The organism is Mediterraneibacter torques (assembly GCF_044591705.1).
Classification (GTDB): Bacteria; Bacillota; Clostridia; order Lachnospirales; family Lachnospiraceae; genus Mediterraneibacter; species Mediterraneibacter torques.
Genome location: NZ_CP172594.1, coordinates 2018506 through 2133848 on the forward strand (window position 1 = coordinate 2018506; position 115343 = coordinate 2133848).

The following is a 115343-nucleotide window of genomic DNA, read 5'->3' on the forward strand; positions in this document are numbered from 1 at the left end:
AGATACGCCTTTCCACACACAGGGCATATTTTCTGTCTCATGGAGGTGTCCTCGCCGGTAATGGCTGATTCCAGTGCTGCATCCACCGGCAGCACCGCTTTTTCAAAGTACCTGCAATAAGCGCCGGTCCACCATTTATTCAGCATATAGCAAGAGCTGTCCAAAGGAAGGCAGATCTTATCCTGAGAGTCATAGTTGGCGCACAGCTCTGTAACCAGCTTTCGGATCGCAGCCCGTTCCGAGCGGTTCAATTCTCTCTCTGCCATAACGCCTACCTTTCCGGGGCACTGCTTTGCCGGCCACTGGAAATTCCAGTTGTGTCAGTAACATTCCTGGGCTGTGAAAGGGCATCGGCGATAGAGTTCCGCTTTTTCTGTTTCGGTTCATGGTAAATAAAAAGTTCGTTTTTTCCAGGCACATACAATAAGCCATTTTCTTCGCACCGGAAAACATCACATTCTTTGTCGGTTGAGATGGCATAAAACCCCTTGTAATCATAGGGCACCTTTTGCCGCTCCTGATAGGTACACATCCCTAAGTTGGGGTCACTTGCCAGTCGTTTCGATATGGCGAAAAAGTCACCTTCTTTTTTGTGAAATTTTCGTATGGGCGTGAAGTGATAACCGCCATATTCAAAGGTTTTTCGATCACTCATTTACGCCTGCCTTTCTTTACGGGAAATTCCAGCTTGAAATTCACATATTTACCGCCGGTATCATCCAGGATCACTTCCGCATCATAGGTCTTTCCTGTTTTTTCACTGTAAAGCCCGGACATAGAAATACGGCCCTCTTTCAAAAGAGCCGCTGCCACAGACTTTGTGATGGATTTTTTCTTGCTGGAAAAGAAACGGTTATCTTTCCAAAGAGCAAAAGAACATTCCCTGTTGTCGCAGAAAAAACCTTTCTTTCCTTCATATACCGGGGCGCCGCAGCGAGGACATACCCCTACGGCTTCATGCACAGTTCCTTTGGAAGAAGGAAACAGATCCGCAAAACGTTCCTCCGGGGCAGTATGTTCTTTTACCAGCGTCCGGCTCATATCTGCAATCTGATCCATAAAAGATGTTGCCGACAGTTCGCCATGTTCCACTTGTTTCAGCATGGATTCCCATTCTGCAGTTAAGATGGGAGATTTGATATTGTCCGGCAGGACTGCAATCAGGTTCCTTCCTTTTTCCGTCGGAATGAGCTGCTTTTTCTTTCTCTGTACAAATCCGGCAGAAACCAGCTTTTCCAGTGTTGCCGCACGGGTAGCCGGAGTACCCAATCCTTTACGCTCGGCATCGTCCGGCATATCTTCCGCACCGGCATTTTCCATAGCGGACAGCAGCGTGTCCTCCGTATAGTGTTTTGGCGGTGAAGTTTTCCCTTCACGGAGACTTGCTGACACAGTTTCAAAAGTCTGTCCTTCCTTCAGCACAGGGAGAGCGGCATCTTCGTTTTCTCTATGTTCCGTTTCACTTTGCCTGATACTCATACGGTGAATCCGTTCCACCTCTTTCCAGCCGGACTGTAAGATGGTCTTTCCTTTTGCCGTAAAAGTATGTCTCTGACAGTCCAGCATAGCGGTGACCGTTTCAAACCGGTGTGCCTGCGTTGTGGCACAAAGCAGCCTGACGGCAAGCAGGGTAAGCACATCCCGCTCCCCGGAAGGAAGCTCGGTCAAGTCTGTTCGTGCAATTTCAACAGTTGGGATGATAGCATGGTGGTCGGTCACTTTGCTGTCGTCTGTTACCCGGTCAATGTCCGGCTCTCCGGCGCAGCCTTTTCCAAAGGGCATATTGTCACGCAGCCATAGGATCAGGGAAGCGGCGGTTGCCTGCATGTCCTTCGTCAAATACTGGCTGTCCGTTCTCGGATAGGTTGCCAGCTTCTTTTCATAGAGAGATTGCACATAATCAAGAGTCTGTTGAGCCGTATAGCCATAAATACGGTTACATTCCCTTTGCAGAGTTGTAAGGTCATAAAGGCGGGGAGGCTGTATGGTTTTTACCTGCTTTTCCACAGAACGCACAAAAGCGGAGTTGTGGTCACAATCCATACGGATTTTTTCAGCCTCGGATCGTTCCGTCATTTTTTCGCCGGAAGCAGTAAAACCTCCGCAGGTGATTTCCGGCACATAAAAAGGCTTGCTGATGAAGGATTCAATATCCGACTCACGCTGTACCAAAAGTGCCAGCGTCGGTGACATAACACGGCCGACATTTAGTGTGACACCATACAGGACTGAAAAAAGCCGGGTGGCATTGATCCCGATCAGCCAGTCGGCTCCTGCCCGGCATACTGCCGCATCATAGAGCTTATCGTAATCACTGCCGGGACGGAGACGGTCAAAGCCCTCCCGGATCGCCGCATCCTCCATACTGGAAATCCAAAGGCGTTCCATAGGCTTATTACATCCGGCATATTCATAGACCAGACGGAAGATCAGTTCTCCTTCACGCCCGGCGTCCGTAGCGCATACCACGGAATCAACACGTTTGTCCTTCATCAGCCGGCACAAAAGGGCAAGCTGCGTTTTCTTATCCTTTGGAACTTCATATTTCCAGTTTTCCGGTAGGATTGGAAGATCCTCATACCGCCATTTGGCGTACTGTTCTTTGTAAGCCTCCGGCTGTGCCAGTTCCAAAAGATGTCCCACGCACCAGCTCACCAGATAGCCGGAACCTTCGAGATAACCGTCTTTTCTTTCCGTTGCGCCTAATACTGCTGCCAGTGACATAGCAACAGAGGGCTTTTCTGCAATCACAAGTTTCAATTTTTATTCCTCCTTCATAGTTTCAAATTCTTTATCCGCAAGTTTTCCGGTTTGTATAAGACACATCAGCATAACGCCGGAAGCCATTCCTCCGGCAAAGGTAAGGAAATGTGAAATCAGGTTCCACATAAGCATTCCTCCTAAAAATGGGTAAAGAAAAACGCCCACTTCAAAGTGAGCGCATCAACAGGTATCTATTTTGTTTTTGGTTTCAAGTGATCCGGCAGGACGATCTCTCCAACCGGGATTTCCCGCAGTTCCTTTTTCATCCGGTGGGTGAAGCGGATCGTCTTTGCCGTACCGCCGGTTTCCCGTCCGTCATATATAGCGATCACTCGGTCGGAGTGCTCTACCATATAGCGGTTTCTGTGGGAGTAGACGCTTGGGAGATATTTTTCCTGTATGACAACAACATCCGCACAAGCCTCCAGCAGTTCACGGGTTCTTGTTTTCTTATTCAGGCTGTCCAGACGTTTGCGGTAAGGGATCACTGCGATCAGCTCCAGCGCCGGATTGGTCTGCTTTCTTTCCAACACCAGCTCTGCAAAATACTGGTCTGCGCCATCTGCAAAGCCACTCATAAAACAAGTGAATCCATCCGTAACGGCTGCATCGATCTCATGTTCCAAAGCGGCTTTTACTTTGTTGATCTCATTCTGCGGTAAATCCCTGTGTCCGGTAACACAGCAAGTCTTTCCTTTCATCGGTCATCCCTCCATCTGATAGGTAAAATTCTTCACTTTTCATATAGTAATAGATTTTATTTAGCAAGTCAACGATAATACCCTTTTTCCCTTTGCGGATAATAAAGGGGTGTAAGGTACAATCTATTACAGAATGGGAGGTGAAGGCGATGTATGAAGATTTTGTCCCGGAACGATTAGCGAAGCTGCGGACACAAAAAGGAGTTTCCGCACGCGATATGTCTTTATCGTTAGGTCAGGCAAACAACTACATCAATAATATTGAGAATAAAAAGTCACTTCCCGCTATGCAGTCTTTTTTCTACATCTGCGAATATCTGGGTGTGACACCGCAGGAATTCTTTGACGAAGGAAATACTTATCCGGAAACCTTGAAGGAATTCATTGCAGAGGCAAGACAGCTTGATCCTCAATCCATGCAGTATATCCTCGGTATTATGAAAGAACTCAATAGCAGAAAGTAAGCGGTCATGGTAACGGCCGCTTTTTTCGTGACCTTCTTTATTATAGTTTATAATGTTCTCGAAATGTCCGCTCCCTATACCGATAAGTATTCAAAAACTGTTCCCCAAACAGCCTTTTTCTATTCGCCGGTACTGCCAAAACTGCCGGTTCCCCGTTCTGTTCCCAGATCTGTTACAAAATCCGCAATGACGATCGGCGTGATCACAAGTTGGCCGATACGGGCTCCCTTAAAAAGAGACTGCGCCTGATTGCTTACATTGCTGATGATCGCATGGATCTCTCCACGGTAACCGGAATCCACAGGCGGCAGTTCACAGACCAGACCTTTTACCGCCATGCTGGTACGGGGAAAGATATATCCCGCATATCCATCCGGTATTTCCAGTCCAAAACCAAGAGGAATTTTGGCGACTTCTCCGGGCTGTAAGGTACAGTCATAGGGTAGATAAACATCCGCTCCGGCATCATTGCCATGCGGACGGTAAGGACGCTGGTGCTCCGGTACGCCAAAGTCGATCAGTTTTATTTTCATCGGCAGCCTCCTTCCCAAAGAGCAGGATAGTCTTTTGCTAAAATATCCTCTGGCGTCATATCTGCCTGCAGTTTTCGTCCGCAGGTCATTTTACCCTCCAGACATCGATCCATCTGACAAAAAGGCCCGGTCAGTGACGGGGCAAACAAAGCAGGGCTTAGGTCATAAAGTTCTTTCCAGACCTTTAGCAGCACGATCCTTGTTTCATCTGTATTTCTCCGGCATACCCGCTGGCTGATGATATGTTTCCACTGATAAGGGGTGGCGCTGATGAGCAGTACATTCCGTAATCCCTGGGGCGTGGCATAGCCGGCCGCATCGTGCCCGCTTCCGGCAGTGCACAGGGCTTCATAACATTTCATGCTTTCATTACAGCTTTTTAAGTACAATTCCCGTACCACTGCCGGAGCCGTCATAATAGAATACGGGACAGCGAAATCCGCCTGTCCCGTATAGTTGCTGTACTGCAGCGATGCACTCATAAATTTTACTTCGTTCTGGTGGCGGGTAATCTGCGCCAGAAAACGCCTGCTGGCGCCGACAATGGCTACCGTGATCACCGCAAATTTCTGGATGGTAGGATGGGGAAGCGCCCCCATAGCTGCTACTGTCTGAACGCTGAATGATTTTTCGTAGAGCTCCATCAGGTCATCCATTGAGGCAATCTTATGTCCCTGCTGGGTAAGCCTTGCCGCAAAGACCATGTTTTTTTCTGCTTCCGCCACCGCCTGGCAGTTCAAAATTTTTACTTCGATTCGTTTAATTGGTATGTCCCTCCTTTACAATCGCTTTCAGTAAGAACAGATAGTTAAGACTGTCTGTGATCTTTTCATTCCATGTGTCCATCGGGTAAACCGCTTCCTCGTCAAAGCACATATCGTACAGAGAAACAATATGCTTTGCCAGCATACCGGCAAGGGCACGCTGGGGCGTTGTATGCTGTAAAGCTGCCGCTGCCTTAAATGCACCCAGCCGGTCTGGGTCATCCCCGGTGTATTCTTTGGTTTTCCGTTTCAAGGTATCAGCGCAAAGCCGTACCTGTTCGTCAAAAACGGCATTGACTTCATTTTGCGTAATATAGCATCCCTCCTTTGAAAACAAGAAACCGGCTATTCTAAAGCATCTTAGAATAGCCGGCAAATAAATGGATATGTAATTGTTTATAGTGTATTGATCTCTTTTTCCAGTTCCCGGACCGCTGCTATGACTGTCTCAAATGTCGGAACATCCCCATACAACATATCCTGCATAGAGTTATAGTCCGCTTCCAATGCTGCAAACCGATATTCCGGCGGGAGTAATTTTAATGTGCCCGGCACAGCCTCCGGGTACTTCGCCCATGCCCTGGGATAGAATTTCATTTTGAAATCTACAACTTTCTTCAGGAGATCCAGCCTGGAAAAAGCAGCTTCTTTGACCGGTGTTGCAGCCATGCGGTAGAGATCATAATAATGTCTGGAATACCGCTGCGGCATTTCCAAATGTTCCGGTCTGTTCGCTTCATGGTGCAGGATTGTGGCTTTTTCCCAGAAGGTCCGTTCCGGGGCAACGGTAAGGATTGCAGTTTCTTTTTGCTCAAAAATCTTCGGATAATATTTTGCCGCGTATGGTTCGATCTGCGCTGTTTTTGCAGGAGTCCACGCTGCCAGCGCACCAATCTCTAAACGGATCACCTGTAAGGTCGCCGTATTTGTAAAAAGGTGCGGATAGGCGAAAATGACCGTCTGTTTATCCTTTTCATCTATGTAGACATTTGCTTCACAACCGATTTCCTGAGATAAGCCGGATTTGACTGCCGGGCAGAATGTTTCGGACAGAAATACCTCCGCACGCGCATTGGCTTCTTTGTTAAAAGCATCCTGTTTTGTATTGGAACGTTTCTCCCATGGTTCATCTTTGCCATATCCCAATACACGCCAGTCCAGAATCAAATCAATATCTTCTGAAAACCGGCTGATCAGGTGAAAGGCTTTTGAAAGGCTGGTACCGCCCTTAAAGGTGATGGACTCTTTCCATGGTGAGCGGTGAAATAAATAATCCAGCGTAAAACATACCCAAAAGTCTTTTTCCACGATGGCATCATTCAGTCCCATTTTATCTGCTGTATTTCTGAACAGCTCCCTGCGGTCGTTATCTGAAAGCCTTGCTATATTTCTCATTGTACCTTTTCACCTCCACAAATCTGCCGTATCGTATCGTAAACCCAATCCGTAGACTCTGTTGCTTCCTTCAAACAAGCCTGTTTATCCTTGTCTGTCAGTTTTTCGGAAAGCATCTGTATGACTTCTGGCGTAACATTCGATTTGCCAAGCGTTTTTAATGCCTGTATAACCAAACTTGTCATATAGGACAATCCGGTAATCTCCTTATTGGTCCGGTGCTTAAATTCCAGCTTTGTAGAGTTCCACTCGTAGGTCTTATATGGACCATCGCTGATATAGGACCATACTGCTGTTACCTGTGTTGAAAGACCTAACAGGTTCAATGCTGTATTCCCACATGGGGCAATCGTCCAGTGATAACTTCGCGCCAATGCGTTCGCCACCGCTTCCGGGTCTGCCGCCACATATTCATCCAGAAGTTTGCTATATTTTGGTTTTTCATAAACTCCTTTCAAAATACGGCGCAATGTTCCTGATTGCACTAAACGACTTAAACTTTGACGAATAGTGGATGTATCTGCAATATCCGCAAAATCAGACATCACAAAAACAGTTCCATCTTCAAGAGAAAGAACACGCTCTCGTATTCGTTTTGTATATCCGTTGTCCACAATACCGCCTCCCTTCATGTCACGAATATTATATATTATTCGTGACATGATTGCAATAGGTCCTATTCCTCTTATTTTGAGTGTTCCCATTAAAAATCTGATTTATACATCAAAAATCAAAAATTTTGCAAGGCAGTACAGTTTTCATATATGTCACATATTTTATATATTATTCGTGACATCAGGCAGTTGGCAGGTAGATCCAGTCGTGCATCAGGCACACGCTGGGTTCATCCTCCCTGGGAACCAGACGGTAGGTACATTCCCCATAGACCGTGCGTTTGTCCTCGATCTCCATGCCATAGGCTTTATAAAAGCGGTATTCCAGATTGGAGATAATACAGCGCAGGGTTTGCAGAGCCTCCCTTTGAGCTGATACGATCAGGTCACGGTCAATGCTGCGCTTCAAAAACAGCAGCGATTTGTAAAGCTGTACCTCTGTGCGGTAAGGGCGGCAGTCTTTCGTTTCCAGCCATCCGCAAAAAGCGACCGGTCCGCTCTGGATCACACTGCGGTCCGGGTGATAATACTCATAGCAGTCCAGGTTTGCCGTATTCAGAAGATAGAGCATTTCCCGGACTTCATTTTCCGGCATGTCGTAAAACCGCAAAAGCGAGCGGTAAAGATGGACATAGCCGGGAATGGAAATCATGGTATTTACCATAAAATAAAATCCTCCTTGTAAACAGCAGGTGCGGGAGCTTTTGCCCCCGCACCGTCTAAAATCTATATTTCGTTATCTACTTTCACGAGTTTTCCCATGACAAGAAAGCGTCCTGTGCCGCCCGGCGTACAGGTAGAAAGGGTCAGTACCTTATCGCTGCAGGTCACAGTCACATCACTTTCCACCGCAGAACGTTCCTTCATAGCTGTAAGCCAGGTAGTATAAGCACCGTCATCCTTCCAGGAAAGCTGCCAGGGAGAAGTTTTACTGCCGGATTCTTCCGGTTTTGCTGCAAATGCCGTAAAGATCTCCATGACATAACCCCCCTTCGGAGTAACGAGATACATCTGCCTGTGAGTATCAAAGTAACTTTGTTCATCGTACCGGTTCAGCAAGGCAAACATGGAACCATCCCGCATATTATGACCGTAAATGATCGTATTGCGGTCTGAAAAATCTGCCCGGTTTTCATAGTCGGCAAACAGGCAGCCAACCTTGTTATAGGTCCCGTCATAAAGATGGTTCAGGTAATACTCGTTGTTGTCGGTATGCGTCACCGGATAATTGAGCACCGTATCAGGAAGAGAAAGCCATCCGATGATGTCCGGTCCATTTTCACGGAGCGTTTCAAAGTCTACCGAAGGCAGGACAATATCGGCATCGTCCCGTTTTGGTTCTGTCGGATCGGGTGCCGACTCCGGGGAAGCTGTCTGCTCCGGTACTTCCACATATCCGGCAAGATCTCGATAGGCATCTTTACTCTCAGCATACTGGTTCAAGTCACGGAACACCAAAAAACCGCTGCCAAGAGCCACCAGAACGCAGAGTGAAAGGACAGAAACCCCGACAGCCGTTCTTTTCGGGGAAGTCCTGCTGTATTTTCCCTTTTTGAAATAATACACAGCAAATACGCTGCCACCGATCAGTACGGCTGCCAGCAGTCCGCCATACAGGAAAATATACGGATCATCCCCGGTCTGCGGTACCGGCTTTTGAGGGGTGGAAGGATTGGAGGGAACAGAAGGCTTTTCCGGGTTCTTTGGGTTATCCGGCTTTTCCGGTTTTTCATTAAAGAACTGGACTGTAGATGTCTGATCTGCCTTGATCTCCACCGTAGCGGCATCAGGAATGATGTAATCCTTGCTTGCCCGGTTTGCAACTTCTGTTACGGTATAAATACCGACACGAAGGCCCTTAACTTCAATCACGCCGGATTTTGGAGTGGTGAATGTCTCGCAGTAGGAGCCGTCCGCGCTCTTGACCTCGATGGCAAAACCATCTTTGCGCCCGTCGCTGGAATCCTTTGTGATCTTTAAGTTGCCGCGGTAAGCCTCATTGGTAAACCCGTGCCCGGCTTCTCCATTTTCCACAACTGCGACCTGTCCATCTTCTGTGATGGAAAAATAGTAAGCGTTTGAGTCAGGCTGATAGCCCTCCGGCGCTTTGCTTTCTTTGATAAAGTAGCCGCCAGCCAGAAGGTTTTCCGCCGTATGATAGCCTGCATCGGTTTCTTTCAGCGTACCGATCTTTTGATCGTCAGGATCATATTCCTGGTTGGCGTTGGAATCCGCATACAGGTCGAACACTGCACCGGGCAGGAAGCGCAGGAAAGAATTCTTGTCTTTCTTATCCTCCTTTTCCACAGGGGACGGTTCCTCCACAGCTTCGGTTTTAGTTACCTGCACACTGCCGCGGATCAGGGTGTTTTCCACACGGATCTCGATATGCTGTCCGTCTGCACCGATATATACATGGTGCTGCTGCGGGCTTACCGTATAAAGGTCAGGGGCAGAGATCTCCTTGACGATCCAGTGTCCGTAAGGAATGTTCTCAAAGGAAAAACTGCCGTCTTTTCCGGTAATAGCAGTAAGCAGCGCATTTTCTTCAGTAAATTCTTCGGTATCAGGTCTAAACAGACCCATGAGCGCACCGGCAAGCGTGACATCCTCGCCGCCTTCCGGGTTTTCCCCGACTTTTACACCGTCTACACGCCCACGGAGAAGTTCATTGGAAACAGCCTCGCCTTCATTGACAAGGATCTGTACCAGGGCGGTTTCCTGACCAGCATACTCAAAGACAACCGGATATTCCTGATCCGAAAGGATATAGGCGCCGTTGGTTGTGCGTTCCTTGACATAATAGCTGCCAAAAGGCAGGTCGGAAGCGAAGGAAGCGCTGTAACCGCCGGATTCCTCAGACGAAACAGAGACCACTTCCAGAAGTCCACCTGCCGGGATTACGCTGCCATCTGCCGCCGTCAGGTCTGCGGAAGCATAAAGTCCAAAGGAAATATCCTTATATTCCTCGTTCATGCCAAGACCGAACAGGTCATCGGTCTCCATTGCCTTGAAAAGTGTGACATCCACTTTCTGGCGTTCGTCATAAAGACCGGCCGCTGTCTGTGTAACCTCTATGGTCTCACCTGCATAGGTCAGTTCCACATATTCCGGTTGAGGATTCAACACACAGCCGGAAGGCGCCTGACGTTCCTCCAGACGATAACGGCCAAGATAGAGAGACCCGCTTTTCGCTGTGCCGTCCTCGCCGGTCGTAAGTGTTTCCACAACCGTATCTTTTTCTGCCCGCAAGGTACCGTCACCGGTATAAATATCTTCATCTGCGATCACATCATAGACCGCTCCAGGAAGTCCGGCAACCTCATATACCGGTTGGTACAGTCCGTCGTTTTCCTGGACAGAAGCAAATACTTCTCCGGTCTTTGTGATGGTAAGCTGGCCTTTCTGCGGCATATTGTACTGCGTGACCGTCACAACCGCCTCGCTGCCGTCAATGGTAAACGGTACCGGCTGGTCGGAAAGCACATAGCCGTAAGGAGCAGCTACCTCATAAAGTTCATAATCCCCGGCGGCCAAAGGCTCCGGCAGCATCAGCCAGCCCTCGTCAGAAACATAGAAGGTATTCAGTGTTTCCGGGTTCGGATAGTAGACGGTCTGGGTGATAAATTCCCCGGTGGAAAGATCCTTGATCTGAAAACCGGTTCCGGTCACAGGGATAATCTTTCCGGTCTCTGCGTCACATTTTTCAACTTTCAGACGGGCTGTGATGGTGCGGTTGTTCAGGATATAGCTGTAAGTCTTTCCGTCAGAGGAAATGAATACCGTAAAGTCCGGGACAAAGGCTTTGCCTTCCTCGCCTGCGATTTGATGGACCGTATAATGCCCATACGGAAGCGGTTTACTGGAAGCAAAACCATCCGCATCCGTGGTAAGAAGGTCGCGTTCACTTTCCTTTGCCGCGTCATAGCTTCCGGCTGCCTTTAAGTAAATTTCAAAGACTGCGCCTGCTTCCGGGCGTTCGATGATACCGGCATTGGGATCGTCGGTATTTTCGCCCTCAGGCACATCCGGGTCCAGGTCATCGGTGTGCTTGACAAGCTGGATATTTCCGTAAATAACCGTTTCCGTCACCTGATTTTCTGTGGTATTGAGTTCCACTTCATACAGGGAAGGGGATGCACCCACTTCATAAACGGTTTCATTCAGAAGATACCCGGTGCTCGGTTCGATCTCCCGGATCGTCCAGTTATCCCCGCACACATAATAGCGAGTCATAAAGCTGCCATCCGGCCCGGTAGTATAAGTGTCGATCAGTTCGCCATCACGGAAGATCCCATAGGTCGCCCCTGCAAGCGTGGCGTCCCCCTGGGCATTTCCGGTATCAGCGTCGCTCTTTACCACATGGACGCGGAACTTCTTCAGGATATTGCTGAAATGTACCGAAGAAGTTTGCCCGCTTTCAATGGTCACGTACTGTGCGGAAGGGGTCACATAGCGGTCCACCGGCAGCTCTTTTACCAGATAGGTTCCCGGCAGGAGCTTCTTTTCAATCTGGCCGTTTTCTCCGGTCGTGACTTCCTCATTGACTTCATTTCCCAAAATGTCCGTACCGGAAATATGGAAGGTGATACCGGAAACAATGCCGTCCTCACTGGTCTTGACAAGTTTTGCAGTACCGTAAGTTTCCGTTTTGATCTTTACAAAGAAGGAAACCGGATCGCTGGCGCCGGTCATCATGGTCTGGTAGCCTGGTCTGCCCCAGATCAGCATGTCATTTGCCACCGGGATATTCTTTCGGAATTCAAACAGCACCGGGTCCATCATCATCTGCCTGCTGGTAAAGGTGTATTCATTTCCGTTTCTTGTCACAGAAACGCCGCTGCCTTTCAAAGCCTCCAGGTCGATCTTCAAGTTGTTGGTATCTGTGACCGTCAGGGTATAGACCTTTTTTTCTACATCCCATTTCAGTTCCAGTTCCGGTGCTTCGCTTTTCTTAGAAGAAGTAAAGGAAGGGACTGTGGAATGGGAAGCGACCTGTGCCAGAATCCAGTCATAGGCTTTTTCAGCCGGTCGTCCGGCGATCACGCTGAAATACTGGTCACCATCTGCGTGGCCGTTTCCGTGGCGGTTGTACGGATCGCTTCTAAGCTGCTGCTGGTATTCCCAAAGGATGATCTGGGTTGCCATCTTATAGTCATCCTCGTTGATCCCGGAAACAGGGAGCGTCGCACCGGGTTTCCAGCCATAGATCGCAGTCAGGGTGATCCCCCTCCTTGCCTCGGCAGGAAGCAGGTTCAGGTATTGGCTGTTGGTCCCGCTTTCTGAAACATAGGTGTTTTCCGAAGTATGGTAAGGAATCCCGCTCTCCACACAGTAAACCTGATGGCTGATCCCGTCAGAATCCGTCAGCATATAGTGCCGGTAAGCATTGCCCCCGGAACTGGTGTGTACGTCGATGGTTCCGTCTGCATGGTAGGCAAGATAGGTGTAAGGTGCCGGGGCGCGGTAGTGGTTTCCATCAGAGCCCACATACTGGTCGCCCAGCCAGGAGCTTGCCGTTTGTCCGACAGACATGGCAAAAGCCTGAGCCGGAAGAAGCCCCAAAATGCTTGCCATACAAAGCAAAAACGCCAACAGCTTGCGAAAGCCGCGGCGCCTGGTTATGATATGTTCCATGAAAAAATCCTCACTTTCATAAAATCTAAAAGGACAGCCTTATTTGCTGTCCTTGTCGTCAAAATCATCCTCGGAAAGATATTCCGGTTCCCCGTATGCCTCATCCGGGTCAAAGCCTTCTCCATAACCGTCATCCTCAAATTCCGCATCGTCCTCGGCCTGCTGTTTCGGACGCACGATTTTTACATAGTAACCGATCCCGCCGACCGCAAGTAAGGCAGCAAGGATAAACAGGATCGTGCCGACACTGCCGGTCTCTTTCTTCGGCTTTTCCGGTTCAGCCGGTTTTTCGGTTTCCGTCGGCTTTTCTTTTCCTTTGCAGCCACTCAAGTCATTTTTGCAGACCGGACAGCCGGTATTGACTTTTCCTGCCTCACATTTTTCGGTGCAGTTGCAGCTTTCTTCCTGGGGAATCATGCTCATGCTGCCATTGTTCTTTTCTGCAAGCGCCATCAGGTCGGACTCTGTGACGCCGTTTAAGAAGTAGACATTGTTATCTTCCCGTTTCCCGTCGATCACCAGATAAAAGACATTGCCCGCGTCCGTAGTGATGGTGTAAAACTGTTTTTCCCCATCCGTACCGCTGATGTTGTCCTGTACCGTTCCGGTGCCTTCCGGGGTAAATGCACCTTCCGGGATCGCAGAAGTATTTTCCTGCTGTCCGGTACTGTTATCTGAACCGGAAGAATTTCCGCCACCGGAAGGGGTTGCAGCGTTTGAGCCGGAAGGTTTTTCTTCCTTAGGCGGTTTTGTCTGTGTACCGGACGGACTCTGGGGTGCTGCCGCAGCAGGTTTCTTTTCAGGAGCCGGTTCTTTGTAATACGGATTATCCAGCTTTACCACATCAGAACGGTTGCCGGCATAATCTTTTGCGTATATGCTTACCTGTTTTTCTGTTCCTGCATAATCTTTTAGTGCAACCGACGCTTTCCCATCGGTGAGGGAGTTGATACGGTTTTCATCAACAAAGACCGCCTCCACGCCGGATAGATCGTCACTGCTTTCTATTTTCAGGGCATCGCCCTCCAGGGAAGCAGTCAGCGTTGGCGGTGTGGTGTCTTTGGAACCGCCGGCATGAGCCGTTACAGGTAATGCGCTGACACTTACAAGAAGCGTAAGCGCCAGCAGCAGGGAAAGTTTTTTAAGCCTCATGCACATCCTCCTTCTCCTGCGGTAAAACAGTTTCCGAAGGGGCTGCCTGCTGTGATTTCAAAAAATCCGCAAGCTGCTGGGGCGTCAGTTTGAAACTGCGCGCCACCGCCACATAATCGGTATTTTCCAGTTCTGTTTTCTGTTCCTCCAGCTTATGGAGCTTTGCCTGCATTTCCGCAATCTTTGTTTTGGTCTTTTCAATTTCCTTTTCCAGTTTTTCAATTTTAGGATTCAATTTATTACCTCCAATCTGTTAAGGCAGACGCCCAAATGTATAAAAATGCTGCTGCCAGTAGCTTGTATTGATGTTTGCATAAGAAATCGGGTCTCCACAGTGGATCATCATTCCATTTCCCACATAGATCCCTACATGGCTTGCGCCGCTGGTGTTGTAGGTCCCCTGGAAGAAGATCAGGTCGCCCGGTTTTGCATCCGCACTTGATACCGGCGTACATACACCTAAAAGACCATCCGCGGTCAGCCTTCCGAAATTCCAGCCAACGCCGCAGTTGTTGATCACCCAGGACACATAGCCGGAACAGTCAAAGGAAGTGGAAGGGCTTGCGCCTCCCCATACATACGGATAGCCAAGATATTTTTCCGCCTCGGCCATCATTGCGGCAAACTGTTCATCCGCAAGGGCTTCCGGTGGAATGTCATAATCGAAGTAGTTTCCTGTGCCGCCTGAACCAACTTCCGGCAGGTGCCGTTCGCTGGTATCGCCGGTATCGGCAAAATACAGGGGATTCAAATACTGGCCGTCAACCAGGACTTCTAAGTGCAGGTGGGCCCCGGTAGAATTTCCGGTATTCCCGACCTTTGCAATCACATCCCCGGCTTTGACCTCCTGCCCGGCAGAAACAAGGATCTGGGAACAGTGCCCGTATTTGGTCGTCAGGGTATGTCCTTCGTATGCCTCGCCTTCAATAGCGACACACAAGCCATAACCGCCGACATTTCCCGCAAGGGTGACCGTTCCGTCATGCCCGGCAAGGATCTCTGTGCCCTCCGGCATCCCGATGTCCACACCGGTGTGATAGTTCTTTTCCCCACTGATGGGATGTACCCGGTAGCCGTAATAACTGGTCACATAAGGGAGCCAGTTGGTGCCAAAGACATTTTTGACATACTGGCGGTTTCCTTTTGTCTGCAGCAGGATCTCGCAGATCTCTTTCTGGTCTGCGTTCATCCGGGAAACGACCAGGTTTTCTAGAGGTGTGACTGTGAGCTTGACATTTAAGATGCGCCATTCATAAGGCACTTCCTCCTGGGTTTCTTCCCCGGTTTCCGGATCAACGGAAGTTTCGGTGCGGTAACGGATCTCGGTTTCTTCTGAAAAGGACAGGGTATATTGTTCCTGGAAAAGCTGCCGCAGCACGCTTTCCACTTCATCGTAAGTAAATCCCTGATAAGCAGAAGTCAGATACCCCATCAGCACATACGGGTCATGCTCGATTGCGCCCAGGTTATACTGGTATTCGTCATAGCCGGGGCGGTCTGATTCCACCCGGTCTATTTCCATTTGCAGATCCGTTTCCCATTCGGTATAGGTAAGCTCCGCCTGGTTGATGTCCTGATCATCTGCAAGATAGGTAGAAGCAGCCAGACTTCCCAAACCGCCGGTCCCGATATTGGAGAACGTGGAAAACAGGGATGTGATCAGGAAAATTACCAAAAGGAGAAGCAGGAGGACAAGGCAGATTACAGGGTGCCGTTTGACCGCATGGACAATACCGACGCTGACCCTCTCTGTTGCGACTGCGGCATTTTTTGCCTGTTTCCCGGCTTCACGGGCAGCCTTGGCATACTGCCTTTTCAGTTTTTGTTTCTGCCATATCCGGGCAATCGCATGTTTCTTCAGCTCCGGGTGGTCGCTAAGAGCCTGCCGGTAAGCAAGTCTTGCGTTGGCCTTTGCTGATTTTTGCTGTAATTTCGCTGCCTTTCGGTAGGGGGCAGTTTTATGCCGGTGATATGCCGTGCGAAGCCCTGCCTCGCCCACAAGTTCAGAGCGGTGGGATGCCTTGATCCCCACATTTTCATCCTCTGCCTCATAAATCTTTTTATGGGCGTAACCAATGGCAGTATTGGCGCCCGCCTTGACCGGACGCAGTGGTACAGGCCCTTTTACATGGGCCTTTTGGGATTTGACCTCCTTTTCAAATTTTAAGTGTTTTTTGGCTTTTCCGGTCTCCGGGTCGGAAACCGTCTCCATGCGCAGTTTCTTCCGGGCCGGCAGACGATTTTGTGCCTGCTCTGCTTTTTGTGCAGTACGTTCGGCCTTCCGCCTTGCATGGGTGAGCTTTTTATCCTCTGTCTGCGGCGGCAGTTCATCCGCAGTAAATTCCAGCTTGGATGTTTTTGGCGGTTCGCTATCCACACCCTTTTCCTTCTGCGCTGCCTGTTCCTCCGCCTGTGCCGCTTCCTGAAAACGCTGTTGATATTTGTTCCCATGCTGATGTGTCCGGTAACGGTGTTCCTGACTGGATCTGTCTGTGCTGTCCGGTGTGGCTGAGCCTTCGGAAGAAGGAGCATATTTTCCGGTATCATGGTCTGTCGCATTCTCTGTTACAAGAAAACGTCTGGAAGCCTCCTGCCGGAAATTGCTTCGCACGTTGTCCTGTATCGGGGGCGCTGTCCTGGCAGCATCCGGTGTCTCAAAGTGTTCCGAAAAACCATCCAAAGCGGTTGCATACGCTTCGCCCTGTTCCAACAAGGACTCCGGTGTTTCCGGTGACAGATGGGAAAATTCCGTCTGTACAGGGATGTCCTGCCTGTGTGTCTTGCCGTTGACAGAAGAAGGGGTGTCCCGTGCCCTGCGCAGGTCAAAATCCTGTTCGGTCTGCCTGGCTGCCGGCTGATCCTCCCCGTGGGAATCACGCACCGGCATCCGGGTATCTTTACGCTTCCTTTGAAATTCCCTGTCGTGTGCCATTGTTCTCACCTCCGATCCATTTTAATTTTTGCCTCATGCTTTGGTCCCCGCCACTTCATCCGGTCTTGTGGTAAGCACGCTGTACAAGAGTGTGTCCTTCGGGAAGTGGTCCACAAAGGGGATGATCACATTTCCAAAGAACAAAAGCCCCTCGCCGGGACCGGAATGGGTCACATACGAAAGTTGGTGCGGGGAGATTCCCAGCTGCTTTGCCAAAATCTGACGGTCTCCCTGGGCCTGGTTGAGCATATAGATAAAGTCCGAGTTCTCAAAAATATTTTCGATCTCACGGGAAGCCAGAAGGTCCTTGACATTCTGCGTTAAACCTGATGGGATTCCGCCCCATTTACGGAAGCGTTTCCAGATCTCCACGCTGAAACTTCCTGTCTGCCCTTTCAAAAGAAGATGGAATTCGTCGATATAGAACCAGGTTGTTTTATGTTTGGAGCGATTGGCCGTGACACGGTTCCACACCGCATCCTGCATGATCAAAAGCCCGATTTCCTTTAAGGCTTTTCCCAGTGACTTAAGCTGGAAACACAGTACCCGGTGTTGATCCATCTGGATATTGGAACGGTGGTTGAACACGTTAAGGGAACCATTGACATAGATTTCCAGTGCCGTTGCGATATTCTGTGCTTCCGGTTCAGACTGTTTCAAAAGCAGCTCGTAAAGATCGCCTAAGATCGGCATATTTTCCGGGCATGGGTTCTGCAGGTATTCCCGGTACACCAGTCTGGTACAACGGTCGATGATCGTCCTTTCAATAGGGGAAAGCCCTTCTTTGCCGCCGATGATAAGGTCGCACAGCGACAGGATAAAATCACTTTTCAAAGTAATTGGGTTTTCATCATCGGAATAGTCCAGATTGATGTCCATAGGGTTAATGTAGTTTGTGGAAGTAGGGGAAATATCAATGACCTGCCCCTGGGAACCGAACTGCTGCACCAGCGGCCCATACTCATTTTCCGGGTCAGCGATAATGATGTCGTCCTCCGTCAGAAGGAACACATTGACGATCTCACGCTTGGCAGAGAAAGATTTACCGCTTCCTGGGGTACCGAGAAACAGCCCATTGGGGTTTTTCAGCGTTTTTCTGTTCGCCATGATCAAGTTATTGGAAAGGGCGTTCAGGCCGTAATACAACGCCTCGCCCTCCTGGAACAATTCACAGGTGGTAAACGGTACAAAGATCGCTGTGCTGCTGGTCGTAAGCCCGCGCTCAATTTCAATCTGGTTCGTACCAAGAGCAAGCGAGGACATAAGCCCCTGTTCCTGCTGGTAATCCAGCCGTTTTAAGGCACAGTTGTATTTCTGTGCCACACCCGAAGCGGCAAAAATATCATTGAACAGCTTTTGGCGTTTGGCAGCGATATTTTCCACCAGTACCGTCACAAGGAACATGCGCTCATTGCGGCTCTGTAAATCCTGCAAAAGATTTTTTGCTTCCTCTCCATAGGTGGCAAGGTCGGTGGGAATGATGTCCATATCATACCCGGATCGGACCGCTTTCTTTTGTTCCTCAATGGTCATTTTCTGCAGGTCCGACATTTTACGCTTGATGTTTCGGATTGCCTGTGCCTGGTCGATAGACTGAATATGCAAGTTGACAGTCACGGCGTCGTTTAAGTCAAGAAGATCCGCTAAAAGCCGGTCAGTAAGCTCCGGCGCCAAAATCTGCAAAAAGGAGACGGCACCGGAATGGTCGCCTACCCGGAATGTCTTTCCATCCTTTGAAAAAGACAGCCCGGATGGGGAAATGAAGTCTTTGGTAGAAAGACCGGTCTTAGGCAGATCCGACCACTGGAAATGAAACTTTTCCTGACCGTCCGGGTGAAGCTGGCCGTGAAGAAGTTCCAGACGTTCCAGTCCGTTTAAGGATCTTGACTGGACTCCAAGGGTTTTGAAATTTGCCAGCACATCCGTTTCAATGCGTTCCAGACGCATTTTCGCAGTACGCAGGTCATCTGCCTCGATCCCAAAGGTAATGTATTTGCGTTTGGTGAGACCGTTATTTCCTTTCTGCAACTGGTTCTTTAACATATCCCCGTATTCCTTGCGGATTCCGTCATACTCGTCGCCGCGGGGAGGGATTTCAATGCTTCTGGTAAAATCCTGCATATTGGCCCGCTGGTTGATAAAGGTAAGCTGCACATGGATCGAAGCATCGAAGTAATTTAAGAAATCGCAGTAACCCTCGAAGATCTGTGCTTTATCATCTGCCTGTGCAAGCTGATAGTTAATATCAAAAAACTGTACCGTTTTGGTGTAAAGGGTATCGGTCAACCGGCAGATCCCATCCCGGTACATTTCACGGTAGGGAATGCTCTGCTGGACCGTCTGCGGGGCATCTGCTTTCAGCCCGGCAAAAAAGCCGCCTTTTTTAGACGGCTTGGAACGGGCAGACTTAGTTTTGCCCTGCTTTGCATCGGATCTGGTCTTTTTGGCCTGCCTGATATTTTTTTGCAGACGCTTTTCCTGAGCTTCCTGCTGCTTGTTTTTTGGCAATCTTTGTAACCTCCTTCTTTGACATAGATTTATACAGGTTATCCGTCCTGTATGGACGGTTCTTCGGCCAGAGCTTATAACGGAGCCGGTTCTTCAAGATCTTTTCTGCCGGCTGTCCGTCACGCTCATACATGGCGAAGAAGAAAAAGGGCATCATCAGCCCGATCATCAAAAGTACAGCCGCCGAATTGCCGATCGCCCCGCGGGTAAAGAAATACACCGGAAGGCCGACAAGCCCGGCAAGACTGAAACAAATAAGCTGGCGCTTCGTCAGATTGAAGGCCAGCTTGGTTTTAACTTTGGTTAAATCCTTTGGTACAGGTACATAAGGCATCTATACACCTCCCATCGTAATATAGTTTCCGGCCCATTACCGTGCACCGAATTCGCGTACCGGTTTCTCCGAAGCCGGACATTCCCGCACTTCCTGAGCCGCATTTTGCAGCCGTGCCAGGACAGAAACAGCCGGTCCTCTCTGACACAGGTATTCCTGGCTATCTCGGATTCCGGCAATATTTTCCCGAATATCCATATCCACGTCGAACACATCCGAAACCGGTAAAAGCCAACGGTCTGCAAAGTATTTCAAAGGATTCTCAAGCGCCAGCACATCATCCAACATTTCATCCCCGAACTCAAACTTTGTTGTCAGATAGGAATACGCCTCCTGCATGGCTGTAATTTCAGCAGCTTTTTCAATTAAGGATTCCTTATCTCTTGACATAAGGCTTTCCCGGTAAGCAAAGTAATTCTGTCCCAGCCGTTTCATCAGGAGTGTATATTTGTCCTGTGCGGAAGCTTCGCTTGTGAAATGTTCAAATTTTTGCTCTGCATCAATTTCTTTGAGAAGATCGCAGATCGGGAAACTATGTTCATGGTTATTTTCTTCCCAGCACCATCGGGCTACGTCCAACGGGTCCTGAAAAGAAAGAAGCGCCTCTACTTCCGCCGGGGTAAATACATGTTCAACCTTCAGATAATAGTGGAGTTCCGAAAGTCCCTGTAACTCGTAAATACTACCGATATTCTGTGCATCCAGCATATCCGCATGAACCTTCAAACACTCGTCCAGCCGTTCCATAAGCAGCCGCTTTGCATCTTGTTCTATCAAAATCACCCCTTTCGCTCCGGCATAGTCAGCGTACAGTTCACTTCATTGCCCCACACATCCCAGCCGGGTGTCTTTTGTCTTGCAAACAGTTCCACTCTGGGCTGATCGCCCATGAGTTTTACGATCTTATCCCGCACCTCGTCCGGTTTCTTGCTGTGCTGCTCAATATGGGAGATTACAAACTGATGGATTCCCGCACACTGGCGTTTCGGTCGGCCTCTGGTTGCCAGCAGGCAGACCTCCGCATTAGATTGGGTCCAAAAGCCCATGCCATAAAACCAGCTATCCGCTTTCCGGTTCTGTTTGAGCCATAGAAAAGCCAGCGTTTTATATTTGAATCCCCAGGCATCGATCACCCGGAAGGCTTCATTGAGCTGCGGGAAGGTCGCCCACAGAAAAAGGGTGCTGTCTTTTGCGGCAAGTTCCGATACCGGCAGGGCACAGATTTCTTCAATGCTCATTGTGGGGTAATGGTTCTCCGCAACGCCGCTTCCATGTTTCCTATCATAGCGCCAGGGCGGATCGGCATAGATAATGCCGTACTGTTTCGTTTCCGGCATTAGCGAGCCTGCTCATTCTTAGATGGGGCAGGTTTGGCCGGCTGTTCTTTGACCTTACCGGCATTTTCCTTCAATGCACCGGTCAGGGAAGGTTTTTCCGCAGCTCCCTTTGTTGCTTCAAGAGTTGCTTGCAAATTTTCAATAGCCTGCCCATATCCATCGATCAGAGCGTCATTAAGCTGTTTGCGGAACTCTGCCGTAACCGGCCAGCAGACATCTTTCCAGTTGCCTCCCTTATCCTGGGTTGCGGGCATATTGACATACAGCCCCTTTTCACTGGAACAGATACGGAAGCCGTCAATCTTAAAGCATCCGCCAATCGTAACATTGGCAAACGCCAGCAGGTTTCCCATTGGGGCGATCGGACGCACGCGGACATCCAGCTTCATGCCGTTTGTCATTTCCGGCGTCTGTGTCTCCGGCGCCATTTTTTCTGTATTGGTTTTACTCATATATAAAATCCTCCTTTTTAGAATTGGTTTTGTTCATGCTATCTTGCATTAAATATGGATTTGGATAACGAACCTGTCTTAAACAGGGCAAAGGCCAGCAGTACCGTATAACCCGCCGTTCCCCAGATCGCGCCGTGCACGTCGCCGGACGATGGGATAGACTGGACCAGCACTGCATAAATGGCAACACAGATCAGAATCAAAAAACCCTGAAAACCCAGGGCAAAAAGGGAACGCAGATACCCGGTTCCCATTTGTCCCCATTCCCGGTTTGCCATTGTGGAAAACGGGATCGGTGCAAGGCTCACGGTTAAATAAATCTCGATCATACGGCCATATACAATGACAAAGATCACGATGGACAGTACCCACATACACAGATTGATGATGTTGGTTTCCAGCCACAGTCCAATCAGTTCCCACATTCCCATTGCTTCAAGCTGGGTTTCCAGATCAGACAACGCCGCCTGCACATCCAGGTTCCCGTTTATGACACCGGCACTTTGCGACACCACATTTTGGGCCACATCAAAGACCGCCATCACAATCGTAAAACAGTTGGTGAGCAGGTAAGTGGCAACAAAAGTCTTGAAAATCCACTTGAAGATGTTGAATGTATCGAATTCGTGCATGTTGTTCTTTTCGAGAATCATCTGGATCAGTTCATACACCAGAACAAAGGTCAGGATCATGCCCGCAATGGGAATGACGACAGTTTCCGAAAGATTTTGGATCATGGAAAATACGCCGCCATTCCAGCCCTGCGGGGTCTGTCCTACTTGATTTGCCACATCCGCAACCTGATTGTTGACGGAGTTGAAAATGCTGGTGTACTGTCCGGTGATCGCATCGATCAAGCCCTCTTTAATCCAGTCTGTTATCCGTTCAAACAGACTGCCCATAAATCAGCCCTTAACCGAACAGGCCGGAAAGCAGCGGAATCAGCGTTGCACCAACCAGAGCGATACCTCCGCCTGCCATAAGCTGCTTGATCCCCTGGGATTTTGCACCTGGGTTATCATTTCCGTAACCTTCGAGAAGGTTTACAACACCCCATGCGCCCAGACCTGCGCCCAGGGCGATCACAAGGATCTTCAAAGTATCAATCGCGCTTGCAAAAAATGCCATAATGTTCCTCCTTTAATTTCAGAAATTTTAATTTGTGATATGGCCGTATCAGGCCGGAAACAAAAAAAGTCGCCGCACTGTTTTTAGAAAAAAATCTGTTTCAAACAGCACGGCGGCATGGGGCAGGAAGAATCCTGCGGTTATTTACTTTTCAGGGAGAATCACGAATCCTCAAAAAATCCTCCTTTCATCGTGACAAAAACAAAGCCTGCCGGGGCATCATGCTTTGACAGGCAGGAACAACTCTATAAAGTCTGGGAAGCCAGATCTTCGGCTGTGACTTCATAATTGCGGTATCGTTCACCGGGACGCATCGGCATCCGGGTAGAAAGAAACTTTTCGATATTAAAAGCGTTCTTCTCATTAAAATCGGAAAGCAGTTTGTAATTTGGGTGTTTGGTTATATCGTATTTCCGGGAGAGGAACGGCCGCACACCCCTGATCTGCAGCAGACATTTGCCCCCGTCCATAACTGCCAGTTCATCCACCGACATCAGATCCTTTCCCAGCTTTTGAAAATTTTGTCCGTAGGATTCCTGATTGCCCTTTGTGACACTGGTGTTATACAGGTCGATGGTCTCTTTCCCCAATAGGGAGTTCCAGCTTTTTAAGGTGGTTTCTTCTTTGCCTCCTAAGAAAAGAGAGGCGTCACAGTTACCGATGACGGTGTCCATGTTGTCTTTATACAGGGCTTTGAGCTGGCTTTGCGCCTGCAGCACCAGGCAGGCAGAGATCTCACGGCTTCGGATGGTCGCCATAAGACGCTCCAGGTTCGGGATCTGCCCGATATTTGCCGCCTCGTCGATCAGGCAGCGTACATGGATGGGAAGCCTTCCGCCATATATATCATCTGCCCGTTCGCACAAGCGGTTAAACAAAATGGAATAGATCAGACTGATCAAAAATGCAAAGGTCCCGTCCGTATCACTCATAATAAGGAAAAGAGCAGTCCGTTCATCCCCCAGCATATCCAGATCCAGTTCGTCATACATGGTAATTTCCCTGACTTCTTTAATGTCAAAAGGAGCCAGTCTGGAAGCACAGGAAATAAGGATCGACTTTGCTGTTTTTCCGGCAGCGAGCTTATATTTCTTATATTGACGCAGGGCAAAATGATCCGGGTCTTTTTGTTCCAGCGCGTCAAAGAGAAGGTCAACGGCATTTTTGAACGATTCATCATCCTCACGGACCTCCATTGCGTTCAGCATTTCTACCAGTGTGGCAAAATTCTGTTCGTTTGCCGGGGCTTCATAGTAGATATATCCGATCAGTGCCGTATAGAGCAGGGTTTCTGCTTTGACCCAGAAATCGTCTCCGGCTTTTCCTTCGCCTTTGGTATTGGAGATCAGAGTCGTGACGATTTTCAAAATATCTTTCTCGGAATGAATGTAGGCGAATGGGTTAAAGTGCATACTTTTCTGAAAATTGATCGTATTGAATACCCGTATTTTATAGGGCTCATAGATGATCTTTCCTTTTTCATTCCGCACAGGCTTTCCGTCCTTGTCCAGCTTTGGCGTGCCTCGCTGTAACATCTTTCCGCATTCCACAAGGACTGTACCTTTCGGATCGGTGACGACGTAGGAACTGTGCATTTGCATCAGATTGGGCTTGATGAAAAAGCGCGTTTTTCCCGAACCTGATCCTCCGACTACCAGTACATTTTTATTTCTTGCATTGGCCGGATTTTTGGGCCTTCCGTTTAACATCAGTCCTTCACTTTGGGTAAGAATGATATTGTTTTCCGGCTTTGGGTCCATAAACGGGGCAATATCGGCTTTATTTCCCCAACGAGCTGAACCGTATTCCACATTTTTGCGGTATTTCTTAGCGTCTTTCCCTCTAAGATAGACTGCCAGCCGCATAATGGCTGCACCGCATAAACCGATCAGCCAGTCCATTGCCGCCCCCGGCCACATACTCTGAAACGCAAGGGCAAAGCCTTCGGACAGTCCTAACAGCTTTTGGGAAGCGTCCGCTCCGGGAGCCAGACGCACCGCCTCGCCCAGCTTGGCAAATACCAGAAGGAACAGAACATAAGGCAGATGGAGAATGACCTGTTTTTTCATTGTTTCTGCATCGATCTTCATCGTTCCGGTCCTCCGTGTTCTTTGTTCTTTACACGGTCACGGCCAAGCGACTGCGCCAGTTCTTTGAACTTATGAAGCTGTGTAAGCAGCGACGGTCTGGTGCTGCGTGTAAGGTCTTTCTTTGTATATTCCTTAAATGCTGCCGTCAGTGCATCCGCCTGGTTTGCCTTGAAATATACCGTCCATTTTGGGGGATCGGTCCCAAGTTCCTTTTCTATATGGTAGCGTACCTGATGTTTCCTGGCATACCGTTCAAAAGAGCGGATTCGTCCTGAAACTTCAATGGTATTAGCTCCGGGGTCTTTATAAGTCAGCCGCTTCATACTGTTGCGTCCGACTCTTGGCATTGTACGTTCCTGTTCCATCTTTTGGAGTACCGCAGCAATAGCCGCACGCAGTACCCGCCCTGACAGTTTTGCTGCCTGTATAGAAACAGAAACCGTTCGTTGTTCGAGATCTTCCTGCAAGAGCATCCTCCTTTCTGATAAAATCGGTATTTATAATATGGAAATAACTTTTTACCGGCTTTCCCCAAGAACCTGCTGTCGGGAAGCGTGTTCAAAGGCTTTTGCTGCCTGATCGACCTGAATTTTAGCGTGTTTCAAAAGCGTCTTGATGATCGTAGCCGGGCGTTCCTGTTCCTCCAGATGATCGACCATCCCTTTGCACTCATCCGGGAGGTATTCAGCCATATCTTTCAACACATCGGAAAAGTTACCCATAAAGCCCCAGCAGCTATCCGACAGCTCCCCGTTTTTATAAAGCTCAAACCCATAACATTCGCCGCGCAGATAGGAATCGTAAGCAGCGACTTCGCTGCGCATCAGTGCGTCTGCTTTCTGACGGATAGCACCGGTCATCTTGTCAGCGTCAAATTCCTTTAGGGCATATTCTTTGGAAACATAGATCCAGCCGACCTGTCCGCTGTCACATTCTGCATGAGGAGCCCTGCCTGAGAAACTTTCTGTACTCATGGCAAGACCGGAGTGGTCGTAGAGATAGAGGGGGAGCATCAGATACTTTTCCGAAATTACTTTCTGCATTGCTTCATCGATCGCCCGTTCCTCTGTCTTTGGTCCATGCCGGAAACGGCTGCTTACAATGTTTACCATCCGTTCATAGCGTTTCATGCCAGCTTCATCATGTCCTACGGTATCTAAATACATTTCCCGCAGGAAGTCGTCTTTGTCCATATAGTTGTGATGGTCGCCCAGCGCATAGCGGGGATGGAAGCATACCATCGTCCCAAAATGTTCATCTACCTCACGGGGAGAGATCAGAATATCGTCCGGCTGCACCATAAGGGCATAAGGTTCATTTACTGCCATTAACATAATTGGCTCCTTTCTTTCTACAAATCCGGGCCGGAATGGTGCATCATCGGTTTTTCCCGGTGTTCATTGGTTGCAGGCTGCTTGACTGCAATGATCTCGCCGGCAATCCTTGCAAATTTTTCAGGGTACTTGAACTGCTCCCCGTATTTCTCCATCAAGTCCGGGGAAAGGTCTGTAAAATCTTCCTCACCAAGACCAACGATCAGAAAATTCCCGGACACAATATCATAGATGTGGCCGTCATCGTCAAAGAGAGCTCGGTTCAGAGGCAGCCCCATCAGCTTGCCTTCTTCATTACAGATCAGAGCCACCGGGTCCTCATACGGATAGACCGCTTGAATATCTCCGCCCACTGCCGCCTGCAAGGATTTCAGACCACTTTCGATCTCCGCAGCATAAGGGGACTTGCCCGGCTCTACCATTAACACTTTCATAATTGTATATCCTCCTTCTTTTTCATTGCCGTACCGGGAGCGGTTGGCGTTTTTTCCTGAGTTTTTGCCACAGAGAGCTTCCCCAGGACGGAAGGCTTCTCCCGGTTTTTGGGTGTAAAAATACCGCCCTCCGAAACCTCGGCGGCGGCATGTTCCGTTTTGGCCTGTTCCAGTCCTTCAACCGTATAGCCAGGTAAAAGAGTGCCGTGAACCATAAAATGGTGCTCATATTCTTTCGGGATCGGCGGGGAAATTTCCGTGAATAAATGGGAATAGGCTTTCTTTCGCCCGTCCAGATATTTTATGGCTGCGTTCTTATCTGTATATCGTTTCTGGTTTTGTCCGGCAATCTTTGCTCCATATCCCTGCTTCGGGGAATGAATACGGACTTCCCATGTCACATACCAGGCAATCGGAACACTCTGTTTGGTTTCCCGGTCATATTTCGTATCTTCCCAAATACTGCAGGTCATCTGATAGACCCGGTTGCTGATTTTCTGATCTGCCCTCCAGTTATCGGTGTCTTTCCACTGGTTGCCTGTATGTTCGATCTCCGGTGTACGAAGATATTCCAAAGCCCGGTTGATCGTCTGTGTTGCCGCTGCCTGCTGTTCCCACTGTTTTGCGGCAGCCACCACGATTTCATAGGCTTTCTGCTCCCCGTCGATACTTCCCTGGCGCATGGCTTCCAGGCTATCTGTTCCCATTGTGATCAGTGTAGAAATATCCACATTTTCACAAACTACGCTGTGCTCAATTTTAAGCTCTGATCCCGGCGTCAAGTGGTCGCCATACCGGTAGGCATGGTAATCCCTGTTTTCTTCCAAAATGCTGTTCACCTCCTGCTATATTTCCGGCTCATGGTTTTTTCTGGAAACCGTCTGTGCCGGTGATTTTTTATCTGCCGGTCTGTTTGCCGCAAGCTGATCCATCACGGAAGGACGGCCGACGCCGAACATGGATAGCTGACCGTCCGCTGCCTCACGAAGTTCAGAAACAGAGAGGGGAAACGTTACATCGGCATGGGTCAATAGCTGTTCCCGTTTCAAATCCTGAATGATCTCGTCAAAAACAGCGTTGATCGCACGGCGTTCTTCCCCCACAGGGAAGGCTTTCAATACCTCCATTTCTCCGTCTTTACCGGAAACCAGGGTAAGGGCACAGTCGGCATGGCCTGCCAGATAATCCGATGTGTAGGGCAGTTTGTCCTTGATATAACAGGCAAAGGCTCTGGCTGTCATTTCCACATTGCTGTCCCAATAACCGCCGTCTTTTTCACATTCTTTTCCCATGCGTACCGAATTACGGTAAAAATCAGTTTCCGTCCGTCCAATCTGCGGAGCTTCCTGCGCCTGCATCCCGGAAAGCATACGCTCAAAAATTTCCAGCCGTTCCCGTTCACTTTTGGGAATTACCCGGCCGGTAACATTCTTCTTAAATGCGCTGATCTGTTCCACAGAGCCGGGTTCGCCGGACAAAAATGCTTCCCGCAAGATTGCGTAGGTTTCCATCTGTTCCTTATTGCCATACCGTTTCAGAGAGGCAAGAACCGAGGAATCCAGCCAGCTTGCCGCATTTTTCCGGGTGCGTTCTGTTTGTGCTTCCGTGCGCTTTGCTGCCTGTTCCGGTGTTTCCGGTTTATACTTCATGGTGTCAATGAGTTTTTGGAACGGCGCATAGAGGCGGGGCTGTTCTGACAGCATCCCTTTTGTGCCCATCTTTGTACCAAGATAATCGTCAAGTCCATGCCACCATTCATGTGCCAGGGAACCGGCCCCGTGCATTTTCGTAAGATTGATGACTGTACGCAAAGGTTCATAATGAGCCGCAGCATTGCCGCTGCCTCTTGCACCAAAAGCGATAGCAAGCGTACCCTGATAAGCAATATCTTTATCGCTGATCTTAAGGGCTGACGCCAGATCCTTTAGTGCTTCAAATCCCATGTTAAGGGAGGTCTGACGGTCGTTCTGGTTCATCCAGTTTCCAAACTCGCCGCCGCGGAACCCAAATGTATCAAGATAATGCTGTCCGGTGATCTCCACACCATTCCGGTAATCCGGCCCGGTACGTTTGACATGGGCGAGCTGGGGAGGGACAAACCGGATCTTTCCGTTTTTGTTCCTGCCTTTGGCAAGTTCCTGCACCCATTTCAGGGCAGCTTCTTTGGTCTCAAAATTGGTCCGCAGGATCGAATAGCCTTTTGTCACATAGTAGGTACCGGGGTTCCAGTCCTCATTTTTAGAATAGGTATGTTTCCCGTCGTTGAAGTGGATCGCATAACCTTTCGGTATTTTCTGCTCTTTGTAAACACAAAACTGTTCCTTTTTTGCTTTCTGAGTAAAGTTGCGCTCAAAATATTCAGCCGAGCGAATCAGCATGGTATTGGACAATTTGTTTGTGATCACGGGATTGTCCTGACCCTTTTTCGTTGCCCGGTAGTGGATTCCGCTTCCCCAGCCCCAGCCCTGTACTTTTTCTAAATATCCATTGTCAACGAAAAAGCGGTCATAGGCTTTCGCAGCATCCTCCACAGTACGGACATCTGAAAGCACTGTCTGCAATTCCCGGACTGTTTTTATATATTCCTTTTGTCTCGCGGTCCGTTTTTCCGGGGTGTCATCCGTGCGGTAATACTGAGGGGAAGCGTTTAAGCCGTCCCTCGCTTTTTTGATAAAATAGACCACGCCAAGAGGAATCCCTTCCTCCAGCATGACTGCATAGTCCGGCTTTTTCCAGACATTATCCTTTTTCACAAATTTTTCGGCTTCGCGCTCATTCATGGCTTCCAGATCATCCGCATACAGCCCGCGGTCTTTCCACAGGTCTTTTTTCGCACCGCCGATCTTTTCACCGAAATCTTCATGCACTCCTGCCAATCTTCATCACCTCCAGTCAGTGTAAAATTCTTATCGTTCCGGGGCAGGGCGGCGTTCTTCGTCTTTGTGAAGTTGTGGGAGGTTTCCTGTGAGCCGGTCGGTTTCCCTGCGGATCAGTTTGTCCAAAGCGCCTAAATCCTTCGGTGCAATGGCAAACTCCCGGTAATTTTCATACCACAAGCCCGTAGAGACTGCTGCGATGGGCGCAATTTTCTCCGAACCGGCTGGAAGAAGCCGATACACAGGGGCTTCGTCATAAAGAAGCATCTGTTTTGCCGTTCCCTGTGGTATGCGGTACTTATCCATATCCGGGTTCTGGGCTGCCTCCATATATTGCATATTCAGGCGTTCTTCTAAATTCTGGGGCATATAACGAAATGCCTGATCCATCCACTGTCTGAACATCGTGGAATAGTGGTACTGCCATTCCGTAACTTGATTCGTGGCATAAGAAAATCCCCAGCTTTTCAGAGCATCTTTTTCGTAAAGCTCCATTTCAGTCCATTCTTTCAGGCTGACCGTGGCCGCTGAACCATCTTTGCGTTCGATATTGACGCCGCAAGGATAGAGGATATTTCTTTTTATATCCTGCCGTAGCGTGTCTAAATCCATCATCAGGACATCCCCGTACAAGTGACCGCCCTCGCTGCGATCCGTATGAAACAGGAAAGCCCTCGCTCCGATGAACTCCGTTGTTGAGATCATTTGATGAAGGTCCGCCGTAGAACAATAAGCAAACAAGGTGTCGGAAAGCCACATGTGATTTTTCCCCATGATAGCAATGGAATCAGCCCCGGTATTTGTCACCAGAGAACGCATATTAAATTCGCATTCCCTAAGAAAATCTCCGGCAAAAATATGGAGCTCATACGCAAAGACGGATAAGTCTGTATCACGGATCAAATGAATCTGCGGTAGTGGTTCCTGATTCAATCAAATTCCTCCTTTCATGTGAACCTGACAATTACCGGCTTTCCTTATCATGGGAAGGTGCCGGCTGCTTTTTTGCCGGTTCCGTTTTTGCTACCTGTTCCCGCATTGCTTCCAAAACAGAAGGGCGCCTTTCCGTAGTCTGTTCCAACCGGGCAAGGGTATTAAGTGCCCACTCCGCATTACGGTTAATGGAGGATATAAGGGCGCCCTCCACTTTGAAAGCACCTTTGAACACTCTGGCAATCTTCCCATTTTCTTTTGCGTCTGTCTCCGCAGGTTTTCCTTGAAGGGTACGGCCCATATTTTTGAAATGCCGCCCCATTTCGTGGTATTCCGTACTGAAAGCATCAATTCTGGCAACAGCCCTGTTGCTGGCCTGCATACTTTTTTCTGCTGCACTTTGAATGGACTCCAACACCGGTCTGACATGTAAAAACTGTGTGATCCCATTCAAAGCGACAGTACCGCGTTCCCTGAAATCGGCAAGGATATTCCTGCACCCGTTTATGATCTGGCCTTTGAGTTCGGAAAGACGGTGACGCATAACGGAAATATTCGCCTCCATAGCTGTATAGCTCTTTTGGAGAGCATCTTTCAGAGAATGGTTCTGTAATCCCTGCATTTCCTGACGCACTGCCTTTAATTCCTCGGTTGCCTCCAAAAGACGCTGCTCCATCCCGGTCACATGCTCGATCAGCTTGGAAAATTCTTCATATCCCGGTGTGTTGTTGTCTTTTAGGAGAGCAAGCAGTTCTTTGACCTGCTCATTTTCCGCAATCGGCTGGCTATCTGTCTCCGTCATTCATCAATCCCTCCCATCTGCCGGTAGCGGCCCGCCGGCAATCTTGCCGACAATCTCCGGACCGGTTTCATAAATCTGCATGAGGCGTTTTGCTGTGCCGCAGGGCTGTGCAGCTCCGCTGGTCCAAAGACGCACTGTGGATGGGGCAACATTCATCAAAAGCGCAAAGCCCTTTTCGTTCATGTCCAGCTTTTTCATCAGCGATTTAACCATATCGGGGCTGTAGTCTGGACACCGGGAAGCCTCGGCAATCATCTGCAAAGCGGTATTTTCAATTTTTTTCATTTTCAAATCCTCCTGTTATTTGTTTTCCAGCCTTATGCCGGGGCAAAGCTGATCTGGTTGTGTTTCATCCTTTTGGCAAAGTCCGGCAGCGAATAATTTACCCCGTCAATTTCTGCATGGGTATCATCCAGACGATGGCAAACAGCAAAGTGTCTGTCCCCGTTTCCATAGAACAGACAAAGTAAACCATTGTCAGGAATGGAAAACAGCGCTTTTCCGGCACTGTCTGTAAAGCAGATCTGTTGAGATCCATTCATGTTGAAATCCTCCCTAAATTGAAACAGCCGCCTCTTTTGGGCGGCGTTGGTGCTGGCTGGTTTGCAGTTGTTCCCGAACCTGCAGCAATTTCTCATTGTAATCTTTTCCCATCCGGGGAGGGTTGACACTTACCCGGATATGACGGAAACGTTTATCCTCGTGGAGCATGGTCTTGATTTTCCGAGCATTGACAAATCCGGCAAGGTCGCGGTCCATATAAAGGGTAACACGCCGGATCTCCGGGTGGCGTTCCAGGAAAGAAGTCAGCGCCACATGGGAAGTACCTCCCAAAGACAAGCGATAACCATTCCATTTCCATCCCTCCAACTCTTGAAGTGTTGCATGGGAAAGCGCATCAATAGGAGCTTCAAAAACTGCCACATGCCGGCTGCCCGGACTTTGCGGGGGATAACAAAAGTTATATCCTTTGTCGCTGCCATAGACATCCTTTTTGAGATTGCCGCCGATACTGCGCATACAGGCGAACTTCGCTTTCCCGGAATCATCTTTCCCTACAAACACACAAACCGGTTCTCCATGATACCGGGCTTCGTAAAAAATCCCGGCTTGTAAACACTGGCGAATGACTTCTGAGCTGATCCCCCGTTTCTGCAAATAGGAGACCGCAGCGGTCGCGCAACGTCTGGCCCAGGGGAGAGAGAATGCTTTCTTTTCCGGCTCCTTTGATACCTGTATTTCTGCCGTACTTCGGTAGGCCGGTTCCTGCCGGATTTCTCCACCTACCAGAGCATGAACCGCATCCACAAGACCATATCCCCGAATCTGGATCAGGTAGTCCAGCGCATTGATACTCCGTCCACGGCTGTTCCAGTACCAGTACCTTTTCCCGGTCACATATACCAGACTGTCATGCTCCTTATGCCGGAAATTAGGTCCATCCCGTTTCAGCACGCCGGGTTCATGGAATTGCAGGTAAGTAAACAAGTCAGCTTCCCGCGCTGCCTGAATCTGTTCTTTGGTTACGCCGGGCATAGTACCGGCACAGTGTTTCTTTTCATTGTGCTTTGCCTCCTTCCTGTGATGAAATGAAAAAAGACACCCAAAGGTGTCTAACAGCCGTACAGGTCGTGATTGACCTCGGCACGGTAATAGCTGTCCATTGTAGCCGGGGCATTATACAGCGCCGCCAACAGGTAGGCTTTGATGTTTCCAACCTTCGTCGTGTTCTTGTCGATACAGTCAAAGACATACTCTAAGTGACCGGAATTGATCTTCAGGAACCGGCTCTTGACGATCTCCCTCGGAAAATCATCTCCGGCAATGCGAATGTAAGGGCGTTTAGACAAAATCACTTCAAGCATAAGTTCAAGGGCTTCGTCCAGACGTTCCCTGCCATACCGTAAGACCAGTAAGTCATATTCGATATTTTCTTTGATGATTTCACGATAGGCTTCTATCAGCTCTATCCGATCCATCCCATCCGTGCGGCTTGCCGCTTCCGGCTCTGCTGGATAGATTGATGGATAAGTTATTGATTTATCTTTTTTTGATTTTTTTGTTTTTAATGGATTAGTATTTAATTGTGCCGGATTTTCCTGTTCAGGTTCCGCCTGTTTAGGTTTTGCCTGTTCAGGTTTTACCTGTCTTGGATTTTCCCGTTTAGGTGAAAGCCCTGTGTTTTCGGTACTTACAGGCTGCTCATGGATCGTATATTCAATGTCTCCCAACTGCCCGTTATCATAGCGGAGGCGCTGTCTGGTGAGATAACCATGCCGCTCCAGTTCCTTCAGGGCAGTAGTGATAGAATCCACACCATCCTTGCAGATATGGGCGAGTCCCTTTGTGGTATAATCCCAATCTTCCGGCAGCGACAACATAAGTGATAAAAGCCCCTTTGCCTTTAAGGACAACTCCGTATTGCGCAGATGGTGATTGCTCATTATCGTAAAGTCCTTTGTTTTCTCTACACGGAATACTGCCATTGTATCGCCTCCTTTCTTCGACTATTCCGTTACAAGACATGATCCCTGTGGTCATAATGGAGATGGCCGCCAGAGACCTTCGCATGGTTTTTCAGTTTCACTTCGCCCCGTTCCTGACTCTCTAAAAATTTCTGATAGCCGGTATCTGTAAGGAACAAGCGCATCTTATCGCCTTTGTCGCCAACAGGGGAATCGTAAGACAATACATCAAAAACGATCATGTGCCTTACCTCCGGGTCAAAGCGTTCAAGCGCCATGATGTCATGCCCCTTCAATTTTTCTGCACCTGATTGCTGTCTGGCCTCGGCGATCTTTTCTCCAATCGTCCGGGCTGGATAGGGCAGACGGTAATTCTTCTGAATATCTTTTACCAAGTCCATGCACTCTGCATTTGACAGAACACGAAGTTTTGCCATAAGACCTTCTGCCGCCTCCCGCTGCTCGGAATTATTTGAATACCTCACGGTCATATAAAGTTCATTCAGGATCTTTGTCTGATAATCGCTCTCCACCTGAAAGAGCAGCTTTTTTTCCATTTCGTTTAATTCCATGGGGATCTCCTTTCTCTTGAAAATAGGTATGAAAAAAGGGCGCCCACCTATAAAAGTGAAACGCCCTTTGGCTTATACACTATTAAATTTTATATACAAAGCAAGTTTGCCGCTGTTATGCCACATTTTGCTGGTATCTCAATGTTACCTTTCCATCATTGAAAGGATGGATACACAGAAAGTCCAGAATGAACATGGGAATCAAAACCAGTTTATCAATGCGGTCAGCTTCCCATGCTTCAAGGAAGCGAGCGCAAAGTTCTTCCATTGCTTCATCAGTCTGAAATGCGGGAACTGGAATAAAACGTGCCTTCTGATGACCCTCGGCATCTGTTTCTGCAATTACATTATCGGAATTCTTATAACTTCCACCAGCAGCCCCCTGTGAATAGGAGTACAGATCTCAATGTAACTGCAAAATAATGTTCGGTCTTGGGTTGATATATTCATAACCTTCGTAAATTGTGGAAAGTACTTCACGATAACCAGCAATTTCCTGCTCAGATCGGTTGCGGGGTTCTGCTTTTTGACTTACCAATTCTTCCAAACGCTTATCGCTTGTAAATATACCTTCGATTCGGTTGGATGCTCCCGTACTCTGAATCAATGCAACTTCTAAGAGTGTTTTCAATTCATCTACATTGGCTTCGAGAAATAATTCCTGTTTGCCTTTATGTTCATGGATGCTGCTAACCATCTGAACAATTTCAGGTGTTAACAACTTTGCAGGACTTACAATAAAATCAAAGTCTCTCATAGGAATCTCCTTCATTTCAGATTTATCTCCATCATTCTATCATCAAATGATGGAGATCTCGATAGATTTGATGGAGATAGAATATCCGTATACACAATAAATATCCTCATTTCATCCATATATTATATCGTTTTACGAATTGTTTTTTTCACTAAAATTACACTATTTTTTCACTATTTTTCATTACTTCATCGTTTTCGCCAACGAATTGAGCAACGCCCGCCTCTCTGGATTCAGATTCTTTTTCTCATAAAATGCTTCTTTAAAAAGCTCTGCATTTTTCCTTTGGTCATCATCCGGAATATGAGAGTACGCATCCGTAATCATATTGACCTGTGCATGGCCGGAATCACCCTGTACTGCTTTGATATCAGATAATGGTACACACAAGCACGGAAAACACTTTATGCAAAATCTTCCACAGTAAAATCTATAAATAATCCGCAAAGGCAAAGGAAACCGACAGTTTACCATGTTTGGAATTATGGCAGTTCTTTTAGGAAGTGGAGATGCATTCCATCTGGTTCCTCGTGCAGTAGCGCTTTGTACAACTGGACTTGAGAACTTTACTGTACAGATGGGGTTAGGAAAGTGGATTACCTCTATCACTATGACTATCCTAAAATCATCCCCGCCTCAGAATTTGCAACAAATTGTTGCAAATTTTCTATATCCTTTTATTTTACAGAAGTACTTATTTTTAACTTTTTTCCTTCAGATTTTTATATTGCAAAAATCATATCACCATCTGCAGTATATCCTCTATATGTTCTGCATAATAATCAGCCCCATTCAGTTCCCCTTTCTCACCATATCCATACAGGCATCCTATAAAAGGGCTTTTGCAGGACCTGGCACATTCCAGATCCTGTCTCCTGTCTCCGACTACCAGATAAGGGCCACTATATTCCCGGATGATTTCCTGCACAATTTCTGTCTTTGGACGGAATCTGTATGATTCACAGTCATAAAAACGATCAAACCATCGTTCCATCCCAAATTCCTTCCAGTGTGCCTCACGATATGAAGCTTTACAGTTACTTAAGATCACAAGGTGATATCCCCGGTTCTTCAAAGCTGTTAGCATCTCCTCTGCTCCCGGATACCACACTGCCTTATGTTTCCTGATCTGTCTTACCATCAGATCTCCTACCATCCTGCTTGCCTGCTCTTTATAGCTCTGATCCAGTTCCGGCAAAAATGTATTCCACATCTCCTTACTGTTAAGTCCCAGCCAGCCGGCAATTTCCACCGAGCCTATCTCCCGTTCTTCGGTAACCTTCTGTTCTGTCAGCCACTGATAGGTTTCACGAAATGCCGGTTCATAGATTCCAAGGGTATGATGGATCGTTCCATCATAATCGAATATGATCGTTTTTGTCATCATTTATTTTCCTGTCTTTTAGAGCTGCTTCATCAGATTGACCATCTCAATCGCAGATAATGCACAATCATAGCCTTTATTTCCCGCTTTGCTTCCTGCACGCGCAATAGCCTGCTCGATATTTTCAGTCGTGATCACTCCGAATAAAACCGGGATTCCTGTTGCAAGTTCAACCTGTGCGATTCCCTTGGCAGATTCATTACACACCAGATCATAATGTGAAGTATCTCCACGGATGACAGCTCCAACGCAGATAATTGCATCATATTTTCCTGACTGTGCCATCTTCTGTGCTGTAATCGGAATCTCAAATGCTCCCGGTACCCATGCTGCAGTAATGTTCTCTTCTTCTACTCCATGTCTTACCAGTCCGTCGACTGCCCCTCCCAATAATTTATTCACAATAATTTCATTGAATCTCGCTGCCACGATACCAACCTTCATTCCCTCCGGTGCTACTACTTTTCCTTCTACTAAATTGATCTGTCTCATTTTTTCTTCCTCCTGATATTTGCTGTTTTTTATAAATTTATTTCTTTAAAAATATGACCCATCTTTTCCTGCTTCGTCTTCATATACTTCCGGTCATACTTTTGTGCCGGAATCTCCAGAGGTACTCTCTCATTGATCTTCAGTCCGAATTCGCCAAGTCCATAGACTTTATCCGGATTATTTGTCAGTAATCTTAATGATTTCACACCAAGGTCTGACAGTATCTGTGCCCCGACCCAGTACTCTCTGAGATCCGGTGCAAACCCTAACTTCACATTAGCCTCCACAGTATCGTATCCCTGCTCCTGAAGCGCATATGCTTTGATCTTATTGATCAGTCCGATTCCTCGGCCTTCTTGTCTCATATACAGAATGATTCCTCGGCCTTCTGCTTCTACCTGGCGCATCGCTGTCTGCAGCTGCAGGCCACAGTCACATCTGAGCGATCCGAATGCATCCCCTGTCAGACACTCCGAATGTACCCGGCAAAGCACATCCTCACCATCTCCCAGATCACCTTTTACCAGTGCCAGATGATGCTCTCCTGTAATATCATTGATATAACCATACATTTTAAAATCACCGTACTGCGTTGGGAGGTTTGCAACGGCTTCCTCCTTTACATGCTTTTCATGTATTCTTATATAATCCTGCAGATCACGGATCGTAATAAATGTAAGGTTATGCTCTTTTGCCATTTCCCATAGCTGTGATGTACGCATCATAGTTCCATCTTCTTTCATAACTTCACAGCACACGCCGCATTCTTTCAGTCCGGCAAGTCTCATAAGATCTGTTGTTGCCTCTGTATGGCCATTTCGTACCAAAACCCCGCCTTTTCTGGAAATAAGCGGAAACACATGTCCCGGTCTTCTGAAATCCTCCGGTTTTGACTGATCATCCACACACTTCATGATAGTATAGGAGCGCTCTTCCGCAGAGATACCTGTGGTTGTATCTGCGTGATCTACTGCCACGGTAAATGCTGTACTGTGATTGTCCGTATTCTCCGCAACCATCGGCGGAAAGTTCAATCTCACCGCAATTTCTGCACTCATCGGTGTACAGATAAGACCCTTTGCATAGGTCGCCATGAAATTAATATTTTCTCTGGTCGCAAACTCTGCCGCACATATCAGATCTCCCTCATTTTCTCTGTCCGGATCATCTGTGACCAGAACTATTTTTCCTTCCTTAAGATCCCTAAGTGCTTCTTCAATTGTGTTGTACTGATAATTTTGTGACATAGTGTATATCCTCCTGTTCTAAAACCCGAATTCTTCAAGAAACTCCATCGTAATTCCGGATTCTTTTTTCTCTTCTTCGTTTTTTCTGATGCCAAGCAGTTTTTCTACGTATTTTCCGATCACATCATTTTCCAGATTAACCAGATCCCCCGGCACCTTTTCCAAAAGAGTGGTTTCTTCTCCTGTATGTGGAATGACCGACACCTGAAAACCAGCTTCATCAACCCTTGCAACTGTCAGGCTGATCCCATCAATACAGACGGATCCTTTTTCCACAATCAGATGCAAAATCTGTGGCGATGTCTCAATTGATACCCAGATGGCATTTTCTTCCCGGAGCATGGAACGTATCACGCCAGTCCCATCAATATGGCCGCTTACTATGTGTCCCCCGAACCTGCCGTCTGCAGCCATTGCACGTTCCAGGTTTACCTGGCTTCCGGCCTTGCAGCTGCCAAGACTGCTTCTTCTGATCGTCTCTGCCATCACATCGGCAGTAAATCCGTCCGGCTGAATCGACGTAACTGTCAGACACACACCATTCACAGCGATACTGTCACCGATCCTTGTCCCTTCCAGGACTTTCCGGGCTTTCACTGCCAGGATCCCTGATTCCCCTGTCAGCTGTATATAACGGACTTTTCCTTTCTCTTCTACGATTCCTGTAAACATGATTCCTCCTGTTTTTTATCACACACCTGACATTTTATCCGGATATCCTCACCGATCTGGCAGATATCTGTATATTTCAGTTCCACTGCTTCAGACGGCAGTTCAACTCCAATACCCTCTACCGGTGTCTTCCCAGCCACACCGCCAAACAGCTTTGGTGCCACAAAAGCCTGTACTTCCTTTACAATTCCAACTCGCAGTGCACTGTCATTTAACGTACCTCCTCCCTCCAGGAGGATGCTGTCAATGCCTCTGTTTCCAAGATCTGCCATCAGCTTCTTAAGGTCTATCTGATTCTTTTCGTCGGGACAGTAAATGGTTTCAACTCCCATGGTATGTAATATTTTTATTTTCTCTTTTGCATTTTTCTGTTCTGCATAAGCCACGATCGTCCGGTACTTTTCCGCACTTTTTACAATCTGACTGCCCGGCGGGATCCTGAGCTTACTGTCACACACAATCCTGACAGGACTTTTCCAGCCTTCTACCCGGACGTTTAACATCGGATCATCTGCAAGCACAGTTCCAATACCAGCCATGATTCCCATGTACTGATGCCGCATATGCTGTACTTCTTTTCGTGCAGATTCTCCGGTGATCCATTTTGATGCTCCTGTTTTCGTTGCGATCTTCCCATCCAGTGTCATGGCATACTTCATTACCACATAAGGAGTCTTCGTAGTAATATAATGGAAAAACACCGGGTTCAGCTGATCACATTCTTCTCTCATAAAATCTTCAACTACTGTTACACCGGCTTCCCTTAACATCTGTACACCTTTTCCTGCCACTTTCGGATTCGGATCTCTGGAACCGATCACCACTTTTCTGATCTTCTGTTCAATGATCGCTTCCGTACATGGAGGTGTTTTACCATGATGACAGCAAGGCTCCAACGTGACATAAATCACCGCACCTTCTGCTGATTCTGTAAGAGAAGCAATTGCATTACGTTCCGCGTGAAGTTCTCCATACTTTTTATGATAGCCTTCCCCGATGATCTTTCCGTCTTTTACGATCACTGCCCCTACCATAGGATTGGGATTCGTCCAGCCTTCTCCTTTTTTGGCCAGTTGAATAGCCCGAAGCATATATTCCTGATCCGTCATTTCTATTCCTTCTTTCTTATTCCTGTTCTTTGCCTGGGCTACGCCGAGGCTTTTAAACATGTGCAATCGGATTCACAGACAAGTGAATGGTATAGTTATTTCGAAAACGATGTACCAGATACAAAAAAAGCCTGCAGAAATATCTGCAGGGTGGAATTGATCTGTTACATATGATTGATAAATGAATGTCTGATTTTCCTATATAAAAAGCTCTGAAATGGATCACCATCTCAGAGCTCTGATACTACATTCATTCATACAAAAAATCAACTGTACTATCATCTTCTTCCATCCAGACTGTACTGTCGGCCCCGGAATCTCACCGGATCATGCCTCTCGGCTCGCGGGCTTTACCGCCGGTAGGGAATCTCACCCTGCCCTGAAGATATCTTTTTGTTTATTTTAATACTTTATCTGTTATTTGTAAAGCAGAATTTTTATTTTACTTAGTTTACTGATGGAGATAGAATATCCATATACACAATAAATATCCTCATTTTATCCATATATTATATCGTTTTATGAATTGTTTTTTCACTAAAATCACACTATTTTTTCACTATTTTTCATTACTTCATCGTTTTCGCCAGTGAATTGAGCAATGCCCACATCTCTGGATTAGCCAATACTTTTGCCAGAAGTTCCGGATCAACTTCATCAGCAACAGAACCGTCACAAGCAACCAAACGATAACGGTTTCTGTATAGAGTTGGTTGAAGCTTCTGGTTAAAGATTTGCAAAAGTTCCCATAGTGCATTATCTTTTAATTTTGCACGCTGGTGATAGAAGGCGGCTTTTGATGGTGTTTCATCAGTGCGTCCGAAAAAATGATAAAGTTCTATCTCTCTGATATTGTATATCCACTATAGTTTTAGATGTATCATCTTTACCATCTTGAATTGATCAGAAACTGTCATACTGACCTTTGTGGATAGCTTTAAGCCATTTTTAGGGATGTAACGATAGTATGGTTCCTCCGCAATCACCTTCACATTACCCCCGATCTTTGCTGCCAGTTCTTCCGCTGAATCCACATAAAAAAACATTTGTGCATCGGCATGGCCGACCTGTTTCATATATTTTTTCTTCATCATGGTCATTCCTCTTTTGTTCACCGTATCAAAAACAACTTCCATATTTCCAAATTGCCCAATCATACGCAGAAGGGCAATGACCTTATGTTCCTCAAAATAATGAAATAACCCGCCTGCAGTAACGAGAATAGGAGCATCAAGTACATCATTGCGAACTTTTTTGATCCAATCCTTTGCAAAGGCATCCCCGGAAATATATAATTCCCTCTCTGGTTCGGGAAGAAGTCCCCGCCGGTATTCGATTACATGAGGCAGATCCATGGCATACCAGTGTGTCTTTCCGTTATCACATCGGTGATAGGTTGTCTCCAGACCACAGCCCAACTGGACAATCACACCGTCCGGTCTGCGTTCCAGAAAAGTCCGAATAATCCGATCCATATTAGCAGACCGGGAAGCAGAGGCCAAAAGGGTATACTGGCTCTGCATATTCTGTTTAATCAAGTCTGAAGGTAGCTTCTTTTTCAATTCCAATGCTTTTTTATCATATAAAATTTGCGGGTAATGCTCACTGGCATAGATTCTGCCCAGCATAGGGACAAACAGGGTATCCTCCACAACGCCTAATGTTTGCATAACCAGCCCTCCTTTTTCTTTATGCAAGTTTCCAATTCTGGCTTTCTGTCTGCAGTTTTACCATATGGGCATATACACCATTCTTTTCTTCCAGATCCTTTGGTGATCCTTCTTCTGCCACGGTGCCATCAGAAAGGACAACAATTTTATCTGCTCCTGCTACGGTACGCATCCTGTGGGCGATGACCAGAACCGTTTTATCTGCGATCAGACGGGAAAGGGCTGTCTGTATCAGAGTTTCATTCTCCACATCCAGGGAAGCAGTAGCTTCATCTAAAAGAATGATCGGCGCATTTTTCAGAAATGCACGGGCAATAGAGATACGCTGGCGCTCTCCGCCGGAAAGTTCACAGCCATTTTCCCCGATATTGGTATGCCATCCATCCGGCAGTTTTTCCGCAAATTCATCCACATTGGCAAGTTTCGCAGCAGCAATGACTTGTTCATCTGTGGCGTCTTTGTTTCCGATTCGGATATTTTCCAGAATCGTATTGTCAAACAGTGTAACATCCTGGAATACGATGGAATACAGAGAAAGCAGTGTTTCCGGGTCAATTCGGGATACATCCATGCCTCCCACGGTAATCTTTCCTCTGTTAATATCCCAGAACCTTGCTGCCAGCCGGGATACGGTTGTTTTTCCGCCGCCAGATGGGCCGACCAAAGCCGTAACCTCTCCCTGTTTTGCCGTAAAGGAAACATCTTTCAATACGGTTTCTCCGGTATTGTAGGCAAACCCAACATGGTCAAAGACAATATCATACCCCTGATTGGAAAGCCTGTCGCTGCCCTGCTGGATCGGATGATCGAGAATTTCATTCATACGGGCAATGTTGGTTCGTGTACTGATGACTGCCGCAAGATTCTGGAGTGCGCCCTGCAGAGGGTCATATAAACGGGATACTACCAGAAGGAACATAAAGAATGTAAGCACGGAGAGGCTTCCTTGCATGAGCAAAACAGCTCCCACCAGCGCAACCGTTGCAATACCAAGCTTCAGCACCAGCGATGCGGAAACCACAAAAACAGCAAGGCCGAATTCATTGAGGATGGAACGATGCTCCACGGCACGGATCTTCTTTTCCAGACCTTTTAAATATGCCTGTTCCGCATTGTTCGCTTTCAGGTCACGAACCGTTTCAATGCACTCCTGTATCCCGTCTGCGCAGGCCATCTTTACATCCATGGCTTTCTGATTCAGATTTTCCTGAATCTTTGCGGAAAATCCCACAATCGCAAAGGCAACCGGCAGAACCCATAAGGCAGCCAGTGCCATTCTCCAGTCCGTAAAGAGCAGACCAATGGAAATCAGAACTGTAGAAATGATCGAACCCGCAAGCTCAGGGATAAAATGCGAAAAACTCTGCTCCAGGAAGGTGCAATCCGCCATAATGGTACTGGTAAGATCGGCTAAATCCTTTTTCCCGAAAAAGGAAAGGGGGATTTTGCGCAGATGCTCTGCCAGGGTAATGCGGCGGATACCGCTTTCTTTGTAAGTGGCAAAATAGGTCGCATTGTATTGAAAGAAAGTGGTCAGCAGAATCAAGCCGATACACACCACGCAGCCTGCCACATAAAATGGAATTTTCCCACCGGGAACACCCCCGTTCATCAGATCGCTGACCAGGTAATATAAAAGTCCCACCGGAAACATAAAAGACAGATTCTGAAGGACACAGGCCAGGCAGCCTTTGATCAGGTCTTTTGCTCCCTGTTCAGACAGGGCATATTTTTTCTGCAGTTTTTTGATCATATCACTGCACCTCCTTTGTTACCTTCCATTGCACGGAAGTCTGGTAATTTTTCCACATACGGCTGAATATACCGTCTTTTGCAAGCAATTCGCGACTGTTTCCGCACTCGGCAACCCGTCCGTCGCAAATGACAAAAATCTGATCCACATTTGTTACGGTAGAAAGCCTGTGGGCAATCATAATCACGGTCTTACCCTCGGAAAGTCTTGAGAAAGCAGCCTGTACGCGGCTTTCGTTATCCGGGTCAGCAAAGGCAGTGGCTTCATCCAGAATGATAATCGGAGCATTTTTCAGCATCACACGGGCAATGGCAATTCGTTGCTGCTCGCCGCCGGAAAGATAGACACCCTTTGTACCGATGACCGTATCCACACCCTGTGGGAGTTTTTCCAGAATATCATCGCATTGCGCGTGATGAAGGGCAGTCAGAACTTCCTCACGGGCAGCTTCCGGTTTTCCCATACGCACATTTTCCAGAATGGATGCCTTGATCAGACGGCTGTTCTGAAATACGAAAGACACCGTGTTCATGAGTTCCTCTTTCGGGATGTCTTTCACATTAACACCACCGATTTTTACCATTCCGCTCTGGGGATCAAAGAATCGGGAAATCAGGTTGGCAAGGGTTGTTTTTCCACCGCCGGATGGACCTACAAAAGCTACCGTCTGTCCTGCAGGAATGGTCAGTGAAATATCTTTTAATACTTCTTTTTCTCCATCATAGCTGAAATGAACCGATTTCAGCTCCACGGAAGCGTTTTGAGGATGCTTTGAATGTTTCGTTTCCTCCAGAGGCTTCAAATGCAAAACGCTGTCAATTCTCTGTAAAGCGTCGTCTACGATCATGGCGTTTTCACTTTGGAACATAATGCGTGTCAGTGTGACAGAAATAACCGGTGTAATGATGATATAGAAAATAAGATCCAGTAAGAAACCGGAAGTCACACCGTCTTGCGTAAGCAACAGTCCTCCGGCAATCAGTGTGGCAAAAACGCCGTTGATCGCAGCTGTATAGAACATCATCGGTGTCCGAAGCTGCCTGGTATAAGCAATCACCCATACTTTATACCGGTCAATGGAGTCTTTAAACTTCTTAAAGGAAAAGATCGTCTGGCCAAAGGTTTTTACCACCGGAATCCCACGGACATACTCTACCGCTTCATTGGACATATCATCCAGCGCATTCTGGTATTCTTTCATCTTTTCCTGCATCTGCTTTCCGGTCATTGCCATCATGATCAGAAACCCCAGCACAACCGGAACAAGACTCAATAGTCCCAGTCTCCAGTCAAACACGAACAACAGCACCAAAAGACCGCAGGGGGTTGCAATGGCATTGGCTCTGTCGGGAAGCTGATGGGCGAGATAGGTTTCGGTGGCTGCGCTGGATTCGTTGACAATCTTGCGCAGTTTTCCGCTGCCAAAACTCTCGGCAAACCCAAGAGGCAACTTAACAATATGCTCCATGGTCTGGATACGCAGGTTTGTGGCAATACGAAATGCTCCCAAATGGGAACACATCAGCCCTGCTATGTAGACAAGCACCGCTATAACCGCAAACAATACTGCCATCCAGCCATTACCGGTCAGGTTCTGTGCCTGGTCAAAATTCGGTGCCACCTCCAATACTTCCTTGATCATTTTCCAGATGTAATAGAATGGTACCAGAGCAATCAGGGCACTGATCGCAGAAAGCACCCAGGAAGTATAGGTCAGGTACTTATGGCTGCCTGCAGTTTCCAGCAGGCGTGATAAATTGGATTGCTTTTTCAAAAAAATTCCTCCTTTTCTTTGTATTTATGATAAAGAGAACACGTCTATGTTCTTACAATATCCGAATTTAGATTAGTTTTAGCTAACTACCAAGTAAAAATTATAAGGCATTACTGCCCCATAATTTTCATCCATCCCGCTGTATAAAAGGCGCGCATTTCTCTGACGTAGTTTTCGGCATCTTTGAGCGGCATTTCGTGGATGATCAATTCAAAAAAGGTATGAAACATTCCGGTGATCAGAATATGCTCCAGCGAAGGATCGATATGCGGAGAGGGCCTTCCAAGCTTCCTTAAAACCTCCTGATAGGCATGAGTCCCTTCCACTTCAATCTCCACCATTTCATCAATTAGCCTGGCAAATTTTGTTCCTTCCGAACAGCAGAGGATCAGTTTACATTCCTCTAAATGTTCGTACGCATAATGGAGCATATCGTACATACAAAGCCCCGAAATGTCACTCATGACTTCCGGCTGCTGGGCAGCTGGTAGTTCGGCAAACTCCTGCTGTGCCTTTATAAAACGTTTGAGAATATATTCGTAATGCTCACCAACGATGGCTTCAAAAAGTTCTTCTTTACTTTTATAATATCCGTAAAAGGCTCCGGTAGTCATTCCCACGGATTTCACAATATTCCGCAGGGAAGCGTCTTTATATCCTTTTTCTAAAAATTCTGCTTTCGCTGCCCGGTGGATATTTTCTAAAGTCGTTCCATTTCCGTTTATTTTGCACACCTCCTATATAACAGTGATATATAACACTGTTATAAGTTTAATCTCTAAAAATTATTTTGTCAAGAGCAACAAGAAATAGTTGCATAAAAATAGCAATCCAAACAGCATTCTGCACTTTATTACTGATAAAATTTTCAAATACTGGTTTTGACAAAAGTTTCATTTTTTCTAATAAATGATAAGCAGGGTGGAGTTTGTTCTCACACCCTGCTTTGTGATTATCATGAACTACTCGAAGATCTTCTTCACTTTTTCTTTCAGCCTGTCCATATGCCTGTAAACCGCCTTTTCGGTAATCTTCAGATACCTGGCTATTTCATGAGTGCTATACCCCTGGATCTTCATCAGAACGATCTGAAGGGTAAGCCTGTCCACGGTGATCAGCACATGATACAATTCCTGATTCTCAATACGATCCAGAAAGTCCTGTACTGTTTTCAGTTCTGCCTGATCTGTGGATGCTGCTACGGTATCCAGATATGTACCTGTTCTATTTGATTTTTCTTGAGTAATTCATAAACAAGATAATCATCAACCCCCAGCAGATCTGCGACTTCCTTAACGGAATAGGACCAGGATTTTAATTCTTTCCCTGATTCTTCTCCGGTAACTTTATGATATTTAATCTGATTGGCGTACCATTTTTCAAAGCTGGCAATATTGATTCGTATCTTTCCGGCAATCTCTTTTGATTCAAAAACATTTTTATGCACCAGCCAGTATCGATCTGTCTTTTTTAATCCCAGCAGCTTTCCCATTTCCGGCACTGTCATCCAGGTCCTCTTTTGTGTTGGACGCCGTTTGTAAGGACTTTCTTCTGATTTTTAATTCAACAAACTTGAAGTTATCAAACAGCGTTCATTGTTTCGCTTTGTGGCATTTTTACACACTGCTGAATCACACCTGTAACATATGTAATGGAAGTCTGACATCGTTTCATAGTGAAGATAGAAGGTGGAACGATTGACCTCTGCTACTTCACAGATTTCTTTGACTGTAATATACTCAAAATCTTTTTTTGCCAGAAGTGTCAGAAAGGCTTCGTCCATTCTGGCTGCAGTAGCAAAATATCTGCTTTCTGATCTATTCAATCATTCCCACCTTCTTTCGTGTTTTTGTTTACTTCTCACTGATTTCTTTTGCCAGTTCCATGATTTCAAAAGCGTATTTCTGCTTGCCCTGAGCCAGCAATTTTTTGTAGATGGGGTAATTAACGCCCATACCCAGCAGCCCGATAATGCCGACAATCACGCCGAGAACAAACATAGCAGTACTACCGTTGCCGATAACCTTCATGGAAAGGCACATCCCGACACCGGCTACCAACGCTGTGATAATACCGAAGGTGTAGGTAAAAACGTTTGCGGGAAGCTTGGCTTTTGCATCCAGCTTGCGAAGAGCGACCACCTTGGAGGTGTCCTTGGGTGCATATTCGTTTGCGAGTTGTTCTGCATAGATTTTATCTGTATTCATGGCTTGTTGCCTCCTTCATTTGATGGTTCTATGATACCAGCAAAGAACGAGTAACGGAACAACACTGACGGCAGTTTGTGTTGAGTTCAAGAATTGTGTAAGTTTCGATTTTCTTAATTCTACAAACTGAAATTTATATAATTATTCCTCTAACTTTCCCCATTTTATAGGCTTTCCCGCCTGTCCATTAGTGAAATGATATGTAGTTTCCCTTATTTTTGCCCTTATGAGATAATCACAAGGGAAATAAGGGAAATTTTTTAGTCATTGCCCACCACTTTATCAAGAAGCCGAACTGATTTTCGTTTCGCATCTCTTGTGGAGTGAGCATAGACGTTCATTGTGGTACTGACATCTGAGTGTCCCAACAATTCCTGCACATCTTTTGGGGCAGCTCCATTTGCTAAAAGGTTGCTTGTATAGGTGTGACGTAACTGGTGGAAATGAAAGCCTTCAAATCCCTCTAATGTTTTTGCCACCTTTCTGCAAACAGTCCCCAAAGTAGTTGGAAGTTCCAAACAACCATCCGGTCTTAAACAGACGAAAGAAATTTCTTTATAATCTGTCGGGACTTCCTCTGTTCTGTCTAAACAATAATATTCGTAGTACACTCTGTTTTTCTCTTTGACCTCTTTGTAGTAGTTCGTGTGATAAAGTTCTCCGTACTGCATTCGATTTTTTAACTGCTCTTTCCGGGCATTACGGAAAATCTCTACCAGTGTATCTCCAAAATCAACAACCCTTACTTTTTTCCGCTTGGTTGGTCCGATGATATATTTGCGCTTTGAGCCATCATATCGGATGCTGCGTCTTATGGTAAGGCATTGTTCTTCCAGATTTACGTCCTGCCATGCCAAACCGCAGGCTTCTCCAATACGAAGCCCGGCATAATAGGCTATCTGGATTGGAAGTATTGCGGCTGGGTTCTTTTTTTGCAGATAAGCAAGCAATCTTTCATAATCTTCTCGTGAAATTGGTTGGACATTTCCGTCCATATCCTCATCGGAAAACAAATCCACTTCATCCGTCTGATACCGCAGTTTAATATACTGCATGGGATTGAACGTAATATACTGCTTTGGAAATACTGCAAAACGGAAGGACTGCTGCATGACTGCGGAAAAAGAATGGATATAATCTTTGCTGTAACCCTTTCTCTCTTTTCCGTCGGGATGAACTCCCCCGAAGGAAAGCAAATCGAAGAAGGATTGCAAATGTTCAGAGGTTACATTTTTCAGTTTCCGTTCTGCCAATGGGTGTTTCTTGATATTTCGGATTGTTCCGAGGTAATTCTCCACCGTACCATTGCTGAGCGTACCTGTTTTTAATTCCTCCTCTGCCCACACATCCAAAAGCTGTCCGACTGTGAGATTTTCCGCTTTGGCAACAAATTTCTTTTTCTCATAATCATCCATTGCCTGACGGAGCAGCTTTTCAGTTTCACTTTTGCTTTCTGTTCCAACGCATTCTTTCTGAACAAGATTGCCGCTTGCGTCCTCTACATAGAAGCGGTAGTACCATTTCTTTCCTTTTTTTCTTACAGATCCTTTTGCCATAATCGTATGTCTCCTTTCGATATTAGACAATCGGAACTGATGAAATGCTTCGTGCGTGTAAGTATATCATAACTCCGGTTGTCTTACTATACCGATTCGGAATCTTCGTATAAGACTTCTGATAAAAGATTTGCAAGCCTTTGTTCTGCTGTTTTTGGTTTCTTGGAATAGAGCCTTACAACGTCTGCCATCTCATTAAAAGCATTGATGGTGTGAGTGATTTCCCTTAAGAACATAATCTCATTATATTCATCATTCGATTCAAACCCTATTGTTTTGGCAATATCCGTCTGACCAGCATTCCCCTTGAAGTTTTTGCAGGCGAACTGGAAGGAATCCAAAAACAGACCATATTGTTTTAACATCAGCAGTAATAAATCTTTTGAAAAAGCATCTTCTTCTTTGGTAAGGGCAAGCGGTAACTGTTCCAGAATATCTCCCATCGCATCACGAATCTGTAACTCTCTCTTATCCGTAATGTCGGTTTCATATTCATCTGTTTCCCCTTTGAGCCATTCCACAGATACATGGAGTGCTTCCGAAAGACCTTCCAGCACCATTTTTTTCGTATTGTCAATCGAACCATTCTCATAACGCAGGATTGTAGAAGCGGTAACACCCATCTTTTCTGCGACATAAGGCTGTGTCAGATTCAATTCCAGACGGCGCTGTTTTACTCTGCTGCCTATCAGCTTGCGTAGTTCTTTATCTTTCATGCTGACTGCCTCCTTTTTCGGTATGTATGAATTATAGCATTGTTTTTCTGTAATTGCAATATGCAACTTAAAAATTATTTTTAATATTTCGTAACGCTTGACAAAAAGATATGAAAAGGATATACTTACATCACAAGAATTGCATAATGCAATTTATAAGGAGGTGATTATATGACGCAAAGAAAAATTGCATTATCCATCGAAGAAGCTGCTGACTATACGGGAATCGGCAGAAACACCTTAAGACAGCTTGTAGAATGGAAGAAACTTCCAGTATTAAAGGTTGGTCGCAAAGTCCTGATTAAAACCGATATTCTGGAAATGTTTATGGAAGCGAATGAAGGTCGTGATTTGAGGGATAGAGGAAATGTAAAAGCCGTAACAAGAACTGCGGCAAATTAAAAAGGCGGCTTCCAAAGAAACCGCCAAAGGTTCTATCAGACCGAAGCCATGATATACCTACACGCAAGAAGATTATACCATGTGCTTCTTCTGATACGCAACCGAGAACTTATGTTTGTAAAAGAAAGGGGAATGTAATCATGGCAAAATCAACAAAAAGTTATGAAGAACGAATGCTTGAAATGGAAAAGAAGGAACAGGAAAGCCTTGAAAAAGCAAAACGATATGCAGCACAGAAGAAAGAACTTCTGAAACGAAAGAAAGCCGAAGAAAGTAAAAAACGAACCCATAGGCTCTGTCAGGTTGGCGGTGCGGTGGAATCCGTTCTCGGTGCGCCTATCGAGGAAGAGGACATCCCAAAGCTGATTGGTTTTCTGAAAAAGCAGGAAGCCAATGGGAAATTTTTTTCAAAGGCAATGCAGAAAGAAACACATACCGATATGGAGGAAGTGTAATGGCGGGGGGGATGAGTTTTTCATTCCCTTCATTGCTTTTTCATGAAGGGCGCACTTATGGACAACCAGAGGTCGTCCCAATAAGTTTGCCACAAGTGGCAACCGGTCTTCGCTCACGCTTGCCGGGCTCGTTCCGTCGGCGGGGCTTTCAGCCAGACCTGCTCATGCCGCAGGAGGCACTCTTCGCCAGAGGGGCGCATTCCATGCAGGCTGCTATGCGCAGGGCACTCTTACGCAGAGGGCGTTCCGGCAATACTGCTTTTTCTAAAACTGAAAGCAATGTTGCCGGAAATCTATGCCGGATGTGCAGAAAGGGGGAATCCAGACATGGCGATTTTTCATTACACAATCAAAATAGTCGGACGAAGTAAAGGGAAATCTGTTATCTCCGCTTCCGCATATCTCAATGGGGATGTGATGAAAAACGAGGAAACCGGGCGAATCAGTTATTACACTTCTAAAAAAGAAGTGGTCTACACCAGTCTGATGATGTGCGAAAACGCACCTCCTGAATGGCAGATAGTACCAGAAGAAAATATAAAACGCTTTCAAAAATCTGTCCGATACAAAAGGTCAGAAGATAAAGAAGCTGCTTTAGAAAAATTTAAAATCACATTTCAGAAACAACGGTTATGGAATGAGGTATTGAAGATTGAAAAAAGTGCAGATGCCCAACTTGGCAGGTCATTTGAATTTGCCCTCCCCAAAGAATGGAGCAGACAGGAACAGATTCAATATACAGCCGACTATATCAAAAAAACATTTGTGGATAAGGGAATGTGTGCTGATTGGAGTATCCACGACAAAGGGGATGGCAATCCTCATGTCCATCTGCTTCTGACAATGCGCCCTTTTAACCCGGATCATTCTTGGGGGAAGAAAGAAGTCAAAGATTGGGATTTTGTCAGAGATAAAAGCGGAAATATCGTGATTGATGAATCCCATCCGAACTGGTGGCAGGATAAGAAAAACCCTGACCGTCATGGAATCCGTATCCCTGTATTAGATGAAAACGGAATCCAGAAGATTGGTGCAAGAAACCGCCTGCAATGGAAACGGGTACTGACCGATGCTACGGGATGGAACAATCCAAAAAACTGTGAACTGTGGCGGAGCGAGTGGGCAAAGGTGTGTAATGAACATCTGCCTTTGCATAATCAGGTCGATCACCGTTCTTACGAAAAGCAGGGAAAACTCCAGATTCCTACCATCCATGAAGGTGCTGACGCAAGAAAGATTGAACAAAAGTTTCTTGCCGGGCAGGAAATAAAAGGTTCGTGGAAAGTAGCGGAAAATCAAATCATAAAACAACAAAACACGTTATTGCAAAAGATACTGGACACCTTTGGGAAAGTATCAGGTGCATTATCATTATGGAAGGAGCGATTAAATGACATTAGAAGAAAGCCGGGAAATTATACCCTTAATGGAGTCCATGATTGGGCAAATCGAAGAACAGCAGACCTTAATGGCAGAAATGCTTCTGGAAATGCAGAACCGGGACACCCAACTCTCTCTTATGCAGGAACAGAATCAGAAATTGCAAAAATTAAACAGCGAGTTATCCGAGCTGCTCAACATTTTGCCAAATACCGAGGAACTACTTTCCAAGATGGAAGAACAGAAAACGAAGATAGAACTTTTGGAAAACGAAAATCAGCAATGGCAGATATTGGCACAGAAGCTGAACAGCGAAAACAGTTTATTACTGAAACAGAACACCGAATTGCTGAACTGGAACAGCAGGTAGAGAAAGGACGTGATATAGATGAACGAATCCAGAGAATTAAAGAACGCCGAACAGTTGGAAGAACTTCTGCTCTTGACCGAGGAGATACAAGAAGAGTTGGAACAGAAAGACCAGCTTATCGTGGAACTGAAGACGCAGCTCAACGAATCTCTGACCTTGAACGAGAAATTAAACAAAGAGAACAGAGCCGGGAATATTCAAGCATTAAAGAACGACTTGAAGCTGGCAGACAGAGCATTGCGGAGCGAGAAAGAGAAGCTGCGAAGCGCAAACGTCACGATAGAGGAATGTCAAGATAAAATACGATGCTTAACACAACAACGGGATTATGCCCGGACACATCAGAAAATCGTAGAGATACCGGTAGAAAAGCCGGTACTCTATAAAAAATGCGAAGCCTGTGACCGGACAGCCTATCAGAATGCAAAAGCAAGATACGAAACACAAAAAGAGCAACTTGCAGGACAATATAAAGCAAAAACGGTAATGTTCCAAACAACCTTGTTCCTTCTTGCATGGTATTCGCTGACAACCACTCTTTTTCAGGCAGTACAGTCAGATGTGTTCCTTTCCGATTGCAAATCATTCTTCCATGATGCAGCATCATTCATACAAACTTTTATCGGTTGGACGATTGATGCCGGGCAATCTGTGGCACAAATCAGCACAAAAATTCCAAATGAGATTATAGCCGGAATCATATATTGGTTATTGATGATATTGGTTGTTGGAATATGTGTGGCAGGGACAGGGATACTGGCAATACTGATAGAAATAAAGGTTATAGAATTATATAAGAAAAACTGTTGGGATGTTATTACCCTACTGATGATACTGACAAGTGCGGCTGTCATCATTTATTTTGGAGAAGTAATTAAAAAAGCATTATCAATAAATCTGTTGTTCTTTTGGTTAATTTTACAAGGAATATATCTTACAATTCGACGCTATATAAGTCAAGATACTGATTGACTGGATACAAAATATTTGATAAAATATAAATAGAAATACAGCAGATCAAAGGAGCTAAAACTTATGAGAGCAAAGAAAGTGATTGTAGGGGTAGCTATTAGTGCAATGTTAATTTCTTCATCAATTCCAGTAATGGCATTTTCTGTTACAAACGGGAATAAGACATTTGATAAAAAGTGGGAATTGAGCACTACATCTGATGGCGGAAAAGGTGTTTTGACTTATGGTTATAATACTCTTGCTATTAATGAAGATTATGCACACGCATATCATTCAACTAAAGATCATTACGCATATGTCAAGAATGGAAATGGTTCTTTTTCGGGTTCAAATGTTGGTAAAGGTAATTGGTCTAAAATTGAGGTTGCTCATAAAGGAAATAGTATTACCTACGGTAATAGCTACTAAACAAAGGTTCGGGATAATGGCTGAGTGGTTGGAATTCCAACCACTCTTTTTTGTGGAGTGTATATAAATGAAGAAAAAAATAAAATATATAGGAATTGTTTTGGTTATTTTGTTCTGTTGCTATAATTTATTTTGGTACTTCGGGAGTTATAAACCATATAACGAATTTCAGAAAGACTTCCCTGAAATAGAAGAATCTGGAGTAAAAATTTACACAGATAAAGATGGATTCCAGTATAGTGTGTCTGTCCCTGATTATTTGCTTTGGAATGGAAATCTTGCGATAGCTGAGTCAGATGTTCGATATGCACTAATTATTTGGATAAAACCATTTCACCAAGGAATAAGTCAAGGCGTGCTATTTAATGACTATAAGGATTTGAATACTCAAATTATGTTGTCAAGTAGCAAAAAAGCTGAAGATCAAGAAGATCAATGGATTGTTGATGAAAATAGCACAATATTGACTACGATATTTGAAAAAGCAAATAAAGTATGGAATCTGGGGTTGAAATAAATGAAAGCAATTAAAAACTTATGTTTGTTTTGTTTCCTGATTTTTGGAATACTTATGCAATCTGAAATATTTCAAGATCAGCTTTGGAACTTTTCTACAGCATATTTTACGTCATCACGCTATGAAGTTGCTAGTGAAGATATGTCGCAGTTTCTGAAAGATGTATCAGAAACTGCAACGGAGAATGATGTACATATTTTTTCTCAGTACAATGAAATCAATAATAAATACCTTTCAACACTTCATATTTATGGCGATGATAAAGTAATCAGACAAACATTAAAAAATACTGCAAACATAGAAGAATCAGAATATACCGCTTTAGTTTCCGGAATTACGAAAGTAAAATTTCATAATCTCTCAGAATTGCAAAGTACCTCTGTGGGTTATGAAAACTTTATCTCATACATAGGAAATGAGGACAATATTATCTCTGCATATCAGAAATTATCAGAAAAATATAGCTTAACTTATCCAGAATATTGGAATTCTACGGAAAAGGACATGATTTTTATTATATGGGGTATGATTATTGCATTGATGATTGTTCTAAATGTAATTGAAGTGGTTAGGCGAAAAAAAGAGGTTGTTGTACGAGTTTCCTTAGGAGAAAGTGCTGGTTTCATAGCATTTAAGGCTGCTTTATTCGATGTAACTTTTGACATTGCATTATTTATTGTTGCAAAAATATTGCTGTCAAATTATATATCGGGAGCATATGAGAATAGACTCGTCACAATTTTATATTCCATTGGAATTATTCTTTCCACTATTCCATATTGTTCTTTTTGCTTTTTTGATATTAGAAAGGCATTCGCAAATGCAACACACAAAAGAGGAGTGGATTTTTTAATTTATTCGTTAAAATTTATAGCAGGGGTAGCCGCTGTTTTTACAATTACCACTAATATTAGTAGTATTCATAATAACCTATTTACAAATGAACATTTGTTAGAAGAATATTATGATGCAAATTATTTTACCGTAAAGACTACTGATTTTAATGCTGAAAAAGAAGAAGCTTTTTGGAATAAACTATACAAGAATGAATATAACACATTAAAGCCTGTAATATGCTTGAATATTTTAAATGATAAAAATGATGTGATATATGTAAATAATCATGCAAAAGATATGTTACAAGGTTTTACGAAGCAGATAAATGCAGTAGAGAATGAATCTTCTGATTTGATTATTTTCATTCCAAAGAATAGATATTTTGCTAAAAACAAGCAATTAGCCTATGACTCCTTGAGCCATGTTTTAAATCATGATAATTTACAACAATTAAATATTCAGTACATAGAGTATAGCGAAACAGAATACTTTTCCTATTTAGATACAAGTAGAATAAATGGTATCGAAAAAAGCAAAAATCCGATAATTATTTATCAGGCAAACAAAGATTTAGCAGTCAATGGTGGGTATCTTGAAAGCTATAAAGCAGGAGCAGTTTTATTTCAATGTGATGAAAAACAGCTAAGAAATATCAGCAAAAAGTATGAAGATATGCTTGGAAATTATCAGCTAGTAATTACAAACGTACATGAACAGTATTTATATAATCACACATTTTTAATAAAACTCGTGGGATTTTTAAGTTCTCTTTGTACGATTGTATTGCTTTTAAATATTATGATTATTGTTACAGTAAGTAGACTAGAGTTCCGAGAAAATGCAATGAAAATTTCCTTGATGAAAATCTTTGGATATAGTTTATTTGAACGGCACAAAACACTTCTTAAAATGATTGTAGTGGAAAATTTTGTGATATTAGTAGGTATGCTTATCTATTCTTTATTATCGGTACAGACTGAAGTAGGAATTAGCATTCTTGTTAGTTCATTTATGGCACTAATAGAATTTACAATTATTTTCTTTAATATCACAATTGTTGAAAAAACAAACATACCGAAATCATTAAAAGGAGGTTGCTTATGATAACAATTGAAAATCTATGCAAAGCATATAATGATAAAATTTTGTTCAAAAATTTTCATTTGGAAATTCCAGATAGCCGTTTTTTGGTAATTAGTGGCGAAAGTGGATGCGGAAAAAGTACTTTACTTAATATGATTGGAGGTATTGAAACTCCTGACAAAGGTTCTATTATTGTGAATGGTTTTGATGTGGCAAAAAAAGGAAAAAAGCAGAAATATTTCAAAGAAGTTGTTGGATTTTTATTTCAAAATTTTGCCCTTTTGGAAAACAAAACAGTAAAAGAAAATCTAGAAATAATAAAAAAATCAGGTAGAACGGATATTTCAATAAATGAAGCTCTTGAAAAAGTTGGTTTACAGAAAGTAATTAACAAAAAAGTCTATCAATTATCTGGTGGCGAACAGCAGAGAGTTGCGTTAGCTCGTTTAATGCTAAAGAAATGTTCGATTGTATTAGCAGACGAACCAACTGGTTCCTTAGACAAAAAAAATAGTGAGATTGTTATGAATATATTGCATGAGTTAAGTGAACAGGGAAAAACAGTTATTGTTGTAACTCATAGTGAAGAAATTGTAGCACAAGAAAAGCATGTTCTATATTTATAATTACCCATAATAGAAGAATATGTTCTTTCGGGAGACACCTCCTCTAAGAACATATTCTTTTGGTTAAAATTGATTATAAAGATACTTTTGAGACTATGAAGAAAAGTCTGTAAATATGATCTTCTATGATAAGAATGGGCGATAGGCTTAAACAAAATCAGCTTTTCGCCCTTGCTTTATATATAACAGTTGTCCACAAAGTTTTTCTGAATATAATCTGTTGTATATTCAATTTGTTCCTGTCGATTCCATTCTTTTGGAAGTGAGAACTCAAACGATCTGCCAAGCTGTGCGTCTGAACTTTTCTCAATCTTCAAAACTTCATTCCATAAGCACTGTTTCTGAAAAGTAAGTTTGAATTTCTCCAGTACAACTTCTTTGTTGTCTGCCCTTTTATACCGGACAGATTTCTGAAACCGTTTGATATTTTCGGCAGGTACATTCTGCCATTCCTGCGGTGCATTTTCACACATCATCAAACTGGTATAAACAACTTCTCTTTTGGAAGTGTAGTAACTGATCCTGCCTGTTTCTTCATTTTTCATTACATCACCATTGAGATAGGCAGACGCTGATATGATGGATTTCCCTTTGCTGCGTCCGACAATCTTTACCGTATAATGAAAGATCGCCATGATCCGTTTCCCCCCTTTCTGCCGTACCCGGCATTGATTTCCGGCAGTTAACATTTCCTGTAAAAGAGAATGGTATCTGCCGGAACGCCCTCTGCGTAAGAGTGCTCTGTGCATAACAGCCTGCATGGAATGCGCCCCTCTGGCGAAGAGTGCCTCCTGCGACATGAGCAGGTCTGCATGAAATGCCCGCCGACGGAACGAGCCCGGCAAGCGTTAGCGCAGACCGGTTGCCACCTGTGGCAAACTTATACGGACGACCTCTGGTTGTCCATAAGTGCGCCCTTCATAAAAAAGCAATGAAGGGAATGGAAACTCCACTCCCTCCGGCATTACACTTCCTCCGTATTCGCAACTGGCTCTTTTTGCATTGCCTTTGAGAAGAATTTCCCATTTGCTTCCTGCCTTTTTAAGAAGCCGACCAGCTTCGGAATATCTTCTTCCTCAATCGCAGAACCAATCACTGATTCCACCGCACCGCCAATCTGACAGAGCCTGTGGGTTCGTTTTTTTGTTTCCACATCTTTCTGACGTTTCTTCAGTTCCCGTTTCTGTGCTGCGTACTGTTTCGCTTTTTCAAGGCTTTCCTGTTCTCTTTTTTCCAACTGGAGCAGACGCTCCTCATAACTCTTTGTTGATCTTGCCATAAATATCATCGTCCTTTCTTTTTTCTACCAAACATAAGTTTCCTGTTGTCTGTCAGACGAAGTACATGGTATAATCTGCTTGCGTGTAGGTATATCATGGCTTCGGTCTGATAAAACCTTTGGCGGTTTCTTCGGGAACCGCCTTTTTAAGTGGAACCGTTTCTTGTGACGGCTTTCACATTTCCTTTATCCCTTAAGTCCCTGCCCTCATTGGCTTCCATGAAAAGTTCCAGCATATCCGTTTTAATCAGGACTTTCCTCCCGACCTTTAATACCGGAAGTTTCTTCCACTCCACCAGTTTTCTCAGGGTGTTCCTGCCGATTCCCGTATAATCCGCAGCTTCCTCAATAGATAAGGCAATCTTTCTTTGCGTCATGTGACCACCTCCTTATAAATTGCATTATGCAATTTCTTTTGTGCTGTCAGTATAGCGTGTTTATATCATCTTGTCAAGCATTACGAAATTATATTATTTATTGTTTAATTGCATATTGCAATATTGTTTGTTATGTGGTATAGTAATGACATACCGAAAAAGGAGGCACATCAGCATGAAAGATAAAGAATTACGCAAGCTGATCGGTAGCAGGGCAAAACAGCGCCGTACAGAATTGAATCTGACACAGCCTTATATCGCTGAAAAGATGGGTGTGACTGCATCTACGATTCAGAGATATGAAGCCGGAACGATTGACAATACAAAGAAAATGGTGCTGGAAGGTCTTTCAGAAGCTCTCCATGTATCTGTGGAATGGCTCAGAGGGGAAACGGACGAATATGAAACCGACATTACGGATAAAAGAGAATTACAGATTCGTGATGCCATGACGGATATTCTCAAACAGTTACCTCTTGACCTTACGAAAACAGAAGATGCTTTTTCCAAAGACCTACTGCTGTTAATGTTGAAACAATATGAACTGTTTTTGGATTCGTTCCAGTTCGCCTGCAAGAATTACAAAGGCAATACCAAAGAAGCGGACATTGCAAAAGTAATGGGGTTTGAATCGAATGATGAATATAACGAGATCATGTTTCTCAGGGAGATCACCCATACTGTCAACGCATTGAATGACATGGCAGATATTGTAAGGCTCTATTCCAAGAAACCGGAAACAGCAGAACAACGGCTTGCAAATCTTTTATCCGAAGTTATGTACGAGGATTCTGAATCGGTATAGTAAGATAATCGGAGTTATGATATACTTACACGCAAGAAGCATTTCAGCAGTTCCGATTGTCTGATATCGAAAGGAGACATACGATTATGGCAAAAGGATCTGTTAGAAAGAAAGGAAAGAAATGGTACTACCGCTTCTATGTAGAGGACGCAAGCGGCAAAATGGTTCAGAAAGAATATGCCGGAACCGAAAGCAAAAGTGAGACAGAAAAACTTCTCCGCAAGGCACTGGAAGATTACGAAGATAAGAAATTTGTTGCAAAAGCAGATAACCTTACCGTAGGTGAACTTCTGGACATGTGGGCAGAAGAAGAACTGAAAACCGGAACACTCAGTAATGGCACAGTGGAAAATTATCTCAGTGCAATCCGTTGCACTAAGAAACACCCGATTGCAGACCGTAAACTGAAAACAGTTACTGCCGAACATTTACAGGCATTTCTTGATCTGCTTACATTCGGTGGCGAATTTCCAGACGGAAAAGTGAGAAAAGGATACAGTAAAGATTATATCCATTCTTTTTCCGCAGTGTTGCAGCAGTCATTCCGTTTTGCAGTATTTCCAAAACAGTTAATCAGTTTCAATCCGATGCAGTATATTAAGCTGAAAAAACAGGCAGAGGAAGTTGACCTCTTTTCCGATGATGAAGTCGAAGATGGCACACAGCCGATTTCACATGAGGATTATGAGCGACTTATCAAGTATCTGGAAAAGAAAAATCCACCTGCGATCCTGCCGATTCAGATTGCATATTATGCAGGACTTCGCATCGGTGAAACCTGTGGTCTTACATGGCAGGACATCAACCTTGAAGATCAATGCCTGACCATTAAAAGAAGTATCCGTTACGACGGTGCAAAGCATAAAAATGTGATTGGAACGACCAAGCGAAAGAAAGTAAGGATTGTTGATTTTGGAGATACGCTGACTGAAATATTGAAAGCAGCAAGACGGGAACAACTGAAAAGCCGGATGCAGTACGGGGAACTTTACCACCGCAACTACTACAAAGAGGTGCATGTGAAAAACAGGGTGTATTATGAATACTATCACCTTGACGGAACACAGGAAGTCCCGGCAGATTATAAAGAAATATCCTTTGTCTGCCTCAGACCGGATGGCAGTCTGGAACTGCCGAGTACACTCGGCATTGCTTGCAGGTCAGTATCAAAAAAGCTGGAAGGATTTGAAGATTTTCACTTTCACCAGTTACGACATACCTACACCAGCAACCTGCTCTCGAATGGAGCTGCTCCGAAAGATGTACAGGAACTGTTAGGACATTCCGATGTCAGTACCACAATGAACATTTACGCTCACTCAACAAGAAAAGCAAAGCGGGATTCCGCAAGACTTCTTGATAAAGTAGCGAGCAACGCTTAAATAAAAATTTCCCTTATTTCCCTTGCGGATTCCTCACAAGGGTAAAAATAAGGGAAAATACATATCATTTCACTATCTAAGGGGCTAAAAAGCCTGTAAAATAAGGAAAACTCAGGAAATCTCTCCACAAATTTTGATTTGTCGGTTTGAGCGACGAAGACAGCAAATTGCTCTTGTAATTCCATTGGAGGTACGGCGACCTGTAACTGCTTTAATTTTGCACCAGGCAAATGTGCAATAGTAGCTTTTGCACCGGCTAATGCAGAAAAACCTCCATAATCGCAATTATATCTAAACCACCACGCCAGATAATCTGGTAAAATTATCTGGTGATTACATCTCACTCGATGCAACGCCTTTTGGAAAAAACATGGCTGTAACTCATTATGCCACACAGCACACCGTCCAATTTCGCCACCCTCACAAACCAAAAGATCTCCTTCACGCAGCTCAAACTCTGCACGGTCTTTTTCATCAAAATCCATTTTATTTAGATTTTCAAGATTGAACCGAAACCACTGAACATTGAAATTGGCTAAGTAAGGATAACTATTTCTTCCAGTTTGCTGTTTTGCATCTAGCATTTTCCCCAATCGTGAAGAAGTGATCTCTGCAAATAAACAAACTTGCCATTTCTTGCTGTTGTGGATTACATCTCCAAACATCTCGACAAATCGGGCTTTGATAAATTCGTCAAGTTTTTGTAATTCCTGTTGGCGCATCTGAATCAACTTATGAAGCTTATCCAACACAGAAGAACAAAACTTCTGTTGCTCTACAGAAATATCTGGAATAGTCATTTCTTTCAGCATATCCAGTTTTAAATTATCTCTAACACTTCCAGATGCCTTAGCCTTTATCATCTGTCTGCCCAAATCACTTCTAAGAAAATAGTATAGATACTGACGGTCAATCCCTTCTGATACTGAAAATACATTATAGAGAGGACTTACGATAACACGTTTTTCATACCTCTGCCAATCAACAGAGCCGACATTTATCCGCGAAGGATTATATGCAAAATAACCTTGCGGAACAATCTTATATGTGGTTTTGTCTTGGCTAGCAACCTCTTTGCCAAAGTATTCTGTACAAAATCCCTGACTATTTGTCACGCTGTACACTGGAATATCTTCGTTCCCTTTATTTCGCTCCGAGTATTCCTTTATGAATTTCCCTAATGGCACTCTTATTCTTGTCATTCTATCATCCCTACAAATCTTAATTTATTGTCCTCCTCATTATACAAGATTTATCCACTCAATCAAATACCCATTACATAAGTTTTCAAATATAGTAATAAAATCACAACAATTATAACTATAATGAAAGAAAATGCCAGTCGCATCACGAACATGCGAAATCAAAAAAGACACCTATTATTTTGCCCCCTCAAAAGTCAGACCATAAATCCAACGTTTGAAAGTCCGATTCAATAAAATAACAAATGTCTTTCTTATCAACTTTCGTCTTCTCTATTTTATTTTCTAAGCAATGCTCTCAATTCTGCCGTTTCCTTCGTAATTTCCTCGTTTAACTTTTCAATTTCAGCAAGAATTTCTTCTGTCGGTGGATATTCTACAGGAACATATTCTATTTTTTTGTATTTATTGATTGACAGATCATATCCATTATCTATAATCTCCTGCTTATCAACCATAAAACTTTGTTCTGTCCGCTCTCTATCCTCTTCGTTTTCTTTCTTATGAAATCTTTCAATAATATCAGGAATATCGTTTTCTTGAACAGGTTGACGTTTATCATCTAACGAATAACCATCTGCTTTCATATCATAAAACCAAACTTTATCCGTTCCTGTCCCATTTGTTTTTGTAAATATCAAAATTGCCGTTGATACTCCCGCATATGGTTTAAATACTCCCGAAGGCATCGATATTACAGCTTCTAAGTACTGATTCTCAATCAACTCTTTCCGTAAGTTTTTATGTGCTTTTGACGAACCGAAAAGAACGCCGTCAGGCACAATACATGCACATCTTCCACCTACACGCAGCAATCTGATAAACAATGCAACAAACAACAACTCTGTCTTTGTTGTATTTGTAATTGCCAATAAGGATTCATTGATATTCTCCTTATTAATCGTTCCTTTAAACGGTGGATTTGCCAAAATCAAATCATAGGCATCTTTCACCTGATAATCTTTAGAAACACTATCCTGTTTATTTAACTGTGGATTTATAACAGAATGCAGCATCAGATTCATACATGATAAACGGCACATTGTTTCATCTGTATCAAAACCTGTAAATGTTTCTGAACCATATTTTTCCCATTGTTCGGCAGTCATCTTGTTTCCATATTCACTTCTTATATATTCGGCGCTAGAAATAAGGAATCCGGCAGTTCCGCAAGCCGGATCACAAATCTTCATATCCGGTGTCGGCATCATAAGTTTTACCATCATATCCCGGATATGCTTCGGCGTTCTAAATGCTCCCAAGCGTCCGGCTGAATTCAATTTTCCAAGCATATATTCATACAGATCGCCCTGCATATCTAAATCTTTAATATCATTTTCAAACAAATCTTCTAAACCGGCAACAACTTTCTGTAACGCTAACGGTTCATTTATCTTAAATGTTGCATGTTTTAAATATCTTGAAAAAGCTGAATTTTCATTTGAATTCAGATTGATCAAAAAAATAAATACTCTATCAACGAAATGCTTGTGAAGCGCACGAGCTTCCATTCCTTTAAAGTTTCTCCAGCGAAGAGCCTGTTCTTCTCTTGATTCTCCGAAAATATGACTCTGTTTTTCTCCCGAAAGCAATTCCGCCATTTCAATATCTGCTTCTCTTTCATCAATCTGCTTTGCAAACATCAGATACGTCAACTGTTCTATTACTTCTGTCGGTTGAGAAACTCCTCCCGCAATCACATCCAGCCATATCTGCTCTATTTTATTTTTCACTACCGATGGTAACATAGATACCTCCCTATCCGAAGAACTTAGACCAATATCCCTGTACGAAGATAAATAACACGATCAGCGGAAGGATATATGACACATAGATCCGTGACCATTTTGGGAATTTAATTCCCGTTCCCGCATTAGCTTCCTTGCGGAAGTTCTTCCATCCCCAGCCATAACGGCTTGTACAAAACAGAAGATATACAAGACTTCCAAGCGGAAGAAGGTTATTGCTGACGATAAAATCTTCCAGATCAAGGATCGTGCTTCCCGCTCCGAGCGGCTGGAATCCGCTCAGCAGGTTAAATCCAAACACACATGGAAGTGAAAGCAGGATAATCACAACCAGATTCACTGCCACTGCCTTGCCTCTCGAGCATCCGGTCAGATCCATCGCAAATGAAATGATATTTTCAAATACCGCAATAATCGTTGACGCCGCCGCAAAAAGCATACAGAGGAAAAAGATACTTCCCCAAATTCTGCCTCCTGCCATAGAATTAAATATATTCGGCAACGTAATAAAAATAAGATTCGGACCGCTGTCCGGGTTCACTCCGAAAGCAAAACATGCCGGGAAAATAATAAATCCCGAGAGCAGCGCTACACATGTATCAAGAACGGTTACGCATACTGCTTCTCCTGTCAGACTTCTGGAGCGGTCTATGTAGCTTCCGAAAATCGCGATCGCGCCGATTCCAAGGCTCAATGTAAAGAACGATTGCCCCATTGCCGCAAATACAACTTCCATCAGTCCCGCTTCTTTTACTTTGGCAAAGTCAGGAACAAGATAAAACGCCAGTCCTTCGCCTGCCCCTGAAAGAGTAACGGAACGTACCGCCAGAATGATCATAAGCGCAAGAAGCATAAGCATCATCACTTTTGTGATTTTTTCTACGCCTTTCTGCAGCCCGATGCTGCAAATCGCAAAGCAGGCTACCACAACAATGATCATACATACGATCATAATTCCCGGCTGCTGCATCAGCTCGCCAAACTCGTTTTTGATTCCCGACGCATCCAAGCCTTTAAAATTTCCCGCTGCCATTTTTACAAAATACAAAAGCAGCCATCCGCCGATCGTTGTGTAAAACATCATAAGCAGATAATTTCCTGCCATGCCGAACCATTTATACCAGTGCCATTTTGTACCAAGCGGCTCTAATCTGTCAAATGATAACGCAACGCTGCTTCTTGATGCCCTTCCAACCGAAAACTCCATTACCATGATCGGCAATCCAAGTATCAGAAGAAACAGCAAATAGATCAATACGAATGCCGCTCCTCCGTACTGCCCGGTAATGTAAGGAAACCTCCATACATTTCCAAGACCGATCGCACACCCTGCCGAAATCAGAATGAATCCAAGGCGGGAGCCGAATTTTTCTCTCTTCATAAAATTTCCTCTCTTCCTTATATACCATTTTAATACTGTACAGTGTTACAACTGTACAGATATTAATGTACCATATATACACACTTTTTTTCCACCATTATTTACAAAATATTTATTTATTTTCTTTCGCATCTTCATAAAAAGCATCAAGCGAACTTACAACCATTTGAAATGTAAGACGAGCCGCATATTCAGGCGGCATATTTTCCCCGTTTTCAAGCCATGTTCTAATAAATCCAAGACATCCGTTAAAACAAAATGAATAGAAATATTTCATTTCCGCAAACTTTTCGGGAAAGCGTTCCGCCAAAAGATCACGACTGTTTTCTTCCAAAAATTTTTCAATTCTCCTGATAAACGTAATATCACCGTATGGACCAAGAAGCGCGCATCCGATCTCTCTGTTATCGCTTAACACCCGAAACAAATCTTCTATAAACAAGTATGTAGTGTCTTTCTCGATTTTAATCGGATGCTCCAGAATCGCTCTTTCTATTTCCTCAATCATATCATCTTCTATCTCTTTTAGAAGAGACGGAATATCCGAATAATGCAGATAAAATGTCGAACGGTTAATATCCACATCATCTACAAGTTCTTTTACGGTAATCTGTCCGATATTTTTTTTCTTCATAAGACGGGCTAGTCCCGTACGAAGCTGGTTTTTAGTTTTTCTCACCCTGCGGTCTGTCTTTTTTTCCATATCGCTTTCTCCTCGTCATAATATCTCTTCACATGTGTCAACACATTTCGTTATATTGTCGTTTATCCGACATTTCACACTTCTATTAATGGTTGTAAATCTATTTCTACCTTAATATAATACTCTTTATCAAGAAAATCAACATTGTATCTATTAATATATAAGGAGTTCTGATATTATGAAAAAATCATTTCACATTTTTCAGCGTGACCTCTCCCGCCTTTTACACAATAAAGCGGCGATTCTTGTTCTGATCGGCGTATGCCTGCTGCCTTCTCTATACGCATGGTTTAATATCGCAGCCAATTTAGACCCATACGGAAATACGTCTAAGATTAAAGTCGCTATTGCCTGTTTAGATAAAGAAGCATCTTCCGAAAATCTTTCTATCAATGCAGGAAAAGAAATTGTCAAAAATCTAAAAGAAAACAAACAGCTCGGATGGACGTTCACTTCGGAAAAAGAGGCTCTCAACGGAGTAAAATCAGGAAAATATTATGCTTCTATTGTTATTCCCGAAGATTTCAGCCGCTCTTTGATCAGTATTTTATCCGGCGACTTACAGACGCCGAAACTTGACTATTACATAAATGAAAAAGCCAATGCCATTGCTCCCAAAATCACAGGCACAGGCGCAGCCGCAATTCAGGAACAGATCAACAGCACCTTCTCTTCGGTTGCTTCTGAATCCGTTTCCGGCATATTAAAGCAGTCTGCGTCAGACTTGTCGTCAACACTTGGATCTGTCAATTCCGATATTACTAAAACACTTGAAAAAGCTGATGCAAACATTGCCGCCTACAAACAACTTCTCGAAAACTTCAATGCAGCCGCAGAAAAATCTGCCCCCCTGATCACACGCGCAAAATCAACTGCTTCATCTTTAAAATCCGCCGCCTCGTCGGGTTCTTCGGCTCTAAGCGAATCTTCCCGCATCCTCTCTGAAACCCGTACTGCCGCAGGAAACTTTTCTTCATCCCTATCTTCATCTTTGACACAAGGAGAAATTTTGCTCGGTCAGGCGCACAATATCGCATCAGCAGGACTTACCGATCTTGAAACTGCCGCCCGCTCGGTAAACGGATCGATCGGAAACGCACTGGATTTTGCCAATTCCACTGCCGTCTTAAACGGAAATATTTTAAAAGAGTTAGGAGAGCTCGCCTCACTCATTCCCGGATCTGATTTGGATTCTGCCATCGCCGGACTGCAGGCTCAAAACACAAATAATCAGGAACTGATCCTCTCTTTAAGCGCCGGAAATGCAGGAATACAAAATGCCATCAACACAACCGCTTCTACCCGGGAACAGCTTTACACAATTACATCCGCAAACATCGGCAGTCTGCACGACCTCCGCGCTGTTTTGGACAAAAACGTTCTGCCGCAGCTAAACAAGACATTAGATGCTTTCTCTTCTTTGACAGGAGAAATGAACGATCTTCTAACAACAGTTCCTTCCTCCGCCGATCAGATCGACAACCTGTTAGACCAAATGAGCGCCGGACTTTCAAATACTGTAACGGCTCTTGAAGGCACAAAAACCGCCCTGTCAAATGTTCAGGAACATCTCGGTGCGATTCAAACAGACTTAAATGCCCTTTCCGGTTCTGACATCTACGAAACTCTTCTCTCATTAGAAGGAATCGACAAGCAATCGGTATCGGCATTTATGTCCTCACCTGTGAAAATAGAAACAAAGAGTTTTTATAAAATAGCTAATTACGGCTCGGCAATGACGCCTTTTTACACAAACCTTGCAATTTGGGTCGGCGGCATCGTCCTCATCGCGATTTTTAAATTAGAAGTAGATAAAGACAGCTCTATGCTTCGATATTCTTCTGCCTCTCTCTATTTCGGACGCTGGCTTTTGTATATCACGGTCGGAATGGTACAAGGATTCATTGTCTGTATCGGAGATGTTTTTCTAAAAGGGATTGAATGCGCGCATCCAGCCGCTCTTATCTTTACCGGAGTGATCTGTTCGTTTGTGTATGTCAATATTATTTATGCACTGTCAATCTCATTTAAACACATCGGGAAAGCATTATGTGTTCTCCTCGTCATCCTTCAGATTCCCGGATCGTCCGGCACATATCCTGTAGAAATGACACCCGCGTTTTTCCAAAACGTCCATCCGTTCCTACCCTTTACTTACGGTATTTCCGCAATGAGAGAATGTATTGCCGGAATGTACGGAAGCACTTATATACACAATCTGCTCATCCTGCTCCTTTTCGTTCCCGTTTCCTTACTGATCGGACTTGGGATCAGACCTCTGCTTTCAGGTCTGAACCGGCTTTTTGACATTAAACTTGCAGAAACCGATTTAATGCTTGGTGAAACACCCGACAGAAATATCAGACGCAGCGCACAGCTTTCTCTTTTACTAAAAGCTTCTTTATCACAAGAAGAACTTCAGATCCAAACTGCCGAGAAAGCACAGCGTTTTGAAAAAAATTATCACAAAATGATCCGTTTTGGATTTTTTGCGATTTTAACTATTCCGCTCATTTTCCTGATCCTTATGTTCAGCCTTGAATCTAAAATTGTATTCCTCATTCTTTGGATCTTATCTATTATTTTAATCGCCACATGGCTGATCACAGTGGAATACATACATAACGAACTTGCAGCTCAACAGGAACTGTCCGGTATGTCATTTGAAGAAATGTTGAAATTATTCAGAAAAATGGAGGAAAACTGACTATGAAAAATATCATACGCATTGCGCGAAACGACATCCACAATATCCGAAAAAACGTAATCGCGCTGATCGTTATTTTCGGCATTACTATCGTTCCCTCTCTCTATGCATGGTTTAATATTGCCGCAAGTTGGGATCCGTACAAAAATACCGGAAATTTAAAAGTAGCCGTCGCAAGTCTTGATAAAGGATATGACGGCGAACTGCTTCCGGTCCGGCTCAATCTCGGAAATGACATTATTTCTTCACTGCGTGAAAACACACAGCTTCACTGGATATTTACAGATGCCAAGGACGCTTCTAACGGTGTACGTTCCGGAAAATATTATGCTTCTGTTGTCATTTCTGAAACATTCAGCAAAGATATGATGAGTCTGTTTTCTTCTGAAACGACACATCCGACAATTACTTACTGCATCAACGAAAAGGAGAACGCCATCGCCCCAAAAGTAACAGAAAAAGGCGCAGATGCAATCCGTCAGGAAATTAACGAAACCTTCACAGAGACAATTTCCAAAACAGCTCTGGACGCATTTCGTTTTGTTGCTGACGTTTCCGCAGAAAAAGGGGATGCATCTCTTGCAGAAAATTTATCTGCTTCGCTTGCAGAAATCTCTGCCGATCTTGATTCTGCTTCCGGAACTGTACAGGCATTTTCTGATATGACAGACGCCGCTTCTTTGATGCTAGATACGACTTCTGTTATCTTTTCCCATACCGGAGACGGAACAAAGACAAGCCTTGGCGCCTTGACAGATGCAGGAAACGGGATTGCTTCTCTTTCTTCCGCTTTATCCGGCACAACTGACGCAGTCAGTCAGGCATTATCTGACGGAGAAACTTATTATTCATCCGTCTCTTCCACGATCCAAACCGCACTTGACGCCTACAGTACAGATGCGGATGCCGCTTTCGCTTCCCTTAATGCAGTCTCAAACAGGATACAAACTGTCATCGACGGATATACATCTCTTGCGGACTCTTTAACTGCTATAAAAAACGCAAACCCAAACCTTAGTCTTGTGATCGATCCGATTCTGAAGCAGATTTCGACTGCCGTCGAGCATCAGACAAATTTAAAAGCCGAGCTTGATAATGCCGGAATAAAAATTACCGGCGCCGTTCAAAATGCGGATTCTTTAAAAACAGAAATCGACGGACTTATTAAAGAGAGCCTGACTTCCACTTCGGAAGTGAAAGACAGCTATGAAGCAACTGTTAAAAATCAACTGGAAAATTTGGCAGGCAGTCTAGGCAGCACCGGATCTTCTGTATCCGCTCTTTTAACACAATTAAATGAAGGCGCCTCTGACTTGACAGATATTACAAACAGCGCTTCCGATGACCTTGCCCTTATCCATACTTTGCTTTCAGATTCCTCAACTTTGCTAAGTAATGTATCTGAACAACTTTCATCCGCGTCTGAAGCGCTCTTAAACCCAAACCGTGACGGACTTTCCGTGTTGACCGACTTGTTGGCGCAAAAACCGGAAGCAATCGCCGCCTTTCTTGCGTCTCCGGTCAGTCTTTCCGAGCATCCGGTCTACCCGATCGAAAATTACGGATCGGCAATGGCTCCTTTTTATTCTACACTCGCCATGTGGGTTGGCGGCGTTGTGCTTGCCGCCATGCTGAAAGTCAATGTTTCAGGAAAAGCTTTGACAGGAGTTTTTAATCCGAAACCTCATGAAACATATATCGGAAGAAGTCTACTTTTTATAGCGATCGGCCTTTTGCAAAGCAGCCTCATCTGTCTGGGCGATTTGTTTTATTTAAACATCCAGTGTCAACATCCGGTTTACTTCCTTTTCGCCGGATGGTTTACAAGCATCGTGTATGTAAGTATCATTTATGCGCTCACCGTTTCATTCGGCGATATCGGAAAAGCCGTCTGCGTCGTCTTACTTGTTATGCAGGTAGCCGGAAGCGGCGGAACATTCCCTATTGAGGTAGCGCCTGACTTTTTCCAAAAAGTCTATCCCCTTCTGCCGTTTACGCACAGCATGAATGCCATGAGAGAATGTATTGCCGGCTTTTACAGCACAGTTTATTGGAAAGAACTCGGAACATTAGCTCTTTTTCTCATCCCCGCACTATTGCTCGGTCTGCTCCTTCGGAAACCTGTCATACGTCTGAATGATGCATTTACGGAGAAGCTCGAAAGCACAAAACTTATCTGAATGCAAAAATTTCCGCATGGATCTTCTCCACGCGGAAATTTTTATTTTTTCTCTTTATTCTTTAAAAAGTTTTACCCGACGGCTGTTCTTCACAATTTCGTAAGCTTGTAACCTGTCGTGCTCACGACTGCCGCCGTATTCCCGAGTTCATCCTTGATACGAATCTCATAATACGCCGTTGTCCTGCCGTCTTTTAAACAGACTGCTTCTGCAATCAACATATTCCCTTTTGCCGCTCCAAGATAAGCAATCTGTGAGTTCAATGATACCATTGTATCGCCCTGCCAGTTTGAAGCAACTGCAAACGCAAAATCGGCAAGTGTAAAATAAACGCCTCCCATTACTGCCCCAAGCGCATTCTTATGTTTTGCCTCTAATGTCAGACTGCATCTCGCATAGCGGTCGTCTATCTCGTCTATCACCGCCCCGGTCTCTGCCGCAAACCGATCTTTCTCAAAAAAACGGACGATTTCTTCTGATGGTTTCATTGTTCCTTTGCTTCCTTCTTACCACTCAAATTTTTTCTCGAAGTATGCTTTCAAATCTTCGATCTTCACTCTCTCCTGCTCCATCGTATCACGATCACGCACTGTAACAGCTCCGTCTTCTTCCGAATCAAAGTCATATGTTACACAGAACGGAGTACCGATCTCATCCTGACGGCGATATCTCTTTCCGATATTTCCACGATCGTCAAACTCGCAGTTATAATATTTGCTCAACTGTGCAAATACTTTCTCCGCGCCTTCATTCAATTTCTTAGACAGCGGAAGAACGCCGATCTTAACCGGAGCAAGCGCCGGATGGAAATGAAGAACGGTACGCATATCCGGTTTCTCTTCTGTTCCGATATTCTCTTCGTCATATGCACTGCAAAGGAACGCCAATACCATACGGTCTGCGCCAAGTGACGGCTCAATTACATACGGAATGTACTTTTCTTTCGCTTCATCGTCAAAATAAGTAAGATCCTGTCCCGATACATTCTGATGCTGTGTCAGGTCATAGTCTGTACGGTCTGCGATTCCCCAAAGTTCTCCCCATCCAAACGGGAACAAGAACTCTACGTCTGTCGTCGCTTTACTGTAGAAAGACAACTCTTCCGCATCATGGTCACGGTAACGTACTTCGTCTTCTTTCAGTCCGAGTTCAGACAGCCAGTTCAGACAGAAGTTTTTCCAATAATCAAACCATTCCAAATCTGTATCCGGTTTGCAGAAGAACTCAAGCTCCATCTGCTCAAACTCTCTCGTACGGAATGTAAAGTTACCCGGTGTGATCTCGTTTCTGAAAGATTTTCCGATCTGAGCGATACCAAACGGAAGTTTCTTTCTTGATGTACGCTGTACGTTTTTAAAGTTTACGAAAATTCCCTGCGCCGTCTCCGGTCTGAGATAAACCGTATTCTTCGCATCTTCTGTAACTCCCTGGAATGTTTTGAACATCAGGTTGAACTGACGGATATCTGTAAAATTATGTTTTCCGCATGTCGGACACGGAATCTGATGCTCTTCGATAAATGCCGTCATCTCTTCCTGAGACCATCCGTCCACAGAACCTTCCAGTTCAATTCCTTTTTCTTCGCAGAAATCTTCGATCAATTTATCCGCGCGGAAACGCTCATGACATTCTTTACAATCCATAAGCGGATCGCTGAAACCTCCGAGATGACCGGAAGCCACCCAAGTCTGCGGGTTCATAAGGATCGCGCAGTCGACACCGACATTGTATGGGTTCTCCTGTACAAACTTCTTCCACCATGCTTTTTTTACATTGTTTTTCAGTTCTACACCGAGATTGCCGTAATCCCATGTATTCGCCAGACCGCCGTAAATCTCTGATCCCGGATATACGAATCCTCTTGATTTTGCAAGCGCCACGATTTTATCCATTGTCTTTTCAACCATTTTTATGCTCCTCACATTTTTTATTGTAACAGTTCAGCCATACAGATGTACGGGAAGCAGAAAACATGCCTGCATGTTTTTGCAAGCGGACATCTGTATGTGCTTAACGCCTTTTTATGAGTAAAACAGTAGCGGCAGCTACAGTAAGCACGCAGTGCGGTTTTACGAATGGCGCAGGCTGAACTATTACTTTTTATTCTCGATGGTATTCATTATAACTTGTGCGACCTTATTTTTCAAGCATCATCGCGCAGACAATCTCCATTGCTCTCTATCACATTTTTATACCAATAAAACGATTTTTTCGGAATCCGTTTTCCCGTTCCTTTTCCGAAGTCGTCCAGGTCCACATAAACCATCCCATATCTTTTCGACATCTCTCCGGTCGTTGCACTGACCAGATCGATCCACCCCCATGCAGTATACCCGATCAGATCTACACCGTCCTTTTCCACTGCATCCATCATTGCTTTCACATGGGAAGAAAGATATTCTATTCTATAATCATCATCAACAAACCCGTTCTCATCCGGCGTATCTTTCGCTCCAAGTCCGTTTTCCACAATAAACAATGGTTTTTGATATCTGTCGTACAGCGTGTTTAACGTAATCCTCAGTCCGAGAGGATCGATCGGCCATCCCCACTGACTGTTGGTAAGATGCGGGTTTTTCGCAGAAGCAAACACGTTTCCCCCTGCGGCTTCGCCTTTTCCGTCCGCTCTCACACAGCGGCTGTTATAATACGAAAGCGAAACAAAATCAACCGTATTCTCTTTTAAGATTTCAAGATCATTCTCCTTCATCTTCAGCCGAATATTTTCCCGTTCAAATAATTTTTCAGCATAAGAAGGATAATTTCCCCTGACTTGTATGTCTGTAAAAAAGTAATTTTCTCTGTTCTTTTCCACGCTTGCCCATACGTCTTTCGGATCACAGCTATACGGATAGACGTCTCCCGCCGCAAGCATACATCCGACCTGTGAGCCCGGGCATATCTCATGCGCCATTTTCACAGCCAGTGCAGAAGCAACAAGTTCATGATGAGCTGCCTGATATTTTACTTCCATTGGATTCTCATCTTCTTCCAGACGAATACCTGCTCCCATAAACGGCAGATGCATCAGCATATTAATTTCATTAAATGTAATCCAATACCGGACTTTTTTCCCGAAACGGTGAAACAAAGCTTCACAGTAACGAAGATAACAATCGATCACTTCGCGGCTTTTCCATGAACCATACTTCTCTATAAGAGCCAGCGGAATATCAAAATGACAGATTGTTATGATCGGTTCAATTCCATACTTATTCAGCTCATCGATCACATTCTCATAATGATTCAATCCATTCTCATTCGGCTGTGATTCCTCTCCGGTCGGAAAAATCCTCGACCATGAAATTGAGAAACGGTAACATTTACATCCCAGTTCTTTTAAAAGCGCAATGTCTTCTTTATAATTTTCAAAACCGTTGACCGCTTTTCTTCCCGGAAAATAAGATTCCTTCGGAAGTTTCCTATAATCGAACGTTCCATCCATGACAGCCTGACGATTCTCTCCGTGAGGGATCACATCAACGAGTGCAGTCCCTCTTCCATCTTTATCCCAGCTTCCTTCAAACTGATTTGCCGCTGTTGCTCCGCCCCACAAAAACTGTTCTTTCATACGCAACAATCCTTTCCTATCGAGTAACTGTCATCAAGATCGATTGCGGATCTATATGACATTCACTTGTAATTGAAATATCTGAAAATTCATCTGTATTTGTAATAAGAACCGGAGTGACAAGAGAGTACCCTTCCTTACAAATCAGTTCCATATCAAATTCTAAAAGCTTCTGTCCTTTCGTTACGCGATCTCCTTCTTTGGCGAATGGACGGAATCCCTTTCCTTCCAACTGTACCGTATCCATTCCGACATGGATCAGCAATTCCACTCCGTCGTCCGTTGTCATCCCGATTGCATGACCTGTCGGAAAAAACACAGAGATTGTTCCGTCTGCCGGTGCATACAAAACTCCTTCTTTCGGGTCAACTGCCGCTCCAAGTCCAAGCGCTCCCGATGAAAAAGCTTCGTCCTGAACATCTGAAAGCGCTATAACTTCTCCCTTCAACGGACTGCTTATTTTCTCTGTTTTCCTTTCTTTCCTGTCAATCTTATCCGATTCATTCTTATCAAACTTCTCAATCTTACCGATCTTATCTTCTTTCTCTCTATTCTTTTTCATATCAATTTCGCCCGTTTTTCCGGTCTTCTCATCGTGGTAAAAGATCATCGTGAGAACAAAACCGACAACCATGGATATTGCAATTCCGATAAATGCTACGATAATATTTCCGTTTGTTCCGTCAGGATTGATCATATTCGGAAGTTCAAAAATTCCCATGCCACCGAGAATGAATTTACGGAAATTAAAATGTCCGTAAAATGCTCCGCCGATTCCTCCTGCAATACAGCTTATGATAAACGGTTTTTTTAGCGGAAGAAGCATACCGTAGATCGCCGGTTCTGTTACACCGAAAATACCGGAAATAAAATTCGGAATCGCCATCTCTTTTATCTTTTTATCTTTTGTTTTGAAAAACATCGCAAGCACTACTGCCGATGTAGCGAATGTACAGGCGAAAAACGGCATCATAACATTGTCGTATCCCAACGTCTGCACATTATTAATATAAACCGGAATAAATCCCCAGTGCATTCCGAAGATTACCAAAATCTGCCATGTAAATCCTACGACCGCGCCTGCAAGAAGCGGACTAAATTCCCTGATCATAAGCGTAAATTCAGAGATCAGCGTAGATCCAAAGGTTGCGACCGGTCCGAGGAAGATCATTGCAACCGGAAGAGTTACAAGTAAAGTCAGCATCGGCACAAAGAAAAACTTTACAAGATCCGGCACAAACCGATTAAATAATTTTTCACACTTCGACGCAAACCATACAGTCAGTATGACCGGGATCACCGTTCCCGTATAATCTACCGAAATGACCGGAATTCCGAAAAAGTCTATATATACCGGAGATTGGAACAGCGTTCCTTCCAAAACGGTCGTTACAGCCTCTGCTCCTGCCGACAATGCAGATAACTGGATACCCGGATAGCACATTGCCGCTCCGATTGCAAGACCGAGCATCGGTTTTAACTGAAATTTCTTAGCTGCTGTATATCCAAGGAACAGCGGCAAAAAGGTAAACAACGCATCGCCTGCCGCATTGATAATCATATATCCTCCGCAATCGGCAGAATACAATCCAAGTGTAACGAATAATGTGTTCAGACCTTTCAGCATTCCGCAGGCAGCCATGATCCCTAAAATAGGCTGAAAAATACCGGACACTACATCGATGGCACGATCCAGGAGCTTCCCTGATTTCTTTGTTTCCGCAGACGCTTTATTCTCGTTCAAATCGAGCAGCGCCATCACATCTTCAAATACTTCCGGCACATGATTTCCGATCACAACCTGATACTGACCGCCGCTTTTCATTACAGTCACAACCCCGTCCATCTTTTTCAGAACATCGTCTTTTGCGATACTTTCATCCTTTAACGTAAATCGAAGTCTTGTGATACAGTGAACAAGTCCTGTTACGTTTTCTTTTCCGCCGACATTTTTTACGATATCTTTTGCCAGCGTCTCATACTTTCCCATTTCTTTTCCTCCTATAACTGTTTTTTGATAGTTAGAAAATAACATATGTCTTTCTTTCATACAATTCGCACAAGCCGGATTGTTTCAGCGTTTCAAAAATCATGAAAAAGAACCGCTGCTTTTTGAAACAGCGGTCCAAATTTACTCATTTTTCTCTTTTGTATGATACGTTTCATCCCAAAGCAGACTTAAATGATTCAACATTTCCATAGAGGATCTTGCATGTTCTTCATATCGCTTTGACAACAGAAGCGCGAAAAAAATATCAAGAATATAAGTCGCTCCCGAAAAAGAAGTAATCACATCCAGGCTTAGCAGCGCGTCCCTGTTCGGAATCTCCACAATCTCATGACACCATTTCTTAAGTTCTGTATGATAAGGACCTGCAATTCCGACCACATAAGTTTCTGTCGCCTCCCTTAAATATTTTGCCATACAGATCACCGTATGATTTGATCCTGTCAGACTGATCAAAAAAGCAATGTTTTTCTTGTGCTTACGCGCCGCCAGATAGTGAGAATTAATACTTTCGTATGCCGAGCATTCCAACCCGAGCGTACTGATTTTAAACGCCGCCGACTGTGCAAGTATATAACTGATCCCTGTTCCGTAAATATCGATGCACTCTGCTTTTTGCAATACTTGACTGATCCGTTTCATACTGTTTTTATCTAAAGAAAGTCTTGTATTCGTCACCGCTTTATCATAGAGCGCCGGAAGTGTTTTTACGATATCGTCATATGTACTTTCGGCAGTCACCGGCTCGTTTGCAAGCAGTTGATCGATCCGCTTTTTTTGATTGATCTCGGCAGTAAGAGTAATTTTCAAATCTTGAAAACCATTTAACCCAAGCTTTTGACTCAGCCTCACGACTGTTGCCTTACTCGTGTAAGACGCTTTCGCCAGTTCTCCTGCCGACAGTTCCGAAATCTGATCTAAATGACTTAAAATATACTCCGCTACATCTTTTTCATGAGCCGTAAAATTTTTATGTTCCTGCAATTTTTCTAACAGCATTATTGTGCATAGCTCCCTTCACCTCAAATTCATACAAGTAAACGTCCTCCAATGTCGGAGCGGCTTCCCTGATCTCATCATACCCTTCCGGACGCTTCTGTGTCACTACGCGAACGATAATCTGTCCGTCTTTTCGGAACAGATTACTTATTTCAAACTTTTCTTTCACTTCTTCCAGCTCCTGCTGCCCTACACTCATTTCAAACACTTTTCCCTGAATCTTTGCCTGTAATTGTTCGGGACTTGCCTTATCGATCAGCCGTCCGTTTTTCATCAGAAGAATTTCTTTGGAAATGAATTCGATATCTGATACAACATGAGTTGCGATCAAAACGATCCGATCCTGACTCAAATCCGAAATAAGATTACGGATGCGGATACGTTCTTTCGGGTCTAATCCCGCCGTCGGCTCATCGAGGATCAATATCTTCGGATCGTTTAAAAGCGCCTGCAAAAGAAGCACTCTCTGTTTCATTCCTCCTGACAGTTCCTTGATCTTTTTACGTTTCACCTTGTCAAGATTTAACAAAGGAAATAAAAGCTCCATCCGAGCGCGGATTTCCTTTTTCTTCATTCCTTTCAGCGTTCCCATATAAGCGAGAAATTCAGTCACTGTAAACGTTTCGTACAACTGTTGCTGCTGTGGCATATATCCGAGCGATTTTCTGTAAGCCGCGCCCCATTTCAAAATATCTTTTCCGCCGCACAATATTCTCCCCGAATCCCGAAGGAGGTTATCTGTCAATATATTCATCAGCGTGCTCTTCCCTGCCCCGTTTGGTCCGAGTATGCCATAAATTCCGTTTTCAAACGTCGCGTCAAAATTTTGCAGGGCTTTTTTCTTCCCATAGCTTTTACATAATTCCCGAATCTTAATTTCCATCCCTGCTACCTCCTGTTCTCATAAGCACGATATAAAACATATCCTGCCGCAAATGAAAGCGCTCCCCAAAAGATCACGATTTCCAAAATAAGTACAAGCCAGTTTCCTTGTAAAATCTGATGCCCGTCCAAAAGACTGTTCAGACTAAGATAATGTACGATCGGAACTCCGCCCCATTCAATGAGCAGCGGACCGCCGAACAAAAGAAGCGAAAGTATCATCGTCATCGTAGAGTCTTTCAAAACGACGGACAATGCCATCGTACTAAATACAATGACAAACAATGTCACAAGCTGCATAATCATCAGCATCAAAACGTATCCGAAGATCGAACAATTTATAACCGACTGTCCCGCAAACATCATCGAACGCACCTTTGCGCCCCAACATTCCAGCGGATACTCCCCGACAACTTTTAATATCGCCGGAATCTTGACTAAAACAAAGATCACCGCTGTAATTCCGAATGACACGCCAAGCTTTTTTAAAAATAATTCTTTCCGCCCCCGCTTCGTACTGCGAAGCAGGTTCATTACTTTCAGATCATATTCCGTTCCGAGAACGCCGGATGCGCTGTACACCGCAGCGATCACACATAAAAGAATCCCGATCAGACGTTCCTTCACCGCCTTATCTCCGAACAAAAGCTGATAGCCTTTTTCATAAACCAACTCCTGTTCATTGACTCCCTTTCCCTGATTATTTGACATAATGTACATCACCTGACTGTACGCCTCGGAAAATCCTTCATGAGCATACTTGTTTTCTTCCTGCTTCTGAACAATCTCAACGGCAGTCAGATCTGAATTTTCCGGAGTCATAGAATAGATCTCTTCAAATCGTTTGCGCTCCTCATTGAAGTATTCCACTTTTTCTTCTGTCATCTTTCCCTGCTGATCGGTCATATAAAACTTATAGTATTCTTCCTTGATATCCCTGTATGTCGGAATAGAATTCCCGACAAGAACGGCGCCGTACATGACCGCGATACATACCCATATCGCACGGTTTGAGAAAAGACATTTCACACTTTCGTAAAAATATAATTTATCCGAAATAAAACCGATCCGACTGCTGTTTTTTCTCTCCCTTCTCCATCTTCTCTTTGTTTTGGCACATCGGAAAAACCTCCGCACATTTCCCAAAACAAAAAGAACAAGTACTACCGGAAGAACAATCCGAAATACAGTCATCGCATTGACCGGATTGTCAAAAAAGTCTAAATTATGGTATTTAGAAAACAGCGGATACACTTTCATATATTCCGCCAGATTAACGTATTTGAACACGTCCGCATAAGACACCGACGGAAGAAATGCAGACAGCATATACTCTGCAATTCCGACCGCTCCGATTCCGATCATTGCGCCGGACGGTGTCTCTGATTTTTGAGCAATCCATATCATTCCTAATATGATCACATAGCAGACTGCCATCTTGACGATCAGATATAAAAATAAAAACATTCCTACGGACATCATATACGGACTTTCGTACATCGTAGTTACCGACTGGATCGGACGAGAGAGGTCACCAAAGCCATATTTCTGCCACGCATAAAGATAATCGACTCCGTAAAACAGAAGAACGAGCAGCGCCGTCACACATGCCGCCACTGTCAGCTTTGCCCCGATCACAGAGCCTCTCCCTCGATAACAGGATCTCAGCAAAGGATATAGTTTATTTTTCTTTTCATCCAACACAAGAAAATACACTGTCACCGCAAGCATAAAAACGATGCAAAGATCTGTAAATTCTGCTTCTGTGGCAAAGATCACTCCGTCCGATACATCACTCTTTAGTTTCAGTCCTTTCAGTTTCTCATACGCATCCGGGGTAATCTGTGCATTTCGATAAGCAAACGTTCCTTCATTCGAGAAAATAGCGCTGGACATACTCGCGCTTTTTTCCTTGATCTCCTCAAGATATTTGTCGTATCGGTTGACCTGTCTGTACTCCTGAAAGATTTTGTTGTACAACATCTCTTCTGCATATTCATTCCCCGTATAAACAGGAACTTTCTTTTCCGGAAGCTTCTCGATCCACTCTTTACGCTTTTCTTCCGGCTGTGCCTTCAAATCTGCGTAAATCTGTTTCACCGCTCCTGCATCGTACATCTCCATCTTCATTTTTTCAGACAGCGTCCAAATATTAAAAAGAAAAAACACCGAGCACAAAAACCAAAAATAGCGGAATGCACGAAACTTTTTCCATTCATACATTACAGATTTCATCCGATCCCTCCCCTCCGGCAAGGTTTTTTTGTTTCTCTTACTCTTCAGTTACAATATTCCCCGCCGAAGAAACTCTCGGCGTATAAATCACTTTCATTTCACCTGTTTTCCCAAACAGATCTTCTTTCTCAATATAGGCGTCGTACATGAGAAGATCTCCTTCAATTTCTTTTTCGCCGATATATTTTTCCTGATATGTAAAATAAACTCCGTCTTTCGTTATATCGTTAATTCCACTAAGCCACGCCTGATCTGTCGGAAGTCGGTCTGACAGCTTCAGATTACTGATTCCTTCCTCATTTTTTACATATAATTCATTTTCCGGAAATGCCCGAAACAAAATTCCTTCTTCACTTACACCTTCTACAGTGACTTTTTCAGCGCCAACTTCTTCCGCCTGAACAATTTTTTCATTTTCCTTTGAATCAATATGATAGCAATAGAGAGACTTTCCTTCATCACCGATATAATAGAAACCCTTCCCATCCTGCGTCACTTCAACACGCTGATAATCAACGGTATTCAACGAGATTTCAGTCAATGTTCCGCTCTCATAATCAAATAAGTTATATTGTACTCCGTCATCTTTCACTACAGCACACACTTGATACTCTTTCGTTCCTCCAAGCATAAGAATATGGCTTACATCTTCCAGCTTTACAATTTCCGTCTGCTCCAACGTGTCAAGATTCAGACGATTCAACGAACAATTTGATCCCATTGCCTGTCCGCTTTGCGCCTGTCCGTCTTCCTGTTCCGCCAGGATTTTATTTTGTAATTCACAGTAGGTATAGTACATATTCTCATTTAAAATCACTGCCGATTCTAACATATCTCCCGAAGAAAACGTACCGACTGTTTTCGGGTTACTCCCATCCATATGTGAAGCGATCAACTTACCTTCTCGATTATCTACACTCTCGATCCGATATAGTTTCTCTTTATACGGAAACATATACGAAGAAGAACAAACTGCATTGCATGTCGTCTTTTCATCTTCATATACTGATAAATGGCGGCAGTTCGGCTTTCCGCATACCGGTATACTTGTCTGTGTCTCATAATCCGTAAAATACATCAATCCGTCATGTACCGAAAAACTCCCCTTCTCCGTTTTCGTCAGAATACCGTCTACTTCCATGTAATCAGATTGAAGCTGATTCTCGGAAGATGGTTTTTCCGTCTTATCCTCTGATGAACAAGCCGACAACCCTGACGATAAAAGACAAATACTCAAGACTGTTCCTGCTAATAGTTTCTTTTTCATATCCGTTCTCCCCTGCTCACACGCTTAACGCTTAACAGTTAATTCTCACATTCTCATTCTTGTGCCCCGATCACATTTCCATCCTCATCCAGCGGATAACCTCGGCTTGTCATCCTCGGTTCGATAAGTACTTTTACATTGTTCTCATCGCTTAGCAAATCTTCCCAACTGATGTATCCATACCAGTTAATCTGATCCATATCTAAATACTGCGTATACTCAAATCCCAGTCCTTCCTCGTTTTTAAACAACATTCCGTTTAAAACAAAGTCTTCTTTTAATAATTCTTCTGACAGCGAAAGTTGTCTCAACTTTCCACTGTCTGCTTCCTTCAAAAACAATCTTTGATCTTCTCCGTACCATATCTTAAACAAAATTCCTTCTTCACGGACATCCCACAGACTAAGAGAAAATACATCTTTTCCATATGCAGCTTTCGCTTCCTCTTTGCTTACGAAAACCTCATTTTCTCCTGTTTCAAAATGATACCTATACACAGCTGACGGATAATCGATCCCACTATTATAATAAAATCCCGTTTCATCTGCCCCTATAATCCTTCCGGGGATATCGTACAGAGAAATTTCTTTCGATACCTCTTTCTTGTAATCAAACTGATAACAGGTAACCCCATCCTCCCCTTTTACTGAATAAATCTGATAATCTTTCGTTCCTCCTAGAAATTGAATAGAAAAAGTGCCTCGTTCTCTGCAAATCTCTCTTGACTTCATTGTATCTAAATCCAACATACACATTACCGTTTCCAACTCCGGTTCTGCCGCCTCTTCCTCTCTTAACGCCACATCTTTCAGATAAAACATCTGATCTTTCACTACAACACCTTCGTGAAAACTTTCTTCTGCCTTAATAAACATTCCTTTTGATTTCCAGTTGCTTCCGTCCAAATCAGATACAACCAATTCACTTCCGCCATCAGCAAGAGACCGAAAACCGTATAGTTTTCCTTTATAAGGAAATAAGTTCCAAATATCAGTATTTGCCGCATTGCACTTCGTATTACGATCCTCCATCCACGATATATGACGACAATCCGGCTTGTTGCAGATCGGTACTGCATTCATTGTTTCAAAATCCACATAATACAATAATCCGTTTATAACGCCAAAATATCCTTTCTCTACTGTCGTGCCAACTCCTATTTCCATATAATCAGATTGAAACTTATCAGATGCGGTAGTTTTCTTTTCTTTCCCACATCCGATCATACCAATACATAAAATTAGTACGAATACAAATGATATAAAATGTCTTCTTTTCATAATGGTATTTCCCCCCTGATTACTATTTTGGGTCCTTGTTTAGGATGCTTGCAATACACCAATACAATGCCATGAGTGATACATTAATAAAAAGCGCCACTCCTTCGGATATAACATCCATGCGATCTAAAGCAAAAATTATCGTAGCTAAAACAACACAGAAAAATAGAATTACTCCTAATAAATGCTTCTTCTTCATGACTTTGTTCTCTCCTTCCTTTTCATCCAATAGATAACCTAAATCTGGCAACTTGGGTTCAATAAATACTTTTATATTATTCTCCGATCACATTTCCCTCCTCATCAAGCGGTTTTCCCCCACCCGTAAATTTTGTTTCAACGAGTGTCTTTATATTATTCTTTCCGGCTAGTAAATCTTCCCAGCTAATATATCCATACCATTCGATATTATCCGAATCTAAAGATTGCAAATAAGAAAAACCAATTCCGTCTTCCGTTCCAAACATAAAACTATTCAATCTAGAATTCTTTTTCGGCAAATTTTCTTCCAAGTAAAGTCTTTTTATTTCTCCACTTTTTGATTCTTTCCAAAACACGTCCCCCTCTTTTTCATCCACTAAATGAAATAGAATTCCATCTTCGCGAACATCCCATATTATTAATTGTAAGGCTGTTTTATAGTCTTTTTCACCTTAAGTCTTTTAACCAGATCTCTCTGTTAATTATAAATCAAAGCTATGCATTTTACTATAAAACAGCCTGAATATTTAATTTTTAATCATTTTTTATACCCAACTATATATTAAGAGCTGCGCCTAAATACCTGTGCCTAAAAATTTTTAAATTTAATTTATGGATATGCTACTAAATATGCTTTGACACCACCATTTTCATGCAAACTTTCTGCCTTTCCAATATCCCATCCATCAGGAGCATAAACGCTCGCCGTACCGCCCCCAGAAACCGCTGTCATTGGAATCAGTTGGTTTGCACTTCCACCTGTAGCATAACGATAAGGATAAATAGTTGTTTTCGGATAACTTCCAGCCGTCATCGCAGACGCTTTTCTAACTGATACTTCTAGTGAAATCGGATACCCTAAAAGCGTTCCTTCTGCATTTCCCGCATACACACTTGTTCCACTTGCCAACACCAACCCGCATGTCAACAATGCCGCAATTCGTTTCATTCTCTTAGTCATGTTCTTGTCCTCCTTTTTAATCTTTTTCTTTTTGTTCATTTATGATCATTTTCGGTCGTACGCCCCGAAAATAATTTCAAATCCTCTTATCGAACCGTGTTATACCACTGATCCAACTGATTATTTACTTCTTCTGTTATCGCGTTAATTCCTGCCGCTTCCATTTCCTGCATCATTTTTTCATAATCTTCCTGCGGATTTTCTGACAGACCTCGGAACAATTCTGAATAGCTGTAATATATTTGTGAAAGCTGATCTATCTGTTCTTTGTAAACTCTTCCATCGAATTGAATTCCTGCGATTAAAGATTCTTTCACTGCATTTTTCTCCTTGCTCCACTGATCGTTCCCAAACATCCATTGAAGCATCGCCGGTGTTTCTTCCATCTCTTCTGTTCCATATTTCAAAAGATTACTGATTTCTTCATCTGTAACTGTCCTTTTCAAAAGGTCGATTGCTTTCTCTGTGTTTCCACCTTTTAACACACTGTTCATTCCGCCTGTTCTATGCGGGGGATAATGCTCTCCTATCTTTACATACTTTAAGGAGAGTGGTTTTTTATTATTTTCCTCGCAGATTGTATCAAAATATTCTTGAAGTAACTCTGGATCATCTGCATACATAAGCATCACGAAGAAATTACCATTTGCCAACGTATTTGCCGATCCCTCCTTCAGCAATCCATTTTTATGAAATTCGTTAAGAAGCAACACGGATTCTTTCACCTGTTCATTATTCAGTAAATTCTCTGCAATCGGTTTTTCCATACCTTCTTTTACCCTGATTGTATCTAAAATCTCTGTATATTCAGGAGCATAAATCATATATTCATAAGAATGTAGCGGCACGAACGCTTTGTTATCTTTTTCTTTTTCCGACAGTTCCGTCAAAATCGGATACAATGTCTGCAAATCTCCTGTAACCTGCGATATGTCTACATTATATTTATCCAAATATTGTTGATTAAACACATAATACAAACCGTTTCCCTCATAACTATATGATGGAATCCCATAGATTTCGCCGTTAATTTCCATATGCTCCCATGTTTTTTCCGAATACGCATCATAAAATTTTTCATCTTCTCTGATTTTTTCTAAATTTTGCAAATATCCGTTTTTATAGAATGAATAATACTGATTACTGTCATCTCCTACGACGCGCAAATTGCTGTAAATAATATCAGCAGAATTGTTCTCTAAATATTCTGCAACATCTTCCTCATATGTTTCCATTGGAAAGCATACGAATCGTACTTTATATTCACATCCACGTTTTTTCAACAACGCATTCAACGCCTCTTCCATCTCACTTTGTACTCCCTCAATAGAAGACTCTGTAATCCACACAATTTCCTCAACTTTCTTTTCTTCTTGTGGCAATTCCTCTTTTTTATCCTTTTTCATATACAACATATCGAATAACACCATCGCCGCAACTACAATAATACTTATAACTGCTATTATAATTCTTCTCTTTTTCATTCCTTTGTCCTCACCATACTAATAAACCAAAGCAAAATCATTGCGAAACAAGAATATCCAATCCCACACATAACAGCCTCACTTTTTACAAAAATGTCAAGCACTATCGCTAAACTGACACCGCCTAATATCCAAAAACATCTTTTTAACTCATTTAATTTCCCGTCGATTTTATACTTCCACAATGCAGTCAAAAGCAAAATTATCAACATACTTCCCATAAACACTGCCTGACTAAAAAGATCAATCGAACGAACTACCTGTTTTTTTACATAGATTCCACTTAAAAATAACAGTAACGAATAACAGAAACATCTTATTTTCGTTTTCGCATGTATCCCTTGCCATCCGATTCTTAATAGTGAAAATGTAATTAGAAATACGACTGTAAACAATATCTCCTTTAACAATATGCCACTCAATAATACTCCGCCTGTTGTCATGATTAAAACTTCTAAATGTTTCACCCCATATAAATAATAAGAATACTCCTCTTGTGCAATCAGATCATTTTTTACAAACTGATCGACGATTGCTTCAAACCGATCTTCTCTTTTGTTTTTCATTTTTTCAATTTCACTGCATCTTTCGGAATTTCTTCTTGATAAAGATACCATATGCTTCGATTGCATTATCCAATATATTTCCGAACAACACTCCTAAATCCGTTCCTGTAATTCCCAGTATCTCCGGCAATTTTACATCTAACTTTGCTTCAATCTGCTTTGCTTCAATCTCTACATACTTCATATTCAAGATTCCGTTCACAACTGCGTTCGCAGTAAATAATTTCTGCTCTGCCTTTTCTAATTGATTCAAGATACTGCAAACTTCCCGCTTTCCCTCTTCAATTTCTCCTTTTTCAAGATATCCGTATATTCCTGCGATCTGATTTTTCATATCATGCCGAATCTTTCGGATTTCCTGCTGATGCTGCTCGACCTGTTCGTAATGAAGCTTTTGATATTCATATTCTTTTAACTGATTTTTCATCTCCCCTTCTGCGATATGATATTGCTCCTGTTTTCGGAAAAGAATATAAGTGATAATATTGATCACGATGACGATAATTGTCACTATCCAACTAAAAATCAGATCAATCGAATCCCTCATAATCTGCGCCTCATGAAGATAAATAATCAAAACAGCGCTTAATATCGGAATAATCAAAAAGCTTTTCTGTACCTTTCTCTCCGGCGCATTTTTCTTGCGCCTGCTGAAAAAATATAGGACAAGCACGAGGATCAGTCGCAGTTCTGTAAGAAAGCGTTGGAAAAACTGCGTAATATCACTGTCCAATTTCGGCATTTCGGATGCCTCAATATGAAAAAAATATCCTATACTCAATGCAACAATTCCTTCAATCGTAATTATAAATGCAAAAAAAGAACTTCCTACAAATAATTTCCTCTTCCAATTTCCTTCAAAAAATCCAAGTACAACTACGATAAAAATAATTGTCACCACTAAATTAATATCCGAATTGGCAAAATAATCATTGATAAAAGATGCCATTACCGCCACTACAATTAATATTATGAAATCAATTCGCTTTCCTATCCGTCTCCTCGGTTTGAAAAAGCACAAAGCAAACAAATACATTACTAAAAAATCGATTGTACTCCATACATATTCCATCATCTATTCTCTTCCCCCTTTGCTCATCAGAATAAATTTTTGATATGCTTTGTTGAACTCCTACTTATAAGTCCTTGTAATCGGCACTTTCAATCCCGAACGAAGGGTAACTGATTCACGCTCCACTTCCCTTAATTTTTCCAAATTAACAAGATATGAATTATGTACTCTCACAAACATAGATCCTTTTATATCTTCTTCAATCTGACTCAAACTTCCGTAAAACTCATAATCTCTTTTTTCTGTATGTACGATGATTTTTCTTCTGCGGCTTTCGATGCACTCAACCTCATCATAATAAAAAATCATATCTTTCAATTTGTTTGTAAAGCGGATATAATTTCTTTTTTCCCGGATGATCCGCAGAGCGCGCATAATCACATTGTGCGCAGTATCAGAATCGATCGGTTTCACCAGATACTGAAACGCCTGCACGTCGAATGCTTTCTGCATCATCTCACTATGATTTGTCATAAAAATGATCACTGCATTTCTATCCTCTGTTCGGATATGTTCTGCCAGTTCCAGTCCGCTCAGCTTCTTCATCTCAACGTCAAGAATATACAGTGCATATGGCATATTTCCTTTCTCAAGCAATTCTTCGGCAGACACGAAGCATTCACATTTTCCTGCCATCCCTGTTATTTCTAAACACTTCTCTACATTTTTTTCAATCGAATTTTGTATAAATTCTTCATCTTCACATATCGCTATTCTCATTTGACCTTACGCTTTCTTCTCTTCCTTTATTATTTTCTTTCACGTTTTTGTCTCAGACTTCTGAAATCTAAGCACAATCCCTGTCCTGAAATACACCACATCAAATAAGAGTCTCTAATATTTCCAGTGATTTAAAATGCTTTCCGACATATATATCCGTCATCCGGCTCATCACATTTCCAAGTTCTGTCAATACTTTTTCTGTCACATTAAACGTATATAATTTCTCAATCGTACTTGTTTCTATATATTGCATACTATACAAAGTCGAAGGATCCAGACTCATCCCGTCCCGCACGTCTTTCATACATTCGCTGCACACAAGTCCGCCTTTCACCGCGCTGAACACGGCATGTCTTTCTTTATTTCCGCAAGTCATACACTGAAATACCTGCGGCGCCTGTCCGTTGATCGTCAACGCTTTCAATTCAAATATGTAACGGATAAGCATGTTTGGAATATGCGGATTTGTCAGCGCCCGAAGCGTCTGATAAAGAAGTTTTAACATTTCCCGCTCATCATTGAATTCTTTCGTATAGTAATCTGTAAATTCCAGAAAATAAAAACCGTAATATGCTCCGATAATGTCGCCTCTCAGCTCGGCAAAATAATTAGAAATACTTGCCGACTGTATCGTGTAAGACGTCCTCCCCTCATACATCGTAAACGTTCCGAAAGAAAACGGGTTGAGCGCACCGACAAGCGGACTGTTCGGGCGTCTTGCCCCCCGTGCAAACGCCGAGATCTTTCCCTGTTCTTTTGTAAGTATTACAACACGCCGGTCATACTCGCCGACCGGCATCGTAGAGAGTACTATCCCTGTCAGTATAATCTGATTCACGCCGTTCCTTTCTGCCGGAGCTTCCATCTGCTTTCCGGCTGTTTTTATAATTCAAATAATCATCGATCTTTCCTGATGTCATAAATAATTCCCAGTATTCTTCTTTCATCTGTTCCACCTCTTCTTCCGTGATCTTTAAGAATAGTTTCCCCGACAGAAAAGAAGGTCATACTGTATAAAAAATACCATTTTTATTCATGTGAAATTTTTGTTGTAGAAAATTTTTGTTATAGAAAATTTTTCGATGCGATCACCGCTGCGTTGATATTACTCGTCCTCTCTGTATCCGAAATTTTTCATAAGATAATCGCTGTCGCGCCAGTTTTTCTGTACTTTTACCCACAGTTTCAAATTCACTTTACATCCGAGCATTCTCTCGATCTCGTAACGCGCGGTACTGCCGATCTTTTTCAGCATACTTCCCTGTTTTCCGATAATAATTCCTTTATGAGAATCTCTTTCACATATGATCGTCGCGTCGATATGCATTACTCTTCGTTCTGCCTTCATCCGATCGATCGCCACCGCGATTCCGTGAGGAATTTCTTCATTCAGACAGTGAAGCGCTTTTTCCCTGATCAGTTCTGCCACGATCTGACGTTCCGGCTGATCTGTGACAGTATCTTCATCGTAAAACTGCGGTCCGTACGGCAGATATTTTAAAATCACTTTTATAAGCTCATCTGTATTATCTCCCGATCTTGCCGATACAGGCACGATCTCTGCAAAATCATATTCTTTTCTGTATGCATCGATAAATGTCAGTATCTCTTCTTTTTTCACCATATCAATCTTATTAATAACAAGAATAACCGGAGTTTTCACTTTCTTAAGCTGTTCGATAATATGACGGTCTCCTGCCCCGATAAAAGCAGACGGCTCGACAAGCCAAAGCACAACGTCAACTTCGTTCAAAGAACGCTCTGCAATATTTACCATATATTCTCCAAGCTTATTTTTTGCTTTGTGGATACCCGGAGTATCCACAAAAACAATCTGGCCTTCCTCTGTCGTTAAAACCGTCTGGATACGATTTCTCGTCGTCTGCGGTTTATTCGATGTAATCGCGATCTTTTGTCCGATCAAATGATTCATTAATGTTGACTTTCCTACGTTCGGTCTTCCGATCAAAGTTACAAACCCTGATTTAAAATCTTCTCTCATATCAATATCCTTTCCCGCGCTTACTCTTTCTCATCCTATCTTTTTATTCTCACTGCAAGCCTTCTGCGCTTCTCTTTATCTTCCTTATTGTTTTTAATCTTATCTTCTTCGTTTTCCTTGTATTTCCTTTATCCGGTCATCCGACCGCTTCATCATTCTCTTTTTCGCTGTTCTGTCATACTTCTTAGCTTAATGTTCTGATCTCCATAAACATCTCTTTTTGTTCTTCGATCTTTTCCTCGCTTCCGATCACGCAGATCTGATCTGCGTCAAGCACCGCTTTTAATATTTTTGCAAGCGCTCGGATATCTTTTTGATCTGCCGAAAGGATCTGCTCTCTTTCCCGGCGGATCATTTCCTCTGTCACGCGGCTCATATACAGGTTCATAGAACGGCTTCCTTTTGCGGCGGGATTCATCGGGCGGTCGATATTACTGATCGTTCCGATAATAAATTTATTCATATCTCTGTCGTCTACATTAAAATTTTCGAGATAATCTACAACGCCTTCGTAAATCTCCATCGTTTTCTCAAGATTCGGATCGCGGTACGAAATCAGATAACCTTCTCCGATCCGGTTAAAATTACTCATGCATCCATAAGCTCCGCCTTTCACACGGACGTTTTGCCACAAATAATCGTAGCTTAAAATCACTTTCAAGATCTGAAGCGCTCCTGTATATTCTTCTCCGCCGTCAATGAAATTGCCGACTCTTGCAACGTACTGTACTTTTGAAGATGTTTTAAATCCTTCGTTTCTTTTTTTACAATGAATGATGCATCTGTTTTCTTTCGCTTCTGCCTGTACCTCATCTGCGTCGTTTAGCTGTTTTGATACAGCCGCAAATGCATTTTCCATATAGGCAAGTCCTTCTTTTGCCGAAGTATAGCTGACCATCATATTATCTGCGCAAAAGATCTGTTTTGAAATTGCTTTTAACCGACAGATCAATTCTTCTTTATGGTCGTCAAAGTTTTCTTCGATTTCCTTTACTACTTCGTAAAATCCGATTCCGTCTGTATCGTCTTTAAATTTTGCAAGCGGCGATGTATATGACAACGCACGCAAAGCGGCAGTCGTATGTCCCGATGACAAGAACGACATACTAAGGCGTGATTTGAGCATCGCAAGAATCTCTTTTAAGCGTTTCTCATCGTCAAGCTTAGAACAAGTCAGTATTTCCCGCATCATAGAGAAAAGAACGTCCATCTTCGGATACAGTGATTTTCCTTTCATTTCAAATGTCGCTTTGAATTCCTTTTCCTTTACTTTCTGCGCATCTGCATATAATTCAAGCGATGTTCCAATTCCGCCTGTATGGATATTGATCTCATTAAACAACTCTCCATACTCGTAATTTTCTGTATCGATAATGCCGAGGACACTTTGCAAAATGCCGACATACGGAAGATCTTCTTCCTTGACCGCAGAAAGATCGAACATAAGCGTTACATACCCGATTCCGTTTGTCTCAACATTATGATAGATCGTTTTCACTGAGTCGATCTCCATCTCTGTATTATAGACAGGCGCAATTTCCGGGGAAATATCTTCTCTTCTAAGCACCGGAATCTTCGCCAGATCTTCCGGCGCAGATTCTTCTTCCTGATACGCTTCCAGATCTTTTGTATCCTGCACAAGTTTCTCAATCTCTTCTTCGGACAGACTTTCTTTATACGCCTGCAGTTTCTCTGCAAGCTCCCGATCCATTCTCGCAGTCCTTCCCTTCTCCGGTCGGATAATTACTATTGCCCCGTGCGGATTCTCCAAAAGATACTCTCGGATCAACTGCTCAAAATAACCTGTTTCGATCTGACTTTTCAAAAACTCAAATGTCGGAATCGCCTCCATATGAATAAACGGTTTTTCTTCATCATAAAGCCAGCTATCGAACAACTGAAGTCCGTACATCAATCCTCTCGGATAACTTCCGAAGTCCGCCTCTCTGAAACGGAACTCATAATAATTCAGTCCAGCCTGCAATGCTTTTTTATCAATTCCGCCTTCTGCAATATTTCGCAGCGTATTTTCAATCACTTCCACAAACGCTTCCTTCTGCTCCATATTTGCATTTTTAGAAATAACAGAAAAAATCGGCTGATAAACTCCATTATCATATGATCCCATAATATCTTTTCCGATTCCCGCATCAAGAAGCGCTTTTTTCAGCGGCGCTCCCGGAGCAGACAAAAGCGCATAGTCTAAAATCTGAAATGCAAGATAGAGCTTTTCATCTAAGGAAGTTCCAATCACTTTATTATAAGAAAGATAAGTGTTATCCTCTTCGCTTTCATCGCTTGCTATAGAATATTCCTGAACAATCTCCTGCATTTGTGAAAACGGCTTCTGATATTTAATCTCCGAATCAACCTCAATCTCATCAAAATCAGACAAATACTTTTCATCAAGCCAGTTCAGTTTTTCTTCCATATCCATATCGCCATACAGATAAATATAGCTGTTTGACGGATGATAATATTTCCTGTGGAAATCAAGAAACTGTTCATACGTCAGATCAGGAATCACTTCCGGATCGCCGCCGGATTCATTTGCATACGATGTATCCGGAAACAGAGAATTCAAAATCACACGGTCAAGCACCCCTTCAGGTGAAGAAAACGCACCTTTCATCTCATTGTATACAACTCCCGACAGCTGCAGTTCCTCATCCGGTGCATCCAGTTTATAGCTCCATCCTTCCTGACGAAACGTTTTATCCTGCTCGTAAATATTCGGATAAAATACCGCGTCCATGTAGACATGCATAAGATTCTGAAAGTCTTTATCATTGCAGCTTGCTACAGGATAAACTGTCTTGTCAGGATAAGTCATCGCATTTAAAAATGTATTAAGCGATCCTTTTACAAGCTCTACAAAAGGATCTTTTACCGGAAACTCTCTTGATCCGCACAATACAGAATGCTCCATAATATGAGGTACTCCTGTACTGTCTGACGGCGGTGTACGAAAACCGATGGCAAACACTTTATTTTCATCATCATTTTCCATAAGAAGAACTCTTGCTCCGCTCTTCTTATGACGCAGAAGCGTTCCTTTTGAACTCAGATCAGATAAATCTCTGCTTTGTACAATTTCATAAGACTTTAAATCACATATACTCATTTTTTTCTCTCCTTCATATCTCTTTTTCTTTTATGCAGGCGGACATCTGTATGAGATGAGCGCCCGGTTATAAGTGAAACAGTAGCGTTAGCCACAATAAACAAAACCTTTGCTAAAATGCATTTCTCCATCCTCTGTTATAAACATCGCTTCTGTATCCGGTGTCTGTTCGATCAGTTCTAATCCTTTTTCTAATCCTAGCGCAAAACATGCCGTACTTAATCCGTCACCGTCCGCCGACTCTTCAGATAAAACAGTTACGGACACGAGTCCGTTTTCATACGGATATCCGGTTGCCGGATCTAATATATGGTGATACAGTTTCCCGTCTTTTTCAAAATATCTTTCATATATGCCTGAGGAAACAACAGACGTACCTGCAATTTCTACGGCTGACACTGTTTCGCTCCGATCGGCAAACGGCTTCTGGATTCCGATTTTAAACGGCTTCCCATCCGGTTTTTCTCCGACACATAACACATTTCCTCCAAGATCGATAACTGCGCTTTTCACACCTTCCGATACAAGATATTCTTTCACTTTATCTGCAATATATCCTTTTGCGACAGCTCCAAGCTCAATTCCCATTCCCTCTTTTTTAAAACGTAGTTTATTTCCTTTAAGCTCCACATCTTCATAGCCTACACATGCCTGCTTTTCCGCGATTGTCTCTGCATCCGGCACGATCTTTTCCCCTGAAGTAAAATCCCATAAAGAAGAAACAGGTTCGATCGTAATATCAAACGCTCCACCGGAAAGTTCACTATAATACAACCCCTTTTCGATCAACGCCGCGCACTCTTCGGATAAAAGATAATATCCGTCTTCCATCGGAAGCGTTCCGTGATTCAACGCATAAATCTCACTTTCAGGAAGCGTACGGCTGAATATCTTTTCATATTTGTCACAAAGCTTTAACGCTTTATCTATAATCTCTTCCGCATCCTTTTCTTCTCTATGTATTCCCTTTTCATTTCTTTTATCTTTGTCATCCGGCTTTTTCTCTTTTTCTTCTAAATCATAAATTGTAACAGTCACAACAGTATTCAATTTAAAATCACTTTTGCTGACGGGTTCGGCAGATTCTTTGTTCCTCACAAAAAATACGATTACAAAAAACAATACGCAAATAAAAACGACTCCGAATAGAATTCCTCTCTTTTTCTTCAATTATTTATCCTCCCGCCCGTTTTTATTTTCCATTTGTTGTTTTTCCTGCTTTTCCTGCAGTTCTTCCAGTTCTTCCATATCAAGCTCGATTTCAGGAAGAAGCTCAAAATAAAAATCCGTATATTTTTCACTTAAGGCGGCAATGCATCTCGTCTGCAGCATCTTAAACTTCCTTACGGAAAGCTCATCCTTGTTCAATTTAATATACGCGCTGATCCATAATTTTCTTCCCGTTCTGACAATGTCATAATAAATATCCACACAATTACTTTCCTGTATGATCGGTTCCACCGTCTGCTTGATCTCTGATACTGTTTCCTCCTCGGGAGAGATCAACAACAGATCCCTGATTCCGGTAAACACCGTTTTAACCGGGATCGGAAGCATGATCATAGACAGCACGATCGTGATAAACGGGTCCAAATACGGAGTTAATTGACCTACTCCTTTAAACGGAAGGAAAACCGGAAGGAAAAATACGGCTGTCATTCCGAGGGAAAGCATACTATCCATCTTCCACCCCTGCATCTCTACTGTAATAAGAGGGGAATTCATCGCTTTGTTTTTCCTCTTCAGATAAAATGTCACTATTATGCCAAGAACACAAGCAAACAGCTCAAACCACGCTACAACTCCAAAATCAACTGTCCGCCCGCCGTGAAATAATATATTGATACTGTTCGTGATCAAACCGACTGTAACAGTGATCATTGTTATTCCTTTTACAACGATAAACACAGTCTCCATCTGCATATGCCCAAACGGATATTTCTCGTTACTCGGCTTATATAAAAGCGGTATTAAAAAGATAGACGGAAGAAGCATAACGAATTCGATTCCGTCATATACACCATCCAGCAAAACAGCCTGTGAACCTGTCACTATCGCCATTACAAGCTCCACTACGACAAACATCAAGTTCGCATACAGCGAAACAGACATTGCCTTTTTCTCTCTTTTTGAACTTTTTTTACCGATTCTCACAAAATCACCTTTATCTTTTTCTTTAGTCTATATCCATACTATATTACATCATATTCTCTCTTCTGTATATCCGGGATTTTATATTTCTTAGCGGAAAGCAAAAAAGACCATGCAGACGCTTCTCCATGATCCTTTTCCCAAATCCTATTCCTGATCTTTTTCTGACCCTGCTGCCTTGTAAAAATTGATTTACTCTACAACCACTGCCGTTCCGCTCACTGTCACCATCAGCATATTTCCGTCAGCCCCGAGAACTTCATAATCAACGTCAACTCCCACAACAGCATTCGCTCCTGCCGATGCCGCCCGCTGAGCCATCTCGTTAAGCGCATTCTGTCTTGCCGTCACAAGTTCTTCCTCGTATCCGCCTGATCTTCCGCCAAAAAAATTCGTGAAAGACGCCGCCAGATCTCTGACAAAATCCACACCTGAGACAACCTCGCCAAAAACAATTCCTCTGTAATCTACAATTCTTCTTCCCTCAATAGAAGGTGTTGTCGTAATAATCATACTTTTCCCCTTTCTTTTTTGTTTTTTCAATTAATAAGCAAATTATTACATATTTTCCATATGAAATCCATATGAATTTTTTCAACTTATTAAAGCGGATTTTTTCATTCTCTATCGGCTCTTCTGAATTCATGATTATATAGAAACCGTAAGCTGTTCAACATCTGCGCCGTTTTTCCATTTTCTATAGCAGATTTCTGTACACTTCCTGTATTCTTCAAAGAGATTCATTGCTGTTTGTTCATCCCCATATACTTTCCAACATCCCGAGCACTTGCTGCTAGCCGCCTTATTTTCTATAAATCCTTTGACATCTTCCGCCGGATATCCTAAAAATAAACCAATCTCATGTGGAAATTCTGAATCCTTCCGCAGTTTTTCAACCAATCTGCAGACACAACGATTTTGGTTTGTGCAGTCATACCCTTTATGTGCTAAAATCGTCTGCACTTTCTCATCAAAAAAATCCTGCTTTAATTTTTCCGGACGATAAACATAAATCAAAGCTCTCCTGCCTGATATGCGTACCGGAAGAATTCGGATTCCTTTTTTTGACAACTTCTGATTAAAATTACTTATTTCTCCGGACATCTTTTTTTTAGAATCACATGGACACGAAAAAAGACTTCCTGTTTTAAGCCCCGATAAAGTGGGCGAGCAATAACTTACAAGCATTTCTTCTGACATAGTCTCTTTGATTTCTCCTTAAACATTTTCCAAAAAGCAAATCGTTTCCTCAAAATAATAATCTTCTTCGCCTTTTAGTTAGTTTTAACTAACTAAACTTTACTCTATTTATGCAATTTTGTCAATCATAATTCTTGATTTCGATTGGCAGCCATAATGGCTTAATTTCGATCACCAATGTATCTGGCTAACCTGAGATTTGGTTCATAGCTGTCACAATAAAACGGCATAGCAAATTGCTACACCGTTTTAATGTGATCATATCAGATCTTATTCTTCACCGTCTTCCTCTTTTCTTTTTTTCTTTATTCCAAGAAGAAGCATCAATCCCGCAGCCAATGCAGCTAAACCTGTATATCCTGTTCCATTGCCAAAATCCCCTGTTTTTGGTGCATTGGAAATCGGCTTTTTATAAGAATTATTAACCACATTGTTCACTACTTTATTTTGAGAAATTTCAGGATCTTGCTTTTGATCCGGTTTGACCGGCTTCGGATCAACCTGCGGAACTGAGTTTGGATCTTTTGGATCAGTACCTTTTTCTTCCTCTTCTATATCCGTAAATCCATCTCCGTCATCGTCTGTATCCGTGATATCCGGCTCTCCGTCTCCGTCCGTATCTCTTTGAACTGTGATCACGAAAGTCTCTCTGCCAGTTGCTCCGTCTTTCTCCGCCTTTACTGTCACTGTAATTGCTCTGCTTTCTTCCGATCCGTTCCATGTCACTTTCGGCGTTCCCTGAATCGTTCCGTTCTCAAACATCACTCCTTCCGGCAGACCCTCCACTGTTACATTCGATCCTTCCGTCACCTCCGGAGTTACCGGCGTAATCGCATTTCCTTCTACAACAGTCTGATCTTCTATTTCTCCTATAGTCGGCGCAACAATCGGATCAACCTGCGGAACTGAGTCTGGATCTTTTGGATCAGTACCTTTTTCTTCCTCTTCTATATCCGTAAATCCATCTCCATCATCGTCTGTATCCGTGATATCCGGCTCTCCGTCTCCGTCCGTATCTCTTTGAACTGTGATCACGAAAGTCTCTCTGGCAGTCGCTCCGTCTTTCTCCGCCTTTACTGTCACTGTAATTGCTCTGCTTTCTTCCGATCCGTTCCATGTCACTTTCGGCGTTCCCTGAATCGTTCCGTTCTCAAACATCACTCCTTCCGGCAGACCCTCCACTGTTACATTCGATCCTTCCGTCACCTCCGGAGTTACCGGCGTAATCGCATTTCCTTCTACAACAGTCTGATCTTCTATTTCTCCTATAGTCGGCGCAACAATCGGATCAACCTGCGGAACTGAGTCTGGATCTTTTGGATCAGTACCTTTTTCTTCCTCTTCTATATCCGTAAATCCATCTCCATCATCGTCTGTATCCGTGATATCCGGCTCTCCGTCTCCGTCCGTATCTCTTTGAACTACTACCGATATTGTTACAGGTTTTTTACTACCACTTTCCGCTGTTGCTATTGCATGAAGAACTACTGTCTGTTCTTCATAAGTGTCGGAATTCTTGTCACCCCAATTAAGTTTTGGCGTTCCTGTCAAATTTCCATTTTCATCAATGGAAAGACCTGAATTTAATCCTTCATCATGTACACCTTCTACAGTAAATGTCAGATTTGCTGTAATTACATTTGTATTTTCAGCTACTCTCTGTCCATCAATTTGTTTTGGCGGATTTTTAGTGACAACTAAAAAGTTATCCGTCACCACTACCTGCACTGTCGTATCTTCGCTTGTTCCGTCCGGATATTCTACCGTCACTTCTATCTCGAATGTTCCTTCTGTCATTCCATCCGGCAGGCTTTCCGGATTCTTCACCGTGACTTCCGTATTCTCCGGTACGCTTTCTTCTTTCAGTGCACCTTTGATCTCTTCTTCCGTTGTTGCCTCGCCGTAGTTTTTCTCGATCTGATCGAATTCCGGCGTATACTTCTCTGCATCCGTGCGGTTATCCGTCACCACTACCTGCACTGTCGTATCTTCGCTTGTTCCGTCCGGGTACTCTACCGTCACTTCTATCTCGAATGTTCCTTCTGTCATTCCATCCGGCAGGCTTTCCGGATTCTTCACTGTGACTTCCGTGTTCTCCGGTACGCTTTCTTCTTTCAGTGCACCTTTGATTTCTTCTTCCGTTGTAGCTTCCCCATGATTCTTCTCAATCTGATTGAATTCCGGCGTATACTTCTCTGCATCCGTGCGGTTATCCGTTACCACTACCTGCACTGTCGTATCTTCGCTTGTTCCGTCCGGGTACTCTACCGTCACTTCTATTTCGAATGTTCCCTCTGTCATTCCGTCCGGAAGGTTTTCCGGATTCTTCACTGTGACTTCCGTGTTCTCCGGTACGCTTTCTTCTTTCAGTGCACCTTTGATCTCTTCTTCCGTTGTAGCTTCCCCATGATTCTTCTCAATCTGATTGAATTCCGGCGTATACTTCTCTGCATCTGTGCGGTTGTCCGTTACCACTACCTGCACTGTCGTATCTTCGCTTGTTCCGTCCGGATATTCTACCGTCACTTCTATCTCGAATGTTCCTTCTGTCATTCCATCCGGCAGGCTTTCCGGATTCTTCACTGTGACTTCCGTATTCTCCGGTACGCTTTCTTCCTTCAGCGCACCTTTGATCTCTTCTTCCGTTGTTGCCTCGCCGTAGTTTTTCTCGATCTGATCGAATTCCGGCGTATACTTCTCTGCATCCGTGCGGTTATCCGTCACCACTACCTGCACTGTCGTATCTTCGCTTGTTCCGTCCGGGTACTCTACCGTCACTTCTATTTCGAATGTTCCCTCTGTCATTCCGTCCGGAAGGTTTTCCGGATTCTTCACTGTGACTTCCATGTTCTCCGGTACGCTTTCTTCCTTCAGCGCACCTTTGATCTCCTCTTCCGTTGTTGCTTCGCCGTAGTTTTTATTAATCTGATCGAATTCCGGAATATACTTCTCATTATCTTTTTGTTCTTTTACTGTAACTGTTACTTGTACTTTATCTTCACTTCCATCCGGATAAGTAACTGTTACATCTACAGGATAATCCCCTGCTGTATTCCCATCCGGAATCTGAGTTGCATTATCAAGTGCTATTTCCAGTTCATCCACTGTATCTTCCGGATATCCCGGCACTGTTACCGCGCCTATAATTTCCTCTTCTGTCGTTGATGTTCCATACTCTTTAATAATCGACGTTGTCTGCGGAGTATATTTATCTGCATCCGCTAAAAACACTTCAATAGGAACAGTTACTTCAAAAGCTTCTTCTCTGTCAGGAACAGTTACTGACACTATCCCAGTCGTATTTCCTGCCTGACTTGTATTCGGAGCAGTTTTCCACCGATATGTTGTTCCTCCCGGCATTTTATTTGAATTTTCTACTCCTTTTTTCGCTAATACCGTATCTTCTGTTAAATCCTTTCCTTTGACAACTCTGAGAGGATCTTTGACTGCTTTTGGCGCTTCTTTTACCTTTGTTTCTGCTTCTTCCGCTTTCTCATACCTTTCATCTGAAGGAATGATCTTAACGGTAAGTTTATCTCCTGCTTTACCTAATACACTTGAATCAGTAACCGTAAATTCAAGTTCTCTATCTATTGTTTTTGGTATGCCGTTTTCCTCTGCATCTACATTATTAATTGTAGCAACGACAACTCCGTTTTTATTGATCAGCTGAGCTTTATTTCCCTTTCCGGCATTTTCATTTAAATGCACAACAGCTTTTACTTTATTATCACCTTCATAAGGAGCTGTAATTTTCGGAACGCCGATATAAGGACTTTGCTCATTATTTGCTTCCTCCTCATCAAGCTTTCCATCACCGTCAATATCCTGAATTCTATAGTAGCCTGTACCGTATGTATTCGTTATCAGAGCATCTTTTGTTTTATCTGTAATCCATGCGCTGAATATAAAATCTTTACCAAACGCTTCTCCTTCTTCTACTCCGGCTTCTCTTCTTAATTCCTCCAAAATTTCATTGATTGGCTTATTAAGCTTATAGACATATCTTATCGTGATCGGTTCGGGTCGTCCTCCATGAACATCTACTATTTGCGTAAACTGATTCTCTGTAATATCACCATAACCATATTTTTTATGACCTGCTGTTCTTACGATCGACAAATCTCGAACTTTGCGATTTGCTTTGTTTTTTAGAGAATAATCCGGATTCACATAATCAGCTGCATCCATGTAATAAAGCTCGATACCTCCAATATATTTTACCAATCTCGGATCGACTCCATACTCAAGAGTCCACGGTTTGTTCTTTGCGCTTATATAAGCAAAGTTAGTATTCTTCGATATCTTATGATCTACGACGATAGCTCCGTTTTGATTAATCGCTCCGCCAGGATTTTTAAACTTATCACTTCTTACATATCTGCCTTCAACAGCCGCATGCTTAAACCATTTTTCATTGCCGCTAGATTCTATCGTTTCGATCTGGATATCCAGACCGTTAATTTTGAAAAATCCTGTAGAAGCAATGCCCGGAACAATAGCTCCTTTATCTTGAACGCTTGTCAAATAAATTCTGTAAAAGAGCCGTTCGTTTGTCAGATTTTCATCTCCGATTTCTTCAAGAATTTTATTCAGCGGTTTATCAAGATAAATAATTCCATTATGCGCAGTCTGAGTATCTGTCGTCTCTCCTCCTGCAAACACTCCGTTTTCAGATCTGATATAATTTACTTCCCATATATTTGTCATTCGCCCTATCGTATCGCTTTTTCTCGTAAGCGCTCTTCTGATCGGTCTTGGATTTGCTTCTGTCAGCCTTTTTGGTTCAACTTCGATTCCTATTACATACATCATTAAATTAGACGCTATATCTCAATCTATAATAGATACCGTATCACGTGATGTTATAGGTTATGGAATATCAAGTGAAGAATTAAAAGAATTACATACAGCACAGTTGGATGAACTTAAAAAGAATTTCTTTAAAACTCCTATTCAAAAAAGTTCTCCAAACGCAAATGATTCTGATGACTATTTAGATAAAAAAATTTATGGATATTCAAGCAAAAAAAATTATATGTCCGTAGCATTTCCTCCTAAAATAATTGATGAATCAATATATGAAAAAGAACCTATTTTTTGGAGTGGCAATGCTCTTCCTTCCATTATCACCCAAAAGAATCTTTCATATATAGTAAGATTTAAAGCTTGTTTCAACCTAAAAAAAGGAAAAGAACCTTTTGTCATGAATAAAACAAGTTTTCTTTACCCTTTTAACAAAGCTTTAACTACATCTGACATTTACGATTCTAAGTCTAAGAAATATTACTCACAATATTTAGACAAGAATGGTAACATAGTAAAATCAAAACCAACCCTAATATTAACCAGTGATGATTTCAAATTATTTCAAGAGTTATATATTGTAAAGGATTTAGAAATCCTAGATGGATGTTACTTTTTATAACTATAATGCAAAATAGCCTTATTTTTTATCAATTATATCAAATAGACGCAGGAAGTATTTCCACTACCTGCGTCCATTTTGACTTGAAATATTTACTCCATTTTCTTTCAATCTTTACTCCAAATTTACTCCATTTTAAAAATCTGTTACGATATTTTGCGGTATTCTATGATACCTTTTCTTTGAAGAAAAATGTCTGTAAACCTTGGTTTTAAGCGAACTTTTCAATATTTCCAAGCACTTTATTCTGTTGTGAGAATTTCTTCTCAATTATTTCTGAACGATATTGATTATTTTTTTCGGTACATAAATTTCTTTGACGATCGTACCTGTCAGTTTATCGGCTACCGCTTCTTTTCCGGCGGCGATTGCCTCATCTTTTGATGCATCGGCAGAAATACTGATAACAGCTCTTGTCTTTCCGTTAATCTGTACCGGCACTTCAATCTCGTCATCTTTCATTGTACTTTCGTCATATGACGGCCATCCTGCTTTAAAAATTGTTTCTCCATGGCCAAGCTGCTCCCACATTTCTTCGGCAAAATGCGGTGCAAACGGAGAAAGAAGAACCGCGATTGTTTCTAATGTTTCTTTATCAATTCCGCCTTCCTTTTTCGCCATTTCAATAAACTTGTTGTTATACTCCATAAATCCCGAAATTACAGTATTCAAACTGAAACTTTCCAGACGATTTGTAATATCATAAACCATTTTATGGCGAAGTTTTATCATCTCTTTTGTCGGCTGAACGTCTGCTTCTTTACTGTCCATAAGCAGATTCCAAAGACGTTTCAGGAAACGGTTTACTCCGTCGATTCCTCTGTCGTCCCATTCCGCATCCAACTCCGGCGGTCCTACAAAAAGCTCGTACATTCTTAACGAGTCGCATCCATAATCATTCACAAGAGCATCCGGCGAAACGACATTTCCTTTTGATTTACTCATCTTAATTCCGTTCTTTCCGGTGATCATTCCCTGATTGAACAATTTGTGGAACGGTTCGTCAAAATCTACTACTCCGATATCATACAAAAATTTTGTATAAAACCGAGAATACAGAAGGTGAAGCACGGCATGTTCTACGCCTCCGATATACATATCTACCGGCAGCATCTCGTCTGCTTTTTCTCTGGACACTAATTCTTTATCGTTTTTACTGTCTACATAACGCAAGAAATACCATGAAGATCCTGCCCATTGAGGCATCGTATTTGTCTCACGCTTTGCAGGTTTTCCACATACCGGACATGTACAATTTACCCATTCTTCAATTCCTGCAAGCGGTGATTCTCCTGTTCCTGTCGGTTCATAAGATTCTACGTCAGGAAGCGTAAGCGGCAGTTCTTCTTCCGGTACCGGAACATTACCGCAGTCAGGACAGTGAATGATCGGAATCGGTTCTCCCCAGTAACGCTGACGTGAAAATACCCAGTCACGCAGTTTAAAGTTGACTGTTGCTTTTCCGAATCCGCGCTCTTCTATAATGTGCGGAGCTTCTTTTTTAAGCACTGACGATTCCATTCCATTCCACTCGCCCGAGTTGATCATCGTTCCCGAAGCTTCTGTATAAGCTTCTGTCATATTTTCGATTTCTTTTCCGTCTTTTGCAATTACCTGAATAATAGGAATATTGAATTTTTTTGCAAACTCAAAGTCACGATCATCATGAGCAGGAACACACATAATCGCTCCTGTACCGTAATCAGCCAATACATAATCAGACAGCCAGATCGGTGTCTTCACTCCGCTAAGCGGATTGATTGCATAGCTTCCCGTAAATACGCCTGTCTTCTCTTTGTCCTGAAGACGATCTACGTTTGATTTCATTGACGCATCGTAAATATATTTTTCCACTGCTTCTCTTGTCTCATCTGTCGCAAGAGATGCCGCCATCTCATGTTCAGGAGCAAGCACCATAAATGTCGCGCCGTAAAGCGTATCAGGTCTTGTCGTATAAACAGTGATCTTCTCATCTCTTCCGTCAACAGGGAACTCCACTTCTGCTCCGTAGGATTTTCCGATCCAGTCAGCCTGCATCTTCTTTACTTTTTCCGGCCAGTCCAGCTTATCGAGATCATTTAACAGCCGATCTGCATATGCTGTGATCTTCAACATCCACTGACGAAGATTTTTCTTCGTGACTTCCGCTCCGCAGCGCTCGCATTTGCCATTTACAACTTCTTCATTTGCCAAACCGGTCTTACAGGACGGACACCAGTTGATCGGAAATTCTTTTTCATATGCAAGTCCTTCTTTAAACATCTTCACAAAAATCCACTGCGTCCATTTATAAAAATTCGGATCTGTCGTGTTAACTTCCATATCCCAATCATAGAGCGCTGCGATCTCATTGATCTGACGTTTAATATTCGCCACATTTTCCGCCGTTGATTTCGCCGGATGTACTCCCATCTTGATCGCATAGTTTTCAGCAGGCAGACCGAATGCATCCCATCCCATCGGATGTACAATATAATATCCCTGCTGAAGTTTATAACGGCTCCATACGTCAGAAATTACATACCCTCTCCAATGTCCGACATGAAGACCGTTTCCTGACGGATACGGAAACATGTCAAGACAGTAATACTTCTGTTTTTTATTTCCGTTATCATCCACTCTTGGATTTACCGAATTTTCCGCCCATTTTTCACGCCACTTTTTTTCAATCGCTTTGTGATTATACATTATCTTTGTACCCATATGTTTCTCTCCTTCATTCATCGTTATATTACGCATAAAAGAAAGCCTCCCGTTCCTGAAAACTCAAGAGACGAAAAGGCTTATTTCCGTGGTACCACTCTTGTTCATCCGACCGGACCGGGAAAACTTTTTTGTTCCTGTATCCTCATCCGACCAAATGCACTCATTCATTCTATAACGGGAATTCCCGCTTTCGTCTACTTGAAGTTCAACGAAAGAACTCCGAGGTGAGTTCACAGTTTACGTTTCTGCCTCGCACCGACCGGCAGTTCTCTGAATACGATACACTCCTACTATTCCTCTTCCATGTTTTTGCAATATCCTTATTCATTATAAATATGTCATTAAAATAAGTCAAGGTATTTTCACCGGAACTATGCCGATTCCGCTATCACTTTCGATTTTTCAAAGTTACGTCAACTCTGCGATTCTGGATACGCCGACATAAATTTCGGATATTTTATACCATGTACTGTAGTCGACTTTCCCCGTTTGCGGCAGTTGAAACACTTCCTGAAATTTTCTGACCGATTCCGCCGTTTTTGAACCGTAAATACCGTCTGCCGTAATTTTAGGTATCGCAGGATACGCTCCCGCAATTACATTCAACTGCTCCTGTATCTGCCTCACCTTTTCTCCGCTTGACCCGATCTCCAATACATATCCCGGCCACGAAGATGGAATACCTGATATTTCCGGCGCAATATTAATATACATGTCATCTCCGTAAAAATAACGAAGAATCTCGATCGGTGTCAAACCTTTATCTCCAAGTTCCTTCGACCCCCATTGTGTCATCCAATTCGGACAGCTCACCATTTTCCCGTCACAATACTGTGTCAATATCGGCTGCCGCACGTTCGGTCTTGAAAGATAATTTGCAAACAATTCATCTACGATCACGGAAATGCTTTCATATACATTTCTTTCCGGTATCCACTTATGATCGAATGCTGTAGATGAAGTGATCGTAAAATCATACCCTTTGTTTCTATACCATTCGGTATAAACGCGATTGAGCGTAAAAGACATAATCGCAAGAACGTTTGCCCGAATCGTATTTGCGGGCCAGGTGGCATAAATTTCGCTGGACGCCACATTTTTGATATAATCTTTATACTTCACATAATAGTTTTTTGCAGTCGAATCTCTCGGAGAACCGTCATGAACAACAATGTATTCAGGAACAACAACACGGCTTAAAACGATCTCTCCGCTTTCATTTACAGGCTTGATCTCATCTTCCGCTATTTTAGGAGGATATTCTGCATATAAAGTATGAGCAGGGATGACGAAAATTTCTTCCTCTTCCCTGCCCGTATCTGTCGGTCTCATCCTGATATTTTGAATTGCTTTTGTATTTGCCAGAATTTCTGTTCCCGCAATGCTCACAGGCTCAAACCCCGGAGCGCTTACATTCAATGTATATTCCGAATAAGGCTGCCGTTCGTTTTCAGGGTCCAGACTCCACTCTTCCGGCGGCGCATCCAGCTCAATCATATCCGTCTGCCCCGAGGAATCAGTCACCAACTGTTCTAATGTATTTTCCGGAACACCGGTATACGAAATCGAAATGCGAGCTTCCGAAATCGGATATGAATTCACCGATGAAGTTACATTCACCTGTAATGATCCTTTATCTGCCGCCTCCTGCTGCATTTTCACATTCTGCATCCCGACTCCTTGCATTGCAGCTTTATACCTCTTATTGTTTTCTGTTTCCCGCATACGTTCTCCTTCATCAGATTTATTCTCTCTAAATATATATGCGGAAGCTTTCGTTTAGAACAACTTTCGTATTCGGAGTCTCTGCAAGAGCATATGATAATCAAAACAACTTCATGATATCGTTATACATCACAACGGCCATCAGTACCATAAGCAATGCGAATCCCGCAAAATGTACCATTCCTTCTTTTTCCGGCGGAACACGTTTTTTACGGATCGCTTCTATTATAAGAAAAACAAGTCGTCCTCCGTCCAATGCAGGGAGCGGAAGCAGATTTAAAATTCCGAGATTTGTTGTCAGCAGAACACCGAAGTTCATCATACTGAGCATCACAACGCCGAACCCTGCCGGAGCTGCTTCCTGATACATGTCGTCTACGGCATTTACAATTCCTACCGGACCTGAAAGATCTTTAAGTCCTGCCTGACCTGTCACAAGCATGCGCAAACTGTCTACTGTATAATTCATCCAGTACTTTACTTTGTAAATACTGTATTCAACAGATTTGAAAATCCCCGGTTTTACTATATCTCCGCTTGTCACCCCAAGCAGCGGTGCGGCATCGCCTTCCAACTGTCGAGGCTCCAGTTTTGCCGTATATTTCTTGCCGTCACGTTCATACTCTACTTTGAAAGGCGCTTCATCGGCATGTGTCATTGTATACAGACTGACATCATCCCATATATGCACGTTCCGCCCGTTGATCTCTGTGATAACGTCTCCGGCTTGAAGTCCCTCTTCCTGCGCGGAATAGCCGTCCAGCACTCCTGTTATTTCCGGACTTCTGTAACCGGTTATCATAATCAATATAAAACAGAAAACACACGCAAGAATGAGATTGAAGATCGGTCCCGCCGCAACAACTGACATTCTCGCCCACACGGATTTACTGTTGAAACTTCCTTCCGACAGATCGTCGGCATCATCTTCGCCCATCATACACGCGCCGCCGAAAGGAAGCAGTTTCAGAGAAAATTTTGTCTCTCCGATCTGTTTTCCTAATAACGTAGGTCCAAGTCCTAAAGAAAATTCATCTACCCGAATTCCGTTTTTCTTTGCAAGAAGAAAATGTCCCAATTCATGAAAGATGATAATAAAACTAAATAATAAAACTGCAATAATGATTCCCATTCGCTACCACCTGTTTTTTATAAATTCATATGTTTCCCGCTCAGTCTTTAGTATCTCTTCCACTGTCGGATCTGCAATATTTTTATGATTTTCCATACACGCCGAAATAATCTCCGGAATCTCAAGATATGCGATCTGTCTTCCGAGAAACATTGCAACAGCACGCTCGTTTGCCGCATTAAACACAGTCGGAAGAGAACCGCCTTTTCTCCCGGCTTCATACGCAAGCTTCAGTCCGTAAAACGTCTCCATATCCGGCTTCTCAAAAGTAATCTGCGAAAGTGTGGAAAAATCAAGACGATCTCCCGGAAGATACCTTCTCTCCGGATAATAAAGCGCATATTGGATCGGCAGTTTCATGTCCGGTGTTCCAAGTTGAGCGATCACCGCACCGTCCTCATATTCTACCATAGAATGAATAATGCTTTGAGGCTGTACGACAACTTGGATCTGATCGACCGAAACGTCAAAAAGCCATTTGGCTTCTATCACTTCAAGACCTTTATTCACCATTGTAGAAGAATCGATCGTAATCTTCTGTCCCATCTCCCAGTTTGGATGTTTCAAAGCATCTTCAACTTGTATACCGGTAAGTTCTTCTCTTTTTTTCCCGCGGAACGGTCCGCCCGAAGCAGTCAATAATATTTTATGGAGAGCTTTGCGCTGTCCCCCCTGAAGCGACTGAAAAATCGCGCTGTGTTCACTGTCTACAGGAAGGATCGACACTTTATATTGTTCCGCCAGCGGCATGATAATATGCCCTGCCGTCACAAGTGTTTCTTTATTTGCCAGCGCAATATCCTTTCCGGCTTTGATCGCCTCGATCGTCGGCAGGATTCCGATCATACCTACAATCGCAGTTACAACAATCTGTGAATCTTTCCAAGATGCAGCGGCAAGCAATCCGTCCATCCCGGATAAGATCTCCACATCCAGATCCGCAGTCTTTATTTTCAGCTCTGCGGCTTTTTCCTCATTCCACACTGCGGCAATCGACGGTTTGAATTCCCGGATCTGTTTTTCCAGAAGTTCAATGTTATTTCCCGCAGCAAGCGCCGTGATTTTTATATCTTTGTTTGTTCTTACAATTTCAAGCGTCTGGGTTCCGATCGAGCCGGTAGACCCTAAGACAGCGATTCTTTTCATATCTTTGTACCTCACTTCTGCATCTGTCCTGTAACATATCGCCCGTAAACTTATCTTCCGGCTTCATAATGCCCTTATGTCTTACAATAAAACCGCAAGATAATATATGATCGGAGCAGTAAAAATGACACTGTCAAAACGATCCAGAATTCCTCCATGACCCGGAATCAGTTTCCCGTAATCTTTAATATTATGATAACGTTTGATCGCCGATGCCGCCAGATCGCCGATCTGGGAAATTGCGCCGCCGACTGCACCGATCACTGCATAAGAAACGATACTCGCCCCTGCATTTCCCCAGTGGTTCACAGCTAATGCATAAAGCACACCAATCAGGGCTGCGCCTGCAATTCCTCCTATCCCGCCTTCTACGGATTTTTTCGGACTCAGAACCGGAGCCATCTTATGCTTTCCGATGAGCATGCCTACACAGTATGCACATGTATCGCATCCCCACGAACAGATAAACACAAGCCATACGGTAAACACTCCTCCCGGAAGCATTCTTGTAAGGTAAATGTAAGACAGCATTACCGCTACATAAAATACTCCGAAAAATGCCGCCATGATCTGCTGTGTATTATATTTCGGATAAGAAAATACAAGCACTGCCATCTGGCAGATCAAATACGCCATAAAAAGCAGCATAAACCATGTATGTTTTTCTCCCGGGAGATATTCTTCCATATAAATAAGCGCATAATACCCGAAAGCAAAAATATAACCGACAATTCCCGGCGCTTTTTTCTCAATGCCAAACACTTTATAAAGTTCTGACATTCCGATCAGGCTGATCGCGAAAAGAACCGTAAATAAAACTTGCCCTCCGGCAATCACTGTCGTCAATGCAATGATCATCAGCATAATGCCGCTCAACAACCGTGTTTTAAACATAGATTACGCCTCCTCAACTTTGCCGAATCTTCTGTGTCTGTGGTTATATTCTTCGATTGCTTTTACAAGTTCTTCTTTTGTAAAATCCGGCCAGGGCACATCCGTAAAATAAAATTCCGAATATGCAAGCTGCCAAAGAAGATAATTCGACAATCTCTGCTCCCCACTCGTTCGGATCATCATATCTGGATCCGGAATCCCATGAGTATCTAAATATGTCTCAAACACCGATTCATCAATCTCTTCTGCTTTTATCTTTCCTTCTGCACAGTCTTTCGCCATTTTTTGCGCTGCCCGTGTCAGCTCATCTCTGCTTCCGTAATTCAAGGCAATCGTAAAATTCAGACCGCCGTTGTCTGTGGTAGCAGCTTCTAGCTCGCGAATCCTGCTTTTGATATCGTCATCCAACGGCTCAATATCTCCGATCACACGGATCTTCATATCATTCTTGGCCGCTGTTTTCAAGCATGTTTTCATATAATTACGAAGCAGTTTCATAAGAGCCGCAACTTCATTTTCCGGGCGGCTCCAATTTTCTGTTGAAAATGCATAAACCGTCAGATATTTAATTCCCATACGCCATGCCTCTTCACAGATTTTCTCCACATTTTTGCTTCCCTGTGCGTGTCCGTAGTTTCGCGGCATCCCCTTTGCTTTCGCCCATCTGCCATTTCCGTCTAAAATAATTGCTATATGCTGCGGTACGTTCATCTTTTCTTCCTCTCTATACGAAAGGGGGCTTACAATCAAAGCCCCCAGTTTTTGTAACGGCGTTAAGAATCCGATTACACAGTCATAATCTCTTTTGTCTTTACCTCGACCATCTTATCAATCTTTTCGATATATTTATCCGTAATCTTCTGAAGATCGTCTTCCAGATCTTTGATCTCATCTTCCGAAACTTCCGTTCCTTTTAACTTCTTAAACGCTACATTTCCGTCACGACGGATATTTCTGACAGCCACTTTCGCAGCCTCTCCTTTTTTCTTCACATCTTTTGCCAGTTCTTTTCTCCGATCCTCCGTAAGTTCAGGGAATACGAGGCGAACCGTCGAACCGTCATTAGTCGGATTGATGCCGAGATCTGACATAAGGATCGCTTTCTCAATCTCTTTGAGCATGCTCTTTTCCCACGGCTGGATCTGAATCATCCTTGCTTCCGGGACAGATACGTTTGCCACCTGTTGGATCGGTGTCGGCGATCCGTAATAATCAACTGTCAATTTATCAAGAACATGTGGATTTGCGCGACCGGCTCTGATCGTAGCTAATTCTCCGTCAAGATTATTGATCGTTTTTGTCATCTTTGAATCATATGTCGTCAATCTTTCATTCATATTTATATCCTCCTGCAAATTTTTTATAACGCTTATACAGTCACTTTCGTTCCCGTAAAGTTTCCGCTCATCGTTTCCACAATACTGTTTTCCTCGTTCAAACCGAATACAAGCATCGGCATCTTATTTTCAAGGCAGAGAATCGATGCTGTAAGATCCACCGCGGCAAGTTTCTGATCGATCACTTCCTGTATGGATATCTCGTCATATTTGACCGCTTCCGGATTCACTTTCGGATCGCTGTCATAAATACCGTCTATCGCCTTTGCAAGCAGCATCGCGTCCGCTTCAATCTCGATCGCTCTTAATACCGCCCCTGTATCTGTTGAAAAATACGGATGTCCCGTTCCTCCTGCGAAAAAGATCACTTTTCCTTCTTCCAGCGCCGCTACTGCCGCATCTTTTGAGAATAATGACGTAAACGAACCGCATACAAACGGCGTAAACACTTCTGTTTTCATCCCGACATAACGGAAAATATCAGATACATAAATACAGTTCATCACCGTTGCCAGCATTCCGATCTGATCTGCTTTTGTCCGGTCGATCGTCTCGCTCGTCCTTCCCCTCCAGAAGTTGCCTCCTCCGGTCACGATCGCCACCTGAATGCCATCCTCAGTCAGTTTCTTTACCTGCTCTGCAACTTTAATACAGGTTGCCTCGTCAAAACCTGTTTTTTTATCTCCCGCGAGCGCTTCTCCGCTCAGCTTTAACAGTACTCTTTTCATATCGTACTCTCCTTTGTTTTCTTCACATTAACTATTTAAAATCAATGCTGACCTAAAATGAAGTATAACATAAGTTTTTCATTTTGTCATGTACATATCCCGCATCTCGTTCATCTGCCATAACCGTCAGTTTATCGCCTGCCATAAGGCATGTTTTTCCTTTCGGAATAAACTCTTTTCCGCCTCTGTCTACCGCGACAAGAAGGCAGTTGTCCGGCAGATCTATTTCCATGACGGTGCGGTTTTCAAGAGCAGAACCTCCCATGATCACAAACTCGCTCAGCACTTTCTGCCCGCCCGCATAAACCGGCTGTTCTTCCTCTTTTTCTCTTTGCAGCAGATTTGCCAGAAGGCTTTCATAAATCGGTTCAGATCTTACCAAAGTTGCAGTGACATATGCAGTCACCGAAACAAGTGCAAGAGAAAGCATCTGACTTACCGAGCCGGACATCTCAAACAGAAGTATGATCCCTGTGATCGGCGCACGAACGATCGCCGTGAAAAATCCGGCCATTGCCAGTAAAACGAAATTATTCATATACATCGGATCTAAACCGAAGATTTCCGTTCCTGTCATAGAGAAGATTCCGCCGACCATTGCGCCTAATATCAGAAGCGGAAAAAAAATTCCGCCAGGAGCGCCGGATCCGAAACTGACTGCCGAAAACAGAAATTTCACAAGAAACGTAATGATCGCAACTTTCAACACCATCTCTTTATCCGTCAAAGCAACGATCAGATCCCCTCCGCTTCCAAGTACCGAAGGCATGCAAAGTCCAAGCACTCCCGCCGCCGAAAACGCGATCATAAGACGAGTCGTCTCGTTTAAAAATTTCGGTCTTTTATAAAGTTCCTGCGCTTTTAGCATTACCTTATTATAGAGCGCTCCCATCAGACCTAAAATCACTCCCAACACAAGGATCATCCAATAATAATTCTGGGGAAGCGTCTGTTCCAACTGAAATCGGAACACCGGATCAAGCCCCATAATATGAGACGATATATAATCTGCCGTAACCGAAGCTGTCATAACCGAAATAAGCAGACTTGTCGAAAACCCTTTGTGCAGTTCTTCCAACGCAAACATAACGCCTGCCAAAGGAGCGTGAAATGCCGCAGCCAGTCCGGCGCTCGCCCCACACGTCATCAAATACCGTTCTTCTGTTTTCCCTCTGCTTAAAATCCGTGATATTCCCTGTCCGCTCATCACTCCAAGCTGTATAGACGGACCTTCCCTGCCAAGAGACAGTCCGCCGAACAGACAAAGAAATCCTCCCGCAAACTTAGCGGGCAGAACTTTAAGCCAGTTTTGATTCAATTTTCCAAGTATTTCACCTTCAACCTGCGGTATTCCGCTCCCCGATATCATCGGTTCCCATTTTATCAGTTTCCCGACAAGCACTGCAAGCAGCATCAAAACAGCAAACCATCCCGCAATCCGCAGTGGATTTCCTTTTATAAACGCCAGCGCTTCACCAAGCCATTTTCCCGCACAAGTAAGCGCGATTCTGTAAAGGAGCACGATCAACCCTCCGACAGCTCCTACGAGAAGTCCTTCCCCGATCAATATAACAGGAAAACGCTGCGCTCTTTTTATTGTATGCGATGTATTTCTTTTCATTTTATCCTCATTTCTTCCATTCCTTTTTTCTACAGTTCCGACAAAAAGCCGTAAAGATCATCGAAGATCTTCCCGAAAATATTTCACACCAGAAATATAGACACAATCACAGTGACAATACCGCATATACCGATTGCAAGTCCGCTCATCGCGCCTTCCACTTCCCCGATCTCAATCGCTTTCGATGTTCCTACCGCATGGCTGGATGCCCCTATGGCAAGTCCTGCCGCAACCGGATCAGATACCTTAAATAATTTTATAAGAAGGGGCGCAAATATCCCCCCTAGTATTCCTGTTCCGATAACGGCGGCAACCGTAATCGGAACGACGCCGCCTGCCGGTTCTGATATGCTCACGGCAATCGGGGTTGTTACGGATTTCGGCAGCAAAGAAACTGTCAGACTTTTATCCAGTCCGAATAACCGGCACAGTCCGTAAACACTTCCCATAGATGCCAAAGATCCGGCCGTGCAGCCGACAAGAATCGGAAGCCAGTACTGTTTGAGTATCTGTATTTTTGTATAGATTGCCACTGCAAGGCAGGCAGTTGCCGGAGCGAGGAACATATTAATAATCTTTCCTCCCGCATTATAATCTTCATAGGGTATTTTAAAAATAAGAAGAACCCCGACAATAAGAACAATGGCAATCACCAATGGATTACAGACAGGTGTTTTTAACTTTTCATTTAATTTCACCCCGATTCCGAAGGCTAGAACGCTTAGCGCAATTCCAAAATACGGTGAAGAACACAATTCTCTCATTTTTCTCCGCCTCCTGACTGTAGATTTTCTGGTTTCCTGCTTTTCATCAAACGGAGTGTCAATTTCACGCTCCATGCAGTCACTGCAAATGTAATAATTGTAGAAATAATACAAACAAAAACTAACTGTACAATCGAATGTTTCAGCACATCAAAATAATTCATAATACTTACGCCCGCAGGAACAAAAAAGAACGCCATATTTCCGAGAAGAAAATCCGCCTTTTCCTGAATATGTTCTATCTTTAAAACTCCGGTAAACAGGCATAAAAAAAGAAGTATCATTCCGATCACACTTGCCGGAAAGGTAAAAGGAAGCAGTTTCTCTATCACAAGGCTAAGCCAGCATACTGTAAAAATGATCCCGATCTGTCTAATGATTTTCATTGCATCAACTCCTTAATTGTTCTTGATCGCCTATCATTAACTCTACTAAAATACCACTGTCTTTGCAAGACTGTCAATGTCGGGCGCTATTCTTTAAATCTGTTCATATATCATTTATCTGCACATTAAAAGGCGAAAAAAGAGATAGAAATAAAAGAAATATGCAAAAAAAATCATTGACATTCTTTTTTTTGTATTCTATGATACTATTAGTTTCGCACTTTAAACAGTTAAAATTTTGCAGTATGAAGTTGAACGCTTTTGTTCTTCCCTTCGCTGCCGAAAATATTTTTCATAATACAGGGAGGCATTTTTATGATTATCGTACTGAAACCACATTCAACAGAAGAAACTATTACACGTGTAGAAAATATGGTCAAAAACCGGGGACTCGACACACACATCGTCCGCGGTACAGAGATGACGATCATCGGATGTATCGGAGATACAACGCTGATCGACCCACGACTCTTTGAAGTTGACAGTTCCGTAGATAAAGTTATGCATGTTCAGGAACCTTACAAACTTGCCAACCGCGCGTTTCATCCCGAAGACTCCGTGATCGACGTCTCAGGAGTCAAAATCGGCGGAGGACATATGGGATTGATCGCAGGTCCTTGTTCTGTAGAATCTTTTGATCAAGTGCTCGAGATCGCAAAAGCCGCAAAAGCCGCCGGAGCTAATCTTCTGCGCGGAGGAGCATTTAAACCGAGAACAAGCCCGTACTCATTTCAAGGGTTAGGTCTTGACGGACTGGAGATTCTCTGTCAGGTCAAACAAGAAGTCGGTCTTCCGATCGTAACAGAGCTGATGTCTCCTGAATACCTCGATGTTTTCAATGAGAAAGTAGATCTTATTCAGATCGGAGCCCGCAATATGCAGAATTTTGATTTATTAAAACAGCTCGGTCAGGTAGACCGTCCGATCTTATTAAAACGCGGTTTGAACGCTACCTACGAAGAATGGATCATGTCAGCCGAATATATTATGGCTTCAGGAAATGAAAACGTTATCCTGTGCGAGCGTGGTATCCGTACATTTGAAACATATACAAGAAACACTCTTGACTTACAGAGCATTCCTGTACTTCGCAAAAAGACACATCTTCCTGTTGTAATCGATCCTAGTCATGCAGGAGGAAAATGGTGGCTTGTAGAACCGATGGCAAAAGCTGCCGTAGCGGCAGGCGCAGACGGTCTGATGATCGAAGTTCACAATAATCCGGAGTGTGCTCTTTGCGACGGAGCACAGTCACTGAAACCGGAAAAATATGACACACTTCTCAAAGAAATAAAACTAATTGCCGAGGTTGTCGGAAAACAGCTATAAAAGGAGATTCTATGAAACTAACAGTCAATCTGAAGGAAAACTCTTATCCG

General features: G+C 43.5%; 110 protein-coding genes, 4 pseudogenes, 1 riboswitch and 1 other annotated feature (2 of these 116 only partly in view). Of the genes and pseudogenes, 17 read left to right on the forward strand and 97 right to left on the reverse strand.

Features of this window, described 5'->3' with window-relative positions; genetic code table 11:
* The 5 genes from ACH9UM_RS09540 to ACH9UM_RS09560 form a co-directional block, all read right to left on the reverse strand.
* Nucleotides 1–266: the 5' portion of a cysteine-rich VLP protein gene (locus tag ACH9UM_RS09540; protein ID WP_195490893.1), read on the reverse strand. The gene continues 103 nt to the left of window position 1, outside the view; only the first 266 of its 369 coding nucleotides appear in the window; the start codon lies at nt 264–266; its stop codon lies beyond the left edge, outside the window.
* 5 nt (nt 267–271) lie between these two features.
* Entirely contained in the window at nt 272–655 is a 384-nt protein-coding gene (locus ACH9UM_RS09545) for a hypothetical protein (RefSeq protein WP_213048255.1), read from the reverse strand.
* Nucleotides 652–2760: a DNA topoisomerase 3 gene (locus tag ACH9UM_RS09550; protein WP_129900175.1), complete on the reverse strand. Its 2109-nt coding sequence runs from the start codon at nt 2758–2760 to the stop codon at nt 652–654. The genes ACH9UM_RS09545 and ACH9UM_RS09550 overlap by 4 nt, the downstream gene beginning before the upstream one ends.
* Before the next feature lie 3 nt (nt 2761–2763).
* Complete coding sequence (locus ACH9UM_RS09555) at nt 2764–2889, reverse strand: DUF3789 domain-containing protein (protein ID WP_074038089.1); 126 nt, start codon at nt 2887–2889, stop codon at nt 2764–2766.
* Nucleotides 2890–2954: 65 nt separating this feature from the next.
* Complete coding sequence (locus tag ACH9UM_RS09560; protein WP_129900172.1) at nt 2955–3464, reverse strand: SLOG family protein; 510 nt, start codon at nt 3462–3464, stop codon at nt 2955–2957.
* Nucleotides 3465–3613: 149 nt separating this feature from the next.
* On the opposite strand from ACH9UM_RS09560, the gene ACH9UM_RS09565 reads away from it, so the two are divergent.
* Nucleotides 3614–3928 carry a helix-turn-helix domain-containing protein gene (locus tag ACH9UM_RS09565; RefSeq protein WP_005361112.1) on the forward strand — a complete coding sequence of 105 codons (315 nt, stop codon included), beginning with the start codon at nt 3614–3616 and terminating at the stop codon, nt 3926–3928.
* A gap of 119 nt (nt 3929–4047) precedes the next feature.
* Here the strand turns inward: ACH9UM_RS09565 and ACH9UM_RS09570 are convergent, their stop codons facing one another.
* The 33 genes from ACH9UM_RS09570 to ACH9UM_RS09730 all read right to left on the reverse strand — a co-directional run bounded on the left by ACH9UM_RS09570 (nt 4048) and on the right by ACH9UM_RS09730 (nt 35367).
* Nucleotides 4048–4461, reverse strand: a complete 414-nt coding sequence (locus ACH9UM_RS09570; RefSeq protein WP_208065804.1) for a dUTP diphosphatase — start codon at nt 4459–4461, stop codon at nt 4048–4050.
* Nucleotides 4458–5225 (reverse strand): FAD-dependent thymidylate synthase, encoded by a 768-nt coding sequence (locus ACH9UM_RS09575; protein WP_400092436.1) that lies wholly within the window; start codon nt 5223–5225, stop codon nt 4458–4460. Before ACH9UM_RS09575 ends, ACH9UM_RS09570 begins: the two co-directional genes overlap by 4 nt.
* Nucleotides 5221–5538: a hypothetical protein gene (locus tag ACH9UM_RS09580; RefSeq protein WP_129900169.1), complete on the reverse strand. Its 318-nt coding sequence runs from the start codon at nt 5536–5538 to the stop codon at nt 5221–5223. The genes ACH9UM_RS09575 and ACH9UM_RS09580 overlap by 5 nt, the downstream gene beginning before the upstream one ends.
* 83 nt (nt 5539–5621) lie before the next feature.
* Nucleotides 5622–6620 (reverse strand): nucleotidyl transferase AbiEii/AbiGii toxin family protein, encoded by a 999-nt coding sequence (locus ACH9UM_RS09585; RefSeq protein ID WP_173758232.1) that lies wholly within the window; start codon nt 6618–6620, stop codon nt 5622–5624.
* Complete coding sequence (locus tag ACH9UM_RS09590) at nt 6617–7234, reverse strand: DUF6088 family protein (RefSeq protein WP_368303067.1); 618 nt, start codon at nt 7232–7234, stop codon at nt 6617–6619. The genes ACH9UM_RS09585 and ACH9UM_RS09590 overlap by 4 nt, the downstream gene beginning before the upstream one ends.
* Nucleotides 7235–7415: 181 nt before the next feature.
* Nucleotides 7416–7898, reverse strand: coding sequence for a hypothetical protein (locus ACH9UM_RS09595; RefSeq protein WP_015542949.1), 483 nt, complete (start codon nt 7896–7898; stop codon nt 7416–7418).
* A gap of 62 nt (nt 7899–7960) precedes the next feature.
* Nucleotides 7961–12871 carry a class B sortase gene (gene srtB / locus ACH9UM_RS09600; RefSeq protein WP_067536897.1) on the reverse strand — a complete coding sequence of 1637 codons (4911 nt, stop codon included), beginning with the start codon at nt 12869–12871 and terminating at the stop codon, nt 7961–7963.
* Nucleotides 12872–12910: 39 nt separating this feature from the next.
* Nucleotides 12911–14023, reverse strand: coding sequence for a DUF4366 domain-containing protein (locus ACH9UM_RS09605; protein ID WP_055158513.1), 1113 nt, complete (start codon nt 14021–14023; stop codon nt 12911–12913).
* Nucleotides 14013–14258: a DUF4315 family protein gene (locus tag ACH9UM_RS09610; protein ID WP_025577937.1), complete on the reverse strand. Its 246-nt coding sequence runs from the start codon at nt 14256–14258 to the stop codon at nt 14013–14015. The genes ACH9UM_RS09605 and ACH9UM_RS09610 overlap by 11 nt, the downstream gene beginning before the upstream one ends.
* Before the next feature lie 18 nt (nt 14259–14276).
* A complete protein-coding gene (locus ACH9UM_RS09615) occupies nt 14277–16955 on the reverse strand; it encodes a CD1108 family mobile element protein (RefSeq protein ID WP_055158515.1) in 2679 nt (892 codons plus the stop codon).
* Between the two features lie 33 nt (nt 16956–16988).
* On the reverse strand, nt 16989–19424 hold the full coding sequence (locus ACH9UM_RS09620; RefSeq protein ID WP_400092439.1) for a VirB4-like conjugal transfer ATPase, CD1110 family: 2436 nt from the start codon (nt 19422–19424) through the stop codon (nt 16989–16991).
* Entirely contained in the window at nt 19363–19797 is a 435-nt protein-coding gene (locus tag ACH9UM_RS09625; protein WP_025577943.1) for a PrgI family protein, read from the reverse strand. Before ACH9UM_RS09625 ends, ACH9UM_RS09620 begins: the two co-directional genes overlap by 62 nt.
* Before the next feature lie 36 nt (nt 19798–19833).
* Complete coding sequence (locus tag ACH9UM_RS09630; protein WP_243872589.1) at nt 19834–20574, reverse strand: hypothetical protein; 741 nt, start codon at nt 20572–20574, stop codon at nt 19834–19836.
* A gap of 2 nt (nt 20575–20576) precedes the next feature.
* On the reverse strand, nt 20577–21134 hold the full coding sequence (locus tag ACH9UM_RS09635; protein ID WP_400091189.1) for an MT-A70 family methyltransferase: 558 nt from the start codon (nt 21132–21134) through the stop codon (nt 20577–20579).
* The gene (locus ACH9UM_RS09640; RefSeq protein WP_015542955.1) at nt 21134–21586 is read right to left on the reverse strand and encodes a SpoVG family protein; all 453 of its coding nucleotides are present in this window, start codon (nt 21584–21586) and stop codon (nt 21134–21136) included. The genes ACH9UM_RS09635 and ACH9UM_RS09640 overlap by 1 nt, the downstream gene beginning before the upstream one ends.
* Before the next feature lie 38 nt (nt 21587–21624).
* Nucleotides 21625–22488 carry a VirB6/TrbL-like conjugal transfer protein, CD1112 family gene (locus ACH9UM_RS09645; RefSeq protein ID WP_015542956.1) on the reverse strand — a complete coding sequence of 288 codons (864 nt, stop codon included), beginning with the start codon at nt 22486–22488 and terminating at the stop codon, nt 21625–21627.
* 10 nt (nt 22489–22498) lie between these two features.
* Nucleotides 22499–22714 carry a Maff2 family mobile element protein gene (locus ACH9UM_RS09650; RefSeq protein WP_005361081.1) on the reverse strand — a complete coding sequence of 72 codons (216 nt, stop codon included), beginning with the start codon at nt 22712–22714 and terminating at the stop codon, nt 22499–22501.
* 245 nt (nt 22715–22959) lie between these two features.
* On the reverse strand, nt 22960–24804 hold the full coding sequence (locus ACH9UM_RS09655; RefSeq protein ID WP_400091194.1) for a VirD4-like conjugal transfer protein, CD1115 family: 1845 nt from the start codon (nt 24802–24804) through the stop codon (nt 22960–22962).
* Nucleotides 24801–25271, reverse strand: a complete 471-nt coding sequence (locus tag ACH9UM_RS09660; RefSeq protein ID WP_071144316.1) for a PcfB family protein — start codon at nt 25269–25271, stop codon at nt 24801–24803. Before ACH9UM_RS09660 ends, ACH9UM_RS09655 begins: the two co-directional genes overlap by 4 nt.
* Before the next feature lie 51 nt (nt 25272–25322).
* On the reverse strand, nt 25323–26138 hold the full coding sequence (locus ACH9UM_RS09665; protein ID WP_097782009.1) for a hypothetical protein: 816 nt from the start codon (nt 26136–26138) through the stop codon (nt 25323–25325).
* A gap of 17 nt (nt 26139–26155) precedes the next feature.
* The gene (locus tag ACH9UM_RS09670; protein ID WP_029731783.1) at nt 26156–26572 is read right to left on the reverse strand and encodes a DUF3846 domain-containing protein; all 417 of its coding nucleotides are present in this window, start codon (nt 26570–26572) and stop codon (nt 26156–26158) included.
* Nucleotides 26569–27399 carry a hypothetical protein gene (locus ACH9UM_RS09675; RefSeq protein ID WP_097782010.1) on the reverse strand — a complete coding sequence of 277 codons (831 nt, stop codon included), beginning with the start codon at nt 27397–27399 and terminating at the stop codon, nt 26569–26571. The genes ACH9UM_RS09670 and ACH9UM_RS09675 overlap by 4 nt, the downstream gene beginning before the upstream one ends.
* Nucleotides 27400–27417: 18 nt before the next feature.
* On the reverse strand, nt 27418–29352 hold the full coding sequence (locus ACH9UM_RS09680) for an LPD1 domain-containing protein (protein WP_400092441.1): 1935 nt from the start codon (nt 29350–29352) through the stop codon (nt 27418–27420).
* Between the two features lie 126 nt (nt 29353–29478).
* On the reverse strand, nt 29479–30381 hold the full coding sequence (locus tag ACH9UM_RS09685; protein WP_400091198.1) for a hypothetical protein: 903 nt from the start codon (nt 30379–30381) through the stop codon (nt 29479–29481).
* A gap of 31 nt (nt 30382–30412) precedes the next feature.
* A complete protein-coding gene (locus tag ACH9UM_RS09690) occupies nt 30413–31183 on the reverse strand; it encodes a DUF6674 family protein (protein ID WP_097782013.1) in 771 nt (256 codons plus the stop codon).
* Between the two features lie 3 nt (nt 31184–31186).
* Complete coding sequence (locus tag ACH9UM_RS09695) at nt 31187–31468, reverse strand: DNA-binding transcriptional regulator (RefSeq protein ID WP_097782014.1); 282 nt, start codon at nt 31466–31468, stop codon at nt 31187–31189.
* 32 nt (nt 31469–31500) lie between these two features.
* A complete protein-coding gene (locus ACH9UM_RS09700) occupies nt 31501–31725 on the reverse strand; it encodes a hypothetical protein (protein WP_029731778.1) in 225 nt (74 codons plus the stop codon).
* A gap of 13 nt (nt 31726–31738) precedes the next feature.
* A complete protein-coding gene (locus ACH9UM_RS09705; RefSeq protein WP_097782015.1) occupies nt 31739–32719 on the reverse strand; it encodes a DUF3991 domain-containing protein in 981 nt (326 codons plus the stop codon).
* A 77-nt stretch (nt 32720–32796) separates the two neighbouring features.
* The gene (locus ACH9UM_RS09710; RefSeq protein WP_097782016.1) at nt 32797–33669 is read right to left on the reverse strand and encodes a DUF6017 domain-containing protein; all 873 of its coding nucleotides are present in this window, start codon (nt 33667–33669) and stop codon (nt 32797–32799) included.
* A gap of 29 nt (nt 33670–33698) precedes the next feature.
* Entirely contained in the window at nt 33699–34220 is a 522-nt protein-coding gene (locus ACH9UM_RS09715; protein ID WP_106789448.1) for a DUF5720 family protein, read from the reverse strand.
* A 115-nt stretch (nt 34221–34335) separates the two neighbouring features.
* A complete protein-coding gene (locus ACH9UM_RS09720; RefSeq protein ID WP_400092443.1) occupies nt 34336–34620 on the reverse strand; it encodes a Fic family protein in 285 nt (94 codons plus the stop codon).
* A 3-nt stretch (nt 34621–34623) separates the two neighbouring features.
* Nucleotides 34624–34977, reverse strand: coding sequence for a hypothetical protein (locus ACH9UM_RS09725; protein WP_009243649.1), 354 nt, complete (start codon nt 34975–34977; stop codon nt 34624–34626).
* Nucleotides 34978–35160: 183 nt separating this feature from the next.
* Entirely contained in the window at nt 35161–35367 is a 207-nt protein-coding gene (locus ACH9UM_RS09730; RefSeq protein ID WP_044929370.1) for a hypothetical protein, read from the reverse strand.
* Between the two features lie 46 nt (nt 35368–35413).
* On the opposite strand from ACH9UM_RS09730, the pseudogene ACH9UM_RS09735 reads away from it, so the two are divergent.
* A pseudogene (locus ACH9UM_RS09735) lies at nt 35414–35596 on the forward strand (hypothetical protein); the annotation flags it as partial.
* Nucleotides 35597–35713: 117 nt separating this feature from the next.
* On the opposite strand, the gene ACH9UM_RS09740 reads toward ACH9UM_RS09735, so the two are convergent.
* From ACH9UM_RS09740 to ACH9UM_RS09810, 15 genes and pseudogenes are all read right to left on the reverse strand, one after another.
* Nucleotides 35714–36364 carry an HAD family hydrolase gene (locus ACH9UM_RS09740; protein ID WP_004844981.1) on the reverse strand — a complete coding sequence of 217 codons (651 nt, stop codon included), beginning with the start codon at nt 36362–36364 and terminating at the stop codon, nt 35714–35716.
* 15 nt (nt 36365–36379) lie between these two features.
* Nucleotides 36380–36853, reverse strand: coding sequence for a 6,7-dimethyl-8-ribityllumazine synthase (gene ribE / locus ACH9UM_RS09745; protein WP_004844980.1), 474 nt, complete (start codon nt 36851–36853; stop codon nt 36380–36382).
* Nucleotides 36854–36882: 29 nt separating this feature from the next.
* A complete protein-coding gene (locus ACH9UM_RS09750) occupies nt 36883–38100 on the reverse strand; it encodes a bifunctional 3,4-dihydroxy-2-butanone-4-phosphate synthase/GTP cyclohydrolase II (protein WP_004844979.1) in 1218 nt (405 codons plus the stop codon).
* An 18-nt stretch (nt 38101–38118) separates the two neighbouring features.
* Nucleotides 38119–38772, reverse strand: coding sequence for a riboflavin synthase (gene ribE / locus ACH9UM_RS09755; protein WP_004844978.1), 654 nt, complete (start codon nt 38770–38772; stop codon nt 38119–38121).
* Nucleotides 38754–39881, reverse strand: a complete 1128-nt coding sequence (gene ribD, locus ACH9UM_RS09760; RefSeq protein ID WP_009319981.1) for a bifunctional diaminohydroxyphosphoribosylaminopyrimidine deaminase/5-amino-6-(5-phosphoribosylamino)uracil reductase RibD — start codon at nt 39879–39881, stop codon at nt 38754–38756. Before ribD ends, ribE (ACH9UM_RS09755) begins: the two co-directional genes overlap by 19 nt.
* Before the next feature lie 276 nt (nt 39882–40157).
* A riboswitch (FMN riboswitch) is annotated at nt 40158–40272 on the reverse strand.
* 472 nt (nt 40273–40744) lie between these two features.
* Complete coding sequence (locus ACH9UM_RS09765) at nt 40745–41551, reverse strand: class I SAM-dependent methyltransferase (RefSeq protein ID WP_004844975.1); 807 nt, start codon at nt 41549–41551, stop codon at nt 40745–40747.
* A 19-nt stretch (nt 41552–41570) separates the two neighbouring features.
* A complete protein-coding gene (locus ACH9UM_RS09770; protein ID WP_004844974.1) occupies nt 41571–43304 on the reverse strand; it encodes an ABC transporter ATP-binding protein in 1734 nt (577 codons plus the stop codon).
* Between the two features lies 1 nt (nt 43305).
* On the reverse strand, nt 43306–45078 hold the full coding sequence (locus ACH9UM_RS09775) for an ABC transporter ATP-binding protein (RefSeq protein ID WP_009243654.1): 1773 nt from the start codon (nt 45076–45078) through the stop codon (nt 43306–43308).
* Between the two features lie 110 nt (nt 45079–45188).
* Nucleotides 45189–45812, reverse strand: a complete 624-nt coding sequence (locus ACH9UM_RS09780; protein WP_009243655.1) for a TetR/AcrR family transcriptional regulator — start codon at nt 45810–45812, stop codon at nt 45189–45191.
* A gap of 228 nt (nt 45813–46040) precedes the next feature.
* Nucleotides 46041–46316, reverse strand: a pseudogene (locus tag ACH9UM_RS09785) (sigma factor-like helix-turn-helix DNA-binding protein); the annotation flags it as partial.
* Nucleotides 46277–46585, reverse strand: a complete 309-nt coding sequence (locus ACH9UM_RS09790; RefSeq protein WP_004844969.1) for a helix-turn-helix domain-containing protein — start codon at nt 46583–46585, stop codon at nt 46277–46279. The pseudogene ACH9UM_RS09785 and the gene ACH9UM_RS09790, both read right to left, overlap by 40 nt.
* Nucleotides 46586–46636: 51 nt before the next feature.
* Nucleotides 46637–46903 (reverse strand): TetR/AcrR family transcriptional regulator, encoded by a 267-nt coding sequence (locus tag ACH9UM_RS09795; protein ID WP_009243656.1) that lies wholly within the window; start codon nt 46901–46903, stop codon nt 46637–46639.
* Between the two features lie 28 nt (nt 46904–46931).
* Nucleotides 46932–47285 (reverse strand): hypothetical protein, encoded by a 354-nt coding sequence (locus ACH9UM_RS09800; protein WP_004844968.1) that lies wholly within the window; start codon nt 47283–47285, stop codon nt 46932–46934.
* 260 nt (nt 47286–47545) lie between these two features.
* Nucleotides 47546–48841 carry a tyrosine-type recombinase/integrase gene (locus ACH9UM_RS09805; protein ID WP_005608354.1) on the reverse strand — a complete coding sequence of 432 codons (1296 nt, stop codon included), beginning with the start codon at nt 48839–48841 and terminating at the stop codon, nt 47546–47548.
* 86 nt (nt 48842–48927) lie between these two features.
* Nucleotides 48928–49557 carry a helix-turn-helix domain-containing protein gene (locus ACH9UM_RS09810; RefSeq protein WP_005608353.1) on the reverse strand — a complete coding sequence of 210 codons (630 nt, stop codon included), beginning with the start codon at nt 49555–49557 and terminating at the stop codon, nt 48928–48930.
* Nucleotides 49558–49728: 171 nt separating this feature from the next.
* On the opposite strand from ACH9UM_RS09810, the gene ACH9UM_RS09815 reads away from it, so the two are divergent.
* The 8 genes from ACH9UM_RS09815 (at nt 49729) to ACH9UM_RS09850 (ending at nt 56607) form a co-directional block, all read left to right on the forward strand.
* Entirely contained in the window at nt 49729–49959 is a 231-nt protein-coding gene (locus ACH9UM_RS09815; RefSeq protein ID WP_004843519.1) for a helix-turn-helix domain-containing protein, read from the forward strand.
* A gap of 140 nt (nt 49960–50099) precedes the next feature.
* Nucleotides 50100–50414: a hypothetical protein gene (locus ACH9UM_RS09820; protein ID WP_005608351.1), complete on the forward strand. Its 315-nt coding sequence runs from the start codon at nt 50100–50102 to the stop codon at nt 50412–50414.
* A 327-nt stretch (nt 50415–50741) separates the two neighbouring features.
* On the forward strand, nt 50742–52463 hold the full coding sequence (locus ACH9UM_RS09825; RefSeq protein WP_040893156.1) for a MobA/MobL family protein: 1722 nt from the start codon (nt 50742–50744) through the stop codon (nt 52461–52463).
* On the forward strand, nt 52402–53136 hold the full coding sequence (locus ACH9UM_RS09830) for a DUF6040 family protein (RefSeq protein WP_005608347.1): 735 nt from the start codon (nt 52402–52404) through the stop codon (nt 53134–53136). The genes ACH9UM_RS09825 and ACH9UM_RS09830 overlap by 62 nt, the downstream gene beginning before the upstream one ends.
* Nucleotides 53137–53199: 63 nt before the next feature.
* A complete protein-coding gene (locus ACH9UM_RS09835; protein WP_005608346.1) occupies nt 53200–53544 on the forward strand; it encodes a hypothetical protein in 345 nt (114 codons plus the stop codon).
* Nucleotides 53545–53611: 67 nt separating this feature from the next.
* Complete coding sequence (locus ACH9UM_RS09840) at nt 53612–54061, forward strand: hypothetical protein (protein ID WP_004843525.1); 450 nt, start codon at nt 53612–53614, stop codon at nt 54059–54061.
* Nucleotides 54062–56002, forward strand: coding sequence for a DUF1430 domain-containing protein (locus tag ACH9UM_RS09845; RefSeq protein ID WP_005608344.1), 1941 nt, complete (start codon nt 54062–54064; stop codon nt 56000–56002).
* Nucleotides 55999–56607 (forward strand): ATP-binding cassette domain-containing protein, encoded by a 609-nt coding sequence (locus tag ACH9UM_RS09850; RefSeq protein ID WP_005608342.1) that lies wholly within the window; start codon nt 55999–56001, stop codon nt 56605–56607. The genes ACH9UM_RS09845 and ACH9UM_RS09850 overlap by 4 nt, the downstream gene beginning before the upstream one ends.
* A 191-nt stretch (nt 56608–56798) precedes the next feature.
* On the opposite strand, the pseudogene ACH9UM_RS09855 reads toward ACH9UM_RS09850, so the two are convergent.
* The 4 genes and pseudogenes from ACH9UM_RS09855 to ACH9UM_RS09870 form a co-directional block, all read right to left on the reverse strand.
* A pseudogene (locus ACH9UM_RS09855) lies at nt 56799–57242 on the reverse strand (MobA/MobL family protein); the annotation flags it as partial.
* Nucleotides 57157–57572 (reverse strand): annotated as a pseudogene (locus ACH9UM_RS09860) (hypothetical protein). The pseudogenes ACH9UM_RS09855 and ACH9UM_RS09860, both read right to left, overlap by 86 nt.
* On the reverse strand, nt 57572–57886 hold the full coding sequence (locus ACH9UM_RS09865; protein ID WP_009243674.1) for a hypothetical protein: 315 nt from the start codon (nt 57884–57886) through the stop codon (nt 57572–57574). Before ACH9UM_RS09865 ends, ACH9UM_RS09860 begins: the two are co-directional and overlap by 1 nt.
* 146 nt (nt 57887–58032) lie before the next feature.
* Complete coding sequence (locus ACH9UM_RS09870) at nt 58033–58263, reverse strand: helix-turn-helix domain-containing protein (protein WP_002578307.1); 231 nt, start codon at nt 58261–58263, stop codon at nt 58033–58035.
* Nucleotides 58264–58438: 175 nt separating this feature from the next.
* Here ACH9UM_RS09870 and ACH9UM_RS09875 point away from each other — a divergent pair, with 175 nt between their 5' ends.
* Nucleotides 58439–59068, forward strand: a complete 630-nt coding sequence (locus ACH9UM_RS09875; protein ID WP_004841162.1) for a helix-turn-helix domain-containing protein — start codon at nt 58439–58441, stop codon at nt 59066–59068.
* Nucleotides 59069–59154: 86 nt separating this feature from the next.
* The gene (locus ACH9UM_RS09880) at nt 59155–60450 is read left to right on the forward strand and encodes a tyrosine-type recombinase/integrase (protein ID WP_004841158.1); all 1296 of its coding nucleotides are present in this window, start codon (nt 59155–59157) and stop codon (nt 60448–60450) included.
* Here the strand turns inward: ACH9UM_RS09880 and ACH9UM_RS09885 are convergent.
* From ACH9UM_RS09885 to ACH9UM_RS09900, 4 genes are all read right to left on the reverse strand, one after another.
* Nucleotides 60447–61652 (reverse strand): restriction endonuclease subunit S, encoded by a 1206-nt coding sequence (locus tag ACH9UM_RS09885; RefSeq protein WP_400091224.1) that lies wholly within the window; start codon nt 61650–61652, stop codon nt 60447–60449. The two genes, ACH9UM_RS09880 and ACH9UM_RS09885, sit on opposite strands and share 4 nt — an antisense overlap.
* A 278-nt stretch (nt 61653–61930) precedes the next feature.
* The gene (locus ACH9UM_RS09890; RefSeq protein ID WP_009243708.1) at nt 61931–63400 is read right to left on the reverse strand and encodes a class I SAM-dependent DNA methyltransferase; all 1470 of its coding nucleotides are present in this window, start codon (nt 63398–63400) and stop codon (nt 61931–61933) included.
* 10 nt (nt 63401–63410) lie between these two features.
* Nucleotides 63411–64781 (reverse strand): sodium-dependent transporter, encoded by a 1371-nt coding sequence (locus tag ACH9UM_RS09895; RefSeq protein WP_400091227.1) that lies wholly within the window; start codon nt 64779–64781, stop codon nt 63411–63413.
* Between the two features lie 112 nt (nt 64782–64893).
* Nucleotides 64894–65484: a TetR/AcrR family transcriptional regulator gene (locus ACH9UM_RS09900; RefSeq protein WP_004847117.1), complete on the reverse strand. Its 591-nt coding sequence runs from the start codon at nt 65482–65484 to the stop codon at nt 64894–64896.
* Nucleotides 65485–65662: 178 nt separating this feature from the next.
* Between ACH9UM_RS09900 and ACH9UM_RS09905 the strand changes: the two genes are divergently transcribed.
* Nucleotides 65663–68191, forward strand: a complete 2529-nt coding sequence (locus ACH9UM_RS09905; RefSeq protein WP_400091230.1) for a YhgE/Pip domain-containing protein — start codon at nt 65663–65665, stop codon at nt 68189–68191.
* A gap of 2 nt (nt 68192–68193) precedes the next feature.
* Nucleotides 68194–70371: a YhgE/Pip family protein gene (locus tag ACH9UM_RS09910; RefSeq protein WP_400091232.1), complete on the forward strand. Its 2178-nt coding sequence runs from the start codon at nt 68194–68196 to the stop codon at nt 70369–70371.
* Between the two features lie 89 nt (nt 70372–70460).
* Here ACH9UM_RS09910 and ACH9UM_RS09915 read toward each other — a convergent pair whose 3' ends face one another.
* From ACH9UM_RS09915 to ACH9UM_RS10035, 25 genes are all read right to left on the reverse strand, one after another.
* On the reverse strand, nt 70461–70859 hold the full coding sequence (locus ACH9UM_RS09915) for a PaaI family thioesterase (RefSeq protein ID WP_004847110.1): 399 nt from the start codon (nt 70857–70859) through the stop codon (nt 70461–70463).
* Nucleotides 70860–70877: 18 nt separating this feature from the next.
* Nucleotides 70878–72278 carry a glycine--tRNA ligase gene (locus tag ACH9UM_RS09920; protein ID WP_004847107.1) on the reverse strand — a complete coding sequence of 467 codons (1401 nt, stop codon included), beginning with the start codon at nt 72276–72278 and terminating at the stop codon, nt 70878–70880.
* Nucleotides 72279–72514: 236 nt separating this feature from the next.
* A complete protein-coding gene (locus tag ACH9UM_RS09925; RefSeq protein WP_302163872.1) occupies nt 72515–73942 on the reverse strand; it encodes a 6-phospho-beta-glucosidase in 1428 nt (475 codons plus the stop codon).
* A gap of 16 nt (nt 73943–73958) precedes the next feature.
* On the reverse strand, nt 73959–75932 hold the full coding sequence (locus ACH9UM_RS09930) for a beta-glucoside-specific PTS transporter subunit IIABC (protein WP_009320951.1): 1974 nt from the start codon (nt 75930–75932) through the stop codon (nt 73959–73961).
* A 141-nt stretch (nt 75933–76073) separates the two neighbouring features.
* A complete protein-coding gene (locus ACH9UM_RS09935; RefSeq protein WP_004847101.1) occupies nt 76074–76949 on the reverse strand; it encodes a MurR/RpiR family transcriptional regulator in 876 nt (291 codons plus the stop codon).
* Nucleotides 76921–77832, reverse strand: a complete 912-nt coding sequence (locus ACH9UM_RS09940) for an ATP-binding cassette domain-containing protein (protein ID WP_004847099.1) — start codon at nt 77830–77832, stop codon at nt 76921–76923. The genes ACH9UM_RS09935 and ACH9UM_RS09940 overlap by 29 nt, the downstream gene beginning before the upstream one ends.
* 5 nt (nt 77833–77837) lie before the next feature.
* Complete coding sequence (locus tag ACH9UM_RS09945) at nt 77838–80066, reverse strand: ABC transporter permease (protein WP_004847098.1); 2229 nt, start codon at nt 80064–80066, stop codon at nt 77838–77840.
* A gap of 37 nt (nt 80067–80103) precedes the next feature.
* Entirely contained in the window at nt 80104–81333 is a 1230-nt protein-coding gene (locus ACH9UM_RS09950) for a hypothetical protein (RefSeq protein WP_004847096.1), read from the reverse strand.
* Nucleotides 81334–81386: 53 nt separating this feature from the next.
* Nucleotides 81387–82613: a hypothetical protein gene (locus tag ACH9UM_RS09955; protein WP_004847095.1), complete on the reverse strand. Its 1227-nt coding sequence runs from the start codon at nt 82611–82613 to the stop codon at nt 81387–81389.
* 22 nt (nt 82614–82635) lie between these two features.
* A complete protein-coding gene (locus tag ACH9UM_RS09960; RefSeq protein WP_004847093.1) occupies nt 82636–82812 on the reverse strand; it encodes a hypothetical protein in 177 nt (58 codons plus the stop codon).
* Between the two features lie 76 nt (nt 82813–82888).
* Entirely contained in the window at nt 82889–83170 is a 282-nt protein-coding gene (locus ACH9UM_RS09965; RefSeq protein ID WP_400091239.1) for a hypothetical protein, read from the reverse strand.
* A gap of 254 nt (nt 83171–83424) precedes the next feature.
* The gene (locus tag ACH9UM_RS09970) at nt 83425–83775 is read right to left on the reverse strand and encodes a hypothetical protein (RefSeq protein ID WP_009243409.1); all 351 of its coding nucleotides are present in this window, start codon (nt 83773–83775) and stop codon (nt 83425–83427) included.
* A gap of 86 nt (nt 83776–83861) precedes the next feature.
* A complete protein-coding gene (locus tag ACH9UM_RS09975; protein ID WP_004847088.1) occupies nt 83862–85259 on the reverse strand; it encodes a DUF3502 domain-containing protein in 1398 nt (465 codons plus the stop codon).
* On the reverse strand, nt 85256–85825 hold the full coding sequence (locus ACH9UM_RS09980; protein ID WP_004847086.1) for an accessory gene regulator B family protein: 570 nt from the start codon (nt 85823–85825) through the stop codon (nt 85256–85258). The genes ACH9UM_RS09975 and ACH9UM_RS09980 overlap by 4 nt, the downstream gene beginning before the upstream one ends.
* A 10-nt stretch (nt 85826–85835) precedes the next feature.
* Nucleotides 85836–86900, reverse strand: coding sequence for an ATP-binding protein (locus ACH9UM_RS09985; RefSeq protein ID WP_400091243.1), 1065 nt, complete (start codon nt 86898–86900; stop codon nt 85836–85838).
* A gap of 57 nt (nt 86901–86957) precedes the next feature.
* Complete coding sequence (locus ACH9UM_RS09990; protein ID WP_004847076.1) at nt 86958–87617, reverse strand: LytTR family DNA-binding domain-containing protein; 660 nt, start codon at nt 87615–87617, stop codon at nt 86958–86960.
* 100 nt (nt 87618–87717) lie between these two features.
* On the reverse strand, nt 87718–88458 hold the full coding sequence (gene recO / locus ACH9UM_RS09995) for a DNA repair protein RecO (RefSeq protein WP_238095080.1): 741 nt from the start codon (nt 88456–88458) through the stop codon (nt 87718–87720).
* Complete coding sequence (locus ACH9UM_RS10000; RefSeq protein WP_238095081.1) at nt 88400–88567, reverse strand: hypothetical protein; 168 nt, start codon at nt 88565–88567, stop codon at nt 88400–88402. The genes recO and ACH9UM_RS10000 overlap by 59 nt, the downstream gene beginning before the upstream one ends.
* 158 nt (nt 88568–88725) lie before the next feature.
* Nucleotides 88726–89622 (reverse strand): GTPase Era, encoded by an 897-nt coding sequence (era, locus tag ACH9UM_RS10005; protein ID WP_004847048.1) that lies wholly within the window; start codon nt 89620–89622, stop codon nt 88726–88728.
* Nucleotides 89623–89806: 184 nt separating this feature from the next.
* Entirely contained in the window at nt 89807–92746 is a 2940-nt protein-coding gene (locus tag ACH9UM_RS10010) for an insulinase family protein (RefSeq protein ID WP_302358052.1), read from the reverse strand.
* 87 nt (nt 92747–92833) lie between these two features.
* The gene (locus ACH9UM_RS10015) at nt 92834–93916 is read right to left on the reverse strand and encodes an FAD:protein FMN transferase (protein WP_009243416.1); all 1083 of its coding nucleotides are present in this window, start codon (nt 93914–93916) and stop codon (nt 92834–92836) included.
* Nucleotides 93917–94900: a cation diffusion facilitator family transporter gene (locus ACH9UM_RS10020; protein ID WP_009243417.1), complete on the reverse strand. Its 984-nt coding sequence runs from the start codon at nt 94898–94900 to the stop codon at nt 93917–93919.
* A gap of 189 nt (nt 94901–95089) precedes the next feature.
* The gene (locus tag ACH9UM_RS10025; RefSeq protein WP_004847043.1) at nt 95090–95410 is read right to left on the reverse strand and encodes a putative heavy metal-binding protein; all 321 of its coding nucleotides are present in this window, start codon (nt 95408–95410) and stop codon (nt 95090–95092) included.
* Between the two features lie 135 nt (nt 95411–95545).
* Entirely contained in the window at nt 95546–96097 is a 552-nt protein-coding gene (locus ACH9UM_RS10030) for a DUF3793 family protein (RefSeq protein ID WP_009243418.1), read from the reverse strand.
* A gap of 270 nt (nt 96098–96367) precedes the next feature.
* Nucleotides 96368–100912: a Rib/alpha-like domain-containing protein gene (locus ACH9UM_RS10035; RefSeq protein ID WP_400091248.1), complete on the reverse strand. Its 4545-nt coding sequence runs from the start codon at nt 100910–100912 to the stop codon at nt 96368–96370.
* A 103-nt stretch (nt 100913–101015) separates the two neighbouring features.
* Between ACH9UM_RS10035 and ACH9UM_RS10040 the strand changes: the two genes are divergently transcribed.
* Entirely contained in the window at nt 101016–101525 is a 510-nt protein-coding gene (locus tag ACH9UM_RS10040; RefSeq protein WP_400091250.1) for a hypothetical protein, read from the forward strand.
* Nucleotides 101526–101795: 270 nt separating this feature from the next.
* Here ACH9UM_RS10040 and leuS read toward each other — a convergent pair whose 3' ends face one another.
* The 11 genes from leuS to ACH9UM_RS10095 form a co-directional block, all read right to left on the reverse strand.
* A complete protein-coding gene (gene leuS / locus ACH9UM_RS10045; RefSeq protein WP_400092445.1) occupies nt 101796–104228 on the reverse strand; it encodes a leucine--tRNA ligase in 2433 nt (810 codons plus the stop codon).
* Nucleotides 104229–104291: 63 nt separating this feature from the next.
* Nucleotides 104292–104544: a binding site (T-box leader), on the reverse strand.
* A gap of 95 nt (nt 104545–104639) precedes the next feature.
* The gene (locus tag ACH9UM_RS10050; RefSeq protein WP_009320974.1) at nt 104640–105956 is read right to left on the reverse strand and encodes a peptidoglycan-binding protein; all 1317 of its coding nucleotides are present in this window, start codon (nt 105954–105956) and stop codon (nt 104640–104642) included.
* Nucleotides 105957–106056: 100 nt separating this feature from the next.
* Nucleotides 106057–107088: an RIP metalloprotease RseP gene (rseP, locus tag ACH9UM_RS10055; protein ID WP_009243436.1), complete on the reverse strand. Its 1032-nt coding sequence runs from the start codon at nt 107086–107088 to the stop codon at nt 106057–106059.
* 3 nt (nt 107089–107091) lie between these two features.
* Entirely contained in the window at nt 107092–108234 is a 1143-nt protein-coding gene (dxr, locus tag ACH9UM_RS10060; RefSeq protein ID WP_004846278.1) for a 1-deoxy-D-xylulose-5-phosphate reductoisomerase, read from the reverse strand.
* Between the two features lie 81 nt (nt 108235–108315).
* Complete coding sequence (locus tag ACH9UM_RS10065) at nt 108316–109128, reverse strand: phosphatidate cytidylyltransferase (protein ID WP_004846277.1); 813 nt, start codon at nt 109126–109128, stop codon at nt 108316–108318.
* 3 nt (nt 109129–109131) lie between these two features.
* The gene (locus tag ACH9UM_RS10070; RefSeq protein ID WP_256125589.1) at nt 109132–109875 is read right to left on the reverse strand and encodes an isoprenyl transferase; all 744 of its coding nucleotides are present in this window, start codon (nt 109873–109875) and stop codon (nt 109132–109134) included.
* A gap of 38 nt (nt 109876–109913) precedes the next feature.
* Nucleotides 109914–110465 carry a ribosome recycling factor gene (gene frr, locus ACH9UM_RS10075; RefSeq protein ID WP_004846275.1) on the reverse strand — a complete coding sequence of 184 codons (552 nt, stop codon included), beginning with the start codon at nt 110463–110465 and terminating at the stop codon, nt 109914–109916.
* Nucleotides 110466–110497: 32 nt separating this feature from the next.
* On the reverse strand, nt 110498–111193 hold the full coding sequence (pyrH, locus tag ACH9UM_RS10080) for a UMP kinase (RefSeq protein WP_004846274.1): 696 nt from the start codon (nt 111191–111193) through the stop codon (nt 110498–110500).
* A 52-nt stretch (nt 111194–111245) separates the two neighbouring features.
* Nucleotides 111246–112814, reverse strand: a complete 1569-nt coding sequence (locus tag ACH9UM_RS10085) for a ClC family H(+)/Cl(-) exchange transporter (RefSeq protein ID WP_009243437.1) — start codon at nt 112812–112814, stop codon at nt 111246–111248.
* An 83-nt stretch (nt 112815–112897) separates the two neighbouring features.
* Nucleotides 112898–113578, reverse strand: a complete 681-nt coding sequence (locus ACH9UM_RS10090; RefSeq protein ID WP_004846272.1) for an LrgB family protein — start codon at nt 113576–113578, stop codon at nt 112898–112900.
* On the reverse strand, nt 113575–113964 hold the full coding sequence (locus ACH9UM_RS10095) for a CidA/LrgA family protein (protein WP_004846271.1): 390 nt from the start codon (nt 113962–113964) through the stop codon (nt 113575–113577). The genes ACH9UM_RS10090 and ACH9UM_RS10095 overlap by 4 nt, the downstream gene beginning before the upstream one ends.
* Before the next feature lie 315 nt (nt 113965–114279).
* Here ACH9UM_RS10095 and aroF point away from each other — a divergent pair, with 315 nt between their 5' ends.
* Together aroF and aroB are read left to right on the forward strand one after the other, a co-directional pair.
* Nucleotides 114280–115293, forward strand: coding sequence for a 3-deoxy-7-phosphoheptulonate synthase (gene aroF / locus ACH9UM_RS10100; protein ID WP_004846270.1), 1014 nt, complete (start codon nt 114280–114282; stop codon nt 115291–115293).
* An 11-nt stretch (nt 115294–115304) separates the two neighbouring features.
* Nucleotides 115305–115343, forward strand: the beginning of a protein-coding gene (gene aroB, locus ACH9UM_RS10105; protein WP_004846269.1) for a 3-dehydroquinate synthase. Its footprint extends 1023 nt past the window's final position; 39 of the gene's 1062 nt are visible here — the first part of the coding sequence; it begins with the start codon at nt 115305–115307; its stop codon lies off the right edge, out of view.

Coding starts and splice junctions, on each gene's coding strand:
- ACH9UM_RS09545 (WP_213048255.1), bottom strand. CDS start 655: ATGAGTGATCGAAAAACCTTTGAATATGGCGGTTATCACTTCACGCCC.
- ACH9UM_RS09555 (WP_074038089.1), bottom strand. CDS start 2,889: ATGTGGAACCTGATTTCACATTTCCTTACCTTTGCCGGAGGAATGGCT.
- ACH9UM_RS09560 (WP_129900172.1), bottom strand. CDS start 3,464: ATGAAAGGAAAGACTTGCTGTGTTACCGGACACAGGGATTTACCGCAG.
- ACH9UM_RS09565 (WP_005361112.1), top strand. CDS start 3,614: ATGTATGAAGATTTTGTCCCGGAACGATTAGCGAAGCTGCGGACACAA.
- ACH9UM_RS09570 (WP_208065804.1), bottom strand. CDS start 4,461: ATGAAAATAAAACTGATCGACTTTGGCGTACCGGAGCACCAGCGTCCT.
- ACH9UM_RS09585 (WP_173758232.1), bottom strand. CDS start 6,620: ATGAGAAATATAGCAAGGCTTTCAGATAACGACCGCAGGGAGCTGTTC.
- ACH9UM_RS09595 (WP_015542949.1), bottom strand. CDS start 7,898: ATGGTAAATACCATGATTTCCATTCCCGGCTATGTCCATCTTTACCGC.
- srtB (WP_067536897.1), bottom strand. CDS start 12,871: ATGGAACATATCATAACCAGGCGCCGCGGCTTTCGCAAGCTGTTGGCG.
- ACH9UM_RS09605 (WP_055158513.1), bottom strand. CDS start 14,023: ATGAGGCTTAAAAAACTTTCCCTGCTGCTGGCGCTTACGCTTCTTGTA.
- ACH9UM_RS09615 (WP_055158515.1), bottom strand. CDS start 16,955: ATGGCACACGACAGGGAATTTCAAAGGAAGCGTAAAGATACCCGGATG.
- ACH9UM_RS09625 (WP_025577943.1), bottom strand. CDS start 19,797: ATGCCTTATGTACCTGTACCAAAGGATTTAACCAAAGTTAAAACCAAG.
- ACH9UM_RS09635 (WP_400091189.1), bottom strand. CDS start 21,134: ATGCCGGAAACGAAACAGTACGGCATTATCTATGCCGATCCGCCCTGG.
- ACH9UM_RS09640 (WP_015542955.1), bottom strand. CDS start 21,586: ATGAGTAAAACCAATACAGAAAAAATGGCGCCGGAGACACAGACGCCG.
- ACH9UM_RS09645 (WP_015542956.1), bottom strand. CDS start 22,488: ATGGGCAGTCTGTTTGAACGGATAACAGACTGGATTAAAGAGGGCTTG.
- ACH9UM_RS09650 (WP_005361081.1), bottom strand. CDS start 22,714: ATGGCATTTTTTGCAAGCGCGATTGATACTTTGAAGATCCTTGTGATC.
- ACH9UM_RS09655 (WP_400091194.1), bottom strand. CDS start 24,804: ATGAAGATCGATGCAGAAACAATGAAAAAACAGGTCATTCTCCATCTG.
- ACH9UM_RS09665 (WP_097782009.1), bottom strand. CDS start 26,138: ATGTTAATGGCAGTAAATGAACCTTATGCCCTTATGGTGCAGCCGGAC.
- ACH9UM_RS09670 (WP_029731783.1), bottom strand. CDS start 26,572: ATGAAAGTGTTAATGGTAGAGCCGGGCAAGTCCCCTTATGCTGCGGAG.
- ACH9UM_RS09680 (WP_400092441.1), bottom strand. CDS start 29,352: ATGAATGAGCGCGAAGCCGAAAAATTTGTGAAAAAGGATAATGTCTGG.
- ACH9UM_RS09690 (WP_097782013.1), bottom strand. CDS start 31,183: ATGACGGAGACAGATAGCCAGCCGATTGCGGAAAATGAGCAGGTCAAA.
- ACH9UM_RS09695 (WP_097782014.1), bottom strand. CDS start 31,468: ATGAAAAAAATTGAAAATACCGCTTTGCAGATGATTGCCGAGGCTTCC.
- ACH9UM_RS09700 (WP_029731778.1), bottom strand. CDS start 31,725: ATGAATGGATCTCAACAGATCTGCTTTACAGACAGTGCCGGAAAAGCG.
- ACH9UM_RS09705 (WP_097782015.1), bottom strand. CDS start 32,719: ATGCCCGGCGTAACCAAAGAACAGATTCAGGCAGCGCGGGAAGCTGAC.
- ACH9UM_RS09710 (WP_097782016.1), bottom strand. CDS start 33,669: ATGGCAGTATTCCGTGTAGAGAAAACAAAGGACTTTACGATAATGAGC.
- ACH9UM_RS09715 (WP_106789448.1), bottom strand. CDS start 34,220: ATGGAATTAAACGAAATGGAAAAAAAGCTGCTCTTTCAGGTGGAGAGC.
- ACH9UM_RS09725 (WP_009243649.1), bottom strand. CDS start 34,977: ATGAGAGACTTTGATTTTATTGTAAGTCCTGCAAAGTTGTTAACACCT.
- ACH9UM_RS09740 (WP_004844981.1), bottom strand. CDS start 36,364: ATGATGACAAAAACGATCATATTCGATTATGATGGAACGATCCATCAT.
- ribE (WP_004844980.1), bottom strand. CDS start 36,853: ATGAGACAGATCAATTTAGTAGAAGGAAAAGTAGTAGCACCGGAGGGA.
- ACH9UM_RS09750 (WP_004844979.1), bottom strand. CDS start 38,100: ATGTCACAAAATTATCAGTACAACACAATTGAAGAAGCACTTAGGGAT.
- ribE (WP_004844978.1), bottom strand. CDS start 38,772: ATGTTTACAGGAATCGTAGAAGAGAAAGGAAAAGTCCGTTATATACAG.
- ribD (WP_009319981.1), bottom strand. CDS start 39,881: ATGACGGATCAGGAATATATGCTTCGGGCTATTCAACTGGCCAAAAAA.
- ACH9UM_RS09765 (WP_004844975.1), bottom strand. CDS start 41,551: ATGCAAACATTAGGCGTTGTGGAGGATACCCTGTTTGTCCCTATGCTG.
- ACH9UM_RS09770 (WP_004844974.1), bottom strand. CDS start 43,304: ATGATCAAAAAACTGCAGAAAAAATATGCCCTGTCTGAACAGGGAGCA.
- ACH9UM_RS09790 (WP_004844969.1), bottom strand. CDS start 46,585: ATGACAGTGCCGGAAATGGGAAAGCTGCTGGGATTAAAAAAGACAGAT.
- ACH9UM_RS09800 (WP_004844968.1), bottom strand. CDS start 47,285: ATGAATACAGATAAAATCTATGCAGAACAACTCGCAAACGAATATGCA.
- ACH9UM_RS09805 (WP_005608354.1), bottom strand. CDS start 48,841: ATGGCAAAAGGATCTGTAAGAAAAAAAGGAAAGAAATGGTACTACCGC.
- ACH9UM_RS09810 (WP_005608353.1), bottom strand. CDS start 49,557: ATGAAAGATAAAGAACTACGCAAGCTGATAGGCAGCAGAGTAAAACAG.
- ACH9UM_RS09815 (WP_004843519.1), top strand. CDS start 49,729: ATGACGCAAAGAAAAATTGCATTATCCATCGAAGAAGCTGCTGACTAT.
- ACH9UM_RS09820 (WP_005608351.1), top strand. CDS start 50,100: ATGGCAAAATCAACAAAAAGTTATGAAGAACGAATGCTTGAAATGGAA.
- ACH9UM_RS09825 (WP_040893156.1), top strand. CDS start 50,742: ATGGCGATTTTTCATTACACAATCAAAATAGTCGGACGAAGTAAAGGG.
- ACH9UM_RS09835 (WP_005608346.1), top strand. CDS start 53,200: ATGAGAGCAAAGAAAGTGATTGTAGGGGTAGCTATTAGTGCAATGTTA.
- ACH9UM_RS09840 (WP_004843525.1), top strand. CDS start 53,612: ATGAAGAAAAAAATAAAATATATAGGAATTGTTTTGGTTATTTTGTTC.
- ACH9UM_RS09845 (WP_005608344.1), top strand. CDS start 54,062: ATGAAAGCAATTAAAAACTTATGTTTGTTTTGTTTCCTGATTTTTGGA.
- ACH9UM_RS09850 (WP_005608342.1), top strand. CDS start 55,999: ATGATAACAATTGAAAATCTATGCAAAGCATATAATGATAAAATTTTG.
- ACH9UM_RS09865 (WP_009243674.1), bottom strand. CDS start 57,886: ATGGCAAGATCAACAAAGAGTTATGAGGAGCGTCTGCTCCAGTTGGAA.
- ACH9UM_RS09870 (WP_002578307.1), bottom strand. CDS start 58,263: ATGACGCAAAGAAAGATTGCCTTATCTATTGAGGAAGCTGCGGATTAT.
- ACH9UM_RS09875 (WP_004841162.1), top strand. CDS start 58,439: ATGAAAGATAAAGAATTACGCAAGCTGATCGGTAGCAGGGCAAAACAG.
- ACH9UM_RS09880 (WP_004841158.1), top strand. CDS start 59,155: ATGGCAAAAGGATCTGTTAGAAAGAAAGGAAAGAAATGGTACTACCGC.
- ACH9UM_RS09885 (WP_400091224.1), bottom strand. CDS start 61,652: ATGACAAGAATAAGAGTGCCATTAGGGAAATTCATAAAGGAATACTCG.
- ACH9UM_RS09890 (WP_009243708.1), bottom strand. CDS start 63,400: ATGTTACCATCGGTAGTGAAAAATAAAATAGAGCAGATATGGCTGGAT.
- ACH9UM_RS09895 (WP_400091227.1), bottom strand. CDS start 64,781: ATGAAGAGAGAAAAATTCGGCTCCCGCCTTGGATTCATTCTGATTTCG.
- ACH9UM_RS09900 (WP_004847117.1), bottom strand. CDS start 65,484: ATGGAAAAAAAGACAGACCGCAGGGTGAGAAAAACTAAAAACCAGCTT.
- ACH9UM_RS09905 (WP_400091230.1), top strand. CDS start 65,663: ATGAAAAAATCATTTCACATTTTTCAGCGTGACCTCTCCCGCCTTTTA.
- ACH9UM_RS09910 (WP_400091232.1), top strand. CDS start 68,194: ATGAAAAATATCATACGCATTGCGCGAAACGACATCCACAATATCCGA.
- ACH9UM_RS09915 (WP_004847110.1), bottom strand. CDS start 70,859: ATGAAACCATCAGAAGAAATCGTCCGTTTTTTTGAGAAAGATCGGTTT.
- ACH9UM_RS09920 (WP_004847107.1), bottom strand. CDS start 72,278: ATGGTTGAAAAGACAATGGATAAAATCGTGGCGCTTGCAAAATCAAGA.
- ACH9UM_RS09925 (WP_302163872.1), bottom strand. CDS start 73,942: ATGAAAGAACAGTTTTTGTGGGGCGGAGCAACAGCGGCAAATCAGTTT.
- ACH9UM_RS09930 (WP_009320951.1), bottom strand. CDS start 75,932: ATGGGAAAGTATGAGACGCTGGCAAAAGATATCGTAAAAAATGTCGGC.
- ACH9UM_RS09935 (WP_004847101.1), bottom strand. CDS start 76,949: ATGCTGTTAGAAAAATTGCAGGAACATAAAAATTTTACGGCTCATGAA.
- ACH9UM_RS09940 (WP_004847099.1), bottom strand. CDS start 77,832: ATGGAAATTAAGATTCGGGAATTATGTAAAAGCTATGGGAAGAAAAAA.
- ACH9UM_RS09945 (WP_004847098.1), bottom strand. CDS start 80,066: ATGAAATCTGTAATGTATGAATGGAAAAAGTTTCGTGCATTCCGCTAT.
- ACH9UM_RS09950 (WP_004847096.1), bottom strand. CDS start 81,333: ATGAAAAAGAAACTATTAGCAGGAACAGTCTTGAGTATTTGTCTTTTA.
- ACH9UM_RS09955 (WP_004847095.1), bottom strand. CDS start 82,613: ATGAAAAGAAGACATTTTATATCATTTGTATTCGTACTAATTTTATGT.
- ACH9UM_RS09960 (WP_004847093.1), bottom strand. CDS start 82,812: ATGAAGAAGAAGCATTTATTAGGAGTAATTCTATTTTTCTGTGTTGTT.
- ACH9UM_RS09970 (WP_009243409.1), bottom strand. CDS start 83,775: ATGACTAAGAGAATGAAACGAATTGCGGCATTGTTGACATGCGGGTTG.
- ACH9UM_RS09975 (WP_004847088.1), bottom strand. CDS start 85,259: ATGAAAAAGAGAAGAATTATAATAGCAGTTATAAGTATTATTGTAGTT.
- ACH9UM_RS09980 (WP_004847086.1), bottom strand. CDS start 85,825: ATGAAAAACAAAAGAGAAGATCGGTTTGAAGCAATCGTCGATCAGTTT.
- ACH9UM_RS09985 (WP_400091243.1), bottom strand. CDS start 86,900: ATGATGGAATATGTATGGAGTACAATCGATTTTTTAGTAATGTATTTG.
- ACH9UM_RS09990 (WP_004847076.1), bottom strand. CDS start 87,617: ATGAGAATAGCGATATGTGAAGATGAAGAATTTATACAAAATTCGATT.
- ACH9UM_RS10000 (WP_238095081.1), bottom strand. CDS start 88,567: ATGAAAGAAGAATACTGGGAATTATTTATGACATCAGGAAAGATCGAT.
- era (WP_004847048.1), bottom strand. CDS start 89,622: ATGAGAGAAGATTTTAAATCAGGGTTTGTAACTTTGATCGGAAGACCG.
- ACH9UM_RS10010 (WP_302358052.1), bottom strand. CDS start 92,746: ATGAGTATATGTGATTTAAAGTCTTATGAAATTGTACAAAGCAGAGAT.
- ACH9UM_RS10025 (WP_004847043.1), bottom strand. CDS start 95,410: ATGATTATTACGACAACACCTTCTATTGAGGGAAGAAGAATTGTAGAT.
- ACH9UM_RS10030 (WP_009243418.1), bottom strand. CDS start 96,097: ATGTCAGAAGAAATGCTTGTAAGTTATTGCTCGCCCACTTTATCGGGG.
- ACH9UM_RS10035 (WP_400091248.1), bottom strand. CDS start 100,912: ATGATGTATGTAATAGGAATCGAAGTTGAACCAAAAAGGCTGACAGAA.
- leuS (WP_400092445.1), bottom strand. CDS start 104,228: ATGGGTACAAAGATAATGTATAATCACAAAGCGATTGAAAAAAAGTGG.
- ACH9UM_RS10050 (WP_009320974.1), bottom strand. CDS start 105,956: ATGCGGGAAACAGAAAACAATAAGAGGTATAAAGCTGCAATGCAAGGA.
- rseP (WP_009243436.1), bottom strand. CDS start 107,088: ATGGGAATCATTATTGCAGTTTTATTATTTAGTTTTATTATCATCTTT.
- dxr (WP_004846278.1), bottom strand. CDS start 108,234: ATGAAAAGAATCGCTGTCTTAGGGTCTACCGGCTCGATCGGAACCCAG.
- ACH9UM_RS10065 (WP_004846277.1), bottom strand. CDS start 109,128: ATGTTTAAAACACGGTTGTTGAGCGGCATTATGCTGATGATCATTGCA.
- frr (WP_004846275.1), bottom strand. CDS start 110,465: ATGAATGAAAGATTGACGACATATGATTCAAAGATGACAAAAACGATC.
- pyrH (WP_004846274.1), bottom strand. CDS start 111,193: ATGAAAAGAGTACTGTTAAAGCTGAGCGGAGAAGCGCTCGCGGGAGAT.
- ACH9UM_RS10085 (WP_009243437.1), bottom strand. CDS start 112,814: ATGAAAAGAAATACATCGCATACAATAAAAAGAGCGCAGCGTTTTCCT.
- ACH9UM_RS10090 (WP_004846272.1), bottom strand. CDS start 113,578: ATGAGAGAATTGTGTTCTTCACCGTATTTTGGAATTGCGCTAAGCGTT.
- ACH9UM_RS10095 (WP_004846271.1), bottom strand. CDS start 113,964: ATGAAAATCATTAGACAGATCGGGATCATTTTTACAGTATGCTGGCTT.
- aroF (WP_004846270.1), top strand. CDS start 114,280: ATGATTATCGTACTGAAACCACATTCAACAGAAGAAACTATTACACGT.